Source organism: Jeongeupia sp. HS-3 (assembly GCF_015140455.1).
Taxonomy (GTDB): domain Bacteria; phylum Pseudomonadota; class Gammaproteobacteria; order Burkholderiales; family Chitinibacteraceae; genus Jeongeupia.
In genome coordinates, this window is the sequence record NZ_AP024094.1 from 907,919 (window position 1) to 1,021,084 (window position 113,166).

The 113,166-nt window shown below is 61.5% G+C and carries 111 protein-coding genes, 2 tRNA genes and 2 pseudogenes (2 of these 115 only partly in view); 76 read left to right on the forward strand and 39 right to left on the reverse strand.

The window, feature by feature from the left end:
* Together dkgB and JLC71_RS04270 are read right to left on the reverse strand one after the other, a co-directional pair.
* Positions 1-458 carry the 5' portion of a 2,5-didehydrogluconate reductase DkgB gene (dkgB, locus tag JLC71_RS04265; RefSeq protein WP_200917432.1) on the reverse strand. It extends 346 nt beyond the left edge of the window, so the window shows 458 of its 804 coding nt (coding positions 1-458); the start codon lies at positions 456-458; the stop codon falls past the left edge of the window.
* A gap of 21 nt (positions 459-479) precedes the next feature.
* The gene (locus tag JLC71_RS04270) at positions 480-1,673 is read right to left on the reverse strand and encodes an MFS transporter (protein WP_200917433.1); all 1,194 of its coding nucleotides are present in this window, start codon (positions 1,671-1,673) and stop codon (positions 480-482) included.
* A 108-nt stretch (positions 1,674-1,781) separates the two neighbouring features.
* On the opposite strand from JLC71_RS04270, the gene JLC71_RS04275 reads away from it, so the two are divergent.
* Complete coding sequence (locus tag JLC71_RS04275; protein WP_200917434.1) at positions 1,782-2,675, forward strand: LysR family transcriptional regulator; 894 nt, start codon at positions 1,782-1,784, stop codon at positions 2,673-2,675.
* 102 nt (positions 2,676-2,777) lie between these two features.
* Here JLC71_RS04275 and JLC71_RS04280 read toward each other — a convergent pair.
* The 8 genes and pseudogenes from JLC71_RS04280 to gntU form a co-directional block, all read right to left on the reverse strand.
* Positions 2,778-3,134, reverse strand: a pseudogene (locus tag JLC71_RS04280) (DUF2541 family protein); the annotation flags it as partial.
* A gap of 30 nt (positions 3,135-3,164) precedes the next feature.
* Positions 3,165-3,840: pseudogene (locus tag JLC71_RS04285) on the reverse strand (IS5 family transposase); the annotation flags it as partial.
* Positions 3,841-3,870: 30 nt separating this feature from the next.
* Positions 3,871-4,737 (reverse strand): IS3 family transposase, encoded by an 867-nt coding sequence (locus JLC71_RS04290; protein ID WP_200914866.1) that lies wholly within the window; start codon positions 4,735-4,737, stop codon positions 3,871-3,873.
* Positions 4,734-5,027, reverse strand: a complete 294-nt coding sequence (locus JLC71_RS04295; protein WP_200914865.1) for a transposase — start codon at positions 5,025-5,027, stop codon at positions 4,734-4,736. The genes JLC71_RS04290 and JLC71_RS04295 overlap by 4 nt, the downstream gene beginning before the upstream one ends.
* Before the next feature lie 33 nt (positions 5,028-5,060).
* On the reverse strand, positions 5,061-5,699 hold the full coding sequence (locus tag JLC71_RS04300; protein WP_200917436.1) for a hypothetical protein: 639 nt from the start codon (positions 5,697-5,699) through the stop codon (positions 5,061-5,063).
* 122 nt (positions 5,700-5,821) lie between these two features.
* Positions 5,822-5,912 (reverse strand) — tRNA-Ser (locus JLC71_RS04305).
* A gap of 59 nt (positions 5,913-5,971) precedes the next feature.
* Positions 5,972-7,294 carry a putative hydroxymethylpyrimidine transporter CytX gene (cytX, locus tag JLC71_RS04310; RefSeq protein WP_200917437.1) on the reverse strand — a complete coding sequence of 441 codons (1,323 nt, stop codon included), beginning with the start codon at positions 7,292-7,294 and terminating at the stop codon, positions 5,972-5,974.
* A gap of 124 nt (positions 7,295-7,418) precedes the next feature.
* Positions 7,419-8,762 (reverse strand): gluconate transporter, encoded by a 1,344-nt coding sequence (gene gntU / locus JLC71_RS04315; protein ID WP_236250974.1) that lies wholly within the window; start codon positions 8,760-8,762, stop codon positions 7,419-7,421.
* 185 nt (positions 8,763-8,947) lie between these two features.
* On the opposite strand from gntU, the gene JLC71_RS04320 reads away from it, so the two are divergent.
* A complete protein-coding gene (locus JLC71_RS04320) occupies positions 8,948-9,460 on the forward strand; it encodes a gluconokinase (RefSeq protein WP_200917439.1) in 513 nt (170 codons plus the stop codon).
* A 51-nt stretch (positions 9,461-9,511) separates the two neighbouring features.
* Here the strand turns inward: JLC71_RS04320 and JLC71_RS04325 are convergent, their stop codons facing one another.
* Complete coding sequence (locus tag JLC71_RS04325) at positions 9,512-10,528, reverse strand: substrate-binding domain-containing protein (RefSeq protein ID WP_200917440.1); 1,017 nt, start codon at positions 10,526-10,528, stop codon at positions 9,512-9,514.
* Positions 10,529-10,639: 111 nt separating this feature from the next.
* Between JLC71_RS04325 and JLC71_RS04330 the strand changes: the two genes are divergently transcribed.
* Complete coding sequence (locus JLC71_RS04330; protein ID WP_200917441.1) at positions 10,640-11,170, forward strand: C40 family peptidase; 531 nt, start codon at positions 10,640-10,642, stop codon at positions 11,168-11,170.
* A 20-nt stretch (positions 11,171-11,190) separates the two neighbouring features.
* On the opposite strand, the gene JLC71_RS04335 is transcribed toward JLC71_RS04330, so the two are convergent.
* Together JLC71_RS04335 and flgM are read right to left on the reverse strand one after the other, a co-directional pair.
* Positions 11,191-11,655 carry a flagella synthesis protein FlgN gene (locus JLC71_RS04335; protein ID WP_200917442.1) on the reverse strand — a complete coding sequence of 155 codons (465 nt, stop codon included), beginning with the start codon at positions 11,653-11,655 and terminating at the stop codon, positions 11,191-11,193.
* Between the two features lie 16 nt (positions 11,656-11,671).
* Entirely contained in the window at positions 11,672-11,950 is a 279-nt protein-coding gene (flgM, locus tag JLC71_RS04340) for a flagellar biosynthesis anti-sigma factor FlgM (protein ID WP_200917443.1), read from the reverse strand.
* A gap of 305 nt (positions 11,951-12,255) precedes the next feature.
* On the opposite strand from flgM, the gene JLC71_RS04345 reads away from it, so the two are divergent.
* A complete protein-coding gene (locus tag JLC71_RS04345; RefSeq protein ID WP_200917444.1) occupies positions 12,256-13,224 on the forward strand; it encodes an acetyl-CoA carboxylase carboxyltransferase subunit alpha in 969 nt (322 codons plus the stop codon).
* A complete protein-coding gene (gene tilS / locus JLC71_RS04350; protein ID WP_200917445.1) occupies positions 13,193-14,509 on the forward strand; it encodes a tRNA lysidine(34) synthetase TilS in 1,317 nt (438 codons plus the stop codon). Before JLC71_RS04345 ends, tilS begins: the two co-directional genes overlap by 32 nt.
* A 19-nt stretch (positions 14,510-14,528) precedes the next feature.
* On the opposite strand, the gene dapE is transcribed toward tilS, so the two are convergent.
* Together dapE and JLC71_RS04360 are read right to left on the reverse strand one after the other, a co-directional pair.
* Positions 14,529-15,659 (reverse strand): succinyl-diaminopimelate desuccinylase, encoded by a 1,131-nt coding sequence (gene dapE / locus JLC71_RS04355; protein WP_200917446.1) that lies wholly within the window; start codon positions 15,657-15,659, stop codon positions 14,529-14,531.
* Positions 15,660-15,663: 4 nt separating this feature from the next.
* Entirely contained in the window at positions 15,664-16,011 is a 348-nt protein-coding gene (locus tag JLC71_RS04360) for an ArsC family reductase (RefSeq protein ID WP_200918253.1), read from the reverse strand.
* Between the two features lie 53 nt (positions 16,012-16,064).
* Here JLC71_RS04360 and JLC71_RS04365 point away from each other — a divergent pair, with 53 nt between their 5' ends.
* Positions 16,065-16,709, forward strand: coding sequence for a DUF3455 domain-containing protein (locus tag JLC71_RS04365; RefSeq protein WP_236250975.1), 645 nt, complete (start codon positions 16,065-16,067; stop codon positions 16,707-16,709).
* A 48-nt stretch (positions 16,710-16,757) separates the two neighbouring features.
* Here JLC71_RS04365 and JLC71_RS04370 read toward each other — a convergent pair whose 3' ends face one another.
* Positions 16,758-17,903: a PilT/PilU family type 4a pilus ATPase gene (locus JLC71_RS04370; RefSeq protein WP_200917447.1), complete on the reverse strand. Its 1,146-nt coding sequence runs from the start codon at positions 17,901-17,903 to the stop codon at positions 16,758-16,760.
* 28 nt (positions 17,904-17,931) lie between these two features.
* Positions 17,932-19,593 carry a long-chain-fatty-acid--CoA ligase gene (locus tag JLC71_RS04375; protein WP_200917448.1) on the reverse strand — a complete coding sequence of 554 codons (1,662 nt, stop codon included), beginning with the start codon at positions 19,591-19,593 and terminating at the stop codon, positions 17,932-17,934.
* Between the two features lie 188 nt (positions 19,594-19,781).
* Here JLC71_RS04375 and rimP point away from each other — a divergent pair, with 188 nt between their 5' ends.
* The 7 genes from rimP (at position 19,782) to pnp (ending at position 28,679) form a co-directional block, all read left to right on the forward strand.
* Positions 19,782-20,216, forward strand: a complete 435-nt coding sequence (gene rimP / locus JLC71_RS04380) for a ribosome maturation factor RimP (protein ID WP_200918255.1) — start codon at positions 19,782-19,784, stop codon at positions 20,214-20,216.
* A gap of 49 nt (positions 20,217-20,265) precedes the next feature.
* Positions 20,266-21,738 carry a transcription termination factor NusA gene (gene nusA, locus JLC71_RS04385; RefSeq protein ID WP_200917449.1) on the forward strand — a complete coding sequence of 491 codons (1,473 nt, stop codon included), beginning with the start codon at positions 20,266-20,268 and terminating at the stop codon, positions 21,736-21,738.
* A gap of 15 nt (positions 21,739-21,753) precedes the next feature.
* Complete coding sequence (infB, locus tag JLC71_RS04390; RefSeq protein ID WP_200917450.1) at positions 21,754-24,489, forward strand: translation initiation factor IF-2; 2,736 nt, start codon at positions 21,754-21,756, stop codon at positions 24,487-24,489.
* Positions 24,490-24,632: 143 nt separating this feature from the next.
* Positions 24,633-25,013: a 30S ribosome-binding factor RbfA gene (gene rbfA / locus JLC71_RS04395; protein WP_200917451.1), complete on the forward strand. Its 381-nt coding sequence runs from the start codon at positions 24,633-24,635 to the stop codon at positions 25,011-25,013.
* The gene (gene truB, locus JLC71_RS04400) at positions 25,013-25,921 is read left to right on the forward strand and encodes a tRNA pseudouridine(55) synthase TruB (protein WP_200917452.1); all 909 of its coding nucleotides are present in this window, start codon (positions 25,013-25,015) and stop codon (positions 25,919-25,921) included. The genes rbfA and truB overlap by 1 nt, the downstream gene beginning before the upstream one ends.
* An 89-nt stretch (positions 25,922-26,010) precedes the next feature.
* Positions 26,011-26,280 carry a 30S ribosomal protein S15 gene (gene rpsO, locus JLC71_RS04405; protein WP_200917453.1) on the forward strand — a complete coding sequence of 90 codons (270 nt, stop codon included), beginning with the start codon at positions 26,011-26,013 and terminating at the stop codon, positions 26,278-26,280.
* 251 nt (positions 26,281-26,531) lie between these two features.
* Positions 26,532-28,679, forward strand: a complete 2,148-nt coding sequence (pnp, locus tag JLC71_RS04410) for a polyribonucleotide nucleotidyltransferase (protein ID WP_200917454.1) — start codon at positions 26,532-26,534, stop codon at positions 28,677-28,679.
* Positions 28,680-28,816: 137 nt separating this feature from the next.
* Here the strand turns inward: pnp and JLC71_RS04415 are convergent, their stop codons facing one another.
* Positions 28,817-29,386, reverse strand: a complete 570-nt coding sequence (locus JLC71_RS04415; protein ID WP_200917455.1) for a phasin family protein — start codon at positions 29,384-29,386, stop codon at positions 28,817-28,819.
* 211 nt (positions 29,387-29,597) lie between these two features.
* On the opposite strand from JLC71_RS04415, the gene phaR reads away from it, so the two are divergent.
* The 5 genes from phaR to recJ all read left to right on the forward strand — a co-directional run bounded on the left by phaR (position 29,598) and on the right by recJ (position 35,413).
* Positions 29,598-30,242 carry a polyhydroxyalkanoate synthesis repressor PhaR gene (gene phaR, locus JLC71_RS04420; RefSeq protein WP_200917456.1) on the forward strand — a complete coding sequence of 215 codons (645 nt, stop codon included), beginning with the start codon at positions 29,598-29,600 and terminating at the stop codon, positions 30,240-30,242.
* Positions 30,243-30,568: 326 nt separating this feature from the next.
* Positions 30,569-31,885 carry a 30S ribosomal protein S12 methylthiotransferase RimO gene (gene rimO, locus JLC71_RS04425; RefSeq protein WP_200917457.1) on the forward strand — a complete coding sequence of 439 codons (1,317 nt, stop codon included), beginning with the start codon at positions 30,569-30,571 and terminating at the stop codon, positions 31,883-31,885.
* Entirely contained in the window at positions 31,885-32,667 is a 783-nt protein-coding gene (gene tcdA / locus JLC71_RS04430; RefSeq protein WP_200917458.1) for a tRNA cyclic N6-threonylcarbamoyladenosine(37) synthase TcdA, read from the forward strand. Before rimO ends, tcdA begins: the two co-directional genes overlap by 1 nt.
* Positions 32,668-32,715: 48 nt before the next feature.
* Entirely contained in the window at positions 32,716-33,717 is a 1,002-nt protein-coding gene (locus JLC71_RS04435; RefSeq protein ID WP_200917459.1) for a hypothetical protein, read from the forward strand.
* Between the two features lies 1 nt (position 33,718).
* Positions 33,719-35,413, forward strand: a complete 1,695-nt coding sequence (gene recJ / locus JLC71_RS04440) for a single-stranded-DNA-specific exonuclease RecJ (RefSeq protein WP_200917460.1) — start codon at positions 33,719-33,721, stop codon at positions 35,411-35,413.
* 12 nt (positions 35,414-35,425) lie between these two features.
* Here the strand turns inward: recJ and JLC71_RS04445 are convergent, their stop codons facing one another.
* Positions 35,426-35,659, reverse strand: coding sequence for a hypothetical protein (locus tag JLC71_RS04445; RefSeq protein WP_200917461.1), 234 nt, complete (start codon positions 35,657-35,659; stop codon positions 35,426-35,428).
* Between the two features lie 192 nt (positions 35,660-35,851).
* On the opposite strand from JLC71_RS04445, the gene JLC71_RS04450 reads away from it, so the two are divergent.
* Together JLC71_RS04450 and JLC71_RS04455 are read left to right on the forward strand one after the other, a co-directional pair.
* The gene (locus JLC71_RS04450) at positions 35,852-36,067 is read left to right on the forward strand and encodes a hypothetical protein (RefSeq protein WP_200917462.1); all 216 of its coding nucleotides are present in this window, start codon (positions 35,852-35,854) and stop codon (positions 36,065-36,067) included.
* Positions 36,064-37,341 (forward strand): chitinase N-terminal domain-containing protein, encoded by a 1,278-nt coding sequence (locus tag JLC71_RS04455; protein ID WP_200917463.1) that lies wholly within the window; start codon positions 36,064-36,066, stop codon positions 37,339-37,341. The genes JLC71_RS04450 and JLC71_RS04455 overlap by 4 nt, the downstream gene beginning before the upstream one ends.
* A gap of 165 nt (positions 37,342-37,506) precedes the next feature.
* Here the strand turns inward: JLC71_RS04455 and JLC71_RS04460 are convergent, their stop codons facing one another.
* From JLC71_RS04460 to JLC71_RS04490, 7 genes are all read right to left on the reverse strand, one after another.
* Positions 37,507-38,889: an FAD-binding oxidoreductase gene (locus JLC71_RS04460; protein WP_200917464.1), complete on the reverse strand. Its 1,383-nt coding sequence runs from the start codon at positions 38,887-38,889 to the stop codon at positions 37,507-37,509.
* 94 nt (positions 38,890-38,983) lie between these two features.
* Positions 38,984-39,289: a panthothenate synthetase gene (locus JLC71_RS04465; RefSeq protein ID WP_200917465.1), complete on the reverse strand. Its 306-nt coding sequence runs from the start codon at positions 39,287-39,289 to the stop codon at positions 38,984-38,986.
* A gap of 202 nt (positions 39,290-39,491) precedes the next feature.
* Entirely contained in the window at positions 39,492-39,842 is a 351-nt protein-coding gene (locus tag JLC71_RS04470; RefSeq protein ID WP_200917466.1) for a cytochrome C oxidase subunit IV family protein, read from the reverse strand.
* Between the two features lie 151 nt (positions 39,843-39,993).
* On the reverse strand, positions 39,994-40,725 hold the full coding sequence (locus JLC71_RS04475; protein WP_200917467.1) for a cytochrome c oxidase subunit 3: 732 nt from the start codon (positions 40,723-40,725) through the stop codon (positions 39,994-39,996).
* Between the two features lie 19 nt (positions 40,726-40,744).
* Entirely contained in the window at positions 40,745-41,317 is a 573-nt protein-coding gene (locus tag JLC71_RS04480) for a cytochrome c oxidase subunit 3 (RefSeq protein WP_200917468.1), read from the reverse strand.
* On the reverse strand, positions 41,314-43,050 hold the full coding sequence (gene ctaD / locus JLC71_RS04485) for a cytochrome c oxidase subunit I (RefSeq protein ID WP_200917470.1): 1,737 nt from the start codon (positions 43,048-43,050) through the stop codon (positions 41,314-41,316). The genes JLC71_RS04480 and ctaD overlap by 4 nt, the downstream gene beginning before the upstream one ends.
* A gap of 9 nt (positions 43,051-43,059) precedes the next feature.
* Positions 43,060-44,208 carry a c-type cytochrome gene (locus tag JLC71_RS04490; RefSeq protein ID WP_200917472.1) on the reverse strand — a complete coding sequence of 383 codons (1,149 nt, stop codon included), beginning with the start codon at positions 44,206-44,208 and terminating at the stop codon, positions 43,060-43,062.
* 269 nt (positions 44,209-44,477) lie between these two features.
* Here JLC71_RS04490 and JLC71_RS04495 point away from each other — a divergent pair, with 269 nt between their 5' ends.
* From JLC71_RS04495 to cobA, 7 genes are all read left to right on the forward strand, one after another.
* On the forward strand, positions 44,478-45,053 hold the full coding sequence (locus tag JLC71_RS04495) for an ANTAR domain-containing response regulator (RefSeq protein ID WP_200917474.1): 576 nt from the start codon (positions 44,478-44,480) through the stop codon (positions 45,051-45,053).
* Between the two features lie 15 nt (positions 45,054-45,068).
* The gene (locus JLC71_RS04500) at positions 45,069-46,229 is read left to right on the forward strand and encodes a CmpA/NrtA family ABC transporter substrate-binding protein (protein ID WP_200917476.1); all 1,161 of its coding nucleotides are present in this window, start codon (positions 45,069-45,071) and stop codon (positions 46,227-46,229) included.
* A 328-nt stretch (positions 46,230-46,557) separates the two neighbouring features.
* A complete protein-coding gene (locus JLC71_RS04505) occupies positions 46,558-47,760 on the forward strand; it encodes a nitrate/nitrite transporter (RefSeq protein WP_200917478.1) in 1,203 nt (400 codons plus the stop codon).
* 13 nt (positions 47,761-47,773) lie between these two features.
* The gene (gene nirB / locus JLC71_RS04510) at positions 47,774-50,221 is read left to right on the forward strand and encodes a nitrite reductase large subunit NirB (RefSeq protein WP_200917480.1); all 2,448 of its coding nucleotides are present in this window, start codon (positions 47,774-47,776) and stop codon (positions 50,219-50,221) included.
* A complete protein-coding gene (nirD, locus tag JLC71_RS04515; protein ID WP_236250976.1) occupies positions 50,218-50,547 on the forward strand; it encodes a nitrite reductase small subunit NirD in 330 nt (109 codons plus the stop codon). Before nirB ends, nirD begins: the two co-directional genes overlap by 4 nt.
* A 17-nt stretch (positions 50,548-50,564) precedes the next feature.
* Positions 50,565-53,303 carry a nitrate reductase gene (locus JLC71_RS04520; RefSeq protein ID WP_236250977.1) on the forward strand — a complete coding sequence of 913 codons (2,739 nt, stop codon included), beginning with the start codon at positions 50,565-50,567 and terminating at the stop codon, positions 53,301-53,303.
* Between the two features lie 16 nt (positions 53,304-53,319).
* Positions 53,320-54,057, forward strand: coding sequence for a uroporphyrinogen-III C-methyltransferase (gene cobA / locus JLC71_RS04525; RefSeq protein ID WP_200917484.1), 738 nt, complete (start codon positions 53,320-53,322; stop codon positions 54,055-54,057).
* Here the strand turns inward: cobA and JLC71_RS04530 are convergent.
* The 4 genes from JLC71_RS04530 to JLC71_RS04545 form a co-directional block, all read right to left on the reverse strand.
* Entirely contained in the window at positions 54,054-54,443 is a 390-nt protein-coding gene (locus JLC71_RS04530) for a hypothetical protein (RefSeq protein WP_200917486.1), read from the reverse strand. The genes cobA and JLC71_RS04530 overlap by 4 nt on opposite strands.
* Before the next feature lie 138 nt (positions 54,444-54,581).
* Entirely contained in the window at positions 54,582-54,995 is a 414-nt protein-coding gene (locus tag JLC71_RS04535; RefSeq protein ID WP_200917488.1) for a DoxX family protein, read from the reverse strand.
* 17 nt (positions 54,996-55,012) lie between these two features.
* A complete protein-coding gene (locus JLC71_RS04540; protein ID WP_200917495.1) occupies positions 55,013-55,504 on the reverse strand; it encodes a YybH family protein in 492 nt (163 codons plus the stop codon).
* Positions 55,505-55,520: 16 nt separating this feature from the next.
* Positions 55,521-56,507: a zinc-binding dehydrogenase gene (locus JLC71_RS04545; RefSeq protein WP_200917497.1), complete on the reverse strand. Its 987-nt coding sequence runs from the start codon at positions 56,505-56,507 to the stop codon at positions 55,521-55,523.
* 143 nt (positions 56,508-56,650) lie between these two features.
* Between JLC71_RS04545 and JLC71_RS04550 the strand changes: the two genes are divergently transcribed.
* Complete coding sequence (locus JLC71_RS04550; protein WP_200917499.1) at positions 56,651-57,511, forward strand: LysR family transcriptional regulator; 861 nt, start codon at positions 56,651-56,653, stop codon at positions 57,509-57,511.
* A gap of 132 nt (positions 57,512-57,643) precedes the next feature.
* Positions 57,644-58,336, forward strand: a complete 693-nt coding sequence (locus JLC71_RS04555; RefSeq protein WP_200917501.1) for an alpha/beta hydrolase — start codon at positions 57,644-57,646, stop codon at positions 58,334-58,336.
* Positions 58,337-58,506: 170 nt separating this feature from the next.
* Here the strand turns inward: JLC71_RS04555 and JLC71_RS04560 are convergent, their stop codons facing one another.
* Entirely contained in the window at positions 58,507-59,583 is a 1,077-nt protein-coding gene (locus JLC71_RS04560; RefSeq protein WP_236250978.1) for a type II asparaginase, read from the reverse strand.
* Between the two features lie 459 nt (positions 59,584-60,042).
* On the opposite strand from JLC71_RS04560, the gene JLC71_RS04565 reads away from it, so the two are divergent.
* A complete protein-coding gene (locus JLC71_RS04565; protein WP_200917505.1) occupies positions 60,043-60,405 on the forward strand; it encodes a cupin domain-containing protein in 363 nt (120 codons plus the stop codon).
* 1 nt (position 60,406) lies between these two features.
* Here JLC71_RS04565 and JLC71_RS04570 read toward each other — a convergent pair whose 3' ends face one another.
* The 3 genes from JLC71_RS04570 to JLC71_RS04580 all read right to left on the reverse strand — a co-directional run bounded on the left by JLC71_RS04570 (position 60,407) and on the right by JLC71_RS04580 (position 63,230).
* On the reverse strand, positions 60,407-61,168 hold the full coding sequence (locus JLC71_RS04570; protein ID WP_200917508.1) for a ParA family protein: 762 nt from the start codon (positions 61,166-61,168) through the stop codon (positions 60,407-60,409).
* 116 nt (positions 61,169-61,284) lie between these two features.
* Positions 61,285-62,694 carry a PhoH family protein gene (locus tag JLC71_RS04575; RefSeq protein ID WP_200917510.1) on the reverse strand — a complete coding sequence of 470 codons (1,410 nt, stop codon included), beginning with the start codon at positions 62,692-62,694 and terminating at the stop codon, positions 61,285-61,287.
* A 77-nt stretch (positions 62,695-62,771) separates the two neighbouring features.
* Positions 62,772-63,230, reverse strand: coding sequence for a peroxiredoxin (locus tag JLC71_RS04580; protein WP_200918257.1), 459 nt, complete (start codon positions 63,228-63,230; stop codon positions 62,772-62,774).
* 160 nt (positions 63,231-63,390) lie between these two features.
* On the opposite strand from JLC71_RS04580, the gene dcd reads away from it, so the two are divergent.
* From dcd to JLC71_RS04595, 3 genes are all read left to right on the forward strand, one after another.
* Positions 63,391-63,966, forward strand: coding sequence for a dCTP deaminase (gene dcd / locus JLC71_RS04585; protein ID WP_200917512.1), 576 nt, complete (start codon positions 63,391-63,393; stop codon positions 63,964-63,966).
* Positions 63,967-64,096: 130 nt separating this feature from the next.
* Positions 64,097-66,211: an HDOD domain-containing protein gene (locus JLC71_RS04590; protein WP_200917514.1), complete on the forward strand. Its 2,115-nt coding sequence runs from the start codon at positions 64,097-64,099 to the stop codon at positions 66,209-66,211.
* Between the two features lie 120 nt (positions 66,212-66,331).
* On the forward strand, positions 66,332-66,727 hold the full coding sequence (locus JLC71_RS04595) for a hypothetical protein (RefSeq protein ID WP_200917516.1): 396 nt from the start codon (positions 66,332-66,334) through the stop codon (positions 66,725-66,727).
* A gap of 62 nt (positions 66,728-66,789) precedes the next feature.
* On the opposite strand, the gene trxB is transcribed toward JLC71_RS04595, so the two are convergent.
* The 3 genes from trxB to crcB all read right to left on the reverse strand — a co-directional run bounded on the left by trxB (position 66,790) and on the right by crcB (position 68,533).
* A complete protein-coding gene (trxB, locus tag JLC71_RS04600; RefSeq protein ID WP_200917517.1) occupies positions 66,790-67,743 on the reverse strand; it encodes a thioredoxin-disulfide reductase in 954 nt (317 codons plus the stop codon).
* Positions 67,744-67,817: 74 nt separating this feature from the next.
* Positions 67,818-68,144, reverse strand: coding sequence for a DUF190 domain-containing protein (locus tag JLC71_RS04605; protein WP_200917519.1), 327 nt, complete (start codon positions 68,142-68,144; stop codon positions 67,818-67,820).
* Complete coding sequence (gene crcB, locus JLC71_RS04610; protein WP_200917521.1) at positions 68,144-68,533, reverse strand: fluoride efflux transporter CrcB; 390 nt, start codon at positions 68,531-68,533, stop codon at positions 68,144-68,146. The genes JLC71_RS04605 and crcB overlap by 1 nt, the downstream gene beginning before the upstream one ends.
* A gap of 98 nt (positions 68,534-68,631) precedes the next feature.
* Between crcB and JLC71_RS04615 the strand changes: the two genes are divergently transcribed.
* The 42 genes from JLC71_RS04615 to JLC71_RS04820 all read left to right on the forward strand — a co-directional run bounded on the left by JLC71_RS04615 (position 68,632) and on the right by JLC71_RS04820 (position 111,297).
* On the forward strand, positions 68,632-69,300 hold the full coding sequence (locus JLC71_RS04615; protein WP_200917523.1) for an ABC transporter permease: 669 nt from the start codon (positions 68,632-68,634) through the stop codon (positions 69,298-69,300).
* Complete coding sequence (locus JLC71_RS04620; protein ID WP_200917525.1) at positions 69,297-69,857, forward strand: P-loop NTPase family protein; 561 nt, start codon at positions 69,297-69,299, stop codon at positions 69,855-69,857. The genes JLC71_RS04615 and JLC71_RS04620 overlap by 4 nt, the downstream gene beginning before the upstream one ends.
* Positions 69,844-70,812, forward strand: coding sequence for an MlaD family protein (locus JLC71_RS04625; protein ID WP_200917527.1), 969 nt, complete (start codon positions 69,844-69,846; stop codon positions 70,810-70,812). Before JLC71_RS04620 ends, JLC71_RS04625 begins: the two co-directional genes overlap by 14 nt.
* 11 nt (positions 70,813-70,823) lie before the next feature.
* A complete protein-coding gene (locus JLC71_RS04630) occupies positions 70,824-71,627 on the forward strand; it encodes a tetratricopeptide repeat protein (protein ID WP_200917529.1) in 804 nt (267 codons plus the stop codon).
* 174 nt (positions 71,628-71,801) lie between these two features.
* Complete coding sequence (gene rpsB, locus JLC71_RS04635) at positions 71,802-72,521, forward strand: 30S ribosomal protein S2 (protein ID WP_200917531.1); 720 nt, start codon at positions 71,802-71,804, stop codon at positions 72,519-72,521.
* Positions 72,522-72,629: 108 nt separating this feature from the next.
* Positions 72,630-73,508 carry a translation elongation factor Ts gene (tsf, locus tag JLC71_RS04640; protein ID WP_200917533.1) on the forward strand — a complete coding sequence of 293 codons (879 nt, stop codon included), beginning with the start codon at positions 72,630-72,632 and terminating at the stop codon, positions 73,506-73,508.
* A gap of 118 nt (positions 73,509-73,626) precedes the next feature.
* Positions 73,627-74,346 carry a UMP kinase gene (gene pyrH, locus JLC71_RS04645; protein ID WP_200917535.1) on the forward strand — a complete coding sequence of 240 codons (720 nt, stop codon included), beginning with the start codon at positions 73,627-73,629 and terminating at the stop codon, positions 74,344-74,346.
* A gap of 97 nt (positions 74,347-74,443) precedes the next feature.
* Positions 74,444-75,001, forward strand: a complete 558-nt coding sequence (frr, locus tag JLC71_RS04650; RefSeq protein ID WP_200917537.1) for a ribosome recycling factor — start codon at positions 74,444-74,446, stop codon at positions 74,999-75,001.
* Between the two features lie 10 nt (positions 75,002-75,011).
* The gene (uppS, locus tag JLC71_RS04655; protein ID WP_236250979.1) at positions 75,012-75,776 is read left to right on the forward strand and encodes a polyprenyl diphosphate synthase; all 765 of its coding nucleotides are present in this window, start codon (positions 75,012-75,014) and stop codon (positions 75,774-75,776) included.
* On the forward strand, positions 75,770-76,615 hold the full coding sequence (locus JLC71_RS04660) for a phosphatidate cytidylyltransferase (RefSeq protein WP_200917540.1): 846 nt from the start codon (positions 75,770-75,772) through the stop codon (positions 76,613-76,615). The genes uppS and JLC71_RS04660 overlap by 7 nt, the downstream gene beginning before the upstream one ends.
* 18 nt (positions 76,616-76,633) lie before the next feature.
* Complete coding sequence (gene ispC, locus JLC71_RS04665; RefSeq protein WP_200917542.1) at positions 76,634-77,836, forward strand: 1-deoxy-D-xylulose-5-phosphate reductoisomerase; 1,203 nt, start codon at positions 76,634-76,636, stop codon at positions 77,834-77,836.
* Positions 77,737-79,182 (forward strand): RIP metalloprotease RseP, encoded by a 1,446-nt coding sequence (rseP, locus tag JLC71_RS04670; RefSeq protein ID WP_200917544.1) that lies wholly within the window; start codon positions 77,737-77,739, stop codon positions 79,180-79,182. The genes ispC and rseP overlap by 100 nt, the downstream gene beginning before the upstream one ends.
* 104 nt (positions 79,183-79,286) lie before the next feature.
* Positions 79,287-81,491, forward strand: coding sequence for an outer membrane protein assembly factor BamA (gene bamA / locus JLC71_RS04675; protein WP_236250980.1), 2,205 nt, complete (start codon positions 79,287-79,289; stop codon positions 81,489-81,491).
* Positions 81,442-81,999: an OmpH/Skp family outer membrane protein gene (locus JLC71_RS04680; RefSeq protein WP_236250981.1), complete on the forward strand. Its 558-nt coding sequence runs from the start codon at positions 81,442-81,444 to the stop codon at positions 81,997-81,999. The genes bamA and JLC71_RS04680 overlap by 50 nt, the downstream gene beginning before the upstream one ends.
* The gene (gene lpxD / locus JLC71_RS04685) at positions 81,999-83,045 is read left to right on the forward strand and encodes a UDP-3-O-(3-hydroxymyristoyl)glucosamine N-acyltransferase (RefSeq protein ID WP_200917548.1); all 1,047 of its coding nucleotides are present in this window, start codon (positions 81,999-82,001) and stop codon (positions 83,043-83,045) included. Before JLC71_RS04680 ends, lpxD begins: the two co-directional genes overlap by 1 nt.
* On the forward strand, positions 83,042-83,491 hold the full coding sequence (fabZ, locus tag JLC71_RS04690; protein ID WP_200917549.1) for a 3-hydroxyacyl-ACP dehydratase FabZ: 450 nt from the start codon (positions 83,042-83,044) through the stop codon (positions 83,489-83,491). Before lpxD ends, fabZ begins: the two co-directional genes overlap by 4 nt.
* A gap of 21 nt (positions 83,492-83,512) precedes the next feature.
* On the forward strand, positions 83,513-84,289 hold the full coding sequence (gene lpxA / locus JLC71_RS04695; protein WP_200917551.1) for an acyl-ACP--UDP-N-acetylglucosamine O-acyltransferase: 777 nt from the start codon (positions 83,513-83,515) through the stop codon (positions 84,287-84,289).
* 19 nt (positions 84,290-84,308) lie between these two features.
* Positions 84,309-85,493, forward strand: a complete 1,185-nt coding sequence (lpxB, locus tag JLC71_RS04700) for a lipid-A-disaccharide synthase (protein WP_200917553.1) — start codon at positions 84,309-84,311, stop codon at positions 85,491-85,493.
* Complete coding sequence (gene rnhB / locus JLC71_RS04705; RefSeq protein ID WP_200917555.1) at positions 85,484-86,065, forward strand: ribonuclease HII; 582 nt, start codon at positions 85,484-85,486, stop codon at positions 86,063-86,065. The genes lpxB and rnhB overlap by 10 nt, the downstream gene beginning before the upstream one ends.
* A 107-nt stretch (positions 86,066-86,172) precedes the next feature.
* Positions 86,173-87,033, forward strand: coding sequence for a flagellar motor stator protein MotA (gene motA / locus JLC71_RS04710; protein ID WP_200917557.1), 861 nt, complete (start codon positions 86,173-86,175; stop codon positions 87,031-87,033).
* A gap of 27 nt (positions 87,034-87,060) precedes the next feature.
* Positions 87,061-87,951 (forward strand): flagellar motor protein MotB, encoded by an 891-nt coding sequence (motB, locus tag JLC71_RS04715; protein WP_200917559.1) that lies wholly within the window; start codon positions 87,061-87,063, stop codon positions 87,949-87,951.
* Positions 87,952-88,112: 161 nt separating this feature from the next.
* Positions 88,113-88,697 (forward strand): class I SAM-dependent methyltransferase, encoded by a 585-nt coding sequence (locus JLC71_RS04720; RefSeq protein ID WP_200917561.1) that lies wholly within the window; start codon positions 88,113-88,115, stop codon positions 88,695-88,697.
* The gene (locus JLC71_RS04725; protein WP_200917563.1) at positions 88,694-90,010 is read left to right on the forward strand and encodes an HDOD domain-containing protein; all 1,317 of its coding nucleotides are present in this window, start codon (positions 88,694-88,696) and stop codon (positions 90,008-90,010) included. The genes JLC71_RS04720 and JLC71_RS04725 overlap by 4 nt, the downstream gene beginning before the upstream one ends.
* Before the next feature lie 2 nt (positions 90,011-90,012).
* Positions 90,013-90,804 (forward strand): TrmH family RNA methyltransferase, encoded by a 792-nt coding sequence (locus tag JLC71_RS04730; protein WP_200917564.1) that lies wholly within the window; start codon positions 90,013-90,015, stop codon positions 90,802-90,804.
* Positions 90,805-90,829: 25 nt separating this feature from the next.
* Positions 90,830-91,321, forward strand: coding sequence for a hypothetical protein (locus JLC71_RS04735; protein ID WP_200917566.1), 492 nt, complete (start codon positions 90,830-90,832; stop codon positions 91,319-91,321).
* Positions 91,318-92,004, forward strand: a complete 687-nt coding sequence (gene ung / locus JLC71_RS04740; RefSeq protein ID WP_200917568.1) for a uracil-DNA glycosylase — start codon at positions 91,318-91,320, stop codon at positions 92,002-92,004. The genes JLC71_RS04735 and ung overlap by 4 nt, the downstream gene beginning before the upstream one ends.
* The gene (locus JLC71_RS04745; protein WP_200917570.1) at positions 92,001-92,888 is read left to right on the forward strand and encodes an ROK family protein; all 888 of its coding nucleotides are present in this window, start codon (positions 92,001-92,003) and stop codon (positions 92,886-92,888) included. Before ung ends, JLC71_RS04745 begins: the two co-directional genes overlap by 4 nt.
* A 29-nt stretch (positions 92,889-92,917) precedes the next feature.
* Positions 92,918-94,609 (forward strand): glycoside hydrolase family 9 protein, encoded by a 1,692-nt coding sequence (locus JLC71_RS04750; protein WP_200917572.1) that lies wholly within the window; start codon positions 92,918-92,920, stop codon positions 94,607-94,609.
* A 1-nt stretch (position 94,610) separates the two neighbouring features.
* A complete protein-coding gene (gene rfaD / locus JLC71_RS04755; RefSeq protein ID WP_200917573.1) occupies positions 94,611-95,606 on the forward strand; it encodes an ADP-glyceromanno-heptose 6-epimerase in 996 nt (331 codons plus the stop codon).
* Between the two features lie 131 nt (positions 95,607-95,737).
* Positions 95,738-101,416 carry an alpha-2-macroglobulin family protein gene (locus JLC71_RS04760; RefSeq protein ID WP_200917575.1) on the forward strand — a complete coding sequence of 1,893 codons (5,679 nt, stop codon included), beginning with the start codon at positions 95,738-95,740 and terminating at the stop codon, positions 101,414-101,416.
* A 148-nt stretch (positions 101,417-101,564) separates the two neighbouring features.
* Complete coding sequence (pbpC, locus tag JLC71_RS04765) at positions 101,565-103,688, forward strand: penicillin-binding protein 1C (RefSeq protein WP_200917577.1); 2,124 nt, start codon at positions 101,565-101,567, stop codon at positions 103,686-103,688.
* Between the two features lie 101 nt (positions 103,689-103,789).
* Positions 103,790-104,359: a hypothetical protein gene (locus JLC71_RS04770; RefSeq protein ID WP_200917579.1), complete on the forward strand. Its 570-nt coding sequence runs from the start codon at positions 103,790-103,792 to the stop codon at positions 104,357-104,359.
* Between the two features lie 67 nt (positions 104,360-104,426).
* Positions 104,427-105,317 carry a cysteine synthase CysM gene (gene cysM, locus JLC71_RS04775; RefSeq protein ID WP_200917581.1) on the forward strand — a complete coding sequence of 297 codons (891 nt, stop codon included), beginning with the start codon at positions 104,427-104,429 and terminating at the stop codon, positions 105,315-105,317.
* Complete coding sequence (locus tag JLC71_RS04780) at positions 105,314-105,586, forward strand: SemiSWEET transporter (protein WP_200917583.1); 273 nt, start codon at positions 105,314-105,316, stop codon at positions 105,584-105,586. Before cysM ends, JLC71_RS04780 begins: the two co-directional genes overlap by 4 nt.
* The gene (locus tag JLC71_RS04785; RefSeq protein ID WP_200917585.1) at positions 105,583-106,449 is read left to right on the forward strand and encodes a 3',5'-nucleoside bisphosphate phosphatase; all 867 of its coding nucleotides are present in this window, start codon (positions 105,583-105,585) and stop codon (positions 106,447-106,449) included. Before JLC71_RS04780 ends, JLC71_RS04785 begins: the two co-directional genes overlap by 4 nt.
* 52 nt (positions 106,450-106,501) lie before the next feature.
* Positions 106,502-107,128 carry an L-threonylcarbamoyladenylate synthase gene (locus JLC71_RS04790; RefSeq protein ID WP_200917587.1) on the forward strand — a complete coding sequence of 209 codons (627 nt, stop codon included), beginning with the start codon at positions 106,502-106,504 and terminating at the stop codon, positions 107,126-107,128.
* Positions 107,129-107,134: 6 nt separating this feature from the next.
* Complete coding sequence (locus JLC71_RS04795) at positions 107,135-107,791, forward strand: site-2 protease family protein (RefSeq protein ID WP_200917589.1); 657 nt, start codon at positions 107,135-107,137, stop codon at positions 107,789-107,791.
* 31 nt (positions 107,792-107,822) lie between these two features.
* Positions 107,823-109,025: a tryptophan--tRNA ligase gene (locus JLC71_RS04800; protein ID WP_200917591.1), complete on the forward strand. Its 1,203-nt coding sequence runs from the start codon at positions 107,823-107,825 to the stop codon at positions 109,023-109,025.
* A 7-nt stretch (positions 109,026-109,032) separates the two neighbouring features.
* The gene (locus JLC71_RS04805; protein ID WP_200917593.1) at positions 109,033-109,533 is read left to right on the forward strand and encodes a GNAT family N-acetyltransferase; all 501 of its coding nucleotides are present in this window, start codon (positions 109,033-109,035) and stop codon (positions 109,531-109,533) included.
* A gap of 2 nt (positions 109,534-109,535) precedes the next feature.
* Positions 109,536-110,375: a segregation and condensation protein A gene (locus JLC71_RS04810; protein ID WP_236250982.1), complete on the forward strand. Its 840-nt coding sequence runs from the start codon at positions 109,536-109,538 to the stop codon at positions 110,373-110,375.
* Positions 110,372-110,926 carry an SMC-Scp complex subunit ScpB gene (scpB, locus tag JLC71_RS04815; RefSeq protein ID WP_200917597.1) on the forward strand — a complete coding sequence of 185 codons (555 nt, stop codon included), beginning with the start codon at positions 110,372-110,374 and terminating at the stop codon, positions 110,924-110,926. The genes JLC71_RS04810 and scpB overlap by 4 nt, the downstream gene beginning before the upstream one ends.
* A 143-nt stretch (positions 110,927-111,069) precedes the next feature.
* Positions 111,070-111,297, forward strand: coding sequence for a hypothetical protein (locus tag JLC71_RS04820; protein ID WP_200917599.1), 228 nt, complete (start codon positions 111,070-111,072; stop codon positions 111,295-111,297).
* Between the two features lie 40 nt (positions 111,298-111,337).
* On the opposite strand, the gene JLC71_RS04825 is transcribed toward JLC71_RS04820, so the two are convergent.
* Together JLC71_RS04825 and JLC71_RS04830 are read right to left on the reverse strand one after the other, a co-directional pair.
* Complete coding sequence (locus tag JLC71_RS04825; protein ID WP_236250983.1) at positions 111,338-112,057, reverse strand: SOS response-associated peptidase; 720 nt, start codon at positions 112,055-112,057, stop codon at positions 111,338-111,340.
* A 357-nt stretch (positions 112,058-112,414) separates the two neighbouring features.
* Positions 112,415-112,488 (reverse strand) — tRNA-Gly (locus JLC71_RS04830).
* 105 nt (positions 112,489-112,593) lie between these two features.
* On the opposite strand from JLC71_RS04830, the gene JLC71_RS04835 reads away from it, so the two are divergent.
* Positions 112,594-113,166, forward strand: the 5' portion of a protein-coding gene (locus JLC71_RS04835; RefSeq protein WP_200917601.1) for an isovaleryl-CoA dehydrogenase. It continues 1,038 nt past the right edge of the window; only the first 573 of its 1,611 coding nucleotides appear in the window; it begins with the start codon at positions 112,594-112,596; its stop codon lies off the right edge, out of view.

Consider the following 113,166-nt stretch of genomic DNA (forward strand, 5'->3'; position numbering starts at 1 on the left):
TGCAGCGTGGCGATGTTGTCGGCGCCGACCGCGGCTATCGCCTGCTGCAGATGGGCGATGGTGAAGTTCGATACGCCGATCTGCCGGGTCAGCCCTTGTTGTTGCGCTTCGAGCAGTGCGCTCATGGATTCGGCGACCGGAATGGTGTCGGCCGGCGACGGCCAGTGGATCAGTGTCAGGTCGACCTGATCCATCCGCAATTTGATCAGGCTGTCCTTCAGGCTCGGGATCAGCGCATCGCGGCCGAGCGATGTCGTCCAGATCTTGGTGGTGACGAACAGCTGCTCGCGGGCGATGCCGCTCTCTGCGATCGCCTGGCCGACGTCGGCTTCGTTGCCGTAGATCTGCGCGGTGTCGATATGGCGATAGCCGAGTTCGAGGCCGGTGCGGACCGAGTCGATCACGGTCTGGCCCTGAAGGCGGAAGGTGCCGAGGCCGATCTTGGGCATGGTGTTCATTCGTATGTTCTCCGTGGTTGGTCAGCAGTCGGCAGTTGCCGGCTGCAAGGTAAGCGGGGTGCGGCGGTCGAGGCGGCCGCTCAGGACGGTCAGGCCGAAAGCACCGAGTACGATCAGTGCGCCGATCCACGGCGTATGCATCAGCCCGAGGTGCTCGACGATGGCGCCGCCGACCGAGGCGCCGATGGCGATGCCGACGTTGAACGCGGCGATGTTCAGCCCCGACGCCACATCGACGGCGTGCGGCGTGTAGTGCTCGGCCTGCTTGACCACGTAGACCTGCAGCGCCGGTACGTTACCGAAGGCGACCACGCCCCAGGCGAGGATGGTGACGACGATCAGCCACTTGTTCGTGGCGGTGAACGTCAGGACCAGCAGCACGACTGCGAGCAACAGGAAAATCAGCTTGAGCGAGGCGATCGGGCCGTGGCGGTCGGCCAGCTTGCCGCCCCACAGGTTGCCGAAGGCGACCGCGATGCCATAGACCAGCATCACCAGGCTGACCGCGTTGCCGCTGAAGCCGGCGACGTCCTGCAGGATCGGTGCGAGGAAGGTGAAGGCGGTGAACGAACCGCCGTAGCCGACCGCCGTCATCGCATAGGCGATCAGCAGCCGTGGCTGGCCGAGCACCTGCAGCTGCTGCAGCACCGGCGCCGGTGGCGTATTGCGGATCGTGTTCGGCAGCAGTACGGCGATGCCGGCGACGGCGATCACGCCGAGCAGTGAGACCGCGAGGAAGGTCTCGCGCCAGCCGAAGTGCTGGCCGATGAAGGTGCCCAGCGGTACGCCGGTGACCAGCGCGACGGTCAGGCCGGTGAACATGATCGCGATGGCGCTGGCGGCTTTTTCCTTCGGCACCAGGCCGGTGGCGATGGTCGAGCCGATCGAGAAGAACACGCCGTGCGCCAGCCCGGTCAGGACGCGGGCGACGATCAGCGACTCGTAACCGGGCGCACGCCAGGCGAGCAGATTGCCGACGGTGAACAGCGCCATCAGCGCCAGCAGCAGCGTCTTGCGCGGCAGCTTGCCGGTCAGCGCGGTCAGGATGGGGGCGCCGATGGCGACGCCGATCGCGTACAGGCTGACCAGCAGGCCGGCCGACGGTAGGCTGACGTGCAGGTCGGCGGCGATGGTGGGAATCAGCCCGACGATGACGAACTCGGTCGTGCCGATGGCGAAGGCGCTGATCGTCAGCGCGAACAGGGCAAGGGGCATGGTGCTACTCCGTGATGGATGCCGTGAAGCGATGCCCCGCAGTGTCCCGGTTTTACATTTGCAGATTAAGATAGGTGTGTGGATAAGATATTTGACTGAAAATCAACAATGAAGACGACACTCGACGAATTGCAGGCGTTTACCCGCGTGGTCGATGCCGGCTCGATCAGCGCCGCCGCGCTCCAGCTCGGGCAGACCGTTTCGGGCGTCAGCCGGGCGCTGGGGCGGCTGGAGGAAAAACTCGATACCACCTTGCTGCACCGGACGACGCGGCGGATCGAGCTGACCGAGGAGGGCGAGGCGTTTCTGGCGCACGCGCGCGGCATCCTCGCCGCCGTCGACGCCGCCGAGGAGCAGATCGCGCAGCGGCGGCAGCAGCCGGCCGGGCTGCTGCGCGTCAACGCGGCGTCGTCGTTCATGCTGCACGTGATCGTGCCGCTGGTCGGCGAATTCCGTCGCCGTTATCCGCAGATCCAGCTCGAACTCAATACCAACGACCAGTTCATCGACCTGATCGAAGACCGCACCGATGTGGCAATCCGCATCGGCACGCTGCGCGATTCGACCCTGCATGCGCGGCCGCTCGGCCGCAGCCGGATCCGCGTGCTGGCGAGCCCGGCGTATCTGGCCGCGCACGGCACGCCGGCCAGCGTCGCCGATCTGGCCGGGCATGCCTTGCTCGGTTTCAGCCGGATCGACCTGCTGAACCGCTGGCCGCTGCGCGACGATGCGGGCAACGACGTGCACATCCGCCCGGCCGTGGCGGCGTCGAGCGGCGAAACGCTGCTGCATCTGGCGCTGGCCGGCGAGGGCATCGTCTGCCTGTCGGACTTCATGGCCGCCGCGGCGCGGCAGCGGGGCGAACTCGTCGAGCTGTTGGCCGACGAGGCGCTCGACGTCTGCCAGCCCATCCATGCGGTCTACTACCGCAACACCCAGCTTGCATCGCGCATCGCGTGCTTTCTGGACTATGTCGAAAGCGTGATGCGGCGGCAGTTCTAGCCTGGGACACGCTCGTCTGCTTGATCGTTGCGTGCTTCCCGAAACGGCAAAGCCCGGCAAGTGTGAACCTGCCGGGCTTTGGGGTCGGGATGACGGCATCCGTCAGTCGTTCAGACCCCAGAGCGCGACGAAGGCCCGTTCGACCGAACCCGGGCGGGTCGTGTAGCGAAGGATGACCTTGCGGACGTTGCGATCGTGCCCTCGCAGATCAAGGACACGGCTGGCGCCATTGGCCGGGATGACAAACCGCATCGGGATGATGTCCCGGCCGCCAGTGGAATAAACCACCGTCATGTCCAGCATTTCGATTGCGCGTTCGCGCGTGCGCAGCTGCAGCGCCTTGAAGTCGCCGGCGCCTGCCGTGACGATGATTTCGTCATGATCGGCGGCCAGACGCACCGTTCGCTCGCCAAGCAGTTTCCAGTTGTCGGCCAGTGCGAAGGAACTGAACGACGAGAGGAAGAGGGCGGTTGCAACTAGGTGGTGTCGTCACAAGATGCGCGCCCAGATCGCAATGCAGCGAATCTGGACTGCCGCCAGGAATGACGCCGCATTCTTGGCATAGCGCGTGGCGATGCCTCGCCAGCGTTTGAGCTGCAAAAACGCATTTTCAACCAGATGCCGGTGGCGATACAGCGCCGCATCGTGTTCACGCGGCGCCTTACGGTTGCGGCGCGACGGAATCACCGTTCTCATGCCTTGCGCCGAGGCCTGAGCAACGATGGCGTCGCTGTCATAGCCACGATCAGCCAGCAGGTATTCCGCGCTCAAGCCGTCAATCAACGCGCCGCCCTGGGTGCAGTCCGCCGTCGTGCCCGAGGTCACCAAGACCCGCACCGGCATGCCGTGCGCGTCCACCGCCAAGTGCAGCTTACTGTTTAGCCCCTTTGGTCACCCCCATTGCCTGATTGCCGCCGCGTGCGCCGGCGGCATGCGGATGCACCTTGGCATGCGTGGCGTCGATCATCAGCCATTCGAAATCCGGATTGGTGATCAGCGCTTCAAGCAGGTGTGCCCAGACGCCCTTGTCACGCCAGCGACAAAAGCGGCGGTGGGTGTTCTTCCAGTCGCCATAATCGGGCGGCAAATCGCGCCATGGGGCGCCGGTACGCAAAATCCAGAACACGGCGTTGAGGAACAGGCGGTTATCTCTGGCCCGGCCGCCTGGTCTGTCCCCATGCAGAAGGACAGAGGATTAAGCGCTAAGCGCTGAATGCTGCCGTTCAAACTCGACCGGTGCCAGGTAATCCAGCGTCGAATGGCGGCGGCGATGATTGTAAAATCGGATGTAGTCGAATATATCCGCGCGGGCCTCGTCGTGACTCCGGTAGCGGGTCAAGTAAACCCGCTCCGCCTTCAACGACCGGAAGAAGCTTTCCATCGCAGCGTTGTCCCAGCAATTGCCCGCTCGTGAATGGCTCGGCACCATGCCGTGCCGTTTCAGCAACATCTGGTAATCAAACGCACAATACTGGCTGCCTCGGTCCGAATGCAGTAGCACCTCCCGCACCGGTTTCCGTCTGGCAACGGCCATCGTCAACGCAGCATGCACCAGTTCTTGCTGCATTCGATGGTGCATTGCCCAGCCGACCACGGCGCGGGAATACAAGTCCAGCACCACAGCCAGATACAGCCAGCCCTCGTCAGTACGGATGTAAGTCATGTCCGACACCCAGCGTTGATTCATCCCGGATGCGTCGAATTGCCGTTCCAGCCGATTTGGTGCCACCGGAAGCAGGTGTTGGCTGACCGGGACAGGTCGCCACCGTTTACGGGAACGTACCTTCAGCCCGCCTTGGCGCATCAGGCGGCCAACACGGTGGCGGCCACAGGCGAAGCCTTGTGCGACCAGTTCCGCATGTATCCGACGATGCCCATAGATGCCGTTGACTTCGGCATGGACCAGACGGATTTCCCGTAACAGCACGCGATTAGCCATCTCTCGCATCGAAGGCGGCCGGTTGCGCCAAGCGTAGTAGCTGCTCCGTGAGACGCGGAACAACTGGCACATGACGGCAACAGGATAACGCTCAGCAAGCGCCTGAATGGCGCGGTACTTCACTTCGTGGGCTGCGAGAAGATGGCGAGCGCTTTTTTTAGGACGTCACGCTCCATGGTGACGCGTGCTAGATCATCGCGCAGACGCTTGAGTTCGGCTGCTTCGCCCAGTTGCTTGCCATGACCAGGAAAGGCATCCATGCCCTTGAGCAGAAACTGGCGTTTCCATTTGCCCAGCAGGCCTTCGGTGATGCCGAAGGCCTGCGCCACGTGACGTAGCGGCGTGCCAGCCAGGATTTGCTCAACAGCTTCCCGCTTGAAGGACTCGGGAAAGGTACGGCGGATTTGGGTCATGAACACTCCTTGGTGGCGATTATCCACCTTAAGTTAGTGTCCTTCCGTATAGGGACAGACCACTGGCACTAGCCTTGAGTTGTCATGCGTGTCCGTAACAGGATCGTAGTTGCACAGGTTCTCGCAGGGGAAGGCTGCTAGGTTGTCGGAGCTATCTGCCTGCACCAGGTAGGTAGTTGGTAGGTCATCGGCGTCGCAGGAGTCATCGGCAGAGAGAGCTGCAAGGTTCTTCGAGCCCGTCGCCTGCATGTAACCAGTCTCTGCTGCGGTTTCTAGAGGGGCTTTGCCCGCCAATGCTCGCTGATAGAAGCCAGCCATCATCACGTCGGTAGGGCTTACGGGTTGCCCTTTAATCCGCCGATCATCATCTGCCTGCAAAATCTTGGCATAGAGCTGCCGGGCTACTGCTTCGAGCGTGTCGGGTTCTGATAGGTCAATCACTGTCGGATGGAAAACAGTGTTGTATTGAACCGTGAGGGTGTCCGCCGCAAGGTTTGCTTGTAGCAGATCGCCAGTTCTCAGACTCCGTTTGATGTACTTGCCTAGTGGCTTGCCATCGTTGAGCGGGTCGGGCGTGCCTTGGAGCATGTCGGGGACTGGCCTTGCGTACTGCCAGTTACGGGAACCCTGCCGTTTGCCGACGTACCGAGCGGGCTTCATGGTGTTGTTCATGCCTCTATGGTGAGACTTGAACTCCCTTGTTTCGAGTGAATATCCACACTCGTATCCACATGCCAAAGAAAAAGCCCTTGTTTCTCAGTAACTTACCAAGAAATCAAGGGCTTATCGTATTCTGGCGGAGAGACGGGGATTCGAACCCCGGATAGGCTATTAACCTATACACGCTTTCCAGGCGTGCGACTTAAACCACTCATCCATCTCTCCGCGATGGGAGGCCGAATAGTATCGAAGCCCGGTGCCGATGGCAAGGCTTGCGGCGTTATTTACGCGGTGACCCGTGCCGGGCGCATGCTGCGGCCGCTTAAAATCCAGTAACCAAGGCCGCTGATCAGCAGGGCCGGAATCGACGCCATCATCGTTGGCGCCAGATTCGCGATCATATGGTAGCTGGCGATGCCGAGTGCCCAGGCAAGCAGCGCGCGCACGTGCCAGCCGCCGCTGTACCAGTAGGCGCCACCGGCCTGGGTGACGGCGGCGATGTCGATTTGGCGGCGGCGGACGACGAAATGGTCGATCAGCACCACCCCGAACAGCGGCGCAAACAGCGAGCCGATCAGCAGCAGGAAGCTCTCGAAGCGCGCCAGCGGCACGAACAGTGCGATCACGGTGCAGAGGATGCCGAAAGCCAGTGCGGCGTATTCGACCCGGGTCGGGATCAGCGTGCACGCAGAGACGGCGGCCGAGTGGATGTCGGCAAAGGCCTTCTCGCTTTCATCGAGCAGGATCAGCAGCAGCGCCAACCCGCCGCCGGCCGACGCCAGCGCGAACAGCAGCGCGTTGTCGCCGCCCTGTTGCGCGAACGCCAGTGTGTAGGCGGCACCAAGCGTGCAGAACCACAGGTTGCCGATTAGGTAACCGGCCAGCGTGCCGCGGAAGGTCGAGCCCGGATCGCGGGCAAAGCGGGTGTAATCGGCCACCAGCGGCAGCCACGACAGCGGCATGGCAATGACCAGATCGATGCCGGTTCCGAAGCCAAGAGCACCGGTGCCCTGGCGGGCGAACAGCTCGGCAACGTCGTAGCTGGCGAACAGCTGCCAGGTCAGCCAGGTCGCGGCAGCCAGCAGCATCCAGATACCCCAGCGTCGCAGCACGCGACGCACGAAGCCAAGCGGGCCGAACACGGCAATCAGCGTCGAAATGCCACCAAACAGCAGCGTCCACAGCACCGGGCTCTGCCAGAGGCCCGGGTTGTCCGTGGCGCGCTGGATCAGCGCGCCGGCAGCATCGCGCATCACGACGATTTCAAAGGCGCCCCAGCCGATCAGTTGCACCAGATTGCAGATGGCCGGCAAGCCGGCGCCGCGCAGCCCCAGCGTCGGCCGTAGTGCCGACATCGTGGCCAAGCCGGTATCGGTACCGATCACCGCCACTGCGGCGAGGCAGGAAACGCCGATGACGCTGCCGATGGCGATTGCGGCCAGCGCGGCGCCGAAGCTGAGGCCCGGCACCAGCAGGGCGCCGGTCTGTAGCACCATCAGGCCGATGGCGAGCGAGAACCACAGCGACATCACGTCGCGGGCCGAAAATACGCGCCGTTCCGCAGGGACCGGTACGCGCGGATCATAGGTGCCGATCGGCTTCATCATTCATCTCCAGGGGTAGCCCGGTCTGTGCGTGCCGGGCGAAGGCAGGCATTGTCGCCGTGCTGGCGGCCAGCGACAATGAAAAACCCCGCCGGGGCGGGGTTTTGATCAAGGAGGGGACGTTCTCTTACAGGAACATCATCGCCACGGTGGCGACCACGCCACCGGTGACGCCGATGATGCTTTCCATCACCGTCCAGGTTTGCAGCGTCTGTTTTTCGGTCATGCCCAGATAGCGGTTGGCCAGCCAGAAGCCCGAATCGTTGACGTGCGACAGCACCACCGCGCCGCCGCCAATGGCGATGGTCACGGCGGCAAGTTGGGCGCCGTTCAGATTCATGTGCTCGATCATTGGCAGCAGCAGGCCGCAAGCGGTGAGCATCGCGACGGTGGCCGAACCCTGGATCACCCGGACCGCTGCGGCCAGCGTGAACGCCAGTACCGTCACCGGCAGCCCGGCACCGGCGAGCATATTGCCGAGCGCGCCACCGACGCCGGAATCCACCAGTACCTGCTTGAACACGCCGCCGGCACCGGTCACCAGAATGATGATGCCGGCTGGTTCGAGCGCGGCCGAGCAGATCTTCATGATCTGGTCACGGCTCATGCCGCGTTTGACGCCCAGCAGGTAGAACGCCGAGAGGCAGGCGAACAGGATGGCGGTAAACGGATGGCCGATAAACTGCAGCCAGTTGTAAATATCGGAATCGACTTCGACAAAGCGGGCGGCAATGGTTTTCAGGCCGACCAGCAGCAATGGCAGGATCACCAGACCCAGCGCGAGGCTGAATGACGGCAGTTCGCCCTTGTTCTCGCCCAGATGGCTTTCCTGCGCGTGCGGCGGCAGTGGCACTTCAACATATTTGGAGATGAAGCTGCCGTAGATCGGGCCGGCAAGGATCATCGCAGGGATGGCCGCAGCAAGGCCGAGGACGATCATCCAGCCGAAATCGGCGTTCAGTTGCGACGCGACCAGAATCGGTGGCGGCGCCGGGATCAGGAAGGCCTGGCAGGCAGCGATACCGGCGAACAGTGCGACGCCCAGCTTGACCACGCTGCCGCCGCCGCGACGAACCAGCGCGAACACCACACCGATCAGCAGCACGACCGCAACGTCGAAAAACAGCGGCAGCGCACAGACCAGCCCGGTGACGGACACCGCCCAGTGCGCGCGCTTCTCGCCGAACTTGCCCAGTAGCGTCAGCGCGATGCGGTCGAGTGCGCCGGTGGCTTCCATCATCTTGCCGAACATCGCGCCCAGTGCGACCACGGTGGCGACAAAGCCGAGCGTGCCGCCCATGCCTTTCTGGATGGTGTCGGCGATCTTGGCGGGATTCATCCCCGCGGCGATGCCGGCAACCATCGATACCAGGATCAGCGCCACCAGCGCGTGCAGGCGTACTTTCATGACCAGGACCAGCAGCAGGACGATGGATCCCACTGCGGTCAAAATCAACGTTAAATCTGACATAGATCGACTCCGATTGCGTTTATCAGCGTGCTTGCTTGTTTTTTGGTTTTTGTTACCGGTAACATCGTATCAACAAGCCCAGAAGCGTGCCTATTGCGGTAAACCAAAATGTGAAGCCGATCTGAGCTAGCGCAAAAATCCGTAGTCGCTGGGGCGCCCATTCAATACAAACAGGAGAACGATAGATGTCCGGGAAGAGTTACGTGGTGATGGGGGTGTCGAGCAGTGGCAAGTCGAGTATCGGCGTTGCGCTGGCGCAGGCGGTCGGCGCCAAGTTCATCGATGGCGACGATCTGCATCCGCGCGCCAACATCGTCAAGATGGGCGGCGGCACGCCGCTGAACGACGACGATCGTGCGCCGTGGCTGGAGCGGATCAACGACGCGGTATTCAGCATCGACAGCAAAAACGAAACCGGTGTCATCGTCTGTTCGGCGCTGAAGCGCAAATACCGTGACCGCATTCGCCGGGACAACAACAAGCTTGTCTTCGTATTCATGGAAGGCAGCTACGCGCTGATTCTCGAGCGGATGAAGGCGCGGCAGGGGCATTATCAGAAGGCCGGCATGCTGCAGAGCCAGTTTGACGCGCTTGAGGTGCCGGGCGAGGACGAATCCGACGTGTTGCACGTGTCGGTCGATGGTGATTTCGAGACGGTACTGGCGCGTACGCTGGCTGCGGTCCGGAATGCGGCATGAAAAAAGCCCCGCCGTGTGCGGGGCTTTTTCTCGGTGCGGCGCTGCGCGCTGTCAGGCGCGGTTTGCCGCGGCAACGCTGCCGCCCAGCGCCAGCGTATAGCCCAGATCGACGACCCGGTCGGGGTAGTCTTTGCCCGCCAAGCGTCCGAGCAGACGCTCGGCGGCGATGCGGCCGATGGCTTCGCGCGGCGTGACCACGCTGGCGAGTTGCGGTGACAGTGCCATGCCGATGTTCAGCGCGTTGTAGCCGGCAATGGCGATATCGTCGGGGATGCGCAGGCCGCGTTGCTGGCAGGCCAGCATCGCGCCCGCAGCCACGTCGTCGTTGGTGCAGAACAGCCCGTCCAGCTCGGGGTGGCGATTGAGCGCGTCATCGGCGAGCTTGCCGCCGAGGGTGAAGGTCGACGGCGCCTCGGTTTCAACCACGTGCGCGCTCAAGCCCGCAGCGCCCATGGCCTGCCGGTAGCCGGCAAGCCGCTGGTGGGTGCGGCTGTCGAGCCGGGCCGCGAGATAAACGATGTGCCGCTTGCCGCTGGCGATCATCGCTTCGGTCATGTCCCTTGCCGCCGCGGTGTGATCGAGCCCGACGGCCAGATCGATCGGCTTGTCCGGTGTTTCCATTACTTCGACGACCGGTATGCCCGCGATCTGGATCATCCGTCGCGTGCGCTCGGTATGGTGGGATTCGGAGAGGATGAGGCCATCGACGTGAAACGACAGCAGCATCGCCACACGGGCTTCCTCGATCAGTGCGTCATAGCCGAAGTGGGCATACAGCGTTTGATAGCCGGCAGGCTCGGTGACCGATTCGACGCCGCGAATCAGCGCGGAAAACACCTGGTTGGAAATCGACGGCAGGAGTACGCCGATCGCATGACTACGGGCCTTGGACAGGATGTCCGGCGCGCGGCTGGGGATATAGCCTAGCTCTTCAACCGCTCGTTGCAGCGAATCACGCAACGCTGCCGACACCTGGTTCGGATCGCGCAGATAGCGGCTGACCGTCATTTTGGTGACGCCGACCAGATTGGCGACGTCCTGCAGGGTGGGGCGCTTGGGGCGGTTCATCGGCGTATCCGGGAGCGAACGGGTTGATGTTACACGTAACATTGTCCGCTTGCGCCCATCGCGATCAAGGTCGCATGATCGGGCTGTCTGAATCTGCCTGCGGGAGCCGCAATGGCTTTGTCCCCTCGTTCACGCTTGCTGTTGTGCCGGATGTTCGCGCTTGCGGTGCTGGCGCTTGCCGCATGCAGTAGCACGCCAACCCGAACCGCCAAGCCGAAGCCGGTAGACCGCAGTCTTGCGCATATTCAGGCGCAGGGCGACGGGCGCGAAGTGGTGATGTATTCGCTCGGTTTGCTCGATGTCGGCTACCAGTTCGGTGGCAATAACCCGGAAGCCGGGCTCGATTGCAGTGGCTTGGTACGATTTGTGTACAAAAATGCGCTGGGCGTCGAGCTGCCGCGCACCGCGGCGGATATCGCCTCGCGGACGCGGCCGGTGAACGAATCGAAACTGCAGGCCGGTGATCTGGTGTTCTTCAACACGCTGGGCCGGCCGTACTCGCACGTGGGGATTTATCTGGGCGACGGCAAGTTCGTGCATGCGCCGTCGAGCCGCGGCAAGATTCGCGTCGAATCAATGGACTTGCCTTATTTTGCAAGCCGCTTTGAAGGTGGTCGGACGGTGTTTGCCAGCGGCAACTGAGTGGCTGCGGGCGAGTGGGCTCAGGCCTTGTCGGCGATGTGACGGCTGATGCCGCCCTGCAGCTGGCCCTGCTGTGAATAGCCGAGCGAGTCGTTTTGGCCGGCGGCAAGCGAATACACAAGGGTATCGAGCGCCTGCTTGCGCGAATCGATGAGCCTGCCGTTGCACTGGTTCAGCAGCGCGGCCTGGCGGACGCTTTCAAGCAGTTGCTGCCAGGCGGGAAGCAGACCGGGACGATTGGCGGACAGCCACTCGGCAATGGCCGGGCCGTTTTCGAGTCCGAGCGATGCGAAGGCGCTATTGAGCGCGTTGCCGGTTGCGTCGGCCGCGAGGGTGGCCCGTTGCTTGTCGGCAAGCAAATTGGTCAGCGCATCGGGCTGGTTGTGGGTCAGGCATTGCTGCTCGTCCTGCAGTAGCATGACGAGGGTCTTGTAGGCATCAATGGCGGCGCCCAGCAGCGCGGCCCAGTCTGGTGTGCTGTTCATGATCGGCTAGACCGCATCAACGGCCGAGCAGTTCCTTCACGCTGTCGATTAGTTTGTCGGCGACCGCATCGGCACGCACGCTGAAGCGGCCTTCGGCAATCGCCTGGCGCAGGCTGGCAACGCGCTCACTGTCGAACGGTGCGCCGCTTGCTTCGGTCTGGCTCAGTCCGGCAGCGGCCGGATTGATGCTGACGCTGAGGTCATCGGCCGGTGCGGCTTTGCCGGTCTGACTGGTGCGTTCGGTGTTGCGCAGTGGCTGCGTTACCGGCGCCCGGGTAGACGGGTCGATTTTCATGGTGGGTCCTCGTGGCCTGGGCGATACCGCCTTGGCTGATTTCTATGCGGATTATGCGCTGTATCGGCATTTGGCCAGGAAACTTTAATGAATCTGGCAACCAGTCGTCGTCGCCAGGCGGCAAGGCGCGGCAGGAAAACGCCCGGTGCGTGTTTGTGGCGCTTATGATTGAGGCTGGATCGCATCGTTGTTGCGGCCTGCGTGCTGCCGCTTCAAGGCGGCCGGCGCTTGCTGTATAGTTGCGAAATTTTGACCCGGCCCAGGGCTAGCGCCTGCGTGCGCGCCGCGGGGAGAACCGAGCAAGCATGAAAACCAATTTTCTTGATTTCGAGCAGCCTATTGCTGAGCTCGAAAACAAAATCGAAGAGCTGCGCTACGTTCAGGATGATTCCGCTGTCGACATTTCCGTCGAAATCGGTCACCTGGAAAAGAAGAGTCAGGAGCTCACCAAGAGTATCTACGCCAAACTTTCGCCTTGGCAGATTTCGCAAGTGGCCCGTCATCCGCAGCGCCCATATACGCTGGATTATCTCGGCGCGATCTTCACCGACTTTGAAGAGCTGCACGGTGATCGTTCCTTCGCCGATGACCATGCCATTGTGGGTGGGCTGGCCCGCTTCAATGGTCAGTCTGTCATGGTGATTGGTCATCAGAAAGGCCGCGATACCAAAGACAAGATCTACCGCAACTTCGGCATGCCGCGCCCTGAGGGGTATCGTAAGGCCTTGCGGCTGATGAAGTTGGCCGAAAAATTTGGTCTGCCGGTGATTACCTTCATTGATACGCCGGGGGCTTATCCGGGTATCGGCGCCGAAGAGCGTGGCCAGTCCGAGGCCATCGGCCGCAATCTCTTCGAGATGGCCAAGTTGCGCGTTCCCGTTATCGCCACCGTGATCGGTGAGGGTGGTTCGGGTGGCGCGTTGGCGATCGCCATCGGCGATGTTGTACAGATGCTGCAATACTCGACCTATTCGGTGATTTCTCCGGAAGGTTGCGCATCCATTCTGTGGAAAACCGCCGAAAAAGCACCAGACGCTGCCGAGGCGCTGGGTATTACCGCCAGCCGTTTGAAGACACTGGGTCTGATCGACAAGATCATTGCCGAGCCGGTCGGTGGCGCTCATCGCAATCACGCGCAGATGATGCTGGCGATGAAAAAAGCCATCGCCGATGCCCTCAAGAACCTGACTGACAAGCCGATCGATACACTGCTCGATACCCGTTTCGAGCGCCTGATGGGCTATGGCCAGTTCAAGGAAGTTCCGGTTCAGTAATCTGGCCGAGCGGGTGGGCGATTGCCTCACCCGCCATCGGCTCGCCGCACCGGCGCGATTATGCGTCGGCCTCTCCGGCGGGCTCGATTCGGTTGTGCTCTTGCACCTCCTGGTGCAACTGCGTGCATCGCACGGGTATTTACTCTCGGCCATGCACATTCATCACGGCCTGTCGGTGCACGCCGATGCGTGGGCTGATGCGGCCGTGGCGGTTGCCGAGAGTCTGTCCGTGCCTTGTCGGGTTGAGCGGGTGTCGGTCGATCGCCGTGCCGGTGGTGTCGAAGCTGCGGCACGGGCTGCCCGCTATGCCGTGTTCGAGCACGTTGACGCCGATGTCCTTTGCCTCGCTCATCACCAGAACGATCAGGCCGAAACCGTGTTGCTGAATGCCTTGCGTGGCAATGGTCTGGCTGGTTTGGCCGCGATGCCCGAGTCGCGCCCCTTGCCCGGCGGTCTGCCATTGCTGCGCCCCTTGCTCGATGTGCCGCGATCCGTATTGGCCGAATATGCCGAGGTTCAGGGTTTGAGCTGGGTCGATGACGACAGCAATGACGACCAGCGTTTCACCCGCAATTTCCTGCGCCATGCGATTCTGCCAGGGCTGGTGCTGCGCGATCCGGGCGTGCATGCCTCTCTGGCAAGGTTGGCGGGGCATGCGGCCGAAGCCGAAGCCTTGCTCGGGGAGTTGGCCGAGCAGGATCTGGGGGTGTGTGTGCTTGGCGGCGGGTTCGATCTGGCCGAGGCGGCACGATTGGGCGTGCGACGCAGTCGTAATGCACTGCGACATTGGCTGAGCGCACAGGGCATTGTTGCCGATGCACGTGCCTTTGAGGCGTTCATCAATCAGCTTGATTCGCCGGACGATGCGCAGCCCCAATTACGCTGGCGCGGCGAAACGATCCGTCGCTATCGGGGGCGCTTGTATCGGGTCGTCGCAGCAGGTGGTGGGCCGGTGGCCGATGTGGTTCCAGGTGAGGTGCTGGCGTTCGAGAACGGAGCTGGAAGGCTGGTCTGGCAGTCAGCGCCCGATGGCGTCAGTCGCGACAAGGCGCAGGCAGGGTGCTGGCAGTTGCGACCACGTCAGGGAGGGGAGCGCCTGCGTCTGCGCATTGATGGCCCGAATCGACCACTCAAGTTGCTGTATCAGGAGGCCGGCGTGCCGCCGTGGCTGCGTGAAACGACGCCGCTGCTGTATTGCGATGATGCGTTAATCGCCGTGCCGGGGATCGGCGTTGCGGCCGAGTTTCGCGGCGAGGGCTGGCTGCCACTGTGGCAGCCAGCGTAACAAGCAATCAGACAGACAATCAGGTCAGTAGTCGTTCCAGCACGCCGGCGTAGATCGCCGACAGCTTGGGGATGTCTTCAACGGCGACGCACTCGTTCAGCTTGTGGATCGTCTTGTTGATCGGCCCGAACTCGACCACCTCCGGGCAATACTTGGCGATAAAACGGCCATCCGAGGTGCCGCCGGTGGTGTTGAGTTGCGGCGTCAGCCCGGTGACGTCGGCAACCGAGGTCTTGATCGCCTCAATCAAGGCGCCGTGATCGGTCAGGAAGGGCTCGCCCGACAAATTCCAGGTCAGCTCGTACTCAAAACCGTAGGCATCGAGAATGGCGTGCACCTTCTGCTTGAGCGTCTCGGCGGTGTTTTCGGTCGAAAAGCGGAAATTGAACAGCGCTTCGGCTGTGCCCGGAATGACGTTGGTTGCGCCGGTGCCGCCGTGGATATTCGATACCTGCCAGGTCGTTGGCGGGAAGTAGGCATTGCCGCGATCCCACTCGGTAGCGGCGAGTTCGGCCAGCGCCGGCGCCAGCAGGTGGATCGGATTCTTGGCCAGGTGCGGATAGGCAATATGGCCCTGGATGCCGTGCACGACCAGATGGCCCGAGAGCGAGCCGCGGCGGCCGTTCTTGATGGTGTCCCCGAAGACTTCGGCGCTGGTGGGTTCGCCGACGATGCAGTAATCAATGGCCTCGCCACGTGCCTTCAACGCTTCAATGACCTTCACCGTGCCGTCGTGCGCCGGGCCTTCTTCGTCCGATGTAATCAGGAAGGCAATCGAACCTTTGGGGTTCGGATGCTTGGCGAGAAAAGCTTCGGTGGCGGTGACAAAGGCGGCCAGCGACGCTTTCATGTCGGCTGCGCCGCGCCCGAACAAATGGCCATCACGGATGTCCGGTGCAAACGGATCCGAGTGCCAGCGATCGAGCGGGCCGGTCGGCACCACATCGGTATGGCCGGCGAACACCAGCACCGGGCCTGCGCTGCCAAAGCGCGCCCACAGGTTGTCGACGTCGCCAAAGCGCATCGGCTCGATATGGAAGCCGAGTTTGGCGAGGCGCCTGGCCATCAGTTGTTGGCAATCGGCGTCGTTGGGAGTGACTGATGCTTGGCGGATCAGTTGCAGGGTCAGGTCTAGCGTGGCGTCGTTCATGGTCTCAGCGGCTGAAAAGCGCGTCGTAGGTTTCGGGTTTGTATCCAACGGTGATCGTACCATTGCGCTCAAGTACCGGCCGCTTGATCACCGAGGGATTGGCCTGCATCAGTGCGATCGCCGAGGCGGCATCGACCACGGCCGCCTTGCTGGCGTCGTCGAGCTTGCGCCAGCTTGTGCCGGCCTTGTTGACGAGCGGCTCCCAGCCGATTTGTGCAATCCAGCCCGCAAGCCGTTCGGCACTGATGCCCTGCTTTTTATAGTCATGCCAATCGTAGTCATGACCGTGTTCCGTGAGCCAGTTGCGGGCTTTTTTAACCGTGTCACAGTTCGGAATGCCGTAGAGCGTCATATCGGTTTCGTCGCGCAAAAGCGCAATTCTAAACGGCGCATCCGGACTTGCCCATGTTTGCCGCCCGTCAGTTTGACCGGCGAGGCGGCATCCATGCGCCACGCTTGATCGTAAGTGCAGGTGCGCTTGGTTCGACCCATTTCAGATCCGGAGCGGAGATCGTCATGAAATACATTTTGTTTGGCCTTAGTCCCGTACTCGCTTTGCTGGCCGCATGCTCAACGCCGCAAATGGTGCAACAAGCGATGTTGCCCGAGTCGATTCGCGTCAGTTCGCCGGATAAACTCGTGATGAGTACAACCGGTGTCGGCGAAATCACTTATGAATGTCGTGCCAAGAAAGATATGGCGGGCCAGTTTGAATGGGCGTTTGCCGGGCCAAAGGCAGTGCTCTACGATCGTGATCGCCAGGTGGTGGGCAAGTATTACGGCGGCCCGACCTGGGAAGCCGACGACGGCTCGAAAGTAACCGGCAGCCAAGTGGCGGTCAGCCCAGCGTCGCAACCCGGCAACATCCCCTTGCAGCTGGTGAAGGCCAACCCATCCACCGGTGCGGGAAAAATGGCGGGCGTGAGTTTTATTCAGCGCCTGAACACCAAGGGTGGTGTCGCGCCGATCGAGCCTTGTACGCAAGCCAGCGCAGGCCAAAAGCGCCAGGTCGGCTATCAGGCGGATTACCTGTTTTACGCCAAGCCCTGAGTGGTGGGCCCGTTAGCACCGTTGTCAGGTGTGGGCGGGCTGCGCAGCTCAGTGCAATTCGATATCGAAATCGACGTTCAGCTCGGCCGGTGTGCTGACGGGCTTTTCCACATTGCGCGCCTCCTGCTCCTGCACGGTCTGGCTGTTGTTGACCATCCAGGACAGGTTGGTTGCTGAGTCGGCGTTGCGTAGGGCTTCGTCGAGTTCGATCTGACCGCTGCGGTACAGCGTATAGAGCGACTGTTCAAAGGTTTGCGAGCCTTCGCTCAAGGTTTGCTCCATCGCTTCCTTGATCTCGGTGAGCTGGCCGTTGCGGATCAGCTCGGCGATGCGGTTGGTGTTCAGCAAGACCTCGATCGCTGGTATCAGCTGGCTGTCGCGATTGCGCACCAGACGCTGCGAAATGATCGCCGTGAGCGCGGTCGACAGGTCATACAGCAGCGCTTCGCGCGCTTCCTGCGGGAAAAAGTTCACAATCCGTGACAGCGAGTGATAGCTGTTGTTGGCGTGCAGCGTTGAGATGCACAGATGGCCGGCTTGGGCGTACTGCAGTGCGTAGTTCATGGTTTCGCGGTCGCGGATTTCACCGATCATCAATACGTCCGGCGCTTCGCGCATGGCGTTTTTCAGCGCGTCGGCGTAACCGTGGGTATCGATGCCGATTTCACGCTGGTTCACCAGGCTCTTCTTGTGGGTGTAGAGGTGCTCGATCGGCTCCTCGACGGTGAGGATGTGCCCCGGATGATGTTCGTTGCGGTATTCGAGCATGGCCGAAACGGTCGAGGATTTGCCCGAGCCGGTGGCACCGACGACGAGGATGATGCCGCGCTTTTCCATGATCAGCTCACGCAATACCGGCGGCAGCTGCAGCTCGTCGATGCTGCGGGCGCATGGGCGGATGTAGCGGGCAACCATGGCGGCCGAGCCACGGGTACGAAATACGTTGATGCGGAAGTTGCCAAGCCCGGGTTGCGTTAATCGGAAGTTGAGTTCCCAATCTTGTTCGAACCGGCTGATCTGCTCCGGGGTCATCAGCTGGTAAATCAGGTGCTTGACGTGTTCGGCGCCAAGCACCTGATTATTGGCCGGATGACACTGACCGTTGATCTTGATGACGATTGGCGAGTCCGCCGATAGAAAAAGATCGGAGGCTTGTCGTTCAGCCATCAACTTGAAAAACGGCAACAGATTCATTGTCAGGCACCCGGCCAGCGTGAGGAGTTTATTGGGGTTTTAGTTCTCGCCGCAGAATCTTACCGACATTTGACTTGGGTAGTTGGTCGCGGAACTCAACAAAGCGTGGAATCTTGTAATTCGTGAGATTGGCGCGACAGTGGGTGAGCACGTCGTTCTCGGTGAGCGCCGGATCTTTCCTTACCACGAATACTTTCACCGCCTCACCGGACTTGTCGTCGGGAATGCCGATGCAGGCCACTTCCATCACGCCCGGGTGGTCGGCGACGACATCTTCGATTTCGTTCGGATACACATTGAAACCCGAAACCAGAATCATGTCCTTCTTGCGATCAACCAGTTTGAAATAGCCGGTGGGCGACATGACGGCGACGTCACCGGTGGCCAGAAAGCCGTCCGGGCCAATGGCTTTTGCGGTTTCTTCGGGGCGCTGCCAGTAGCCCTGCATCACCTGCGGGCCCTTGATGAACAGTTCGCCGGCTTCGCCGACGCCAAGGACCTTGCCGTCATCATCGCGCACCTCGGCGTCGGTCGATGGTACCGGCAGACCGATCATGCCGTTGTATTCCCTGGTGCTCATCGGATTGATCATTGCCGCCGGTGAGGTTTCGGTCAGTCCGTAGGCTTCGATCAGCGGGACGCCGGTGATCTTTTTCCATTTCTCCGCCACCGCGTGCTGCACGGCCATGCCGCCGCCCAGTGCGAGTTTCCAGGTGCCAAAATCGAGCTTGGCGAAATCCGGGTTGTTGGCGAGTGCATTGAATAGCGTGTTGACGCCGGTCATGCAGGTGACCGGGTATTTACCCAGTTCCTTGACGAAGCCGGGGATGTCGCGCGGGTTGGTGATCAGCAGGTTGGTGGCGCCCACCTTGGTGAATACCATGCAGTTCGCGGTCAGGCAGAAGATGTGGTACAGCGGCAGCGCGGTGACGATCAGCTCGCTACCTTCGTTCACTGCTTCGCGAATCCACGCATGGGCTTGCTGCATGTTGGCGACGATATTGCCGTGCGACAGCATGGCGCCCTTGGCCACGCCAGTGGTGCCGCCGGTGTATTGCAGAAAAGCCAGATCGTCGTGATTCAGTGTGGCCGGCTGCAGCTTTTGGGTGCTGCCGCGGCTGATGGCGGCATTGAATCCGATGTGGCCGGGGAGTGAATAGGCCGGCACCATTTTCTTGACGTGCCGGACGACGGCGTTGACCAGTAGTCGTTTCGGAAAGCCCAGCAGGTCGCCGATCTCGGTCACGATGGTGTGCTTGACCGCCGTCCTGGCGATGACGGTTTCCAGCGTATGGGCAAAATTGGCCAGGATCAGGATGGCTTCGGCGCCGGCATCCTTCAGCTGGTGTTCGAGCTCGCGCGGTGTATAGAGCGGGTTGACGTTCACCACGGTCATGCCGGCTTTGAGTATCCCGAAAATCGCGATCGGGTACTGCAGCAGGTTGGGCATCATCACCGCGACGCGTGCGCCGCGTGCCAGCTTCAAATCTTGTTGCAAAAATGCGGCAAAGTCGTTCGAAAGCCGATCGAGTTCGGCATAGGTGATCGCTTTCCCCATGTTGATGAAGGCGTCGCGGTCGGGGTAGCGAGCCACCGTTTTGGCGATGACGTCCGGGATCGAACTGAACTCTTGAATGTTGACTTCGTGCGGGACATTCGCCGAATAACTGGCAAACCAGGGACGCTCCATGTTCCTCTCCTTGTGATTCTACAGTGCACTCTAGGGTTGTAAGCCTGTTTAGAACAAGACGCTTGTGCGCATAGTTTCGCCAAGTAATTGTTTCTGTTAGAATGAGGGTTGTCCCCAAGATACGGGGATAGTGCTTGGGAATGGGCGCATTTTTGCAGCCCATTTTTTGTTTTTCAGAAAAGGAATCTATGGCAGCGAACGTGCAAAGCGTGCTGGACGCCACGCTCCCTGGTCTCGGCTATGAGCTTGTCGATCTGGAGTTGGCGGGCAACGGCCTGGTGCGAGTGTTGATCGATAAAGCCGGCGGCATCAATGTCGACGATTGCGTCACCGTCAGCAATCACCTTACCCGTCTCTTCCTGGTGGAGGAGATCGCCTACGAGCGGCTGGAAGTATCGTCGCCGGGATTGGATCGTCCGTTGACCAAGCCGGAAGACTTCACACGCTTCGCTGGCGAAAAGGTGCGGCTCAAGCTGCGCATGCCGCTGCCGGATAAACGCAAGAAACTGCTCGGCACACTCATCGGTCTGGAAGACGGTGCGGTCGTGGTTGATGTCGATGGCGAGCGTTTGGTGTTGCCGTGGGCGCAAATTGACAAGGTGCGGCTAGAGCCGCAGTTCTGATCCGGGATTACGCCCGCAGGCGGGCCTCTTGCCGAGGGAATCGAAAACGATGAGCCGAGAAATTCTGCTGCTGGTGGATGCGCTGGCACGCGAAAAAAATGTCGAAAAAGACGTAGTGTTCACCGCGCTGGAGATGGCGCTGGCTTCCGCTACCAAAAAGACGTACGAAGACGAAGTGGATATCCGCGTCGATATCAATCGCGATACCGGTGATTACCGCTCTTTCCGTGTCTGGACCGTGGTCGAGGATAACGATCACGAAGAGCCGTCGCGCCAGATCGCCATTACCGATGCGCCCGAGTACGACCCGCTGCTGCAGCTGGGCGAGACCTGGGAAGTCGAACTCGAGCCGATCGAGTTTGGTCGTATCGGTGCGCAAGCCGCCAAGCAAGTGATCTTGCAAAAGATCCGCGATGCCGAGCGTGAACAGAATCTCAACGATTTTCTGGAACGGCGCGAACATATTGTCTCGGGCAGTATCAAACGCCTTGAGCGCGGCAACGCGATCATGGAGCTTGGTAAGCTCGAAGCCATCCTGCCGCGCGATCAGATGATTCCGAAGGAAAACCTGCGCGTTGGCGACCGTGTTAAAGCGTTCCTGCTGCGCGTCGATCGCCTTGGTCGCGGCCCGATGCTGGTGCTGAGCCGTACTGCGCCGGAGTTCATGGCCAAGCTGTTCGAGCTGGAAGTGCCGGAGATCGAGAACGGCCTGATCGAGCTGAAGGGTGTGGCCCGTGATGCGGGTATGCGTGCCAAGATCGCGGTCAAGTCGAACGATCCGCGTGTTGATCCGCAAGGTACATGTATCGGTGTGCGTGGCACCCGCGTCAATGCGGTGACCAATGAAATCGCCGGTGAGCGTGTCGACATCATTCTGTGGTCGGAAGATCCGGCCCAGTTCGTGATCGGCGCGCTGAGCCCGGCCGAAGTGAATTCGATTGTCGTCGACGAAGACAACCATTCGATGGATGTGGTTGTTGACGAAGACAATCTCGCCATGGCCATCGGTCGTGGTGGCCAGAACGTCAAGCTCGCTTCCGAGCTGACGGGCTGGAAGATCAACATCATGACAGTGAATCAGGCTGAAGAGAAAAACGAAGCCGAGTTTGCCGTTGTGCGTGAACACTTCATGAAGGCACTCGATATTGACGAAGATGTCGCCGAGGCTTTGGTGCAGGAAGGGTTCAATACGTTGGAAGAAGTGGCCTACGTGCCGCTGAATGAAATGTTGGAAATCGAGGTGTTCGATGAGGACACCGTTAACGAGTTGCGTTCGCGTGCCCGCGACGCACTGCTCACTCAGGCCATCGCCCGCGAAGAAAAGCTCGAGCATCAGTCGGATGACCTGAAGAATCTGGAAGGCATGACCGCTGAACTCGCTACCGTACTCGCCGAGCACGATGTCCATACCCGCGATGACCTCGCGGAGCTGGCCGTCGACGAGCTCGTAGAAATGACCGGTGTCGGCGAGAACGAGGCCAAGCAGTTGATCTTGAAAGCCCGCGAGCACTGGTTCGCATGAGGCGGGGAGAAATGAATGAGTGAATTAAAAGTCAGTGAGTTCGCGGCAGAATTGAAAATGCCGTCGCAAGAACTGCTTGAGCAGTTGACCGCGGCAGGCGTCAGCAAGTCCGGCGAGTCCGATGCGGTGACTGCAGATGACAAGGCACGTTTGCTGGATCATCTGAAGAAGAAACACGGTGGCGGCGATAATCCGAAAATTACCGTGACGCGCAAGCAAACGACCGAAATCCGTAAAACGGACTCGAGCGGAAAAACTAAGACCGTTCAGGTTGAGGTGCGCAAGAAGCGCGTGGTCGAGGCCCCGGCAGTGCCAGTGCCCGCACCTGCGCCGCGCGTTGAAGCGGCCGCCCCGGTCATTGCTGCTGCGTCGCCGGTGATCAATGATGCCGAACGCGCTGCGCGTGAAGCAGATGCCCAGCGCCAGTCGGCCTTGCGCGAACGCCAGGCTGCAGAAATGCGTGCCAAGCACGGTGGCGATGCATCGAAGGAAGAGCTGCGCGATGTCGCAGCTCAAGCGGTTGAGGCTGTGCCGACACCCGCTGCTGATGTGATTGCACCCGTTGTACCGCCGGTTGCGCCTGCTGTCGTGACCGCGCCTGTTGTCGCCGAGAAGAAGGCCGCTCCGGTAGCATCCGCGCCAGCAGCGCCTCAGGCGGCTGCGCCTGAAGCGCCGTCGCGTCCGCGGGTCGGTATGCGGGTCGAGTTGCGCAAGCCCAAGGATGTGCCGTTGCGCGCGCCGGAGCCGGTCAAACCGGAGCCGGTCAAGGTTGTGCCTGTCGTTGCTGCCAAGCCTGCTGCTGCGCCTGCTCCCGAGAAAAAGGACGAGAAGCGCAAGTGGGATGACGGCAAGGCCAAGAAGGGCATCAAGACGCGCGGCGGTGACGCTGGCGGCGGCTGGAAGTCCGGCAGGAAGGGTGGTGGTCGCAATAGTCGCAATCAGCATCAGCAAGATAGCGATAACGCGCACGCCTTCCAGGCTCCGACCGAACCGGTTGTGCATAACGTCGACGTGCCGGAAACCATTTCCGTGGCCGATTTGGCGCACAGAATGGCGGTGAAGGGGGTCGAGGTTGTCAAGGCGTTGATGAAGATGGGCATGATGGTCACCATCAACCAGATTCTTGATCAAGAAACCGCGATGATCATCGTCGAGGAAATGGGCCACGTTCCGCACGCGGCCAAGCTCGATGATCCGGATATCTATCTGGGTGATGAAGACAAGACCGAGCATGTGCTGTCGCCGCGTGCGCCGGTTGTGACCGTGATGGGTCACGTCGATCATGGTAAGACATCCTTGCTCGACTATATTCGTCGCTCCAAGGTTGCTGTGGGCGAGGCGGGTGGTATCACCCAGCATATCGGCGCTTATCACGTCGAAACCGGCAAGGGTATGATCACCTTCCTTGATACCCCGGGTCACGAGGCGTTCACCGCCATGCGTGCTCGTGGTGCCTCGGCGACCGATATCGTGGTGCTGGTGGTTGCTGCCGACGATGGCGTGATGCCGCAAACGATTGAAGCTGTTCACCATGCCAAGGCTGCGGGCGTGCCGATCGTTGTGGCCGTGAACAAGATCGACAAGCAAGGCGCGAATCTCGAGCGGATTCGTCAAGAACTGGTTGCTCAGGGCGTCGTGCCGGAAGACTGGGGTGGTGATACTCAGTTCATCGAGGTCTCGGCCAAGCAAGGCACGAATATCGATGCTCTGCTTGACGCGATTCTGCTGCAGGCTGAAGTGCTGGAGTTGACCGCGCCGGTTGATGGCCCTGCCAAGGGGATCATCATCGAAGCCCGTCTGGACAAGGGCCGTGGTGCCGTGGCATCGATGCTGGTTCAGTCCGGCACCTTGCGTAAGGGTGATGTGGTGCTTGCTGGCGGTGTGTATGGCCGTGTTCGCGCCATGCTGGATGAAACCGGCAAGCAGATCACCGAAGCGGGTCCGTCGATTCCGGTCGAGATTCTCGGTCTGTCGGAAGTGCCGTCGGCAGGCGAAGATGCGATGGTGCTGGCTGACGAGAAGAAGGCGCGCGAAATCGCCATGTTCCGTCAGGGCAAGTTCCGTGACGTCAAGTTTGCGCGTCAGCAAGCGTCCAAGCTCGAAAACATGTTCGCGCAGATGGCCGAAGGTGGCGAAGTTCAAAACCTGCCGATCATCATCAAGACCGACGTGCAAGGTTCGGCCGAAGCGTTGGCCGGCTCGCTGCTCAAACTGTCGACCGACGAAGTGCGCGTGCAGATTCTGCACTCGGGTGTTGGTGGTATCTCGGAGTCGGACATCAACCTTGCGTTGGCCTCCAAGGCGGTGGTCGTTGGTTTCAACGTCCGCGCCGATGCGGCTGCACGCAAGCTGGCCGAAGCCGAAGGCGTCGACCTGCGTTACTACAACATCATCTATGACATCGTTGATGATGTGAGAGCGGCAATGTCGGGCATGCTGGCGCCGGAGAAAAAAGAACAGATCATTGGTATGGTCGAAATCCGTCAGGTGTTCGTCATCTCCAAGGTCGGTTCGGTTGCCGGTTGCTACGTGCTCGACGGTATCGTCAAGCGTGGCGCAGGCGTCCGTCTGCTGCGCAGCAATGTGGTGGTGCATCAGGGCGAGCTCGATACGCTCAAGCGCTTCAAGGATGACGTCAAGGAAGTGCGCGCCGGCTACGAATGTGGCCTGCAGCTCAAGAACTACAACGACATCCAGGAAGGCGATCAACTCGAAGTGTTCGAAATCGTCGAGATTGCACGCACGCTGTAATGCGTTGAGGTGTGAGGGGAGGGGAACGAGGTGCAAGCCTCTTTCCTTGCACCGGTAGGCGCAGGTTGATCCTGCGCCTTTTGTCTTTTTTGCTTTAGGTGGCCGGCTCAACCTCGTGCCGGATGCCGATTGAAGACCCAAACATGGCTAGACAATTCACCCGTTCCGACCGTATTGCGCAGCAGTTGCAGCGCGATATCGCCGAGCTGATTCGCGGCGAGCTCGATCACCCGAAGGCGTCGCTGATTACCGTGACCGACGTTGAAGTGACGCGCGATCATTCGCACGCGAAAATTTTTTACACCTTCATGGGTACACCTGAAGATGCACAGGCGATTGCCACCAAGCTGGAGCAAGCCAAAGGCTTTCTGCGTAGCGAGCTGTCGCGTGGTTTCAAACTCTTCAAAATGCCTGAGCTGCATTTTCACTACGATCATTCGGTCGAGCTGGGCTTCAAGCTCGATACGCTGATTTCGCAGGCTGCGAGCCTGCCGAAGGCGCCGGATGACGAGGGCGATGCCTGATGGCGAAGCGCAAGATCGACGGCGTGCTGCTGCTCGACAAGCCCTTCGGTATTACCAGTAATGCCGCGCTGCTGAAGTGCCGTTGGTTGTTGTCTGCCGAAAAGGGCGGCCATACCGGCGTGCTCGATCCGTTTGCGACCGGGTTGTTGCCGCTGTGTTTTGGCGAGGCAACCAAGTTTGCGCAACGTATGCTCGACGCCGACAAGGGTTATCGTGCAACGATCAAGCTCGGCCAGGTCTCGACAACGCTTGATGGCGAGGGCGAGATCAGCGACAGCGGCGTTGCACCGACCGATCCGGCGTTGATCACCGCGGCATTGGCGCAATTTACCGGTGAGATCGAGCAGGTGCCGCCGATGTATTCGGCGCTCAAGCATCAGGGCAAGGCCTTGTATGAATATGCGCGCCAAGGGGTGGAAATCGAGCGCCCGGCGCGAAAGATCACGATTTATTCGCTGACGCTTGAAAGCTTTGCCGATGGCGTGCTGGTGATCGACGTGCTGTGCTCCAAGGGGACGTATATCCGCACCCTCGCCGACGATATCGGTCGTGTGCTCGGTTGTGGCGCATACCTGACCGGCCTGCGTCGTACCAAAACGGCCGGGTTTGGTATCGAGCAAACCGTGTCGCTGGATGCGTATATTGCGATGTCCCTGGAAGAGCGCGAGGCGTGCTTGCTGCCGGCCGACACGCTGGTGCAGGACATGCCGAGTTTGTCGCTGGATGTTGCAGATATGGAGCGGATCCGGCATGGCATGAGCGTTCAACGTGATGGCGGCTGGCCTGATGAGGGCTTGTTCCGGCTTTACGCTATCCCGGAAAATGGGGATAATGCTCGATTCATCGGTTTGGGTGAAGTGGCGTGCGATGGTGTGCTGCGACCCAAACGACTGCTGGCCACTGGCTAGTGAAAGGAGCTCGATTGGGTGAAAACTCGGTCGGGCTTGTCGGGAGCGGGGCATGTTGCCCTGGCCCAATCACCTCATGGAGTATTGAGATGTCCGTTACCGTTGGCCAGAAGGCCGAGATCGTCAAAGAATACCAACGTGCCGAAGGCGATACCGGTTCCCCGGAAGTTCAAGTTGCGCTGCTGACCGCACGCATCAACGACCTGACCCCGCACTTCAAAGAAAACAAGAAAGACCACCACTCGCGTCGTGGTCTGCTGAAGATGGTGTCGCGTCGCCGTCGTCTGCTGGACTACCTCAAGCGCACCAATGCTGATAGCTACCGCGGCTTGATCGCCGCACTTGGTCTGCGCAAGTAAATCAAGCAAAAAAAGTCGCAGCCTGAAAACTGCGACTTTTTTGTTTTTTCAGGGTCAGAATTCATTCGCTCTGCGCAACTACGGTTTCGGTAGCGGAGCGAGAGAAAGACCGGCAGCGCTTTGCTGCCGGTGAGTTGGGATGTGCCGAAGCCGGCGACAACCATCGGGTCGGGGTAGACCGACCGGTGAGCGGCGTTGTCGCAGCGGAATGATTGCCTCTGCCGCAGGCAAAACCACTGCAAGGAAAATCTGTGTTCAACAAAATTACGAAATCGTTCCAGTACGGCAAGCATACCGTTACGCTGGAAACGGGCGAAGTCGCCCGTCAGGCCTCCGGCGCCGTTGTGGTGTCGATGGACGACACCGTTGTACTCGTGACCGTGGTCGCCGCCAAGGGCGTGAAGCCGGGCCAAGATTTCTTCCCGCTCACGGTCGACTACCAAGAGCGGACCTACGCCGCCGGTAAGATCCCGGGCGGTTTCTTCAAGCGCGAAGGTCGCCCTTCGGAAAAGGAAATCCTGACCAGCCGCCTGATCGATCGTCCGATCCGCCCGCTGTTCCCGGAAGGTTTCTTCAATGAAATCCAGATCATTGCGACCGTGTTGTCGCTTGATCCGCAAATCGACTCCGACATCCCGGCGATGATCGGTGCTTCGGCTGCACTGGCTATTTCCGGTCTGCCGTTTGCCGGCCCGATCGGCGCCGCGCGCGTCGGTTACGCCGATGGCCAGTACCTGCTCAATCCGACCAAGGATGAGCTGAAGACGTCGCAACTGGACCTCGTGGTTGCCGGTACCGAACAAGCGGTGCTGATGGTCGAATCCGAAGCCAAGGAATTGTCGGAAGAAGTCATGCTGGGCGCCGTGGTCTTTGGCCACGACGAACTGCAAAAGGCGATCAACGCGATCAACGCGCTGGCCGACGAAGTCAATCCGGAGCTGTTCGACTGGAATGAACCGGTCAAGAACGAGGCACTGGAAGCTCAAGTCGCCGAAATCGCCGGTGAAGATCTCAAGCAGGCATTCCGTATTGCCCAAAAGCAAGCGCGTAGCGCCAAGATTGGCGAAGCGTGGGACAAGGTCAAGGCTGCACTGATCAACGAAGGCACCGATACCCTTGCGGCCAACCAGATTCGTGGCATCTTCCACGATATGGAAGCCAAGATCGTGCGTAACCAGATCCTCGACGGTTACCCGCGTATCGACGGCCGCGATACCCGCACCGTGCGTCCGATCACCGTTCGCAACGGCGTGCTGCCGCGCACCCATGGTTCGTCCTTGTTCACCCGTGGTGAAACGCAAGGTCTGGTCGTTGCTACGCTGGGTACCAAGCTCGACGAACAAAAGATCGACGCGCTGGCCGGTGAATACACCGACCGCTTCATGCTGCATTACAACTTCCCGCCGTACTCGACCGGTGAAACCGGCCGTGTCGGTACGCCGAAGCGCCGCGAAATCGGTCACGGCCGTCTGGCCAAACGCGCGTTGCTGGCCGTGCTGCCGACTCAGGAAGAGTTCGCCTACACCATGCGTGTGGTGTCGGAAATCACCGAGTCGAACGGTTCGAGCTCGATGGCGTCGGTCTGCGGTGGTTGCCTGGCGCTGATGGATGCCGGCGTACCGCTGAAGAACCACGTTGCCGGTATCGCGATGGGCCTGATCAAGGAAGGCAACCGCTTTGCCGTCCTCTCCGACATCCTCGGCGACGAAGATCACCTCGGCGATATGGACTTCAAGGTTGCGGGTACCGAAAACGGCGTGACCGCGCTGCAGATGGATATCAAGATCACCGGCATCACCAAGGAAATCATGAAGGTGGCGCTGGATCAGGCTCAAGTGGGCCGTACCCACATCCTCGGCATCATGAAGGCCGAAGTCGCTGGCGCGAACACCGAAGTGTCGCAACACGCACCGCGTCTTTACACCATGAAGATCAATCCGGAAAAAATCCGCGACGTGATCGGCAAGGGTGGTTCGGTGATTCGTGCACTGACCGAAGAAACCGGTACGCAGATCGACATCGCCGAAGACGGCACCATCACGATTGCATCGGTATCGTCCGAAGGTGCCGATGAAGCCAAGCGCCGCATCGGCGAGATCACTGCCGAAGTCGAAATCGGCAAGATCTACGAAGGTCCGGTCGTGAAGATTCTCGACAACAACGTCGGCGCGATCGTGTCGATCATGCCGGGTCGTGATGGTCTGGTGCACATCAGCCAGATTGCCAACGAGCGCATCAAGAACGTCAGCGACTACCTGAAAGAAGGTCAAGTCGTGCGCGTGAAGGCGCTTGAGCAAGATGAGAAGGGCCGTGTTCGTCTGTCGATCAAGGCCGTGCTGAACGACGAGGCGGCGCTTGCTGCTCCGGTCGCAGCCGCTCCGGCTGAAGGTGTAGAGTAAACAAATTGGGGTGAGGCCTTCAGGTCTCGTCGCAATTAAACAACAAGGGCGCCTCAGGGCGCCCTTGTTGTTTGGGTAAAAACGATCAAGAAAAAGGGCGCCTTGCAGGCGCCCTTTTTTTCTGGATCCGCTGTTACTTAAGCTGCTGCATTACCTGCGGCGGCGGTCTTCTTGGCTGCGGTCTTCACTGCATCAGCAGTTGCAGTTGTTGCGGCTTTCACCGAAGCATCGGCGAAATCGGCAACTTGCTTGGCGGCCTTGGTCAGGCTGTCAACGGCGGCGGCGGTAGCTTGTACGGTCGACTTTACCGCAGCAACAGCGACGTCAGCGCCGGCCGGTGCCGACTTGACGAAGCGATCCAGGCCCGACACAACTTGCTTGTTGAATGCGGTCGATTGCTCTTCAGCGATCTTGGTCAGCTCGGCTTGTGCTTGCGAGGTGATTTCGTACACTTGGCGCGAATATTGGCCGGCATGGTCAACCGATGCTTCCAGTTGCTTTTGGCGCAGGGCCACGGCTTCTTGCGCATCCTTGACGACGGCGAGCGATTTGATCTGCTTGGCGCCTTCTTCCAGCGAATTCTTGGCGGTTTCCAGATTCAGTTTGGTCAGGCGCTCGGCCGAATCCAGATAAATACGGGCAAAACGCAGTGCAGTTTCGACGTGTTCGGTGGCAAAATCGGCGAACTGTTGTTGAGCTTGGCTCATGGTGGTTTCCTCGAAGATGGGTTGGCATTTCGATGGCAGGGCTGGTTTGAGTAATTAAAATTTGCTGCCCTGCACAATCAGGTCCATTTTTGGATTGGCCCCGGCATTTGTCAACCCATTTTTTGTGCGCTGCAACAACGACCAATGCGGGCCGATGGGCGGCGGCGATCTACAATGCAGCCATCAAGCTGCAGATCCAAAGGGAGTAGGCATGAGTGCCGAAGAAAAGCGCGTCATCAAGAAATACCCGAACCGCCGTTTGTACGATACCGCGACCAGCAGCTACATCACGCTGGCCGATGTCAAGCAGCTGGTGCTCGACTGTATTGATCTCCGTGTTGTTGATGCCAAGAGCGGCGACGACATCACCCGCAGCGTGCTTTTGCAGATCATCATGGACGAAGAGGCGGGCGGTATGCCGCTGTTCAGTTACGACGTGCTGACGCAGATCATCCGCTTCTATGGCAACGCCATGCAGGGCTTGATGGGCAATTATCTGGAGAAGAATCTGCAACTGTTTGCCGACATGCAGCATCGTTTGCAGGATCAGGCGAACTCGGCAATCAGCGGGGATAACCCGATGCTGGGCAACGCCAATCTGTGGGGCGACTTCATGAAGTTCCAGGGGCCGGCGTTGCAGAGCATGATGGGCAACTATCTGGAAAGCAGCACCAACCTGTTTGTCGACATGCAGCAGCAGCTGCAGGATCGCGCCAAAAACCTGTTTACCGGTTTTGGCATGCCGGGCTATGGCAAGGGCGAGGGCTCGCCCGACGAGCCGCAGCCGTCGGCACCGCCGCAGGCTGCGCCGGTGGCGGCTAAAACCAACACACGCAAGCGCTCCAGCAATAGTTGATGTGTGTTCTGGGTGAGCCACCAAGGGCGAGCCGAGTTGGCTCGCCCTTGGTGTTTGCTGCGTTGTGGTTATTGCCCGAGGTTCTGGCGGGGCGGGCGCGGTTGCGCCTTCCCGGGGTGTGCAGGTAACTTTTTTCTATGCAAACGAAACGGGCTTTCGTGATGGATCAAAAACACACTACCAACGACTAAGCGCTTGAATTAAAATCGCAACTTGTCCCAGCGGGCATGCCACCACGGCATGCCCGCATCATTTTGTGCTGGCGCCCGTGTCGATCGGACACGTCGCCACGATGTGCGCGTCAATATGCGCCGGAGAAGGTTTGAATGTCCGCCCCTAAAGTAGGCTTCGTTTCACTTGGCTGTCCTAAAGCTTTGGTCGACTCGGAGCAGATCATCACCCAGCTGCGTGCCGAGGGTTATGAGATTTCCCCGTCGTACAATGACGCTGATCTTGTGGTGGTGAACACCTGTGGTTTTATCGATTCGGCGGTGCAGGAGTCGCTCGATGCGATCGGCGAGGCGCTGGCCGAGAACGGCAAGGTCATCGTGACTGGTTGCCTGGGCGCCAAGAAAGACGGCGACATGATTCGCGAAGTACACCCCAAGGTGTTGGCGGTGACCGGCGCGCATGCGCGCGACGAAGTAATGAACCACGTTCACCAGCATTTGCCCAAACCGCATGACCCCTTCATTGATCTGGTGCCGCCGGCCGGGATCAAGCTGACGCCCAAGCATTACGCCTATCTGAAGATTTCCGAGGGCTGTAATCACCGCTGCACCTTCTGCATCATTCCGAGTATGCGTGGTGATCTGGTCAGCCGGCCGATTCACGATGTGCTGAAAGAGGCGGAGAACCTTGCCAAGTCGGGTGTGAAGGAGTTGCTGATCATTTCGCAGGACACTTCGGCCTACGGCGTTGATGTGAAGTACAAGCTGGGCTTTCATAACGGTCGTCCGGTGAAGACGCGCATGACCGAATTGTGCGAAGAGCTGGGCAAGCTCGGCATCTGGGCGCGGCTGCATTACGTTTACCCGTACCCGCACGTCGATGAAGTCATCCCCTTGATGGCCGAGGGCAAGATCGTTCCTTACCTCGACATCCCGTTCCAGCATGCCAGCCAGCGCGTGCTGAAGCTGATGAAGCGCCCGGCCAATAGCGCCAATGTGCTTGGTCGCATCAAGAAGTGGCGCGAAATCTGCCCCGATCTGACCATACGCTCGACCTTCATTGTCGGTTTTCCGGGTGAGACCGAGGCCGAATTCGAGGAGCTGCTGGCCTTTCTGGATGAGGCACAGCTCGATCGCGTCGGCTGTTTCATCTATTCGCCGGTCGAAGGCGCGACCGCCAACGACCTGCCCGATCCGGTGCCGGCCGATGTGGCCGAAGAGCGTCAGCGTCGCTTCATGGAGAAGCAGGCGGAAATTTCCGCCGCGCGCCTGCAGGCCAAGATCGGCCGCGAGTACACGGTGCTGGTTGACGAGATCGACGACGAGGGTGCAGTTGCGCGCACTTACTCGGATGCGCCGGAAATCGACGGTCTGGTGTATTTCGAGCCGGTCGCCGGCGTGCAGCCGGGCGACTTCGTGAAGGTGCGCATTACCGATGCCGACGAGCACGATCTCTGGGCCGAGCAGCTCTGATGGAGACTTCGTACGAACGCCGCTTCGGTGGCATCGCCCGGCTTTATGGCGCTGCCGCGCTGGAGAAATTCCGCGCCGCGCACATTTGCGTGATCGGCGTTGGCGGCGTGGGCTCGTGGTCGGCCGAGGCGTTAGCGCGCTCCGGCGTCGGCGCGATCACGCTGATTGATCTCGACGATATCTGCGTCTCCAACACCAACCGGCAATTGCCGGCGTTGCTTGGGCAGTATGGGCAGATGAAAGTCGCGGCGCTGGCCGAGCGTATCGTTGCGATCAATCCGGAGTGCAAGGTGACGACGGTTGAGGATTTTGTCGATGCGGGCAATCTGGCCGAGCTGCTTGGCGTCGGTTTTGATTACATCATCGATGCGATCGATTCGGTCAGAACCAAGGCGGCGATCATTGCCTGGTGCAAGCGCAACAAGGTCAGCTTGATTACCACCGGTGGTGCCGGCGGGCAGATTGATCCGACCCGGATTCAGGTTGTCGATCTGATGCGTACGACGCAGGACCCGCTGGCCAGCAAGGTGCGCGGCTTGCTGCGACGCGAATATGGCTTCCCCAAAGGCGACAAGAAGTTCGGCGTCGACTGTGTGTTTTCGACCGAGCCACTGGTTTACCCGCAGCCCGATGGCAGCGTTTGTGCGCAGAAACCGGCCGTGGGAGATGCACCCGCGCGGCTCGATTGCGAAGGCGGATTTGGCGCCAGCGTTGCGGTGACCGGGACTTTCGGTTTCGTCGCAGTCGCGCATCTCTTGAAGAAGCTCGCCGCCCGAGACTGAGCGCTGTGACAACGGCGGTTGCGTCGGCCGGCATGATAAAATCGGCCGATGCAACTTCACCTTGTCCTCCCTTATTCCGATTGGCCGGAACGCGACGACATCGCTGCGTTCGCCCAGTCCGTTGCCTTGCCGGCAACCTCCTTGTTGTTCGGTCGTGGTCAGGCGCAGTCGGCGCAGGCCGAGTCGCTTGAAGTCTGGCTGGCCAAGCGCTACGGGCTGGCCGATCTGGCCGTCGCACCGCTGACGCTGGCGCTTGATCTGCCCGGAGAAGAGCCCGGGTACTGGTTGCGCGCCGATCCGGTGCACCTGCGCGCCGACCGTGATCGCCTGTTGCTGCTCGACACCAAACATTTCTCGCTGGCGCAGTCTGAAGCCGATGGCTTGTGTGCCGGACTGAACAAACTTTATCGCGACGATGGCTTCCGCTTTATCGCGGCCACGCCGACGCGCTGGTATTTGCGCCTGCCGGCCGATCCAGGCCTGAGCTGGTCGTCGATCGACGAGGCGCTTGGGCGCGATGTGCGCGAGCATCTGCCCAAGGGCGAAGCTGCGATGAAGTGGCATGGCCTGCTGAATGAAATCCAGATGTGCATGTACAACGCCCCGGTCAACGATGCCCGCGTTGCGGCTGGCCAGCCGGCGATTCAAAGCATTTGGCCCTGGGGTGGAGGCATGTTCCCGCCAGCCGATAAGCCGGTGGCACCGGCACAGGTGGTGCGCAGCGATTTGCCGCTGGTGAATGCGCTGGTGCAACTCGGTGGCGGGGTGGCCAAACCGGCACCGGCGCGTTTTGACGATGTGTTTGCCGACGGGGTTGTGGTGCTCGATACCTTGCGCGAAGGTAATCTCTACGGTGATGCGCATGCTTGGCTGTCGGCTTGGTTGGCGCTGGAGGCCGAGTGGTTCGCGCCCGCACTGGCCGCGCTCAAGACGGGTGAGTTGAGCGAGCTGGCGATTTCGATGCCCGAAGCCGGCTTTGCGGTCAAAGTCACCAAAGCATCGTTGTGGAAATTCTGGCGCAAGCCGAAACAACCGTGGAAGGTGCGCTGAGATGCCGCAAGTCCGTGCACGTACCGTCTCGTCCGAGCTGCAGCAGCGGCTGATCGCCGATGGCATGAGCGAACTGGAAGCGCGCTTGTACGCCGCTCGCGGTATCGCCTCGCCCATCGAGCTGGAACACGAGTTCAAGCATCTGCTGCCGTTTACCAGCATGAAGGGCATCGCCGCTGCCGCCAAGCGTCTGGCCGATGCGATCGCCAAACGCGAGCGCTTGCTGATCGTTGCCGATTACGACGCCGATGGCGCGACCGCGTGCAGCGTCGGGCTCAAGGGCTTGGCGATGCTCGGCGCGGTGGTCGATTTCGTCGTGCCCAACCGTTTCGAGTACGGTTACGGGCTGACGCCGGAAATCGTCGAGCTGGCCGCAACCAAATCGCCCGACCTGATCGTCACGGTGGACAACGGCATTGCCAGCGTCGCCGGTGTGGCCGCCGCCAAGGCGCGCGGCATCGATATTCTGGTGACCGATCACCACCTGCCCGGCGATGTGCTACCCGATTGTCTGATCGTCAACCCGAACCAACCCGGCTGCGAATTTCCGAGCAAGAACCTCGCCGGTGTCGGGGTGATGTTCTACGTGCTGCTGGCGCTGCGCGCCGAACTGCGCGAACGCGGTGCCTTTGCCAGTGCTACCGAGCCGAATCTGGCGACACTACTCGATCTGGTTGCACTGGGCACGGTGGCCGACGTGGTCAAGCTCGACGCCAACAACCGCATTCTGGTCGAGCAGGGACTGAAACGGATGCGCGCCGGCCGCGCCAGTGCCGGGGTGATGGCGCTGTTTCAGGCGGCCGGGCGCAATCCGGCCAAGGCGAGCTGTTTCGATCTCGGCTTCACCCTTGGTCCGCGGCTGAACGCGGCTGGCCGGCTTGACGATATGAGCTTCGGCATCGCCTGCCTGTTATCAACGTCGGAAGACGATGCCTTGCCGCGCGCGCGCGAGCTGGATCAGCTCAACCGCGCCCGCCGCGATATCGAGGCCGGCATGCGCGAAGAGGCCGAAATCGCGCTGAAGAGCATTGCGGTCGAGGCGAACTACTGCATCGCGCTGTACCGGCCGGACTGGCATCAGGGCGTGATCGGCATCGTCGCCTCACGGGTGAAGGAACGCTACAACCGGCCGACCATCGTGTTCGCCGATGCCAGCGAGACCGAAATCAAGGGCTCGGGGCGATCGATTCCAGGGCTGCATTTGCGCGATGCGCTCGATCTGGTCTCGAAGCGCCATCCGGATCTGATCGTCAAGTTTGGCGGCCATGCGATGGCAGCGGGGCTGAGCCTGCGCCCGGACGATTTCGGCCGTTTTCAGGCCGCGTTCGAGACGGTGTGCCGCGAGCTGATGGATGAGTCGGCGCTGGAACGCATCATCGAAACCGACGGCGAGTTGTCGGCGGGCGATTTTTCGTTCGCCACCGCCGAGCGGATCGAGAAGCAGGTGTGGGGGCAGGGTTTCCCGGCTCCGCTGTTCCAGGGGCATTTCCGCGTGCTGGAGCAGCGCGTGGTGGGCGAGCGCCATCTCAAGGTCAAGCTCGCCAACGATCACGGCATGGTGCTCGACGGCATCCGTTTCCAGCACCCGGACCCGCTGCCGCGCGATGTGCAGGCGGCGTACAGCCTGTCGGTGAATGAATTTCGCGGCGAGCGGATTTTGCAGGTGATGCTGGACTACGTTGAAGCAAGTGCCTGAGTTGGCTGGTGGCTATTTGCACTCGATGGTGATGGCGTAGACGTCATCGGTTTCATGCGGATTGCCGATCAGGCCGTAGCCCTTGGGGCAGAGGTCGTGTGCCTCGTCATAGGTTTTGGCGGCGTTGCCGGTTTCGATGTGATGGACCGGTTTGCCGTTGGGGCCGAATTCGGCGGTGTCGACCGAGGCGCAGCCGGCGAGCCAGGCGCTTGCCAAGGCAGCGATGAGAAGAAGTGCTTTTTTCATGGTGTGATCCGGATTGACGCGGGTTCGCGCCGGGTTTGAAGGAATTGTCTTTGGTTTTTGTTGTTGTGAACAACTGAAATAATGACGGTGCCGTGATGCCCGCGATGAGCGGGTTGCACGGCCGGAGTAGACGGGATGAGGTGGCACAAGGACACATTGGCGAAGGTCTGCCGATACAGTGTATTGGGCGGTGTGGCATCGCTTTCGGGCTGCGCCGTGGTCACTGTCACCAGTGCCGTGGTCGGCACCGCAGTGTCGGTTACGACCACGGCGGTGGGGCTGGCGGTTGACGGCACGGTGGCCGCAGGCAAGGGCGTTGTTGCGGTCGGCGGCATGGCGGCCGATGCGATGTCGTCCAAGCCGAGCGCCAGCGAAGCCAGCGCCGTATCGGTGCGGCCATCGCCATGAAGCAAAATCCAGTGCTGTCGCGCTGGCTTGTGGTTGCTGCGATGCTGTGCGCCGCGAGCGCGATGGCCGGCACGGTCATGACGCCGGCCGAAGCGCATGCGCTGGGTGACACCGCGTGCACACCGCTGAAAAATGGCCTGCTTGATTGCCAGCAGATCGCCGCGCCAGTGCCGCCGCCGGCATCCGACCCGTCGATCCGGCCGCTCGATCCGATGTTCGCGCCGACGACGCAGGCTTTCCCGCCGCCGCAAGCCGATGCGCCGATGCTGCCGAGCTTCGATCCGATTCCGTCGCAACTGAAGGGCGATACCGTGGCGATCGGCTGGGATATCGGTTTCGGCACGCCGGCGAGCTGGTGGGAAGTGCTCGACAACGATGCGTTGCGGCTGAAATCGCACAACTTTGTTCAGCGCCCGCTCGGTGCCGCGCCGCTTGGCGAGAATATCGTCGCCAGCGAGGGGATGATCGTGCAGGGCGGCACCGTGTCGCTCTCGGTGCAGAGCGGCGTCTACCGGCTAGGGCCGCTGAAGCCGGGGCGGCATCTGATCGAAGTGCGCCTGTGCAATCCGGACGTCGATGGCAAGCCCTTGTGCAACGGCAAGACGTTCGAAACCTGGGTGGGTGGCAACGGTGAGACCGGCGTTCAGCCCGATAAGCCGCAACTGGACTGGATTCCGCAGATCACCACCGGCGAACCGCTCAATGTGGGCTGGAACCTCTGGTGGGGGCAGCCCGGCAGCTACTGGCAGTTGCTTGATGACAAGCAGGTGCTGTTCGAATCGCACGAATTCAGCGAGCAGGGCGAGCGTAGCCAGTCCGGCCAGACGGTATTGAAAGGCTTGGCGTCGGGCAAGCACAGCCTGCAGGTAAGGCTGTGCAACGCGCTGCAATGCGCCGACAGCGATCCGTCGCCGGTTGAAGTCTTGCTGCCGGCCGAGTCGCCATCCAGGCCGATGCTGGCTTTGTTGCCGCTGGCCGACGAACAGTGGTTGTTGCGCTGGTCCTTGCCGAAGTTCAGTCAGACGGCCAAACCAACCGACTGGCAGCTGCTCGATGCCGATGTCCCGGCCGTACTGCTGCACGAGCGTGCGGTGCGCGTGTGTCAGGTGCCCGCCGGTGCGCAGCAGTTGGTGACGAGCTATTGTGGCGAAACGCGCATGGCCCAAAGCGCGCTGCCCAAGCAGTTGCTGCTGCGGGTCTGTGCCGGCCAGCGTTGCATCGATAGCGATACAGTGCCGGTAGTGATGCTGCTGGCGACACCGGAGCTCGAATGAGTTTTCCGGTTTGCCGATGGCCATGACTTGGATCGGCTAGCCCGGGGGCGATGACGTTGCCTGCGAAGTGGACTGCATAGAGATCACAGCGTTTTTAACCTTTGCCGATCACATCCGCGGGCGGCGAACGCCGTCTGCGGGTGCTGATCAGGCCGGCATGCGTCCTCAGCCCGGCCGGATGTTCTGGTTGACGCGGAAAAGGTTGCCCGGATCGTACTTGCGCTTCACTTGGGCGAGGCGGTCGTAGTTCGGGCCGTAGGCGGCGCGGATGCGATCGCCTTCGTCGGCGGTGAGAAAATTCACGTAAACCCCGCCGCTGGCGAAGGGGGCCGATGCCTTGAAGAAGTCTCGCGCCCAGCCGATGCAGCGCGCGTCGTCGGCCGGCTCGTCCCAGCGGCCGTGAACGTTCATCACGAACTGCGCGTCGCGGTGGGCGTAGGCCGCTGCGTCGGGCGCCGGCTTGGTCGTGGCACCGCCGACGGCGCCAAAGAAGATTTCGCACTGGGGCAAGGGCAGTTTTATGATGTATTCGATGACGGCGTCGAACAGCCCGTCATCCAAGGTCGAGAAATTGTGGGACTTCCAGTAATTGCGTGCGCCGAAGGTCAGAAGCGGGTCGAAGGCCTGTTGCCAGGCGGTGTACGGCTGGACGCCGACGTGCTCACCGAGTGGCATGCCGAGCTTGCGCAGGGGCTCGATTAGCGGTTCACCCTGCTTCGGGTCACCCGCGTAGAGCAGGGCGAGCACGATGATTTCCTTGCCGTGTGTCTCGACGGGGAGAAATGGCAGCGGCGGCGCCTGGCGCAGGATGGCCCACACGGAGAGCTCGTCCGGCGCCTTTGCGGCGAATTCCCGATACTGTTGCAGTACCGATTTTGCTTCGGAGATCGGGTAGACGATCAGGCCGCTCAGTAAGTCGGGGCCAACGGGGTGGAGACGGAATTCGAAGCGGGTGACGACGCCGAAATTCCCGCCGCCGCCGCGCAGCGCCCAGAAGAGGTCGGGGTGTTCGGTGGCGCTGGCGTGCACCACTTCGCCGGCGGCGGTGACGACCTCGGCGGATTCGAGGTTGTCGATGGTCATGCCGTACTTGCGGCTGAGCCAGCCGAAGCCGCCGCCCAGCGTCAGCCCCGCGACGCCGGTGGTGGAATTGATGCCGAGCGGCGTCGCGAGGCCGTGAGCCTGAGTCGCGGCGTCGAGATCCGCGAGCGTGGCGCCGCCTTCGATCATCACGCGGCGCGTGCCGGGATCAACGCTAGCGGCCTTCATCTGCGAGAGATCGACGACGATGCCGTCGTCGCACATCGCGTTGCCGGCGATGTTGTGCCCGCCGCCACGGACGGCGAGCAGGAGCCCATTGTCCCTGGCGAAGTTCACCGCGAGCACGACGTCCGGCGTCGTGCTGCAGCGAGCGATGATCGCTGGGTGTTTGTCGATCATCGCGTTCCAGATTTTGCGCGCGCTTTCGTACGCATCGTTGCCCGGAAGAAGAATCTCTCCGCCGAAGCTGCGTTTCAACGCCTCGATTTTCGTCGCCAATATCGTCATGTCTTCCACCTTCGCCGTGCATTGGGCTGGTAGCGCTCAACGTTCAAAGCTGCGCAGTGCGTCGTGTCCCGCTGAGCGCGGTGTCAGGCGGATTTCACGCCCACTTCTTGCCAAGCTCATCCAGGCCCGCTTTCTGTAAATCCTCCGGGCTCATCAGAATGCGGAATTTGCAATCGGCCTCGAAATTGAGGAAGAACGGCTCGGCAAAGAAGGGCACATCCGATGGCGTTTGGACGTTAACAACGAAGATGCCACCGCGTTTGCCGTCTTGTTCGGTGAAATAGGCCGTCTCTGGCTTGATGGCTTCGAGAATGCGCCCGATGATCTCGCCCGCTTTTCCGTTCCTGACGAGGGTGTTGAAAGGCTCGACCGGGAATTCGACCGCAAGTAGCATTTTCATCTGATGACCTCCCGCGGCAGTTGAAGGGGGGTGCCGCACACGCCTGGGAGATGCGCCAGAACGGGCGCACCGCTTTGATCAATATATGGATGCAGCACGCCGCGATGATCTATTTGTCGCCATCGGCCGGACTGTCGGCGGTGTTCGGGCAAATCAGGTCGAACAGGATCGTGACCGCTCAAACAATGAGCCGTTCGGGGGTCTAAGGCCGCTGCGTCTGTCCGCCTGTTTCCACGCTCGCCGGCGCGGTGAAGAAAGTGCCGCGTGCGGTGGCGATGTAATCGGCTTCGAACGCCATCAGGCTCACCAGCACCAGCAAGCAGAGCGGCGGCACCAGGATCGCGCAGACGAGGGCGAGCCGCTCCCACGCCATGTGCATGAATACGCAGACGATCAGCCCCGCCTTGTACAGCATGAAGGTCATGATCAAGGTCCAGCGTAGCGCGCCTTGGACTTGAAAGTAATCGACCAGATAGGAGAAGGCGCTGAGGACGAAGAGCAGCCCCCAGACTGTCAGGTACAGGCTGAGCGGATGTTGTTGACCGTGTTCCATGATGGCCCTCCTGATTGGCAATCTGACAAGTGCCGGTCAAGCGTTTAACGTCGCGCACAAAACGCCGATGGCAAGGCGTGCGAGGCGCAGACAGTACAAATGGGTACGGCAAGCGAGCACAACGCAGCAAGCGGCGTTTTGTGCACTGCGTTCACCACAGGTAAAAGAACGCGAAGATGAATACCCAGACCAGATCGACAAAGTGCCAGTACAGGCCGGCGATTTCGACCCGGTTTGCATCGCTCAGGCTTTCATCACCGCCATCACCCCGAGGTTCATCGCGGCGTGCCTCGGCGTTGCGCTTGAGCAAGCGCGTGGCGACGGTGGCGAGGTAAATCACCCCGGCGCTGACGTGCAGGCCGTGAAAGCCGGTGATCATGAAAAAGCACGCGCCGAACTGCGCCGCGCCGAGCGGGTTGCTCCACGGGCGCACGCCTTCCGCGATCAGCTTGGTCCATTCGAACGCCTGCATGCCGACGAATAGGGCACCCAGCGCGGCGGTAGCCAGCATCAGCGCGGCGGCGCGGGCCCGTTCGCGGCGATAGGCGAAGTTCACCGCCATCGCCATCGTGCCGCTGCTGCTGATCAGCACGAAGGTCATGATGGCGATCAGCAGCAATGGCAGCTTGCTTGCGCCGATCTGCAGCGCGAACACCTCGCTCGGGTTGGGCCACGGCTCGGCGGTGGTCATGCGCACAGCCATATAGCCGCTGAGGAAGATGCCGAAGACGAAGGTGTCGGACAGCAGGAACACCCACATCATCGCCTTGCCCCAGGGCACCTTGAATGCCTCACGGTCGGCGGACCAGTCGGCGGCAAGGCCGCGCACGCCGGATGGCGCGGTGGTCTCGGCGGTGGCGGGGGAAGGCGTTGACTGGGGCATGATGATGACCTCTGCGAGCTTACCCGCTGCCGCAAATGGCCTGCAGCGTGGCCGGCGGAATCAGGAACAGCACGCCGTACAGCAGCAGCCAGACCAGCAGCAGGAAGTGCCAGTAGCGTGCGCACAGGCGCGCTCCCAATGCGACATCCGCACCGCACCGCGCACGGGCCAGCAGTACGCCCAGTGCGACCAGCCCGCCAAGTACATGCAGTCCGTGCATGCCGGTGAGCAGGTAGAAAAAGCTGTTGGCCGGATTGCCCGCCACCAAAAACCCAAGCGCGTGCAGCTGCTGCCAAGCGACGAGCTGGCCGGCCAGAAAGGCGCAGCCGAACAGGCTGCCGAGCCAGAGCGCGGTCTTGTCGCGCGGGCGCATCACAGCCCAATGCAGCGAGATGCTGGCGAGCAGCAACGCCAGCGTGTTCCAGCGCAACAGCGCCGGCTCGGGCGGGCGTAGCCAGTCCGGGCTGACCGACCGCACCGCGTAGGCCTGGATGAACTGCAGGAACAGCACCGTGATCACGGCGAGCAATACCCACAGGCCGAGGCGGGCGGCGGCGTCCGGTTGGTTCGGGCGGGTGGCGGCCTGGTTCATGGCGCCTCCTTGCTGGACTCAAAGTCGCCCAGTGGCGACGTCGAGGTCTGCGGTAGAAAATCCTCATCGGCGCCGGGTACGCTGTAATCGTAAGGCCAGCGGTGTACCTCCGGCAGGTCCGGCCCCCAGTTGCCGTGGCCGGGCGGTGTTTGCGGGGTTTGCCATTCCAGCGTGGTCGCGCCCCACGGGTTCGGGCCGGACGGCTTGCCGTTGAACGCGCTGCGGACGAGGTTGTAGAGGAAAACCAGCTGGAACACGCCGACGATCAGCGCGGCCACGGTGATGAAGGCGTTCAGCTGCTGCGCTGATGGCGGGATGAAGGCGTAGTTGTCGTACGCGTAATAGCGGCGCGGCATGCCGAGGATGCCGAGGTAGTGCATCGGAAAGTAGATCGCGTAGCTGCCGACGAAGGTCACCCAGAAATGCAGCTTGCCGAGCGTGTCGTTCAGCATCCGGCCGGTGACTTTCGGGTACCAGTGATAGATGCCGCCGAAAATCGCCAGGATCGGCGAAACGCCCATCACCATGTGGAAGTGGGCGACGACGAAATAGGTGTTCGACAGCGGCATATCGGTGCTGACATTGCCGAGAAACAGCCCGGTCAGGCCGCCGATCACGAAGGTGCTGACGAAGCCGATGGCGAACAGCATGGGCACGGTCAGGTGGATGCTGCCGCGCCAGAGCGTGAGCAGCCAGTTGTAAACCTTGATCGCGGTCGGCACGGCGATGACCAGCGTGGTGGTGGCGAAAAAGAAACCGAAGTAGGGGTTCATGCCGCTCACGTACATATGGTGAGCCCATACGACGAAGCTGAGCACGCCGATGATGATGATGGCCCACACCATCATCCGGTAGCCGAAGATGTTCTTGCGCGCATGCGTGCTGAGAAGGTCGGACACGATGCCGAACGCAGGCAGCGCGACGATATAGACCTCGGGGTGGCCGAAGAACCAGAACAGGTGCTGGAACAGGATCGGGCTGCCGCCCTTGTAAGCCAGCGCCTGCCCCATCGACACCACGGCAGGCATGAAGAAGCTGGTACCGAGCAGCTTGTCGAACAGCATCATCACCGCGCTGACGAACAGTGCCGGGAAGGCCAGCAGCGCCATGACGGTGGCGACCAGGATGCCCCACACCGTCAGCGGCAGCCGCATCAGCGTCATCCCGCGCGTGCGCGCCTGCAGCACAGTGGTCACGTAGTTGAGGCCGCCCATCGTCGCGGCGACGATGAAAATCGCCAGCGACACCAGCATCAGCACGATGCCGCCGCCGCTGCCGGGCGTGCCGGGCAGGATGGCTTGCGGCGGATACAGGGTCCAGCCCGCGCCGGTCGGCCCGCCGGGAACGAAGAAACTCGCCATCAGCACCACGACGGCGAGCAGATACATCCAGTAGCTGAGCATGTTGAGGAAGGGGAACACCATGTCGCGGGCGCCGACCATCAACGGGATCAGGTAGTTGCCGAAGCCGCCGAGGAACAGCGCGGTCAGCAGGTAAATCACCATGATCATGCCGTGCATGGTGACGAACTGGTAATAGTGGGCCGCGTCGATAAAGGCAAAACGGCCGGGAAAACCGATCTGCAAACGAATCAGATTGGACAGCACCAGCGCCACCAGCCCGACCAGAATCGCGGTGACCGTGTACTGCACCGCGATCACCTTGTGGTCCTGACTCCACACATAGCGGGTCCAGAAACTGTGCGGCGCGTGTTCATGTTCCGAGTAGGCCATGACATTCCCTTACCGCTGCGCGGTATTCGCCGCAGGTTTGCCGGACAGCGATTTGATATAGGCGATCAGCGCGTTCACCTCCTGATCGCTCAGCTCGGCTTTCGGCATGATGGGCTGGAAGCCGTCGACCAGCGTGGCGTTCGGCGCGGTGATCGCTTCCTTGAGATAAACGTCGTCGACCAGCGCGGTCTTGCCGCCCGCCAGCCGCTCGCGCTTGCCGTACAGGTCCTGCCAGCCCGGGCCGACGCCGGAACTGGTGGTCGGGCTGTGGCAGGCTACGCAGCCCTTGCTTTGCGCCAGCGCCTGCCCCTGGCTGACGAGCGTCGCTCCCGGCGTCGCCGCCGTCTCGGGTTTGGCGGTGGCTGCGGAGGGCGAAGTCGCCACGCCCGCTTGCTGTTTGTCCAGCCATGCCCGATACGCGGTTTCATCATCGACCACCACGTAGCCGCGCATATTGGCGTGGCCCACGCCGCACAACTGCGCGCACAGGATCTCGAAGCGCCCGGTCTTGGTCGGGGTGAGCCAGAGCGAGGTGACCATGCCCGGCACCAGATTCATCCGGGTGCGAAACGGCTGGACAAAAAAATCATGCAGCACGTCTTGCGAGCGCAGCAGGATTTTCACCGGCTGATTGACCGGCAAATGCACTTCGGGGGCGTTGATCAGCACATCGTCCCGCCCGCGCGGGTCGGCCGGGTTCTGGCCAAAGGGATTGGCCGGGCTGATAAAGCGCACGTCGGTCGATCCCAGCCGGCCATCGTGGCCGGGCAGGCGGAAGCGCCATTGCCATTGCTGGCCGACCACCTCGATGACCGCCGCCTGTGGAGGTGCGCGAATGAGGTCGGCATAAACAAACAGTCCCGGCGCCAGCATGGCGGCGATGCCTATTGCGGTCAGCCCGATCAGCCATAGTTCCAGCTTGCGATTGCCCGGCTGGTAGGCGGCGCGATGGCCGTCGCGGCGGCGGAAACGGACAAGGCAGTACGCGATGAAAACATTGACCGCGACGAATACCGCGCCGGTGATCAGCAAGGTGATGGCCAGCGTGGTGTCGATCAGCCCCCAGTTGGAGGCCAGCGGCGTATACCACCACGGGCTGAGGGCGTGGAACAGAATCGCGGCGATGACCAGTACGATCAATACGATTGCGAGCGCCATGGGATGTTACCTGTCGCTTGGCCCCAAACGCGCCGATGGGTGCTATGCCCATGCGCGCTGGTGTCGTTTCAAGCTAGCACATCGTCATCGGCGCACCGGCTTTGCGCGGTAATCGGGCGACGGCCTGCGGTTTTGTCCGGCATCGGGTGATCCAGGGGCTGTCGCTTAGGCTAAAAATCTGTTCCCGATCTTGTTGCGTGATTTCCTGATCGGGGCTCGGCACGCAACTTGCTTGAACTATGCTGATTCATTTGCAAAATCGTGCCCCTATGCTCCGCGTCCTCCTCGTCAACGATACCGCCAAGCCCATCGGCACCCTGCGCGATGCGCTGGCGTGCGCCGGCTACACGGTGATCGCCGAGGTCAATGGCGCCGCGGCCTTGCTGCATGCGGTGGAGTCGCAACGCCCCGATGTGGTGATCATCGATACCGAATCGCCATCGCGCGACACGCTCGAACAACTCGCGGTGATGGGCCACGCCGCGCCGCGACCAGTGGTGATGTTCGCCGATCGCTGCGAGCCGCTGGCGATGCGCGCGGCGGTCAGCGCTGGCGTCACCGCCTACGTGGTCGATCACGTCGGCGCCGACAAGCTCGCACCGATCATCGACGTGGCGCTGGCGCGTTTCGAGGAAGAGGCGCGGCTGAAAAAGCGCCTTGCCAATGCCGAGCAGCAGCTGGCCGACCGCAAGCTGATCGACCGCGCCAAGGGCATCCTGATGGACAAACGCGGCCTGTCCGAGGCCGAGGCGTTTACCACGCTGCGTGATCAGGCAATGAAGCAGGGAATCAAGATCGCCGAAGTGGCGCGCCAACTGATCGCAATGGCCGATTTGCTCGGTTAAGCGCGAGGAAAAAACATGTCCCACCTCTACGAATCGCTGCCGGGCTACCGGATCACCGGCTCCGACGCGCCCGAAAAAACCGTGCTCAAGCTTGGCTTCGTGCCGCTGTCCGATTGTGCGCCGCTGGTGGTCGCCAAGGTGCTCGACCTTGGCCGTGCGCACGGCATCGCCATCGAGTTGCACCGTCAGCCGTCGTGGGCGGCGGTGCGCGACAAGCTGCTCTCGGGCGAACTGGATGCCGCGCATTCGCTGTACGGCCTCGTCTACGGCGTGCAACTTGGCATCGGCGGGCCGCAGGCCGATATGGCCGTGCTGATGACGCTGAACCAGAACGGCCAGGCGATCACGCTCTCGAACCGGCTGGCGGATGCCTTGCAGTCCGGGCGCAATCTGCGCGAGCTGCTGACGTTCGAGTCGCGCCGCCACGTGCTGGCGCAGACCTTCCCGACCGGCACGCACGCGATGTGGCTGTATTACTGGCTGGCATCGCAAGGCATACATCCGCTCGACGACGTGAAGTGCGTGGTGATTCCGCCGCCGCAAATGAGCGCTGCACTGGCGTCCGGCGTGCTCGACGGCTATTGCGCCGGCGAGCCGTGGCACGCGGTGGCCGAGGCCGAAGGTCATGGGCGCACGGTGATCCGCAGCGGCGAAATCTGGCCCGACCACCCGGAGAAAGTACTCGCGTGCCGGCGTGACTTCGTGACCCGTTGCCCGAACGCCGCGCGGGCGCTGACGATGACGCTGCTCGAGGCCTGCCGCTGGCTTGACGATCCGGGCCATCGCCGCGAAGCCGCCGGCTGGCTGTCCGGCCCCGGCTACGTCGGCCGCGGCAGCCAGCTGATCATGCCCCGGCTGTTGGGTGACTACGGCCGCTTGGGCGATACCGCACCCTTGATGCGTTTCTTTGGCGGCGGCAGCGTCAACTATCCCTATCTGTCGGACGGCCTGTGGTTCCTTAGCCAGTACCGGCGCTGGGGTTTGTTGCAGGGCGATATCGATCTGCTCGCCATCGCCCGCGGCATCAACCAGACCGCGCTGTACGACGAAGCCGCCTCAAGCCTCGGGGTGATGCAGCCCGCCAGCGCCATGCGCAGCAGTACGCTGATCGACGGCAAGGTCTGGGACGGTCGCGACCCGCAGGGCTATGCCGACGGTTTCGACATCCGCGCCTAGCCCTTGGCGGATGGGCGGCGCTGATGCGCCGATCGGTGATGTTGCAGTGCGCAAATGCTGTGCGCATGGCGTGCCGATTGCACCGATGCGGTGCACCAGGCCGGGGCGGTATGACCCGAAAAGCCAGCAAATCCCGAGCGTGAATGAAAACCGTGATCTGGCACGGCCTTTGCTGAAGATGAGGTGAGCGGCACAACGGCGTGCCGCTCACTGAATCAGAAGTGAAGGCCAACGGCGGTTTTCAGCTTCAAGGACAACGGCGTCCCTTCGCACCCCACGGTGCGGATGGACGCCGTTTTTGTTTTGCCATCGAGCTTGGGAGAGTGTCATGAACCGTTCCTTCTGGCGTGCCGGGCATACGCCGACGCTGTTTTCCGCCTTCCTTTATTTCGACCTCAGCTTCATGGTCTGGTATCTGCTCGGACCGATGCAGGTGCAGATTGCCGGCGATCTGAACCTCAGTACCCAGCAGCGCGCCTTGATGGTGGCGACGCCGATTCTGGCCGGGGCGATCCTGCGTCTGGTCATGGGCGTGTTGGTTGACCGGATCGGCGCCAAGCGCGCCGGGTTGATCGGTCAGCTCATCGTCATCGTCGCCTTGCTCACCGCCTGGCAGGTCGGTTTTTCGACCCTGACCGGCGCGCTGACGCTGGGGCTGTTCCTCGGTGTCGCCGGCGCGTCGTTCGCCGTCGCGCTGCCGCTGGCATCGCGCTGGTATCCGCCTGAGCATCAAGGCACGGCAATGGGCATCGCCGGCGCCGGCAACTCGGGCACCGTGCTTGCGGCGCTGTTTGCGCCGATGCTGGCGGTCGCCTTCGGCTGGCAGAACGTGTTTGGTCTGGCGTGCATTCCGCTGGTGATCACGCTGCTGGTCTATGCCCGCAATGCCAAGGATGCGCCGGGTGCCGCGCCGAAGAAAAAGCTTGCCGACTACCTGGCCGTGCTCGGTGAGAAAGATGCGTGGTGGTTCATGTTCTTTTACGCGATCACCTTCGGCGGTTTCGCAGGCTTTGCCAGCGCCTTGCCCGGTTACTTCCACGATCAGTTCGGCTTCGATGCCAAGACGGCCGGTTTGTACACCGCCGCCTGCGTGCTGGCCGGTTCGGTGATGCGCCCGATCGGCGGCGTGCTGGCCGACAAGGTTGGCGGCACCAAGTCACTGCTCGTCGTCTACACCGCAACGGCCTGCCTGATCGCCGCCGCCGGTTTCGGCCTTGGTGGCTCGGCGGGGGCGGTGACGTTGTTCATCGCCGCGATGCTCTGCCTTGGTGCCGGCAACGGCGCGGTGTTCCAGCTGGTGCCGCAACGCTTCGGCAAGGAAATCGGCGTCATGACCGGGCTGATCGGCATGGCCGGTGGCGTCGGCGGCTTCGCACTGGCGGCAAGCCTGGGCGCGATCAAGCAGGCGACCGGCGATTATTCGACCGGCCTGTGGTTGTTCGCCTGCATTGCCGCACTGGGCTGGATGAGCCTTGCCGGGGTGAAGCAACGGTGGCGCAGTGACTGGTCCGTCGCAGCCGCCCGCGTTTAAGGAGTGATTCAACATGAAAAAGCCAAAACTCGTCGTCGTCGGCAACGGCATGGCCGGCATCCGCACCGTCGAGGAGCTGCTGACGCTGTCACCCGATCTGTACGACATCTGCGTCTTCGGTGCCGAGCCGCACCCGAACTACAACCGCATCCTGCTGTCGCCGGTTTTGGCCGGCGAGCAGGAGTTCAAGGACATCGTCCTCAACCCGCTGGCCTGGTACGCCGACAACAACATCCGCCTGCATCTGAGCAAGAGCGTGGTACGGATCGACCGGCACCGCCGCGTCGTCGTCGCCGACGATGGCACCGAGGAGCCGTACGACCGGCTGCTGCTGGCGACCGGGTCGACGCCGTTCATCCTACCGGTACCGGGCAAGGCGCTGAAGGGGGTGATCAGCTACCGCGACATCTACGACACCGAAACGATGATCGCCACCGCCAAAACCAAGAAAAGCGCCGTCGTCATCGGCGGCGGGCTCTTGGGGCTGGAAGCGGCCAACGGCCTGAAAATTCGCGGCATGGACGTGACCGTGGTGCATCTGGGCGAATGGCTGCTCGACAAACAACTCGACATCACCGCCGGCAAGCTGTTGCAAGCGTCGCTGGAAGAGCGCGGGCTGAGCTTTCTGCTGCAAAAGCAGACGTCCGATCTTGTCGGCAACGATGGCGGCGAAGTCACCGCGATCCGCTTCAAGGATGGCGATGAAGTCGCTGCCGATCTGGTGGTGATGGCCGTCGGCATCCGCCCGAATACCGCGCTGGCGGAGTCGGCCGGGCTGCATTGCAACCGCGGCATCGTCGTCAGCGATGCGCTGCAAACGTTCGACCCGCGCATTTACGCCGTCGGCGAGTGCGTCAGCCACCGTGGTGTCGCTTACGGCCTGGTCGCGCCACTGTTCGAGCAGGCCAAGGTCTGCGCCAACCATCTGGCGCAGCTCGGCATCGGCCAGTACAAGGGCTCGGTGCTGTCGACCAAGCTCAAGGTCACCGGCATTGACCTGTTCAGTGCCGGTGATTTCATGGGCGGCGAGGGCACCGAGGACATCGTGCTGTCCGACCCGGCCGGCGGCGTCTACAAGAAGCTGGTGATCAAGGACGACCAGCTCGTCGGCGCCTGCCTGTACGGCGATACCGCCGACGGCGCGTGGTACTTCAAGCTGCTGCGCGAAGGCCGCAAGATCGCCGACCTGCGCGAATCGCTGATGTTCGGCGAATCCGCGATCGGCGATGCCGGCGTCGCCGGCCAGAGCCGTGCCGGTGCGATGCAGGACAGCGACGAGGTCTGCGGCTGCAACGGCGTGTGCAAGGGCACCATCGTCAAGGCGATCAAGGACAAGGGCCTGTTCACTGTCGACGATGTGAAGAAGCACACCAAGGCCGCCAGTTCCTGCGGCTCGTGTACCGGCCTGGTCGAACAAATCCTGATGAACACCCTGGGCGGCAGCTTTCAGGAGACGCCGAAAACCAAGGCGATCTGCGGCTGTACCGACCGCAATCACGGCGAAGTGCGCAAGGCGATCCGCGAGCATCATCTGCTCGATCACAAGGCGGTGTACGACTTCCTCGAATGGCGCACGCCCAACGGCTGCGCGACCTGCCGCCCGGCGGTGAACTACTACCTGCTCTCGACCTGGCCCAAGGAGGCCAAGGACGACCCGCAAAGCCGCTTTGTCAACGAGCGGGTGCACGCCAATATCCAGAAGGACGGCACCTTCTCGGTGATTCCACAGATGAAGGGCGGCGTGACCAATTCGTCCGAGCTGCGCCGCATCGCCGACGTCGCCGACAAGTACCACGTACCGATGGTCAAGGTCACCGGCGGCCAGCGCATCGACCTGCTCGGCGTGAAAAAGGAAGATCTCGTCGACGTGTGGAAGGACTTGGGTATGCAGTCGGGCCATGCCTACGGCAAGTCGATCCGCACGGTGAAAACCTGCGTCGGCAGCGAGTTCTGCCGCTTCGGTACGCAGAACAGCACGCAGATGGGCATCGACCTCGAAACCATGCTCGCGAACATGTGGTCGCCGCACAAGGTGAAGCTGGCGGTGAGCGGCTGCCCGCGCAATTGCGCCGAATCGGGAATCAAGGACGTTGGCGTGATCGCCGTCGACAGCGGCTGGGAGCTGTATGTCGGCGGCAACGGCGGCATCAAGACCGAGGTGGCGCAGTTCTTCGTCAAGGTCAAAACCAGCGATGAGGTGAAGGAGTACAGCGGTGCCTTTCTGCAGCTGTACCGCGAGGAGGCGTATTACCTCGACCGCACCGTGCATTACATCGCCCGCGTTGGTCTCGATTACATCAAGCAGAAGGTCGTCGACGATGCGGCCAACCGCAAGGCGCTGTTCGAGCGGCTGCTGTATTCGCTCGAAGGCTTGCCCGACCCGTGGGCCGCACGGATCGCCGGGGCGCAAAAGAGCGAATACATCCCGATCAAACTCGTCCCCGCAGGAGAGCCGGCATGAACGCGCCAATGATTGCTGAACAATGGCTGCGCGTCTGCGCGGTGGACGACATCCCGATGCTAGGCAGCCGGGTCATCGCGCGCGAGGCCGGCAATATTGCGGTCTTTCGCACCGCCACCGACAGCGTGTTTGCCTTGCTCGATCGCTGCCCGCACAAGGGAGGGCCGTTGAGTCAGGGCATCGTCCATGGCGAAGCGGTGACGTGCCCGCTGCATAGCTGGAACATCGACCTGAGTTCCGGCGAGGCCAGGGCGCCCGATGTCGGCTGTGCGCGGCGGTTTCCGGTGAAGGTCGAAAACGGCGACGTCTATCTGGCCTTGGGGTAAGGGCGAGGAGTATGGCGATGAAAACGGTCACGAAGTCCACGTGTTGTTACTGCGGCGTCGGCTGCGGCGTGCTGATCGAATCGGACGGCGACAGGATCACCGGCATCCAGGGCGATCCGTCGCATCCGGCCAACTTCGGCCGGCTGTGCACCAAGGGCATGACGCTTCCGGCTACCGCAGCCAGCCTGACCGGTCGGGCGCTGTACCCGGAAATGCGGCTGACGCGCGATGCCGCACGGCAACGCATCGACTGGGATGCGGCGCTTGACACGGTGGCCGAACGCTTTGCCGACATCATCGAGCGCCACGGCCCGGATTCTGTGGCGTTCTACGTGTCCGGCCAGTTGCTGACCGAGGATTACTACGTCTTCAACAAGCTCGCCAAGGGGCTGATCGGCACCAACAACATCGATACCAACTCGCGGCTGTGCATGAGCAGCGCGGTGACCGCGTACAAGCTGGCGCTGGGTGCCGACGGCCCGCCGACGTGCTACGAGGATCTGGAGCTTGCCGATTGCGTGCTGTTCGCCGGCAGCAATATGGCGTACGCGCATCCGGTGCTGTTCCGCCGGCTCGAAGCCGCCAAGGCGATGCGCCCGGCAACGCGCTGGATCGTGATCGACCCGCGCCGCACCGATACCGCTGCGATGGCCGACCTGCACTTGCAAATCCAGCCCGGCACCGATGTGGCGCTGTTCAACGGCATGTTGCATCACCTGATCTGGGAAGGGCTGGTCGACCCGACGTATATCGCCGCGCACACCGGCGGCTTTGCTGAACTCAAAAAGCTGGTGCGTGATTACACGCCGAAAATGGCGGCCGAGCTGTGCGGCATTCTCGAGGCCGACCTGATTCAGGCTGCCGAATGGTTTGGCCGCAGTGACGGCGAAGGTTCGGCTAGACGTGGCGGCGGCGCCACGCTGTCGCTGTACTGCATGGGTTTGAATCAATCGGCGCACGGCACCGACAAGAATCTGGCGCTGATCAACCTGCATCTGGCCACCGGCCAGATCGGCAAGCCCGGTGCCGGGCCGTTTTCGCTGACTGGCCAGCCGAACGCGATGGGCGGGCGCGAGGTCGGCGGCATGGCGACGATGCTCGCGGCGCATCGCGAGATCGCCAGCCCGTCTCATCGCGCCGAGGTCGCCGATATCTGGGGTGTGCCGAGCGAACGAATCTCCGGCCAGCCGGGCCTGCCGGCGGTGGCAATGTTCGACGCGATCCGCGCTGGCAAGATCAAGGCGGTATGGATCGCCTGTACCAACCCGGCGCATTCGATGCCAGATGCGGGGCAAGTCACCGAGGCGCTGGCGGCGGCCGAGTTCGTCGTGGTGCAGGAAGCCTTTACCCAAACCGATACCGTGCCGTTTGCCGACGTGCTACTGCCGGCGGTAACCTGGGGAGAGAAGGACGGCGCGGTAACCAACTCGGAGCGGCGCATTTCCCGCGTTCGCGCCGCCGTCACCGCGCCGGGCGAGGCCAAGCCCGATTGGTGGATCGCGTCCGAAGTCGCGAAACGGATCGAGGCACGCTTGTATCCCGATGCGGCATCACTGTTTCCGTATACCGAAACCGCGGCCATTTTCGACGAGCATCGTCGTCTGACCCTGGGCCGTGATCTCGATATTGGCGGACTTGATTACGCCTTGCTTGAATCGCACGGCCCGCAGCAATGGCCGCTGCGCGCCGGCATGAAGCAAGGCATTGCGCGTCGTTACGTCGATGGCACGTTCGCGACGCAAGACGGCCGTGCACGCTTTCACGCTACGCCGTACAAGCCGGTGGCCGAGCCGACCAACGCACACTATCCGTTCCACCTGCTCACCGGTCGGCTGCGCGATCAATGGCACGGCATGAGCCGCAGTGGCCGGCTGCCGCAACTGTTTGCGCACACGCCGGAACCGAGCGTGACGATGCATCCGCAAGACGCCGACCGACGCGGCTTCAAGGCTGGCGACTTGATGCGGGTGGAGAGCAAGCGCGGTGGCCTGATCCTGCCGCTGGCGATTTCCAGCGATGTACAAAGCGGCAGCGTCTTCGCCGCGATGCACTGGAGCGGCCAGTTTTTGAACTCGGCGGGCATCAACGCAGCCAGCCTGTCGAGTGTCGATGCCAAATCATCGCAGCCCGAACTCAAGCACGCCGCGGTGCGGATCGAGCGCGCCGAGCTGCCGTGGCGCGCGGTCGCGGCGCTGCGCAGCGACGACGTGCTGGCGCTGCACGCGGCGGTACAACCGCTGCTGGCCGAGTGCGATTACGCGGCGATCAGCCTGCAAGGCCGGGATGTGCTGGTGCTGCGTGCCGCCTGTGTCGAGGCGCCGGCGGCGTGGCTGGAAAAACTGTTCGCCGCGCTCGACCTGCAGCCGGGCGCCGATGTGCTCGAATACCGCGATGCGCGCCGCAATATGGTCAAGCGTGTCGGCTGGCGCCGCTTTGAGGCTGGAGGCAGCGCGCTGCTTGGCTTCGTGTTCGCCGGCGATGTGGCTGCCGCCGATGGCCTGCTCGACAAACTGCTCGAAGGCGAAGCGTGGCAAGGCCCGCGGCTGGCGGTGTTTTCGCCCAAAGGCATGGCCGCCGCGCCACGCGATCGCGTCGTGTGCAGCTGCAAGCAGGTCAGCGAATCGCAGATACGCCGGCTGACCGCAGTCGGTGCCGGCATCAACGAATTGAAAGCGAACCTGGGCTGCGGCACCGTCTGCGGCTCGTGCGTGCCCGAACTGAAACGCTTGTGTGCCCCGTCGTCACAAGCCGCTTGAACCGGAGAGAACCATCATGCGAAACGGTAAAGTCATCCTGCTTGGCGCTGGCCCCGGCGATCTGGATTTGCTGACGATCAAGGCCGCCAAGGCGCTGGCCGTCGCCGATATCCTGCTGCTCGACGATCTGGCCAATCCCGACATCGTCTCGCTGGCGCCGCAAGCGCGGGTGATCCGGGTCGGCAAGCGCGGCGGTTGCAAGTCGACGCCGCAGGATTTCATCCAGCGGCTGATGCGCCGCTATGCGCTGGCCGGCAAGGTGGTGGTGCGGGTCAAGGGGGGCGAGGTGCTGCTGTTCGGCCGCGCTGGCGAGGAAATCGCCTACCTGCAGGCGGCCGGGGTCGTGGTCGAGATCGTCAACGGCATCAGCTCGGGTCTTGCCGCTGCGGCCAGCCTCGGTATCTCGCTGACGCACCGCGAGCATTGCCGCGGGGTCACCTTCGTCACCGCGCATGCGCAAGATCATTCCGAGCCGGACTGGAATGCGCTGGCTGCGACCGGCACGACCCTGGTGATCTATATGGGCATGAGCCGGATCGACAGCCTCGCAGCCGGCTTGATGCGGACGCTGCCGCCGTGTACGCCGGCGGCCGTGGTCCAATGGGCGAGCACCGAGCGCGAGCAAAGGCTGGTGACGACGCTGGGTGCGCTGGCCGGCGATGCCGAGACCGCCGGCCTGGGCAGTCCGGCGATCATCCTCGTCGGCGAAGCGGTCGGCGAGGCCATGCAGACCGCGCTGCCGCTGGCGGCTTAGCGGTACTTGATCGCGATACCGACCAGACGCTGGCCTTCGATGTCCTGCACCGTTGCGGCCCAGTACGGGCCGGAGACATAGGCGCCGACCGGCTGGATGCGGTCGTAGACGATGACGACCGCATCGGCGCCAAGCAAGGCCGCCTCGGTGCGCAGCCTGTTCTCGATATCGGCGACGGCCGGTGCCGGGTCGGTGCTGGCGTCGATCTTCACTTCGCCGATCCGGTCGAACGGTTTCTTCGGTTCCTCGCGCAGGATCTGTACCGACGCCGGGCTGGTCGCAGCCGGGTGTGGCGCGCCGACGTACTGGGTCGACGTGGCGTCGATGCTGGCGCAGGCCGCGAGCAGCAGGGCAACGGCGGCGGTGAGGAGCGGTGCGGCTTTCATGAAGGTCTCGCTTGGAAAGATGAGAATCAATTGCGATTGTAGCGCCAGCCGGAATCGTTGCCATCGAGAACTTCATTGCACAAGGCCGAGCGTGAACCCGCCCAGACGGGGTTCACGTTCGGTGGTCACGCCAGCGCATCAGCTACCAGCGGGATGAGATCGGTCCTTGCACCGGCACGCATCCAGACTGAAGCGGCCCGGGCCATGCATGGCCAGCACGATGAAGCCGCCCGCCATGGCCAGGTTCTTCAGGAACATGATCATCTGGATCTGATCGCCGAACTGCGTGTGGAACAGCGCGGCCGTCGCTAGGCAGAACCCCGCCAGCAGGGCTGCGGCGATGCGCGTCTGGTAGCCGACCAGGACCAGGATGCCGGCGCCGACCTCGAAGGCGATCGTTGGCCAAAGCAGGATGGCGGGCACGCGCATGGCCTCCATATAGGCCGCCGTGGCCGCCAGCGCCCCGATCTTGCCCAGGCCGGCGAGGATAAAGATCAGTGCCATCAGCGCACGGGCGATCAACACTGCGATGGATTGGACTTGGATGTTCATGATGGGACCTCGCTGAATCAGTTCGGCCGCGGGGGCGGATTGGTGGTAGTGAAAATATAGCGGGCAAAGCGCCATTGCCCATCCGTTTCCCGATGAAAGAGGAACAGCTCCTGATTGGCTTCGGGGCCGCCCGGCTGGTCGCTACCCACCGCCGTGGCGGTGCCGCTCGAACGGGTGCGGGCGAATGCCCAGTCGCGTGACAGCAGGCGGATTTCGTCGATCTGGAAACGGATGTCGAGCTTGATCGCGCCGAACACACGTGTGTAAGCCTCACGCACCGCCGCACGCCCGACCGATGGCGGGCTGTGCTGCGGCATGAACACGCTGTCGTCACTGTAGAGCGCCATCACGCGTTCAATATCCGCAGCGTTCAGTGCCTGCTCGTAACGGTTGAGCTGGCCGGTGATGGCGGTTTTTACCGCCGTGCCGGTTTGGGGCTGGGCGGCAAGGGCCGGCAGGGTGGTGCCGAATGCTGCTGCGGCCAAGGCCAGACGAAAAGTCCTGATCATGATGTCTCTCCCGGGTTCAAACGACGACGACGAGTTTGCCGAGCGCCTGATTGCTTTCCATCAGGCTGTGGGCGCGACGGACATCGTCGAACGCAAAGGTTTCCACCCGCAGCGACGGGATGCGTTGTGCGGCGATGCCCTTGGCGATGTGGCGCAACGGGGCATCGTCGAGCGGCAATGCCGCCGTACCGAGCAAGCCGCTGCCGAAGAAGCTCAGCCGTGTGGCGTTGGGCAGGTCCTGCATCAGGTTGAACTGATCGAGCACCGGCGGGCCGCCAAGCAGGCCGATGACCGCGACCGCACCGAAGGGCTTCAGTGCCTTGACGGTATCGCGCAGTGTCGAGGCGCCGACGACCTCCAGCGCCGCGTCGACGCCGTCCGGGGACAGTGCCTTGACCGCTTCGGCGATCTGGCCGTCATCGACGATCACCGCGTCCGCACCGACCTGTTTCAGCCGATCCGCGTTGGCGGCCGAGCGCGTGGTCGCGATCACCCGCAGTCCGAGCTCCTTGGCGTAGGCGACGGCCGCGAGGCCGACCGACGCGGTGGCGCCGCGGACCAGCAGCGTCTGGCCCGCATGAACGGCCAGCGTTTTGACCAGCGCACCCCAAACGGTGAGATAGGACTCGGGCAGCGCCGCCAGTTCTTCCCACTGCAGTGCCACATCGTCGAGCGATATCACGTTGCCGCGCAGCACCGCGACTTCCTCGGCATAGCTGCCGGTACGGCTGAACTGCAGCCCGCCCATCGCGGTGGCAACGCGCTGGCCGGTGCGGAAGGTGCCGGATGGATCGGCGATGACCTCGCCGACTGCCTCGATGCCCGGCACCCTGGGGCCGTCGATCGCGCCCATCTTGCCGGCGCGCAGATAGGCCTCGGCGCGATTGAGGCCGAAGGCGCGCACGCGGATGTGCACTTCGCCCGGCCCGGCTTGCGGTGCGGGAATGTCCTTCAGCTGCAGGACTTCCGGGCCGCCGGCTTGTTCGATGACATAGGCTTTCATGATGTGACTCCTGTGATGGAATGCTCAACCGGCTTGTCCGGCTGATGGGGTCACGATATGCCTGCCGTTATTCGCAAAAAACCCCCTATATTCGTAATCTTCTTATCAAAAATGGAAGGGTTGGGCGGATGGATCTCAATGCCGTGCAGATGTTTGTGGGCGTGGTTCAGGCGGGCAGCCTGTCTGCCGCGGCCGCCCGCCTGGATATGCCGCTGGCGACCTTGAGCCGCCGCATTCGCGAGCTGGAGCGCGAGTTGGGGGTACAGCTGCTGGAGCGCTCGGTGCGCGGCACCAAGCTCACCGATCCGGGCATGCGGCTGTACGAGCACGCGAGCCGGGGCGTCGAGGCGCTGGCCGAAGCGGAGCGGGCCGTGGTCAGCGATCAAGCCCGGCTCAAAGGCATCCTGCGCCTGTCGCTGCCGCCGGCGTTCGAGCCGTGGTGGGATTTGCTGGCGCTGTTTCAGCAGCGTTACCCGGACATCCGCCTCAGCGTGCAGACCACCGAACGGCGGGTCGACCTGATCGAGGACGGGGTGGATGTCGCGCTGAGGGTCGGCACGATCGCGCACGAGACCATGGTGGCGCGGCACCTGATCACCTACCGGCACGTGCTGGTGGCCGGGCAGGCCTTGCTTGAACGGCTGGGCAGCCCCGAGGTGCCCGACGATCTGCATCGCTACCCGTGCGCGACCTGGCGCCCCGGCCCGGCTGGCATTGCAGGTTGGCAGCTTGGGCAACAGCTGTTCGAACCCCGACCGATACTGGCGACCAATGATTATCTGCATCTGCGCAGCCGGGCGCTGCGCGGCGAGGTCGTGACCGAACTGCCGCCGTTTCTGGCCGCCGAAGCAATCCGGGACGGGCGCCTCGTGGCGCTGCTGCCGGCCCATCCGCTGCCCGAGCAGCAGCTCAATCTGCTGTATCCGTCACACCGGCATCCGTCGTCGATCGTGCGGGCCTATCTCGACTTCTGCCAGACCGAACTCGCCGGCTTCGTTGCTTAGCGGAATCAAGCGCTGCGGCTTGCCATTTCCGGGAGGAAATCTGCCGGTTTTGCGACTGCACGCCAGCACGCAGATGCGGCTATACGTGTCTTAACGCTGGCTGAATCCAGCAGCACTTTCGAGAGAGTCATCATGCCACTGGTTAAAAACATTGTTCTCGTTCACGGCGCGTGGGGCGATGCTTCGCACTGGCGCCACGTCATTCCGCTGCTGCACGCCAAGGGTTATCACGTCAGCGCGGTACAGAATCCGCTCACTTCGTTGGTTGACGACATCAGCCGTACCGGCAGTCTGGTGGCCGCGCAGGATGGCCCGACCCTGCTGGTCGGACATTCCTACGGTGGCGCGGTCATCACCGGCGCAGGTTTGGCGCCTAACGTCGTTGGTCTGGTTTACATCGCGGCGTTCGCACCCGACGAAGGAGACAGCCTCGGCAGCATCTTTGCCAGGCAGGCACCGCCCTCGGGGGCGGCCAGTATCCGGCCGGACAAGGAGGGTTTTCTGTGGCTGGATCGCAGTAGCTTCAGGGATAGCTTCGGCGGCGATCTGGACGAAGCCGATGCACTGGTGATGGCGGTGACGCAAAAGCCGATTTCCGGGCGTTGTTTTGAAGACCAGAGTGGCGTGCCTGCGTGGAAAACCAAACCGAGCTGGTATCAGGTATCGACTCGGGACCGGATGATTCCGCCGGAGACGGAGCAGTGGATGGCGGAGCGGATCAAGGCCAGGAAGATCGTGTCGCTGGACGCAAGCCACGCGTCACTGGTATCGCATGCCAGCGAAGTGGCCGACCTGATTGATGAGGCTGCACGATCGCTGGGGTAATGGAAAGGGGGGGCAGCTCCCGGTCACGCCCGCCGTGGGCTGGATGACGCTGATCCCCATGATGCTCAATGAGATAGCCCCTGGCATGGCCAGGGGCTATCTCATTTTTAGCAATACTCGAGTTGGTTCAACACGATTATCGATATGAATCAACGGGGTGGGGGTGCTGCTTAATAGGTGTAGAACATCCGCTGGATTTCCTTGCTGTCGCGGGTTTTGGTCAGCGCCAGCATCAAGAGGATGCGGGCCTTTTGCGGGCTGAGCGTATCGGCGACGACGAAATCGGTTTCATCATCGTTGTTTTCGCCGTTGCGGATGGTCGGGCCATTGCCGACACGCGACGAGCGGACGATCTGCAGGCCCTGCTTGCGCAGTTCGGTCAGGTGCGGACGCACGGTGTTGGCGAGGCTGCCGTTGCCGGTGCCGGCGTAGACGATGCCGGCGTCGCCAGCCGCGGCGAAGGCGTCGATCGCCAGCGTGTTGGCGTTGGCCGAACCGTAGGCGATGTCGACGGCCGGCAGCTTGTCGAGCTTGCTGACGTCGAACTCGGTATCCGCGGTGTTCTTGCGCGTACTGGTGCGATAGAACACCGGCTTGCCCGAGACGATGTAGCCGAGGCTGCCGAGTTCCGGCGAACGGAAGGTGTTCGCAGTCATGGTGTTGGTCTTGGTGACGTCGCGTGCGGCCTGGATTTCGTCGTTCAGCGTCACCAGTACGCCGCGGCCGACGGCGTCCTTGCTACCGGCGGTGGCAACGGCGTTGTACAGATTGATCGGGCCGTCGGCGCTGATCGCGGTGGCGGGGCGCATCGAACCGACGATGATCACCGGCTTTTTGCTCTTGACCGTCAGGTTGAGGAAGTAGGCGGTTTCCTCGATGGTGTCGGTGCCGTGGGTGATGACGATGCCGTCAACATCGGACTGTTTCAACAGCTCGTTCACGCGCTTGGCGAGCTTGAGCCAGTGATCGTTGTTCATGCTTTCGCTGGCGATCTGGAATACCTGCTCGCCTTTGACGTTGGCCACTTTCTTCATTTCCGGCACGGCTTCGATCAGTTTTTCCACGCCGATCTTGGCGGCGGTATAGCCGACCGTGGTGGTGCTGGTGGCGCCGGTGCCGGCGATGGTGCCGCCGGTGGCCAGGATCACCACATTGGGTAGCTTGTCGGTGGCCTGAGCGGGCTGGATGGCGAAGGCGGTCAACACAGCGGCGGCACAGAGGCCTTGCTTGGTGAGGGTGGCGAACATCAGCATTCTCTCCGGTGTCGGCAAGCGGTTCGTCACCGGGTCGGTGGCCGCTTGCCCATTCTTTGGGTTGGAATACGCTGCCGGTTAGCAGGGTGGGGCGATCATGCGCGCCGCATTTTTGCAATCCTATTGCCATATTTCCTGATGGGGAAACGCCTTAGTAAGCTTTCGATCGATCCGGGTTATTTGGAAATGGAATCAAAGGCTTAGTTTGCTGGTTCGTGCTGCGGACGCACAATCGTGCGGCGGCGATGGCACTCGCTTGGTGCGCAAGAAAAAACCGAAACGGCACAGCAACTTGATGTGGCTGCCCATCGGGTTGGGTGGTGATTTCACAATCGGGCGCGCACCGGTCTGGCGCAGGTTCGCGGGGTGTCGCTCGTCAGGATGTGTGGCCGCGCGGCAGGATGAGGTGCCGGTCAATCGGCTATGCTCGTTGTTTTTTGCGCCGGTGCCAGCATGAACCCACCCGAGATCACCCATTTTTCCAGCTCGGCCACAGCGCCTGTTTACGACCATCCTCGTCCGGAACGCCGTGTTGACGGCAACCCGCTGCGGACGACCTGGGAGCACTACGCCCGGCAAGGTTTATCCAGCGGCGTCTGGGCTTGCGAAGTGGGGAGCTGGAACATCCGCTTTGCCGACAACCGTGATGAGTTTTTCTGCGTGATCGAAGGCAGGGTGCGGCTGCACGCGGCCGCGGGCACGGTCACCGAGGTCGGCCCCGGCGAGGCGGCGGTGATCCCGGCCGGTTTTGTTGGCCGCTTCGAGGTGGTCGAACCGGTGCGCAAGTATTTTGTGGTGGTCGATCAGGGCGAGTGAGCTAGAGCGTGACCAAGCCCGTTTCGACCAGCTCATCGAGCAGTAGCGTCATGTCTTGCGCGGCATCGCTGTCGGCGTCGAGCGAGAACACGTCGGCGTGGCGGATGACCGCGGCTTCGTAAAGATCGGTTGGCCGCAGCGTCGATCCCAGTACTTCGCCCGGGTAATCCTGCCGCAACTGGCGCAGTGCATGTTCGCTGGCGATGTTGCCGCGCTGGTAGCGGTTGAGCAGATAGCGGCGCGGCTTGCGCGGCAGCAATTGCTCCAGCCCGGTAAGGGTGCGTGCGCTCATGCGTGCGCCGTGCAGCGCCAAGGTTTCGGGTACGACCGGCACCAGCACCAGATCGGCGGCGAGCAGCGCGGAGAAGCCGAGCACGCCGAGCATCGGCCCGCAATCGATCAGCACCGGCGCGTGATCGGCGAGCATTTCGGCGGTGAGCCCGAGCTTGAGCCGCCACAGGTGATCGCGATGGCGGGTGAGCTGGGCGTCGACCTTGGACAGCGCCAGCTCGGACGGGATGAAATCGATCCCGTTCGGCAGCGGGCGTACCAGATCGGAAAGTGCCGAAATGCCGCGAAAGAAGTCGTGGATCGTCGCGCCCGGCGCCGCGCCGAACCCCCAGTAATGGCTGAGGTGCGCCTGCGGGTCGAGATCGATGACCAGCGGTGCCGTGCCGTTCTGCGCCATGGCGGCCGCGAGGTTGGCGGTGACGGTCGTCTTGCCGACGCCACCCTTCTGATTGAAGACCGCGATCGTGGTCATAGTGTTCAGCTTGCTGTTGCCGGGAGAGCCGACCATAGCGAAAAGCCGCAAGGTTTCAAAGCCCCGAATGCAAAAAGGGCCGGCAACGGCCGGCCCCTGCAACAGCATTTACTGATTTAAAGCATTTCTGCTGCGTAATCGGCCAGGCGCGAGCGTTCGCCCCGCTGCAGCGTGATGTGGCCCGAGTGGGTCCAGTCTTTGAAGCGATCAACCACGTAAGTCAGGCCAGACGAGCCCTCGGTGAGGTAAGGCGTGTCGATCTGACTGATATTGCCCAGACACACGACCTTGGTGCCGGGGCCGGCGCGGGTGATCAGCGTCTTCATCTGCTTGGGCGTGAGGTTCTGCGCTTCGTCGATGATCAGAAACTTGTTGAGAAAGGTGCGCCCGCGCATGAAGTTGAGCGACTTCACCTTGATGCGTGAGCGGATCAGATCGCGCGTGGCGGCGCGGCCCCAGTCGCCGGCTTCGGCGTCGGTCTGGTTCAGGACGTCGAGGTTGTCTTCCAGCGCGCCCATCCACGGCTGCATTTTTTCCTCTTCGGTGCCGGGCAGGAAGCCGATGTCCTCGCCGACCGGTACGGTGACGCGGGTCATGATGATTTCGCTGTAAATCTTGGTCTCCAGCGTCTGCACCAGACCGGCAGCGAGCGTCAGCAGCGTCTTGCCGGTGCCGGCCTGGCCGAGCAGCGAGACGAAGTCGACTTCCGGATCCATCAACAGGTTGAGCGCGAAATTCTGTTCGCGGTTGCGCGCCAGGATGCCCCAGATGGCGTTCTTCTGGTGCGAGTAATCCTTGAGGCTGACGATCAGCGCGCTCTTGCTCTCGATCTCGGTCACCCGGGCGATGAAGGGCGTTTCGCCTTGCTGGAATAGCAACTGGTTTGGATACAGGTCGAGAACGTCCGGCCCCTTGATGCGCCAATAGCTGCGCCCACCCTCCTGCCAGCTTTGCAGATCCTTGCCGTTCTTCTCCCAGAAGGCCTGGTCGATTTCGCGCATCCCGGTGTAGAGGAGGTCGGTATCCTCAAGCACCTTGTCGTTGAAATAGTCTTCGGCCGCCAGCCCCAGCGTGCGGGCCTTGATGCGCATGTTGATGTCTTTCGACACCAGGATGACCTGACGCTTGGGCTGGATCTGCTGCAGGTGATGCACGACGCCGAGAATCTGGTTGTCGGCCTTGCCCATGGGCAACTGGGACGGCAGCACGCTGGTGATCGCTTCGGTCTGCAAAAAGAGCCGACCGGTGGCTTGGTCTTTGCTTGGCCCTTCCAGTGGCACCCCGTCGTGCAGACTGTGCTCGCGTCCGGCGACGAGTTCCTCCAGGAAACGACTGGCCTGACGGGCGTTGCGGGCAACTTCGGACATGCCCTTTTTGTTGTTGTCGAGTTCTTCCAGCGTCATCATCGGCAGGAAGAGATCGTGCTCCTGAAAGCGGAACAAAGAGGTCGGATCGTGCATCAGCACGTTGGTATCGAGCACAAACAGCTTGGTGTCGTCCTTGCGGCGAGGCTTGCGGACAGCCATATCGTTCCCCTTTTTAGCGTGTTGTGTGCTGTGCGGGTGCAGCAGCCATGAAAAAAGCGGCGCACGCGCCGCTTCCCTTATTTCAGTGCCTGGACAAAATCGAGTACTTCCTCGACATGTCTCGGTACCTTGACGCCTCGCCACTCCCTGACGATGTCGCCGGTACGGTCGATGACAAAGGTGCTGCGTTCAATGCCGCGTACCTGTTTGCCATACATATTCTTCATTTTCATGACACCAAATGCTTCGCAGGCGATCTCCTCGGGGTCGGAAACGAGTTCAAACGGGAAGCACTGTTTGGTTTTGAAGTTTTCGTGCGATTTGACGCTGTCGCGACTGATGCCGAACACCTTGATGTGGGCCGCTTCGAACGCATCGTGATGGATGCGGAAGTCGTTGCCTTCAGTGGTGCACCCCGGGGTGTTGTCCTTGGGGTAGAAGTAGAGAACAAAGGCTTGGCCTTTGAGTGCCTCGGTGTCGAAAAGGCCGCCGCTGGTCGTGGGCAGGCTCAGGGGCGGGCAGGGTTGCTTGGACATCGGTTCGGGTGCTCCTTGTTGTTCTGTTCCCTTGCCTTGATTGTCGGCAATCGTTGTTGCGAGAGCAAGATGAGCGGGCCAGAAATACTGGTGTACCCGTGAGGCACTGCTTGTCGGTAAAATGCCGGCCATTCAACCGAATTTCAATGGATAGACCGCGATGAGTATCAAGTCGGACAAGTGGATTCGCCGCATGGCGCAAGAGCACGGCATGATCGAGCCCTTCGTTCCGGGGCAAGTGAAGGAAGTGAATGGCGAGCGCATCGTGTCCTACGGCACATCGAGCTACGGCTACGATATCCGTTGCGCCGATGAATTCAAGGTCTTCACCAACCTGAACAGCACCATCGTCGATCCCAAAAACTTTGACGAAAACAGCTTTGTCGATGTCTCGGGCAAGGGCTACTGCATCATTCCGCCGAACTCGTTCGCGCTGGCACGCACCGTCGAATACTTCCGCATCCCGCGCAATGCCCTGACGGTGTGTCTGGGGAAATCGACTTATGCGCGCTGCGGCATCATCGTCAATGTCACCCCGTTCGAGCCTGAGTGGGAAGGTTATGTGACGCTGGAGTTCTCCAACACCACGCCACTGCCGGCGAAGATTTACGCCAACGAGGGCGTGGCGCAGGTGTTGTTCTTCGAAGCCGATGCCGACGATGTCTGCGAAACCAGCTACCGCGATCGTGGCGGCAAATATCAGGGCCAGAGTGGCGTAACGCTGCCCAAAACCTGATCGAGCGATTCGTCGTTGTCCGAATCAAGCCGCCGCGCATTACCGCCGGCGGCTTTTTTGTTACGCCCCTTCATGCCATGCATGACATTGCGTCAGCGCGCACGCTATAAAGTGCAATCGGGGAGATGCCATGACTACACGATTGCAATCGCGCTATGACGTCGAGGCACCGCTGCTGCAAGCGCAACAATGGTCGCTGCACCGCGGCCGCGATGAACAAACCGGCCGAAACGTGATGCTGCTGGCGGTGCAGCCAGCAATCAGCGATACACTCGATCGCCCTGGACTTGCCTTGCCGCATCCGCATTTGCTCGCGCCGACCGATACCTTCGAGGACGGGGCGGTGAGCTGGCTGATCGTCGGCGATGCAACGCTGGAGCCGCTGTCGCTGCGCTTGAAGCGCGAAGGTCCGGTTGCGCCAGCGTTGGCCGTTGCCTGGGTGCTGGATGCGCTGGCGGTACAGTGCTGCGCCCTGCAGCAAGGGCCGGTCTTCCAGCTTGGCGAAGACCGTTTGCTGATCGATGTGCAAGGCCGCGCCTGGCTGCTGCCGCTGCCCGATACCGAATGCGTGGATCCCTTGCCCGGGGCTGTGCGCTTGCTGCAACGGCTGCTCGGTGATGCGGAGTCCCGGCCTGAGCTTGCCGAGCTGCACCGCCTGGTGGCGGTCGAAAGCGGGATCGATGCCTGGTCGCAAGCGTTGCGGCACTGGCTTGATGCCCGTGGCGGTGCCGGGGCCGCGTGTGGCGGTACGCTCGACAAACTGCTGTGGCGGATGCAGCGAAGCAGCGATTTTCCGGCGCTCTCGCAAGCGATCAGCAGTCTCAACCAGATTCAGGTGGGCGATGCCGAGCATCTGCAGGGCTTGTCTGACGTGGTGCTGCGCGATTTCGCGCTGACCAACAAGCTGCTGCGGCTGGCCAACTCGGCGATCTATGGCCAGTACGGCGGGACGATCAGCACCGTGTCACGCGCCATCGTGATTCTTGGCTTCAACACCATCCGCAGTCTTGCGGTCACGGTATTGCTGTTCGAGCATCTGCACGACAGGAGCCAGGCGCAGACGATCAGGGAGGCCACGCTGCGGGCGTTTTTCTCCGGTTTGCTCGCTCGCGCGCTGCACCGCCGCAGCGGCGTCCGCGATGCCGAGGAAACGCTGGTCTGCGGCATGCTGCATCATCTTGGCAAGCTGCTGACTATTTATTATTTTCCCGACGACAATCTGCGCATCGATCAGCGCCGGCGTGACGGCTTGAGCGAATCGAACGCCGCCAAGTCGGTGATGGGGCTCGATTTTGCCGAGCTGGGCGGTGGCGTGGCGCGGCAATGGCACTTCCCGGAACGAATCTGCCGAAGCATGCAAACGCTGCCAGAGGGCATCGTTCGGGCCACGCAGATCGAGCAGGAAAAGTTGCGGCAGTACGCCAACCTCGGTAGCGAGCTGCTGAGCGTGCTCGACGATGCCGATACGGCCGGGATCAGCCGTCTGCAGCAACTGCAGCGCCGCTACCTGCCCGCGACCGGTCTTTCGCTCGATGATCTGAGTGCCACACTGCATGAGGTGTCCGAACAGTTTCGCGCCTATCTGCATACGCTGGACATGACCGCCGACGATAGTGCTTTCCTGCGTAATTTGAGCTTGTTCGACGCCGCCCGGCTGAAGGCTGTTGGTGTCGCGCCGGATACCATCGATCAGGCAAGGCTGGAAACGACGCTCGAAGACACCGCTCGCGCGCACGCGGCGATTCTTGCCGCCGGCGTGCAGGACATCGCCAATACACTGGTTGGCAGTTTCAAGCTCAATGACCTGCTGCGCATGGTGCTGGAAACGATGTATCGCGGCATCGGCTTCGATCGCGTGCTGCTGTGTACGCGTGATCTCAAGCGCCACGCCATCGCCGCCCGGTTTGGTTTCGGCCGTGATATTCCTGCCGTGCTTGGCGGTTTCCAGATCGAGCTTGGTGCGGTGACCGATGTGTTCCAGGTCGCGTTGCAGCGCAATGCCGATATCCTGATCGAGGATACCCACGACGCGACCATCCGCGACCGTATCCCCGCGTGGTACGACCAGCGCTTGGGGGCGCGAACCTTTATCGTGCTGCCGCTGGTGCTGGATAAGCAGATGATCGGCCTGCTGTATGGCGATCGCCAGGCTGCCGGTAGCCTGAAGATTGGTAATGACGAGCTCAACCTGCTCAAAACCCTGCGCAATCAGGCCTTGATGGCGATCCGGCAGACGCAGGCGTGAATACTGTAGCGGCTAAGAGTGCTTGATGCTAAAACCGGCCTCCGGTGCAATTCAAAGCATCAATGTGCGTCGCCTGCCGGCGGAGGGCGGGATCATGGATATGGTAAACCGAGGTAAATCATGGCAATTAACTGGTTGATTGCATTGCAGGCTATTCCCTGGGGCCAGGTGCTCGAGAACACGCCCAAAATTATCGATGCGACCAAAAAACTGTTTACCCGAGCCAAAGAGGCCGAGCCACTTCGGGAAATCGTCATCGATCCGGATGGGCAGGCCGACGACGCGACGCGACTGACCCGGCTTGAACGGCTGGTTGAGGAGAACCGCAACGAGGTCATCGATTTGCATCAGGGCTTGCAGGCCTCGACCAAATTGATCGGCGAGTTGGCCGAACAAAATGCCCGCATGATCGGCGAGATCGAAACACTGCGCCGTCGTGGCAGGGTGCAATTCTGGTTCTGCGTGGTGCTGGCCCTGGCATTTTTGGGCCTGCTGTTGAAGCTGCCGGTGGCCTGAGCCGGGGCCGAAAAAAAGCGTCCCAATGGGACGCTCTTTTTACTGGAGCAACGCGCCGATGATCAGCGCAGTGTTTCCAGGTATTTGTCGGCATCAAGCGCCGCTTGGCAGCCCGATGCGGCGCTGGTCACGGCCTGACGGTAGATATGATCCTGCACGTCGCCCGCAGCGAACACCCCCGGTGCGGTGGTCGCGGTCGCGCCGCCTTCGCGGCCGCCCTTGGTGATGATGTAGCCGGTGCTGTCCATCTCGATCTGGCCACGGAAGATGTCGGTGTTGGGCTTGTGACCGATGGCGATGAACACGCCCGATACTTCCAGATCCTTGGTGCTGCCATCCTGGCTTGATTTCAGTCGTGCACCGGTGGCGCCGGTCGCGTCACCCAGTACTTCATCAAGCGTCTGATTCAGTTCGAGCGAAATCTTGCCCTCGGCCACCTTGGCCATCAGATGATTGACGAGGATTTTTTCGGCGCGGAAGGTATCGCGGCGATGAATCAGCGTCACATGCGCGGCGATATTGGAAAGATAGAGCGCCTCTTCGACGGCGGTGTTGCCACCACCGACAACGGCAACCTTCTGACCGCGATAGAAAAAGCCGTCGCAGGTGGCGCAGGCGGAAACGCCGCGGCCGGCGAAGGCTTCCTCGGACGGAATGCCAATGTATTGCGCCGATGCGCCGGTCGCGATGATCAGCGCGTCGCAGGTGTATTCAGCCGCATCGCCAACAAGGCGGATCGGCTTCTCGTTCAGATGCGTGGTGTGGATATGATCGAAGATCATTTCCGTGCCAAAGCGTTCGGCGTGCTTCTGAAAGCGCGTCATCAATTCCGGGCCCTGAACGCCGTCGGCATCGGCCGGCCAGTTGTCGACGTCGGTGGTTGTCATCAGCTGGCCGCCCTGAGCCATGCCGGTCACCAGCACCGGGTTCAGGTTGGCGCGCGCGGCGTAGACGGCGGCGGTGTAGCCGGCCGGGCCGGAACCGAGAATCAACAGACTGGCGTGCTTGGTGGCCATGGGCATTCCTCAGGGGATTTGCAAAAGGTAGATAGTTTAAATCAGCTGTGTTCGTGCGATCTAATCGAAAATGGCTATTGACCTGATTGTTCGCTTTTGCCAGTGACGTGCAGCGCAACCGGCACCTGCAGATAAGGTAGCGACAGCTGCTCGGCCGAGATCGCGGCGATCAGCTGGACGACCACGTTTTCGGGGGCGATGACTTCGACTGCGACCGGGACTTCGCCGGCAAGTTCAAAGAATGTGGCTTCGTGCCAGTGGTGGCGGCCAAAGCCGGCGAGGGCATGAAACGCCGTGGCGCCGCTGGCGCCTTGTGCCCGGGCCTGTTTGAGTAGCCATTCGTATAACAGGATGCCGTGGTGGCACTGCGTCTGGGTCAGGTAGAAGCGGATCAGTTGCATCAGGAGCCTCCCTTGAGGGCTGCGACGGTTTTGAGTCCCAGCCAGGTCAGCGTGAGTGAGCCGCCGACATGCAGGCCGATCGCCGCGACGGCCCAGCCCAGCTGTTGCCGCAAAATTAACGTGGTTACTTCCGCCGAGAAGGTCGAAAACGTGGTCAGTCCGCCGAGAAAGCCAGTGGTGACGAGCAGTTTTACCTCGGGCGATACGCCTTGCCAGAGCGTGAAAAACCCCAGCGAAATCCCCATCAAATAAGCACCGATCCAGTTGGCCGCGAGGGTCCCGGTGGGGACGGTCGGAAATAGCGGATTGAGCAGGATCGATAGCCCCCAGCGAGCCCATGCGCCCAGTGCGGCGCCCACGCCGATGAAAATCAGGCTGGTATAGTTCATAGTCGATATCACAGTCGTCGGATACGCCGCCGATTATAGTGATCCCCTTGCCCGAGCGAGTTGACCAATCCGTGCTCCCCCGATTTTTTGCCCCGCTGATGTTGCTTGGACAGCTGCGCCGCGAGCCGGTGCGCAGGGTGTTGCTCAAGCAGTTGTACTTCACCGGCAATCAGGCGGTGTGGATCATGTTGCTGATCGGCGTGGCACTGGGCGGCATGGTCATCCTGTTATTGCACGGTCAATATGGCCAGAGTCGCGAGGCCGCATTGCGCCTGCTCGCCACGCTGAGCTTTCGCGATATCAGCCCCTTGCTGGCTGCGCTGGTGCTGATCGCGCGCTCGTCGTCGGCGGTGGCCAGCGAATTGGCCGCGATGAAGGTGCATGGCGAGCTTGATAGTCTGGCGGCGATCGGCATTCCCTTGCCGGCGTATATCGTGCTGCCGCGGGTGATCGGCGTGAGCATTTCATCGGCCCTGCTGGGGCTCTATCTCGCCAGTGCATCGCTGGTGGGTGGCGCGCTGGCTTCATCGGGCTGGGAAATCGGCTATCAGGCGCAGCGCATCGATCAGGTGCTGCAGCTCGGCGTGGTATTGCAGTGCCTGGGGAAATCGCTCTTGTTCGGTATGGCGGCGGCAACACTGGCGTGCTGGTCCGGGTTGCGGGCGGCGCCTTATGTCACCGAAATTCCCAAGGCATCGTCGAGTGCCGTGATGCGTGGCTTGTTGGCTGTGTTCTCCATTAATTTGATCTGGGTGTTGTTGTCATGAGTTCGCACTGGGATTTTTCCGCCTGCCATGCCGGGGTTTACTACGGGTGCGAGCACGAGTTGCGCACGTCCAGTAGCCACAAGATGGTTGTGGCACTGCAGAAGTATCTGCCGGGGCAGGTGGCGTGCCTGCAGGAGGGCGGTGGTTTCGTGAACAATTTGCGTGTGTGGGAAAACCTGATTTTGCCGGCGTGGTATCACGAGTCGGTGTCGCTGCCGGTGCTGGAAATCCGCGTGGCGGCAGCTTTGAATCAGCTGGGTGTGGCTCGGGAAGAGCGCCTGAGCCTGATGGCCGCCTTGCCTGCATCCTTGTCGCGTGCGCAGCGCCGTACACTGGCGCTGGTTCGTACGCTGGTGCAGTCGCCGGCCTGGCTGGTGGTTGAAGTCGAATGGCTGGCATGGCTGAATGGTGCTGCCGATATTCATTGCAAAGAGGCGTTCGCCGCGCTGCTGCGGCAATGCCCCGCGCTATTGCTGGGGGCGGGGGCAATGCAGCATGCGGAGTCCTTGCCGCTGATGTCCGCGGCCATCATTGAGGAAAGTCATGCAGTTGCTTAAGGATGGCGATGCGCGCTTTCGCTGGCTGGGCTTGCGGGTTGGTGCTTTCGTGTTGGTTGGCGCCGGCGTTGCGCTGACCTTGCTGGTCTTGCTCGGCTTGCGACAGGGTTATTTCGTACCCAAGGCGCAATTGCATTTTGTCGCCGAGCACGGCGCCGGCTTGACGCCGGGCATGCAGGTTCGCTTGTCGGGCTTCAAGATCGGCGTCGTCGATGCGGTGTCTTTGAATGATCAGGCCAAGGTTGATGTCGATTTGCTGGTTGAGGCCCGTTACACCAAGTGGATCAAGCCTGACTCGATGGCCATCCTGCAGCAAGACGGGCTGATCGGTGATCACTACATTGAGATTGCCGGTGGCTCGCCCAACCAGGCGCCGGTCAAGGATGGCGCCAAACTGGCCTTCGCGCCCGCGCTCGGCTTGTCGGAAATCGCCCTCGACCTGCGTCAGCGGGTGGTACCGATCATCGATTCGATGCAAACCACGCTGGATGTCGTCAACGATCCGGATGGCGATCTGCGTCAGACCTTGGCCAATGTGCGTGGCCTGACCGGCGAGCTGAGACAGACCCGTGCATCGGTCGATCAGTTGCTCGTTAATCTGAATGCGCTGAGCCAGCGTGATCTGCCTGCGGTGACGCAGCGCGGCGAGCAGGCACTGGCGCGTGTCGATGCGATTGCCGCCGAGTTGCAGGGACGGCTGCCCGGCATGCTGACCAAGCTCGACGGCACGCTGCTGCACGCCAGTCGTGCCGCCAGTGAGGCCGAGGCCATGATGACTACAACCCGTCGTGCGGTTGATGCCGCCGCGCCACGCCTGCCGTCGCTATTGCGCAATGGTGATGCGGTACTGCAAACCAGCCGTGATGCGCTTGATGGTGCCTCGCAGTCATGGCCCCTGAATCAATGGTTGCCGCCGGCCGATCTGCTCGCGCCGGTGCCGCCGAGCCGACCATGAGGAGTGGGTGCATGGCGTCAGGAGTCCGTTTGTTGCTGGTGGTTACGGTCACGGTATTGCTGATGGCTTGCGGTGGGGCGCCGCCGCAGCCAAGACCGGTATTGGCGCAGCGGGCCGATGCCGCCGCATTGTCAGCCAATCGCGCGACCCAGGCCGGGAATGATGAAGAGGCTGTCGAATTGTGGCGTTCGGCACTGGATTTGCGCCAGGCCGTCGACGATTGGCCGGGGGCGGGTGAAGCAAGGCTCGGTTTGGCACAAGTGCAGCTTCGCCTGCGGCAGCCGGATGCGGCGGCTAGGGTGTTGCTCGGTATGCCGGACGAGGTGCTGTATCCGGCGGCGCTGCGTGCCAGAGCGGCTTACCAGTTGGCGCTCGTTGCACAAGGCCGTTCAGATGAGGCGCGGGCTTGGTTGGCGCGAGCGAACGAATTGTGCCCGGCGCCGTGTGCGATTGCGGTGCCGCTACGCAATCTGGGTGCGCGATTGCGACTGGCTGCAGGTGATCCAGCGGGTGCGTTGGCCATTGTTAATGCACCCTTGTCGGGTGATGTGGCGCCTGTCGAACGCGCACATGCCGGCCGAATCCGCGCCGAGGCACTTGGCGCCCTGGGTCAGGTGGCGCAGGCGTTGACCGAGCTGGAAAGTGTAGTGGTACTGGATCGCCGGTTGGCTGAGCCGGCCTATCTTGCCGATGATTTTTCCTTGCAGTACAGGCTTGCATTGGCGATCGGTGACGAGGGCTTGGCGAGGGAAGCACAAACCAGATTGAGTGCGATATGTGCAGCGGCGGCCGTGCCAGCCTGCCGGCGCCAGTAATTTCGCTGCTTACCGCGCTTGAGTGATGGCGCTGCTTCACGCTATACTCTTGGGCTACGTGCGGCATTGGCTGTGCGTAGCATTCTCCCGGTTCGCCCCGATATGGGTGCCTTGTTTACTTCAGGGTGTCGCGCGAACGGTAGTCCATAACCCTATCGAATTGGAGATTTACCAATGTCCGTTAGCATGCGTGAAATGCTTGAAGCTGGTGTTCACTTCGGTCACCAGACCCGTTACTGGCACCCGAAAATGGGCCAGTACATTTTTGGTGCCCGCAATAAGATTCACATCATCAACCTCGAAAAGACCCTGCCGCTGTTCGAAGAAGCGCTGAAGTACGTGCGCCGTATCTCGGCCAACAAGGGTACGGTTCTGTTCGTGGGTACCAAGCGCTCGGCGCGTGACATCGTTGCTGAAGAAGCAACCCGTGCTGGTATGCCTTTCGTGTCGCATCGTTGGCTCGGCGGCATGCTGACCAACTACAAGACCGTAAAGCAATCGATCAAGCGTCTTGAAGATCTGCAAGCCATCCTTGCTGATGAAAACAGCGGCTACGGCAAGAAAGAATTGCTCGACATCCAGCGCGAAGTCGAAAAGCTTGATCGCTCGCTCGGCGGCATCAAGGACATGAAGGGTCTGCCGGACGCGATTTTCGTGATCGACACCGGTTACCAGAATGGTGCCCTGGTTGAAGCCAAGAAGCTGGGTATCCCGGTGATCGGCATTGTCGATACCAACAATAACCCGCTGGGTATTGATTTCGTGGTTCCGGGTAACGATGACTCGTCCCGCGCGATTCGCCTGTACGCTCGCGGCATTGCTGACGCTGTGCTCGAAGGCCGCAACCAGGCTGTGCAGGAAATCGTTGCTGCGGCTGCTGAAGCCCAGGCCTGATTCGCCATTACGCGAATCGCGAAATGAAAAAGGGGCGTTCAGCCCCTTTTTCATACGCTAGTAAACCGAATTCAATACTGTATCTGAACCGTATTCAGGAGAATTACCATGGCAGCAATCACCGCAAAGATGGTCGCCGAACTGCGCGAACTGACCGGCCTCGGCATGATGGAGTGCAAGAAGGCGTTGGTCGAAGTCGATGGCGACATCAAGCAGGCTGAAGAAGTTCTGCGCATCAAGTCGGGCAACAAGGCTTCAAAGATGGCAGGCCGTACCGCTGCTGAAGGCGTTGTGGTTGCTTACATCTCCGACGACAAGAAGATTGGCGCTGTGGTTGAAGTGAACTGCGAAACCGACTTCGTTGGCAAGGATGAAGGCTTCATGGCTTTCGCTAGCGCCGTTGCCAAGGCTGCCGCACTGGCAAATCCGGCTGACGTCGAGGCATTGGCCGAAGCGAAGACCGACTCGGGTGAATCGGTTGAAGATCTGCGCAAGGCCATTATCGCCAAGCTGGGCGAAAACATGACCCTGCGTCGTTTCGTTCGTTACGAAACCGCCGGTCAACTGGCTGCCTATCTGCATGGCGGCAAGATCGGCGTGCTGGTTGATCTGGCTGGTGGCGATGAAGCGCTGGGCAAGGATGTGGCGATGCATATCGCAGCAACCAAGCCGAAGTCGCTTGACGCCAGCGGTGTTGATGCTGCGCTAATCGAAACCGAGCGCCGCGTTGCGATCGAACGTGCCAAGGAAGCCGGCAAGCCGGAAGCCATGCTCGAGAAAATCGCCGAAGGCACGGTACAAAAATTCCTGAAGGAAGTGACGCTGCTGAGCCAGCCGTTCGTGAAGGATGACAAGCAAACCATCGAACAGTTGCTCAATGCAAACTCGGCCAAGATCAACGCGTTCGCGCTGCTGGTCGTGGGTGAGGGTATTGAGAAGAAGGTTGTCGACTACGCTGCGGAAGTCGCTGCTGCTGCCAAGCTTTAAGCTATTGTTCTAGAAGTACCTGACGCCGCGCGGCAACGCGCGGCGTTTGTCCGCCTGTATTGAGGCGGCAATCAAATAAGTAACGCGTCGTCGAGCGCCCGCACAAAGGAATCTCCGCATGAGCCAAACCCCCAAATACAAGCGCATTCTGTTGAAACTCTCTGGCGAGGCCCTGATGGGCGGCGATAGCTACGGGATCAATCGTGCGACCATCGACCGCATCGTTGGTGAGGTGAAGGCCGTGGTCGATCTGGGTGTTCAGGTGGCCGTTGTGATCGGTGGCGGCAATATTTTTCGCGGCGTCGCCCCGGCAGCGGCGGGTATGGATCGCGCTACCGCCGACTATATGGGTATGCTGGCGACGGTGATGAACGCGCTGGCGCTGCAGGATGCGATGCGTCATGCCGGGATCGTTAGCCGGGTGCAATCTGCGCTGACCATTCAACAGGTTGCCGAGCCTTATATTCGTGGCAAGGCCATTCGTTATCTGGAAGAAAACAAGGTGGTGATCTTTGGTGCCGGTACTGGCAACCCCTTCTTTACGACCGATACCGCAGCGGCATTGCGCGGCATGGAAATGGGTGCGGACATCGTACTCAAGGCCACCAAGGTTGATGGTGTGTATACCGATGATCCAAAGAAGAACCCGGATGCAGTGCGTTATCAGACCGTGACCTTTGACGAGGCGATTGGCCGCAATCTCAAGGTGATGGATGCAACTGCATTTGCGTTGTGTCGCGACCAGAAGATGAATGTCAGCGTCTTCAGTATCTTCAAGGCCGGCGCGCTCAAGCGCGTGGTGCTTGGGGAAGACGAGGGCACGCTGGTACACTACTGAGATTAGCAGGGCTTCGAGTCCTGTGGCGTGTGTCAGAAATGTTTAAGGCAGGCGGACGCGATTCCGCCTGTTTCGTTTGTGTTGTGAGGGAACGAAAATGATCGCCGATATCAAAAAAAATGCCGAAACAAAGATGCAGAAATCGATTGAGTCGCTGAGGCTCAATCTGGCCAAGGTGCGTACCGGCCGTGCCCATACCGGCTTGCTCGACCATGTGATGGTCGATTACTGGGGTAGCCCGACGCCGATCAATCAGGTCGCTAACGTCACGCTGATCGATTCGCGCACGATCGGTGTGCAGGCTTGGGAAAAGCCGATGGTCGCCAAGGTCGAAAAGGCCATTCGTGATGCCGACTTGGGCTTGAATCCGGCTTCGATGGGTGATGTGATCCGTGTGCCGATGCCGATGCTGACCGAAGAGCGCCGCAAGGAGCTGATCAAGGTCGTCAAAAACGAATCCGAAGATTCGCGTGTCGCCATCCGCAATCTGCGTCGTGATGCAAACGATCAGCTGAAGCGCCTGCTCAAGGACAAGGAGATCTCCGAGGACGACGATCGTCGTGCGCAGGACGATATCCAGAAGCTGACCGATCGTTACATTGTCGAAGTCGACAAGGCGTTTGCCGAGAAAGAAAAAGAGCTGTTGACGGTATAAGGTAGGATTTGTGCTCAAGTTTTGCAGCTCTACACTTGCGGTTCCGCAAGCAAATACATGTGTACCCGAGCACGTTGCCGTCATCATGGACGGCAACGGCCGCTGGGCTAAAAAGCGTTTGATGCCGCGCGTCTTTGGTCATAAGAAGGGCGTGGACGCACTGCGGGCTACGGTCAAAACGTGCGATGCGCTGGGTGTGCGCTATCTGACCGTGTTTGCGTTCAGTAATGAGAACTGGCGCCGCCCGGACGAAGAGGTGTCGTTCCTGATGGGCTTGTTTCTCAAGGTGCTGCAAGGCGAGATCGAGCGCATGCACTCGAATGCGATTCGCTTGAAAATCATCGGTAACCGGTCGCGTTTTTCTGCCGAGTTGGTCGCGCTGATTGATGCGGCCGAAGCCAAGACCGCTGCGAATGCAGGTCTGACGCTGACCATTGCCGCTGACTACGGTGCGCGCTGGGATATTTTGCAGGCGACGCATAGCCTGCTGGCCGAGCATCCCGAAAAAGCCACCAGCTTTGACGAGGGCGATCTTACGCCGCATCTGGCCATGGCTTATGCGCCGGAGCCGGATCTGTTCATTCGCACCGGTGGGGAGCAGCGCATCAGCAACTTCCTGTTGTGGCAGTTGGCCTATACCGAGCTCTATTTTACCGACCTGTTGTGGCCGGATTTCGATGCTGCCGCGTTTGGTGTTGCCATCGATTGGTACCGTGGCCGTGAGCGCCGCTTTGGCCGTACCAGCGAGCAACTTCAGGTTCTGTCTTCATGCTGAAGCAGCGTGTTCTGACCGCGCTGGTATTGATTCCGGTCATGCTGCTCGGTTTGTTTGCCTTGCCGCAGACCGCCTGGATCGGTTTTGTCGCGGTTATTCTTGGTTTTTCCGCATGGGAATGGCAGCGGCTTGCCGGCATGCACGGCTGGTTTGCCAAGCTCTATCCGTTTCTGACGCCTGCGTTTTTCCTGTTGCTGGCTTTGCCGGGCAGTACCGCACTTGCCTCGCCGTTTGTGATGCTGGGTGTCATGCTGGCTGCTTGCGTGTTCTGGGCGTTGATTGCGCCATGCTGGCTGAAGGCCAAGTGGCGTCTGGCCGATGGCGGCAACATCAATGGCTTGCTCGGTTGGGCATTGCTTTTGCCGGCCGGACTGGCCATGGTCGTACTGCGTGATGGCAGTATGGGTGGGTGGTTGCTGCTGATCGTGATGGCGATTGCCTGGGTGGCCGATACGGCGGCCTATTTCAGTGGCAAGACCTTTGGTCGCCGCAAATTGGCGCCAACGATCAGTCCGGGAAAAAGCTGGGAAGGCGCGGTTGGCGGTGTGGTCGGCGTGGCGATTTATGCTGCGTTGGTACCCAAGACCCCCTTTATCGGCGGCGAGTTGATTTCCCTGTGGGTGTGGGTGGCGCTGGCGCTGGTGTTGACGGTATTGAGTATCGTTGGCGATTTGCTGGAATCATTGTTCAAGCGCCAGATCGCTATCAAGGACAGTAGCCAGCTTTTGCCCGGGCACGGTGGCGTACTGGACCGTATCGATAGTCTGCTGGCGATTCTGCCTGTTGCCGCTGCGTTCTATCTCTCCTATCTCTTGTTCCATCTCGTGCCAGGGCGTTAAGCCCGGCGAGGCTGAATCATGGCTCCACAAGTTTTAACCATTCTCGGTTCGACCGGCAGTATCGGCGTCAGTACGCTCGACGTCGTGGCCCGTCATCCCGAGCAATTCCAGGTGTATGCGCTAACCGGCGCCACCCAGCTCGATAAACTCCACGACCAGTGTCTGGCGTTTGCGCCTCGTTTTGCGGTAGTGCTCGATGATGGCGCTGCCGAGGTGTTGCGCGCCCGACTCAAGGCGTCGGGTAGCGAGACCGAGGTGTTGTGTGGCGAAGCTGCGCTTGAAGCGGTGGCCAGCGCTACCATCGTAACTGCGGTGATGGCGGCGATCGTTGGTGCCGCGGGCATGCGGCCGACGCTGGCTGCGGCTCGCGCCGGCAAGCGGGTGCTGCTCGCCAACAAGGAAACGCTGGTGTTGGCCGGCCGCTTGTTTATGGACGAGGTGACCCGCTGTGGCGCGACGCTTCTGCCGATCGATAGTGAGCACAATGCGATTTTCCAGGTGCTGCCGAGGGCTTACCGTGAAGCGCCGTACGCATCGACATTGCGCGATGCAGGGCTCAAACGCATTTTATTGACCGCTTCGGGCGGGCCGTTTCGCACGCGGTCGCTCGATACGCTGGCGCAAGTGACGCCAGAAGAAGCGGTTCGCCATCCGAACTGGTCGATGGGGCGGAAGATTTCGGTCGATTCGGCATCAATGATGAACAAGGGGCTGGAGGTGATCGAGGCGCGCTGGCTATTCAATGCCGACGTCGACGAGATCGCCGTATTGGTGCATCCGCAGAGTGTTGTTCATTCAATGGTTGAGTATGTCGATGGCTCGGTGTTGGCGCAGCTTGGTGCGCCCGATATGCGCATTCCGATTGCCTACGGCATGGCCTATCCGGCTCGGATCGACTCCGGCGTCGCATCGCTGGATCTGTTCAGCGTCGGTCGGCTGGATTTCGAGGCGCCCGATCTGGCCCGTTTTCCCTGTCTTCGTCTGGCATTTGATGCTTTGCGTGCCGGTGGCGCGGCGACGGCGGTACTCAATGCGGCGAACGAGGTTGCCGTTGCCGCCTTCCTCGATTGCGGCCTCGACTACCCCGGCATCCCTGCCTTGATCGAAAGTGTGCTCGGCGATTGTGTCGGGCAGACGCGTGCCGACAGTCTGGATGCTTTGATGGATGCCGATGTGCTGGCACGCGAACGTGCCCATGCCTGGCTGGCACGGCGCCACTAAGCATGCTGCAAACGCTCCTGGCTTTTATCGTTACGCTGGGCGTGCTCGTGACGGTGCACGAGTTTGGTCACTATTGGGTGGCGCGGCGTTGTGGTGTCAAAGTCCTGACTTTTTCGATCGGATTCGGTAAGCCTTTGCTGCGCTGGCAGCGGGGCGAGGTGAGTTGGCAGCTTGCGGCAATCCCGCTTGGCGGTTTTGTTCGCATGCTCGACGAACGAGAGTCGCCGGTTGATCCGGCTGATGTATCGCGCGCCTTCAATCGGCAAACGCCAATCAAGAAGATCCTGATCGTTGCCGCGGGTCCGGTCGCGAATCTGTTGCTGGCGATGTTGCTCTACGCCGGCCTGTTCAGTTACGGGGTCGATGCCATTCGTCCTGTTGCCGGCCAGGTTGCGCCGGCGTCAATGGCCGAGCGGGCGGGATTTCGTGCGGGTGATCTGATTACCGCGATCAATGATCGGCCGGTAGCCAGTTGGGATGAGGCGTTTGTCGCCTTGCTTGATGGCGCCGGTGATGCCGCGCTAGTGCAATTGGCGGTGCAAACGGCGTCGGGACGACACGAAACAAGATTGCTGCCGCTGGGTGAACTGGGGCGCAGCGTGTACGAGCCGCGGCTGCTGATCCGGTTGGGGCTCACCCCTTATCCGCTGACGACCGCGATCGCGCGAGTCGAGCCGGGTGGTGCTGCGGCGAAGGCCGGTCTGCTGGCGGGTGATATTGTGGTCTCGCTGAATGGCAAGCCGCTGGCGCAATGGGCTGACTTGCAAGCTGCGCTGCAGTCCGGCGCGGTGCCTATGTCTCTGGCTGTACGCCGTGGCGATCATGTACGGCAGCTCACGGTGACGCCAGCGCCCGTCGAGGTGAATGGCAAGGTGATCGGCCGTTTGGGCCTTGAACCTGCTATAGACAAGGCGCTTTGGCAAAGTTACCAGACCCGTCTGCAGTATCCGCCTTTGCAGGCATTGTCTGCCTCGCTGAAAAAAATCGGCATCCAGACTCGGCTGACGCTGGTCATGTTCGGCCGGATGATTGTCGGCAAGGCTTCGCTGGATCAGGTGAGTGGTCCGATAACGATTGCGACCTATGCCGGAGAGAGTGCCCGCCTGGGGCTGAGCAGCTATATCGAATACCTCGCGTTGATCAGCCTGAGCCTGGCGGTGTTGAATCTGCTGCCGGTGCCGCTGCTGGATGGCGGCCATTTGTTGTATCATGGCGTCGAACTTTTGACCGGCCGGCCCGTATCGCCGCAGGTCGAAGCGATAGGGCAACGCATTGGGTTGACCTTGTTGCTCGCCTTGATGGCGCTCGCGCTGTTCAACGATATCCACCGACTTTTTCTGGGCTGATCGAGCCAGCATCCGACCGACAAATGACATTGAAACCGCTTCATCTGCTGCTTGCCGCCGCATTGAGCTCGGCAAGTATCGCCGCTCACGCTGTGGCACCTTTCGTGATCAAAGACATCCGTGTCGAGGGGCTGCAACGCACCGACCCCGGTACCGTGTTCAGCTACCTGCCGGTCAAGGTCGGCGATCGTTTTGACGACAACCGCGCAACCGAGGCGATCAAGTCGCTGTTTGCGACGGGGTTCTTCAACGACGTCCGGGTCGAGTCCGATGGTAGTGTACTGATTGTGACGGTCGAAGAACGACCGACAATCGCCCAGATCAATATCAACGGCTCCAAGCTGCTGGAAAAAGATCAGATCAAAACCGCGCTCAAGGGGCAAAACTTTGCCGAAGGGCGGATTTTTGATCAGGCCGTGCTGGATGCTGGCGTCAACGAACTCAAGCAGCAGTATTACTCGCGTGGTCGCTATTCGGTAATCATCAAGACCACGGTGACCAAGCTTGAGCGCAACCGCGTTGGTGTGCAGTTCGATGTTTCCGAAGGTGAAGTAGCACGTATCAGCCAGATAAACGTCGTTGGGAACAAGGCGTTTTCCGATGGTGACATCAGCGATCTTTTCTCGTTGACAACGCCGAACTGGCTCTCCTGGTATACCAAGTCGGATCAGTACTCCAAGCAGGCACTGGGTGCCGATCTGGAAAAGCTGCGCTCGTATTATCTTGATCGCGGCTATCTCGAATTCAATATCGATTCAACCCAGGTTGCCATTTCCGAAAGCCGTGAGGATATGTTCCTGACGGTGAACGTGAGTGAAGGCGAGCAGTTCACCGTGAGCGATGTCAAGCTGGTCGGCGATACCGTGGTGCCGCGTGAAGACGTCGAAAAACTGATTGAATTGAAGGCTGGCGAGATTTTTTCGCGTGAAAAACTCAACAAATCCACCGCTGCGATTTCCGAGCTGCTCGGCAATGAAGGCTATGCTTTCGCCAACGTCAATGCCGTACCGGAAATTGACAAAGAGAAGCATACGGTCGGGTTTACGCTGTATGTTGATCCGGGCCGCAAGGTTTATGTTCGCCGCATCAATATCAGCGGCAACAACCTGACGCGCGACGAAGTGATCCGGCGTGAATTGCGGCAGCTGGAATCGGCGCAATATGATGGCGCAAAGATCAAGCGCTCCAAACAGCGTTTGAATCAGCTCGGTTATTTCAACGAAGTGGTCATCGATACGCCGATCGTGCCGGAAGCGACCGACCAGGTGGATATGAATGTCCAGGTGAGCGAGCAAAAAACCGGCTCATTCAATATCGGCGCCGGCTATGGCCAGTCCGAAGGCATTGTCGTCATTCTTTCGCTGTCGCAGAGCAACTTCCTCGGTAGTGGCAAGCAGTTCACTGCCGAGATCAATACCAGCCAATCGAACAAGGTGTACTCGCTGGCATTGACCAATCCGTACGCTACGCCAGATGGCGTATCGCTCGGCTGGAATATTTATCAGCGTGATACCGATGCATCCGACCTTGATATTGGCGATTACGCCACGTCGTCCTACGGTGCTGGCATGTCGATGGGTTTCCCTGTTTCCGAAACCAACCGGATCAACTTCGGACTGAATTATGAACACCTGAAGTTGATCACTAATGATGATTCGCCTGGCTATATCAAGGATTTTGTCGGCGCTAACGGCAACGAGTACGACAACTTCCCGGCGACTTTGGCATGGGCGCGAGACACCCGCGATAGCAGTACCTATCCAACCAAGGGCTGGTATACCCGTGTCGCAGGCGAGGTTTCGCTGCCGTTCTCGGATCTGGATTACTACAAGATCCTTGGTCAAAGCCAGTTGTTCATGCCGCTGTCGAGTGATTTCACACTGATGTGGAATGTCGACGCAGGTTATGGCGACTCCTACGGCACGAACACCTATCCGTTCTACAAGAACTTCTACGTCGGTGGCGTCAACTCGGTGCGTGGCTTCAAGTACGGCACCATCGGCCCCAAGGATGAGGACGGCAACGGGATTGGCGGTACGCGCAAGCTGGTCAGCAATCTTGAATTCCTGTTCCCGATGCCCGGTATCAAGAACGACAAGTCGATGCGTTTGTCGGTATTCGCCGATGCGGGCGATGCGTGGGGTGAAGGCGAGGATATCGACTTCTCGACCCTGCGTTATTCGGTTGGCGCCGCATTCACCTGGATCTCGCCGGTGGGCCCACTCAAGCTGGTCTACGCATTTCCTCTGAAGTCGGAAGATGGCGACCAGCTCGAGCGCTTCCAGTTCCAGTTGGGCAAGGTGTTCTAAGTTGCGGGGAAACAGTATGAAACGATATACGGGATGGTTGCTCGGTGCGGCGTTGTTGATGAGTGCATCAGCATGGGCAGCCGAGATGAAAATCGGCTTCGTCGATACTGACCGTATTTTGCGCGAGTCGGCGCCGGCGCAGCGGGCCGGTAAAAAACTTGAAAAAGAGTTTGAAGTGCGCCGGCAGGATTTGCAGCGACTATCGGCTCAGGGCAAGACCCTGCAAACGCAGATGGACAAGCCGGGTGTTTCCGATCTTGATCGCAAGGCCAAAGAGCGCGATCTGATTCGCTTGAATCAGGAGTTTCAGCGCATGCAGCGTGAATTGAACGAAGACCTCAATGCACGGCGCAACGAAGAATTGGCGGGTATTCAGGAACGCGTGAACAATGCGATCCAGCAAATTGCCAATAACGAAAAATACGACCTGATCTTGCAGGAAGCAGCTTGGCGCAATCCGCGCATCGATATCACCGACAAGGTGTTGCGGATGCTGACGGACAAGTGATGCCGAACGCGATCCTAATTTCCGCACTGGCCGAGCGCTTTGGTGCTACTTGGCACGGCGATGATGTCGCCATTTGTCGTGTAGCGCCGCTGGAGTCCGCCGGTGCCGATGCGTTGACCTTTTTGACCAATCCACGCTTCAAGGCGCAGCTTGCAAGCAGCGCAGCGGGCGTGGTCGCGGTGCGCGCGGCGGATGCGGTCGGATTGACCCGGCCGCATGTCATCGCTAAAGACCCATACCTTTTTTATGCTCAGGTCGCGCAACTGCTGTACCCGCAGCGCCGTGCACGACCGGGCATTCATGCGACGGCTTGCGTCGATGTATCGGCGCAGATCGATGCCGATGCTGAAATCGGCCCGAATGTGGTGATTGGTGCTGGCACGGCGATTGGGGCCGGCAGTATTGTCATGGCCAATAGTTATGTTGGTGATCGGGTTACGCTGGGGTGCAATGTCTTGTTGCACCCGATGGTGACCGTGATGGACGATTGCCAGATTGGTGATCGCGTCATCATTCACCCCAGCGCGGTTCTCGGCGGTGATGGGTTTGGCAATGCCTGGGCGGGCGATCACTGGGAAAAAATCCCGCAAATCGGCCGTGTCGTGATTGGCAGCGACGTTGAAATTGGCGCATGCACGACGATTGATCGCGGCGCGCTGGAAGATACCGTGATCGGCCAGGGCGCACGTATCGATAATCTGATCCAGATTGGCCATAACGTCGAGATCGGTGCGCATACGGCGTTGGCCGGGTGTGTCGGTATTGCCGGATCAACCAAGATCGGTGCGCGTTGCCAGATTGGCGGTGCGGCGATGATCAGCGGGCATCTGGAAATCTGCGATGGCGCGGTGGTGCTCGGCGGAACATTGGTTGCCAAATCAATTCGTGAGCCTGGCGCTTACGGCGGGCCATATCCGATGCAAGCCCACGCAGACTGGGTCAAAAATGCCGCACAGCTGCGTCACCTGAACGAGCTGGCGCAACGTGTCAAACAGCTGGAAAAAACCATGGCGAGCCTGAATGCCGCCGCCGGAGAGAATGAATGAGCCAAGTGATGGATGTACTCGAGATCGTCAAATGCCTGCCGCACCGCTATCCCTTTTTGCTGGTCGATCGGGTGATCGAGCTGGAGCCGGGCAAATCGATCAAGGCAATTAAAAACGTCACCATCAATGAGCCGTTCTTTCAAGGGCATTTCCCGCAATACCCGGTCATGCCGGGCGTGCTGATTCTCGAGGCACTGGCTCAGGCCGCAGGCGTACTCTCCTGCAAGAGCGTTGAGGAAGTGCCGGAGGATTCGCTGTATTTGTTCGCCGGGATTGATAACGCGCGCTTCAAGCGCCAGGTTTTGCCTGGTGATCAATTGACGCTGTGCGTCAACATCGTTGCGCACAAGCGTGGCATCTGGAAGTACGAGGCCAAGGCCTATGTCGGCGACGAGCTGGCGGCTTCGGCCGATTTGATGAGCGCGCATCGCGCCATCGCGCGCTAATCCATTTTTCACGGAGCGAACATGCCGAAGATTCATCCCTCTGCGCTGGTCGATGCACGGGCCGAACTGGCCGAAGGTGTCGAAATCGGCCCGTTTGCCGTGATTGGTCCCGATGTACGCATCGGCACCGGTTCGGTGGTCGGTGCCGGCGTTCAGATCGAAGGGGTGACGCGGATTGGCAGCAATAACCGTTTTCACCCGCACAGCCATATCGGCTGTGCGCCGCAAGACAAGAAGTACAAGGGCGAGCCGACGGCGCTGGATATCGGTGACGGCAATACCTTTTTCCAGTCGATGACCATTTCGGTTGGCACGGTGCAAGACAAAGGTGTGACGCGCATCGGTGACAACAACTGGTTCATGGCGTATGCACATATCGGTCACGATTGCACCGTGGGCAACAACACAATTTTCGCCAACGCAGTCACGCTGGGTGGCCATGTTGACGTTGCCGACTGGGCGATTCTTGGCGGCCTGAGCGCAATCCATCAGTTCTGCAGTATCGGTGCTCATGCGATGGCCGGCGGGGGCTCGATCATTGTTCAGGATCTGCCGCCCTACGTGATCTGCGAGGGTAATCGTGCCATCGCTCGCGGCATTAATACCGAAGGACTAAAGCGCCGCGGTTTCAGTGCAGAGGCTATTTCCCGGGTCAAGCAAGCCTACCGGCAGTTGTACCGGCTGGGGCTGACCTATGATGATGCGCGTGCACGGATCGAAGCCGACGCTGCCGGCGCACCCGAGCTGCAAGCCTTTGTCGATTTCTTTGCCGTGAGTCAACGCGGCATCCTTCGCTAACCCAAAAGACGACGAGCCGATGAATGATCGACTCTTTGAACCAGGGAGTCGCGGGCCCCGCATCGCCATCGTGGTGGGTGAGGCATCCGGCGACTTGCTCGGTTCCCAGCTGATTCTCGCGCTGAAGGCGCGCCTGCCCGGCGCGCAATTTTCCGGCATCGCCGGCCCCAAAATGATGGCCGCTGGTGCGCGTTCCGTGGTGCCGATGGAAAGTCTCGCCGTGCGTGGCTATCTCGAAGTGCTTAAGCACCTGCCCCGGCTGATTGGCATTCGCCGTCGGCTCAAGAAGGCCATCCTCGCCGAGCGTCCCGATCTGGTGATTGGTGTCGACGCCCCCGATTTCAACCTCGGTCTCGAAGCCGCGGCCAAGGCTGCAGGCATTCCGACCGTTCACTATGTCGGCCCATCGGTCTGGGCATGGCGACCTGAACGGCTGAAGAAAATCGGCGCGGCCGTGTCGCATATCCTGTTGCTGTTTCCGTTTGAAGAAGAGATCTACCGCGAGGCGAAGATTCCGGCGACCTATGTCGGCCACCCGCTCGCCGATCTGATGCCGGTTGTGCCGGATCAGGCCGCCTTGCGCGAACAGCTTGATATCAGTTCGGGCGGGCCGGTGTTCGCCTTACTGCCGGGGAGCCGGCAGAACGAGCTGGAAATGCTCGGCGCTTTGTTTGTCGAAACGGCCAAGCGCTTGTACGAGCGCTTTCCGGACGCAACTTTCCTGGTTCCCTTCATTACCCGTGAAACCCGCCAGTATTTCGAAAGCGAGATGTGGCGGCAGGGTGCACAAGAGTTGCCCTTCCGGCTGTTGTTCGGTCATGCGCACGAAGCCATGCAGGCTGCCGACGCGATCCTCGTCGCTTCGGGTACCGCCGCGCTTGAAGCCATGCTCGCCAAGCGTCCGACGGTGGTGACCTACCGGATCACCGATTTCACTTACCGGATGGTCAAACGCAAGCTGCGTCTGCCCTATGTGAGTTTGCCGAACGTGCTTGAAGGGCGTTTCGTTTTGCCCGAGCTGATCCAGCACGAAGCGACGGCCGAGAACATCAGTCAGGCGCTGGCCAATCTGGTGCTCGACAAGCGCTTGGCCAGCAAGTTGGCGGCGTGCTTTACCGAACACCACGAAGCGCTGCGCTGCAATGCGGCTGACCGGGCTGCCGAGGCGGTAATCCGTTTGCTGGGGGCGCGTGCATGGGCCTGATTTGTGGCGTCGACGAAGCCGGACGCGGCCCGCTTGCGGGTTCCGTGTATGCGGCGGCGGTGATTCTGCCTGCCGATCACGGCATCGTCGGCCTGAATGACTCGAAAAAGCTCTCCGAGAAAAAGCGTGAGCATTTGTTTCCGTTGATCCAGGAAAAGGCGATTGCCTGGGCGATTGCCAGCGCCAGCGCGGCCGAGATCGACGAAATCAATATCCTGCAGGCGACCTTCCTGGCGATGTGCCGGGCGATCGAGTCGCTGCCGGTTGCGGCGGCGTCGGCGCAAATTGATGGCAATCGCGTGCCGCCACGTTTAGCGATACCGGCCGAAGCCATTGTTCAGGGTGATGCCAAGGTTGAATCGATCGCCGCTGCGTCGATCCTTGCCAAGGTTGCGCGTGATCGTGAAGCGGTGCTGCTGGATGCGCGCTACCCAGGATACGGCCTGGCCAAACACAAGGGCTATCCGACTGCTGCGCACCTTGAGGCGCTGCAGCGGCTGGGGCCGACACCCGAGCATCGCCGCAGTTTTGCGCCGGTACGGCTGGTGCTCGCGCAGAGCGAACTGTTCTGACTGTTGCAAAAACCGGGGCGGTGCATGCTGCGCTGCGCGATAAGCGTTGCCGCACAATGAACGCATCGCCGACAATGAACCGATAAAAATAGCTCAGGAACCGGACGATGTTTGTTGTCATCGGCTACATCTTTATGTGCGTCTGCATTTTCGGCGCTTACGCGGCCAATGGCGGCCATTTGGCCGTGCTGTGGCAGCCAGTAGAAATTGTCATCATCCTTGGTGGCGCCGTCGGCGCAATGATCGTTGGCTACGGCGGCAAACCGCTCAAAGCAACGATGAAAGCCTTGCCGAGTCTCTTCAAGGGCAGTGCCTATAACAAAGCGTTCTACATGGATTTGTTTGCGCTGATGTTTGAGCTTTTGAGCAAGGTGCGCAAAGAAGGCCTGATGTCGATCGAGGCCGATGTCGAGGATCCGCATAGCAGCCCGGTCTTTGCCAAGTACGAGAAAATCGCCAAGGATCATCATCTGGTCGAATTCATCACCGACTACTTGCGCCTGATGGTCGGCGGCAATCTGAATGCCTTCGAGATCGAAAACCTGATGGATGTCGAAATCGATACGCATCATCACGAAGCGGGGATTCCGGCTGAGGCGATCACCAAACTGGCCGACGGTCTGCCGGCTTTCGGTATCGTGGCCGCGGTGATGGGCGTGGTGCATACCATGGGTTCGCTGCATCTGCCGCCTTCCGAGCTGGGCGGGCTGATTGGCGCTGCGCTGGTCGGCACCTTTCTGGGTATTTTGCTTGCCTACGGTTTTGTTGGTCCGCTGGCGCAGATTCTCGAGCGCAAGGTGGCGGAGTCGAGCCAGACCTTCAATGTGGTCAAGGTGACGTTGCTCGCCAGTCTCAACGGTTACGCGCCGCAAGTGGCCGTCGAGTTTGGCCGCAAGGCATTGAACTCCACCGAGCGTCCGTCGTTCAAGGAGCTTGAGGACTTCATCAAGAATGCCAAGGCCAAATAAGCATGTCCAAGCGCGCGGAGTGGCGTTATGAGTGATGAATCGCAACGGCCCATCGTCGTCAAGCGCATCAAGAAGGGCGGGCACGGTCATCACGGTGGCGCCTGGAAGATTGCCTACGCCGACTTCGTGACCGCGATGATGGCGTTCTTTTTGCTGATGTGGCTGCTCGGTTCGGTCTCCAAAGGCAATCTCAAAGGGATTTCCGACTATTTCTCGAATCCGCTCAAGGTGGCCAGTCGCGGTGGCGAGGGTGCGGGCGATGCCGATTCGCTGATCAAGGGCGGGGGCAAGGACTTGTCCCAAAAAGCCGGTCAGCTGAAAAAGGGTACGCCGATGGTCGAGGATCAGCAAAAAGACAAGAGTCGGCTTTCTGCGCTGAAGAAAAAATTCGAAGCGCTGATGAATGACAAGGCGAAAAAGAACAGCAAACTCGCCCAATTCAAGGATCAGCTGCGGCTGGACATGGTTGCCGAGGGTTTGCGCATCCAGATCGTCGATAAACAGAACCGGCCGATGTTCAAATCCGGCGTGAGCGAGCTGGAGCCTTACGCGGCCGAGATACTCGATGAAATTGCGCAGTTGTTGAATGAGGTGCCGAACTCGGTGTCGATTTCCGGGCATACCGATGCACAGCAGTATGCCAGCGGCCAGCGCGGCTTCAGCAACTGGGAGCTCTCTGCCGATCGAGCCAACGCCGCCCGACGCGAGTTGATTCACGGCAGCCTGTCCGAGCAAAAAATCCTGCGCGTGAACGGCTTTGCCGATGAAGTGCCGCTGGATGCAAGCAATCGGGTCAATCCGGTGAACCGGCGCATCAGTATCGTCGTGCTCAACAAGGATGCCGAAGGCAATATCCGCCAGCAAGCGGGTATCGGTGCCGACGCAGCGAGCGAGCCACAGCAAGCCGCCGGAACATGATCGCGGTCTTGCGCATGCTGCTGCTGCAATGTGCGGCATGGGCGGCGGCGTTGTTGCTGGCTACCTTGTGGCCCTTGAGCCTAGGCGGGTTGGCTGTTGTCGCCGCGTCATGTGCGGCCGTGCTCGCTGCATGTTGCTTCCGGCGACCAGGTGCGATCGCCATGCATGCGGCCATGCCGCTGTTGTGCGCGCTGGCCTTGCAAGGTGCCGTGCCACCGTGGGTATGGCTGCTTCCTGCTGTAGTGACCTGGGCCATTGGCGCTGGCGCCTTCCGCTATCGGGTGCCCTTGTATTTGTCGAATGCCAAGGCGTTGCAGCGGCTGGAGTCGCTGATTCCGCTTGGTGCAAAGGTCATTGATCTTGGTGCCGGTACCGGCACCGCGCTGGCGTGGCTGGCACGCCGGCGCGCCGATTTGGTGCTGACCGGGGTCGAGCTTGCCTGGCTGCCATGGCTGTTGGGACGGCTGCGTTTTCGGTCGACAGCGGTCAGCTGGCGCCGTGCGGACGCATTTGATGTCGATCTCTCGGGCTACGACGTGATCTATGCCTACCTTTCCCCTGCGCCGATGCCGGCACTGTGGCGCAAGGTCTGTGCGGAAATGAACGATGGCGCGCGGCTGATCAGCAACAGCTTCGGGATCGAGGGTGTTCCTGCTGACGCGCGGTATCCGGTCGGGGACTGGAAACAGAGCGAGTTGCTGCTATGGCATCGCCCCCCGCAATCCACCTTTCGGGTGAACCCATGAGTGCCGGTTTCTCTGCCTTGACGAGTGATTGGGGTGAACGGCCGATCCCGGCGCTGCGGATGACGCGTGATCGTCTGGCGGGGTTGTTGCGCCGTGCCGAAAGACTGAAACCGGCCGAGGTGGCCGAGATTGTGCTCACCGATCCCTTGTTGACGGCTGCGGTGATGCGCGAAGCCAGCCGGCGCGCCAGAACCAGCATGAGTGTCGACATCGTCTCGGTCGAAGCGGCGGTGATGCTGTTCGGCGTGCTGCCGTTTCTGGAGCGGCATGCGCGCGGCGTGGCGCTTGAAGTCGCGCTGGCCGGAGACGACCAGCGCTTGGCATCCTGTCTTGCGCTGATTTCGAGGGCGCAATTGTCGGCGCGAATTGCGCGCAAGCTGGGCAGCGAACGCATGGACGCGCGCCCGGACGAGCTGCAGGTGGCGGCCTTGTTGAGCCCGCTCGCCGAGCTGATGTCATTGCTGGACGGCACGAATGCCATTGCCGTCCCTGCGCTTGAAACGGTACTTCGGCACTGGCGGTTTCCGGAGACGCTCTGCCAATTGTGTGCCGATGGCGAACCCGCATCGCAGCGTCAGCGCTTGCAGCAATCGGCGCTGGCGCTGGCACTTGCGCTGGAGTCGGGCTGGTGGGGGGACGGCGTGAGCGCCGCCTTGCAAGATGTTGCCGAGGTGCTTGATGTGGCCGAGGAGGCTGCGTGGCGGATGGTGCACGAGCCTTTGCTGGCGCACGCGCGCTCGGCGCTGGGGTCGGGGGTGATCCCCGCGGCAACGTGGCTGCCGATGCAGCCGGGCGAGTGGCCACGCGTCGCGCCAGGCCGGGATGTGCTCGCGGTTCGGATGCAGGCGCTGCATCTGGGCGGGTTGCAGGGTTTGCCGGCCAATCAGGTCATGCGTTTGGCGGTGAAGGCCTTGCTGGATGGCTTGCAGATGCGGCGGGTTCTGTTTGCGATGCCGCAGAATGGACTGCTGACTGCACGCTTTTGCGTTGGTGCCGCCGAAAACGATCCGCTTCGCAATTTGTCGCTGCCGCTAACGGAGTCGCACCTTTTTTCACAGTTGCTGCAAAAGCCGCAAGCGGTTTGGCTGAGTGGCGAAAGTCGAGCCAAATTGACGCCGCAGTTGCCGGCCAGTGTGCTGGCGCAGGTCGGGGACGAAGATTTCTGCGCCATGTCGCTTTTCGTTGGTGACAAGGCCGTCGGCATGCTGTTCGCAGATCGTGCGCCGGCGAGCCCGATCGATGCGCAAACCTACCAATATTTCAAACAAATCTGCCAGCTGACGAGTCGCGCGCTGGCCAGTCGGACGGCCTAGTAATGCTGCAAGATGCTATTCAATCGGCACAAAACCCGCTGTACAAACAGCTGCACAAACTCGCCACGCAGCGGCGCGAGCGCCTCAAGCAGTCGCTGACGCTGCTCGATGGCCCGCACCTGATCGACGCGGCCCTCTCCGCCGACTGGTCCTTGCAACGCCTGATCGTGACCGAAGCCGGTTTGGCTCGGCCCGAGGTGAAGCAATTGCTGGCCCGTGCCGGTGTGCCGGTGCATCCGCTTGCGGACATGCTGTTTGCCACGCTGACCGAGTTGCCGAGTCAGACCGGCGTGCTGGCGCTGTCGGCGATCCCCGATGCGCCGGCTGCGCGCAATGATGGCTTTGTCTTGCTGCTCGATGGCGTTCAAGACCCGGGTAACGTCGGCACCTTGTTGCGCACGGCCGCTGCAGCGGGTGTCGATCAGGTCTGGCTGTCGCCGGGTTGCGCCGATATCTGGTCGCCGCGGGTATTGCGTGCTGGCATGGGCGCCCACTTCGTGCTGCCTTTGATCGAACGCGCACCATTGCTTGAACTGCTGGACGCGTTTCGCGGGCCGCTGGCCGCGACCTTGCTCGATGGCGCCGTCGATCTGTATCAGGCCGATCTGACCGGCGATCTGGCCTTGGTGCTCGGTGCCGAGGGGCAGGGCGTGTCCGCCGAGATTGCCGCACGCGCCAGCCGGCGCCTGCGCATTCCGATGGCGCCGGGGATCGAGTCGCTGAACGTGGGCGCGGCTGCGGCCATTTGCCTGTATGAACGGGTGCGCCAGCTTGGCGGCACGGCACGGGTATAATCCGGCTTTTGCGTCGGGGGCTGTGATGAGCACTTTTCCTGACGGCGTTTTTTTTGACGCCGTATTGCCCCTGCAGTGGCAACAAGAAACCGACTGGCAGCCGCTGGAAGTGGCGCGCTATCTGGATGTGTTGGCTGATTTCGAAGTCACCGAGCGCCCGGATATCGTTGCCGCGCATGAAGCCAAGCTTGATCTGCAGCTGGTCTGGCTGGCGCGCTTGATGACGCCGGTATTGCCGTCGCCCGCTCACGTCACTATCGGCATCGAATCGGTGCGCTGGCAGGGCGTGGATGGTCGCGTAGGCGAGCGGGGTTGTCTGGCGATTGCGCCGGGCACTGCCCTGATCCATCTGTTGCGGTTGCCCGCCGAGATCGTTGCCGTCGAGCCATCACCGCAAGGCAGCATCGTGACCGCGCGCTGGTGCTTTGATCACCTCGGCGCACGCGATGCCTTCGAACGCTATGTGTTCCGGCGCCATCGCGAACAAATTCGTCAGGAAAAGGGAGATCAGCCATGAACGCGCTGGCACGGCAAATTCCCGCGGCTTGGCAGGGCGCACTCGCATCGGTGACTGCGGATGTCCGGTTCGAGACGCTGGCCGGGTTTCTCGATGCGGAGCTTGCCGCAAGCAAAGTGGTCTACCCGGCGCGAGAACACTGGTTTGCCGCGCTTGCCGAGATGGCGCCAAACGATGTCCGCGTGGTGATTCTCGGGCAAGATCCGTATCACGGTGAAGGCGAAGCGCACGGGCTGAGTTTTTCGGTGCCGCATGGCGTACGTACACCGCCGAGTCTGCGCAATATCTGGCAGGAGATCGCCCGAGATCTGGGTGTGACACCGCCACAGCACGGCAATCTGCAAGGTTGGGCGAAGCAGGGCGTGCTGCTGCTTAACAGCGTGCTGACGGTCGAAGCGGATAAAGCCGGATCGCATGCCAAACGCGGCTGGGAGGCATTGACCGATGCGGTGATTGGCGAACTGGCCGCGCGACATGAGCATCTGGTCTTCATGCTTTGGGGCGCATATGCCCAGAAAAAGGCCGTGCATGTCGATGTCAAACGCCATTGTGTGCTGACCTCGGCGCACCCGTCGCCGCTGTCGGCATATCGCGGCTTCCTTGGTAACGGCCATTTTTCGGCGGCCAATGCCTACCTCGAACAACATCAAAAAACACCCATCGATTGGGCGCGGGTCGAATGAGTCAAAAGCTACTGAGTTTCGATATCGGGGGAACCCAGATCAAGTACGGCATCGTCAGCGACAGTGGCGAAGTGCTGCTGGCGCACACGGTGCCAACGCAGGCGCAGGACGGCGCCCGTGCCTTGCTGGATCGGCTGGTCGAACTGGCCAGGCCGATCATCGCGCAACACGCGATTTGCGGCATTGCCATCAGCACGCTGGGGCTGGTCGAGGCCGGTAGCGGCCGTATTGTCGGCGCAGCCGAGGCGGTGCCGGATTACGTTGGCGTCTCGCCCAAGCAGGCGCTGGAAGAAGCCTTCAGCCTGCCGGTGACGATAGAAAACGACGTCAACTGCGTGGCGCTGGCCGAAGGCTGGCAGGGCTCGGCCAAAGGCGCGCAGCATTACATCGCGCTGGCGGTGGGGACCGGTATCGGTGGCGGCATCGTCATCAATGGCGAACTTTATCGCGGCGCGCGTTCGGCGGCCGGTGAGTGGGGCTATATGCGTATCGCCGATCGATGCTGGGAAAATCATGCGTCGATGCGCGGGCTGGTGACCGAAGCGATCCGCGTCAGCGGCCGTAGCGACTGGGATGGACGTGCCGTGTTTGCCGCCAGCGATGCCGGTGACGAACAGATGCGCCGGGTCGTCGATGAATGGCTTGATCTGCTCGCGACCGGCATCGTCAACCTGATTTATGTGCTCAATCCGCAGCGCGTGGTGATCGGCGGCGGCATCAGTGGTCGTGGCGAGCGTTTCCTGGCCGAATTGCATTCGGCGATCAGCGCGCGGATCGAGCCGGATTTTCGCGAGATGAGCGAAGTGGTGCTGGCCAGCGCCGGCAACAACGCCGGCATGATCGGCGCGGCGCGTAACTGGTTTTTGAGCAAGCGACTCTTCTGAACAGCCAACAATAACGAGAGACACTGACCGTGCAGATTCTGTTTAATCATCTGGGCTTTGAGCCGCAAACCCGCAAGCAGACGCTGATCGAAGCGCCGGCCAATGCCGCGCTGACAACCTTTGGCGTTTACCGTGCCGATACGCGCGAATGCGTGCATCAGGGCACGATAGCCGCACAGGGTGGCGTGGCGCGCTGGAAGGACTGGCATTTCTGGTCGGCAGATTTTTCCGTGCTGACCGCCGCGGGCGAGTATTTCGTCGTGGTCGATGGCGTATCGCCGCCACTGGTGTCTCATACGTTCACGATCGCCGAGGACGTGTTCGGCGATTTGCTGCTGTCGGATATCGTCCACTACATCAAGGGTCAGCGCTGTACCGGTATTTACGATATCGCCGACCGCTCGCGTCCAAAGTGGGGGTCGGACGAGCGCCGCGATGTGCACGGTGGCTGGTACGACGCATCGGGCGACTGCTCCAAGTATCTGTCGCACCTGTCGGTCGCGCAGTTCATGAATCCGCAGCAAACGCCGCAAGTGGTGTGGAATCTGCTCGACGGCCTGGCGCAACTGCCTGAGCAATCAAAGTGGTTCAACGAACGCATCGTTGACGAAGCCTTGCACGGCGCCGATTTCCTCGCGCGAATGCAGGATCCGGCCGGTTATTTCTACATGACGGTGTTCGATCAGTGGAGTAAGGACGAAAACCGTCGCGATATCTGCGAATACAAAACCCAGCAGGGTACGAAGTACGACACCTATCAGGCGGCATATCGTCAGGGCGGCGGCATGGCGATTGCCGCGCTGGCACGCGCGTCACAACTGGGGCGAGATGGTGAAGGTTTCAGTCGTGCCGATTACCTGAATGCAGCACGGACGGGCTTTGCGCATCTGGAAGCGCACAACCTCGAGTACCTGGAGGACGGTACCGAAAACATCATCGACGATTATTGCGCGCTGCTTGCCGCAACCGATTTGCTGGCGGTGACCGGTGACGGTGTGTACGCCGATGCCGCAGCGCGGCGGGTGCTGAATCTGCTGGATCGCCAGCAGCCAGATGGCTGGTTCCGTGCCGACGCGGCCGGCGAGCGCAGCTATTTCCATGCCGCCGAAGCAGGGCTGCCGTATATCGCGCTGATGCGTTATCTCGACGTCGTGCCGCAAAGCCCCTTGGCCGGCCGGATTCGCGAAGCATTGCGTCTGGCCTATGAGTACGAGCTGCGCATCACCTTTGAGACCGCCAATCCCTTCGGCTACCCGCGTCAGTTCGTCAAGCAGCCGGGCCTGGCGGGGCGGAGCCAGTTCTTCATTCCGCACGACAATGGTACCGGCTACTGGTGGCAGGGCGAGAATGCCCGGCTTGGCTCGATTGCCGCATCGGCAAGCCGCGCTGCGGCCTTGTTTGCCGGCGAGCCGGACTTTGCCGCGCAGATCGCCAGCTACGGCCAGAACGCGCTCGACTGGGTGCTTGGCGCCAATCCGTACGATGCCTGCATGCTGCAAGGCTGGGGCCGCAACAACCCGCGCTACGAGCCGGGCTTTTATAATGCCCCGGGTGGTGTATGCAATGGCATTACCGGCGGCTTCGACGATGATGAAAACATCGACTTCAAGAAATCCGCCGATGCCACCATGGCGCATAGCTGGCGCTGGACCGAACAATGGATGCCGCACGGCGCGTGGCTGTTCCTCGCGCTGAGCACCCGACTGAAAAAGGACAACTGATATGGCAATCGTGGTGACCGGCGCTGCCGGCTTTATCGGCTCGAACATCGTCAAGGCGCTGAACGCGCGCGGCGAAACCGACATCATCGCCGTCGACAACCTCACCCGCGGTGACAAGTTCCGTAATCTGGCCGATTGTCAGATCAGCCACTTTGTCGACAAGAACGAATTCATCGCCGAGCTGGCTAGCGGTCGCTATGACGGTGAAGTTACCGCGATCCTGCATCAGGGCGCGTGCTCGGACACGATGGAGCACAACGGCAAGTACATGATGGAGAACAACTATCAGTACACGCTGGGTTTGTTCGAGTGGTGTCAGGCCGAAGAGGCGCAGTTCCTGTATGCGTCGTCTGCTGCGACCTATGGCAACGGCGATAACGGTTTTCGCGAAGAGCCCGAGTGCGAAGGTCCGCTGAATGTGTACGGTTACTCCAAGCTGCTGTTCGATCAGTCGCTGCGCCGTCGCTGGGAAGATCTGAGCGCGCAGGCCGTGGGTTTCCGTTACTTCAACGTTTACGGTTCGCGTGAATGGCACAAGGGCCGGATGGCCTCGGTGGCCTTCCACAATTTCAACCAGTACCGCGAGTCGGGCAAGGTCAAGCTGTTTGGCGAGTACGGTGGCTATGTGCCGGGCGGCCACATGCGCGATTTCGTCTCGGTCGAGGATGTGGTCAAGGCCAATCTGTGGTTCCTCGATAACGACGAAGTCTGCGGCATCTACAATCTCGGTTCCGGCCGGGCGCAGCCGTTCAACGACGTCGCATCGACCGTGGTCAATACCTGCCGCGCCGCCGAGGGCAAGTCGATCCTGACGCTTGATGAGATGCTCGCCGAAGGCGTGCTTGAATACATCGACTTCCCCGATGCGCTCAAGGGTAAATATCAGTGCCACACCGAGGCCGATCTGACCTTGCTGCGCGAAGCCGGTTACACCGAGGAATTCCTCACGGTGCAGCAGGGCGTGTCACGCTATGTCGAGTCGCTGCTGCAAGGCTGATGACCATCCTGAGCAAAAAAGCCGGCATTGCCGGCTTTTTTATTGTCTGTGACTTTCCTGTTGAGGTGGTTGGCGAAAATTCTGTGTAAGAATGTAGGCTCGCCTTTGGGTTGTCTTGCAGGAAGCGCCGTATGCCCTCGTTCCGAATCTTTGCTGGCGTCGTTTTGGCGTTGACCTTGCCGATGGCCGACGCCGCCGTAACGGTGTCGACCTTCTCGCCGCAGAACGAAGTGCGCCGTGTCGAGCAGATCCGCGCGACGTTCTCGGCGCCGATGGTGAAAATGGGCGATGTCTCCGCCGCCGCGCCGTTTACGGTGTCGTGCACGCTGCCCGGCAAGGGGCGCTGGATCGACGATCGCAGCTGGGTGATCGATCTCAGTGGCGATTTGCCGGCCGCAACCAGCTGCCGCTTTACACTCAAGCCCGGACTCAAAAGCGTCGACGGTGCGCCGGTTGAGGGCAAAAAAACGTTCCAGTTTTCGACCGGTGCCCTGGCGATCAGCGAGAGCTGGCCCGATCGCGGCGAAACGGTCGAGGAGGATCAGGCCTTCGTGCTGCGCTACAACGGCGCGCTTGCCGGCAAGCAACCGGCGCTGTTCTGCAAGATCGAAGGTTTGCCCGAGCGCGTGCCGGTGGCGCGTCTGCCGGCCGCCGATACCGCGAAGCTGGTTAAGCATCTGGGCGAAGAAAAGAATGCGTCGGCGATCGAGGCGGTGCGTTGCGCACAACGCCTGCCCGCCGGTAAAAAGGTGGTGCTGGTGCAGCCGCGCGCCGACAAGGCTGAAACCCGCGAATTCTCGGTGCGACCCGAATTCACCGCTTCATTTAGCTGTGCCCGCGAAAAAGCCAAGGCAGCGTGCATTCCGTTCAAGCCGGTGACGCTGTCGTTCAGCTCACCGGTGCCGCGCAAACTCGCCGACAAGATCCGCCTGGTGACTGCGGAGGGCGAGCGTGTGCCCGATCCTGATCGAGATGCACGCGGCGATACCGTCGACTCGGTGCAGTTCAAACCGCCGTTTGCCGCGCTGGCTTCCTTGCAGCTTAAGTTGCCCGGTGGTTTCGAGGATGAGGCTGGGCGCAAGCTCGTCAATGCATCATCGTTTCCGCTGGCGTTCAAAATGGCCGATTATCCGCCGCTCGCCAAATTCGCCGCGGCGCCGTTTGGCATCATCGAGCTGGGAGACGATGCGGCGCTGCCGGTGACGCTGCGCAATGTCGAATCCGACCTCAAGGTCAGTGAGGTCAAGGTCGGCGTCGAGGCACTGAACGTGACCGACGACAAGGGCATGATGCAGTGGCTGGGCAAGGTGCTGCGCTACGACGACTGGTCGATACCGCTGCCGCGTGGCGGCAAGACCGAGCAGGTGGAAACGCGCCGCTTGAGTCTGCTCAAGGGTGAGAAGGGTGCTAGCACGCTGCAACTGCCGGGCAAGCCCGACGCCAAGGGAAAATGGCCGTTCGAGGTGGTGGGGATTCCGCTGAAGGAGCCGGGCCTGCACGTGGTCGAGATCGAATCGCGGCTGCTGGGCAAGGCACTGCTCGGCGGCAGCAAGCCGATGTACGTGCGCACCGCGGTGCTGGTGACCAATCTGGCCGTACATTTCAAGCAAGGGCGCGACACTGCCGCCGTGTGGGTGACGACGCTCGATCGCGGTCAGCCTGTGCCGCAGGCCGAGGTCAGCGTTTACGACTGCAAGGGCGTTGCGCGCTGGCACGGCAAGACCGGCGCCAATGGCGTGGCGGCGATTCCGCAAGCACTGACCGAGCCCGAATGCGGCAATGCGCCGTTGTCGGGATTCTTCGTGACCGCGCGCAAGGTCGACGGCAAGGGGCGCACCGATGTGTCCTTCGTGCGTTCGAGCTGGAATCGCGGCATTGAGTCGTGGCGCTTCCCGGTGCCGACCAACACCAGCGCCAGACCGTCGGTGCAGGCGCACTCGGTGCTCGACCGCATGTTGTTCCGCGCCGGCGAGACCGTCTCGATGAAGCACTACCTGCGGGTGGAAAGCTCGCAAGGCTTTGCCTTGCCCAAGCAAGCGCAGCTGCCTGACCAGCTGCGCATCGTCCACGAAGGCAGCGGCCAGGAATACCGGCAGGCGCTGACGTGGCGGCAGGGCCGCTACGCCGATTCGAGCTTCAAACTGCCCAAGGACGCCAAGCTTGGCGAATATTCGATCGTGCTTGAAAAGGCCGCGAACAGTAGCGACGAGTACGGCAGCAACGGTTCGACCTATTACTCGGGCACGTTTCGGGTCGAGGAATTCCGCCTGCCGGTGATGACCGGGGCGCTCTCTGTACCGGCCAAGGCCGGTATCGCGCCGAAGGATGTGCCGGTGAACGTGTCGCTGAGCTACGTCAACGGTGGCGCGGCCAAGGGTTTGCCGGTGCAGGTGTCGGCGATGCTGCGCGAGCGTTATGGCCGGCCCGATGGCTACGATGCTTATTCGTTCAGTCCGCCCGAGCGCAAACGCAGCGAGGCGCAGGCCTCGCTGGACGGCAAAATCGTGCTCGACAAGGCGGCGCTGACGCTCGACGCCAATGGCGGCGGCAAGGCGCAGGTCAAGGCGCTGCCGGCGATCGATCGTGCCTACGATATGGTCACCGAGGCGACCTATCCCGATCCGAACGGCGAGATCCAGACGCTGTCACGAACGATCCCACTCTGGCCTGCGGCGGTGCAGGTCGGCGTGACGGTCGACGATTGGGTTTCGGTCGGGCGCGATGCCAAGCTCAAGGCGGTGGTGCTCGACACCGCCGGCAAGCCGGTCGCCGGTCGCAAAGTTGTGGTCAATGCGGTGCGTCATAGCTATCAATCGACGCGCAAGCGCCTCGTCGGTGGCTTCTACGCCTACGATCACGACGAGGAAATCGACGATCTTGGCAAGGTTTGCAGTGGCAAAACCGACGCGCACGGGCTGGTGTTCTGCGATATCGCGCTCAAGGACGCCGGCAGCATCGAACTCATCGCCACTGCCGACGACGGTATCGGCCATGAGGCGAGGGCGGCGCAAACGGTCTGGGTCAGCAAGCACGACGAGATGTGGTTCGACGTCGATAACAACGATCGCATCGACGTGCTCGCCGAAAAGGACAGCTACAAGCCCGGCGAGACGGCGCGTTTTCAGGTGCGCATGCCGTTCCGCAAGGCGACGGCCTGGGTGGCAATCGAGCGCGAAGGCGTGATCGAAACGCGGGTGGTCGAGCTTGAAGGCAAGTCGCCGATGATTGAGGTGCCGGTCAAGGCCGCGTGGGCGCCGAATGTGTATGTCTCGGTGCTCGCAGTACGCGGCCGCGTGCGCGATGTGCCGTGGTATTCGTTCTTCAGCTGGGGCTGGAAGACGCCGGGGCAATGGTGGGATGCATACTGGCACGAGGGCAAGGATTACCAGGCGCCGACGGCGATGGTCGATCTGGCCAAGCCGGCATTCAAGTATGGGCTGGCCGAAATCCGCGTCAACGAGGCCGGCCACAAGCTGGCGGTGACGGTTACGCCGGACAAGCCCGGCTACGGCGTGCGTGATACCGCGCATGTCAGCGTGCAGGTGAAGCTGCCCGACGGCAAGCCGGCGCCCGCCGGCACCGAGGTCGCATTCGCGGCAGTCGACGAGGCCTTGCTTGAGCTGCAGCCCAATTCGAGCTGGAATCTGCTCGAGGCAATGCTGCAACGGCGCAGCTACGGCGTCGAAACGTCGACCGCGCAGCTTGAAGTCGTCGGCAAGCGTCATTACGGCCGCAAGGCCTTGCCTCCGGGCGGTGGTGGCGGTTTTGCGCCGACACGAGAACTGTTCGACACCCTGCTGGTGTGGAATCCGAAGCTGGTACTCGGCGCCAACGGCACCGCAAAAATCGACGTGCCGATCAACGATGCGTTGACCAAGTTCCGCTTCGTTGCGATTGCCGACGTCGGTAGCGGCTATTTCGGCACCGGCAGCGCCAGCGTTGCGGTGACGCAGGATCTGCAGCTGACCTCCGGCTTTGCGCCGCTGGCGCGCGAGGGCGATCAGCTGCGCGCCTTGGCGACGCTGCGCAACGGCAGTACGCGGGCAATGACCGTGCAGGTCAGCGCGCAGGCCGAAGGCTTGCCGGCGTTGCCGGTTTCCAAGCTGGCGCTGCCTGCCGGCGAGTCGCGCGAGATCGTCTGGCCGATGACGGTGCCCGACGGCATCAAGGCGCTGCAATGGACACTGAGTGCGACCGAGGTCGGTGGCAAGGCGGTCGATAGGTTGAGCTTCGCGCAGCAGATCGAGCCGGCCGTGCCGGTGACGGTGCAGCAGGCGACGCTGCGTCGGCTTGATCCCGAGGCGAGCATTCCGATGGGGCTGCCGGCCGGTGCGCTGGCCGGGCGCGGCGGGGTCTCGGTGCAGTTGCAGGCCAGGCTCTCGGCCGAGCTGCCCGCGGTGCGGCGCTGGTTCAGCGAGTATCCGTACGCGTGCCTGGAGCAAAAGGCGTCGGTCGCGATTGGCCTGAGTGACAAGGCGCGCTGGGATACGCTGATGGCCGAGCTGCCGGTGTACCTCGATGCCGACGGGCTGGCCAATTACTTCCCGCCGCGTGAAGGCGATGCGGCTAGCGGCAGCGATACGCTCACCAGCTATCTGTTGGCGGTGTCGTCCGAGGCTGGCTGGGTGATTCCGGATGCGAGTCGCGAGAAGATGCTGCAGGGGCTGAGCCGCTTTGTCGAAGGCAAGCTCAAGCGCGATGCGTGGGCGCCGAAGTCCGACCTCGATGCTCGCCGGCTGACTGCGCTGGACAGTCTGGCGCGCTACGGTCGCGCCGAGCCACGGCAGTTGGCGGTGATGACGATACAGCCCAATACCTGGCCGACGGCGATGCTGATCGACTGGTTGTCGCTGCTTGAGCGACTGCCTAGCCTGCCCGAACGCAGCGCCAAAATCGCCGAGGCCGAGCAGTTGCTGCGCGGACGCCTGAGTTACCAGGGCACGCGACTGCAGTTCTCGACCGAGAAAGACGACGACTGGTGGTGGATGATGCGCAGCGCCGACGTCAACGCCGCGCGCTTGCTGCTGGTGACGCGCAGCCTGCCGGGCTGGAAGGACGATATGCCGCGACTGCTGAACGGACTTATCGGCCGGCAGACTCAGGGTACGTGGCGCACCACCACGGCCAACGTCTGGGGCTCGCTCGCGGTGGCGGCGTTTGCCAAGCAGTTCGATGCGACGCCGGTCGCCGGTGCGACCAAGGTCGCACTCGGTGATGCCAAGCGCGAACAGGCCTGGCCCGCCGCCGCGCCAGCGAAAATCGAACTGCCGTGGCCGGCTGGCGGCAAGGGCGTTCTGGCGCTGAAACACGATGGCGCCGGCTCGCCGTGGGCGACGGTGCAAGTCTCGGCCGCAGTGCCGCTCAAAACGCCGCTGGGTGCGGGGTACAAGGTCAAAAAAACCGTGACGGTGATCGAGCAAAAAATCGCCGGCCAGTACACCCGCGGGGATGTGCTGCGGGTACGGCTGGAGGTCGACGCGCAAAGCGATATGACCTGGGTTGTGGTCGATGATCCGGTGCCGGCCGGGGCGAGCCTGTTCGGCGGTGGCCTGGGGCGCGATTCGGCCATTGCAGCGCAAGGTGAGCGCCGCGAGGGTGACGCATGGCCGGCGTACGAAGAGCGTCGCTTTGCCGGCTACCGTGCTTATTACGCCTACGTGCCGCGCGGCAGGTTGGCGGTCGAATACACCATGCGGCTCAATAGCGCCGGCAGTTTCAAACTGCCGCCGACGCGGGTCGAGGCGATGTATGCGCCCGATGTCTTCGGCGTGTTTTCGAATGCATCAATGAAGGTGACTGATGCGAAGTAGAACCTATCCCACTAGGTGGCTATGCCTTCGCATTTTCCCCCCGTCCGATGCTCGGAGTCCTCATGGACTTTATGTCCATTCCGGCTCCTGTGCTTCGGGCGGGAGCAAACTGCTTTGGCTCGCTCACCTATTGAGACAGGTTCGGTGGATGGCGATGCTGGCAGCGATGCCGGCGTGGGCCTTGCCGACGTTTAATGAAGTCAAGGCCGATTGGCGCTCGTCCGATGTGATGTTGCTGGATCGGCATGGCGTGCCGGTGCAGCGGGTTCGTGTCGATATGGCGCAGCGCTGCGGCGACTGGGTGACGCTGGGCGAAACGTCGCCAGCCTTGCGTCATGCGCTGGTGGTATCGGAAGACAAGCGCTTCTATGCGCACAGCGGCGTTGATTGGTCGGGCGTTGCGGCGGCGGCGTGGAGCAATGTATGGAACCGCCGTACCCGTGGCGCGTCGACGTTGACGATGCAGCTGGTCGGGCTGATCGACGAGGATCTGCGCCGTGATCAAGGCCGGCGCAGCTTTTGGCAAAAGGCCGGACAAAGCGTGTCGGCGCAGGTGCTGGAGAGGAGCTGGAGCAAGGCGCAGATTCTTGAGGCGTATCTGAATCTCGTCAGCTTTCGCGGTGAGCTGGTCGGCTTGAGTGCGATGTCGGCGGCCCTGTTCGGCAAATTGCCTTCGGGGCTTGACGCGCGCGAGTCGGCGATTGCCGCGGCGTTGATCCGTGCGCCGAACGCCTCGCCTGATCGCGTTGCTGAGCGCGCCTGCGTCATCCTCAAGGACATGAACGCGCGCGACAGCTGCGGCGGTCTGCGCGGCGAAACGCAGCTGGCGCTGGCGCGCAAGGGCGTCTCGGAGGCGCAGGCCGACTCGCTGGCGCCACATTTTGCCCGGCAAGTGCTGGCCGGCGCCAAGCCGGGGCAACGTGTCACCACGACGCTCGACGCTGGTTTGCAACGCTTTGCCACCCAAACGCTACGTCGGCACCTGCTTGAGCTGTCGCAGCGCAATGTGCAGGACGGTGCGGTGATCGTGTTCGATAACGCCAGCGGCGATGTGCTGGCATGGGTCGGGTCGAGCGGCGGGCTGTCGCGGGCGCGCGATGTCGATGCGGTCACCGCGCCGCGCCAGGCCGGCTCGACGCTGAAGCCTTTCCTGTTTCAGCTGGCGCTGGAAGGGCGCTGGTTGACCGCAGCATCGCTGCTCGACGATACGCCGATCGATCTGCAGACCGCCAGTGGCCTTTATGCACCGCAGAATTACGCGAAGGATTTCAAGGGCCCGGTTTCGGTACGTACGGCGCTGGCGTCGTCGCTGAACGTGCCGGCGGTGCGCGCGGTCGAGATCGTTACACCGAACCGGCTGCGCGAACGGCTGTACGCGCTCGGGCTGACGACGTTGTCCGAAAGCGGCGACTATTACGGTTACTCGCTGGCGCTGGGTGCCGCCGACGTGCGGCTGGTCGATCTGGCCAATGCCTATCGTGCGCTGGCCGACGGTGGCGCGTACTCGCCGGTTCGTTATCGCCCCGCTGCCAAGCCGCCCGTTTTGAAGGCCATCGCCGATCCGGCCAGCAGTTTTATCGTTGCGGATATATTGTCCGACCGCACCGCCAGATCGCGCACCTTCGGGCTGGAAAGCGCGCTGGCGACGCGCTACTGGAGTGCGGTGAAAACCGGTACCAGCAAGGATATGCGCGATAACTGGACGGTCGGCTTTTCGCGCCGTTACACCGTCGGCGTCTGGGTCGGCAATGCCAGCGGCGAGCCGATGTGGGACATCTCCGGCATGCACGGCGCCGCGCCGGTGTGGCTGGCGGTGATGAATCGCGCGCAGCAACTGGGTGGCGTGCCGCAGGCGCCAAGAGCACCGCTTGGTGTCGTGGGCAAGCAAGTGGTTTTCGAGCGTGGGGTCGAGGCCACACGGCACGAGTGGTTCATCAAGGGAACCGTGCGCACCCAGGTTCGCGTCGCAGACGCATCGGATGCCCGTGTCATGCCGTCGCGCATCGTCAATCCGGTCGATGGCGCCATCTATGCGCTCGATCCGGATATTCCGCCGGCGAGTCAGCGTATTGTGTTCCGTGCCGAAGGCGTGACTGGTGCGACTTGGTGGCTGGATGGCCGCAAGCTCGGTGGTGGCGCCTCGCTCGGCTGGTTTCCATGGCCGGGCCGGCACGTTCTACAGTTGCGTGACGGCAAGGGTGCGGCCGTCGGCGAGGTGCGCTTTGAGGTTCGTGGCGCCACGGCCAAACAGGGTAGCAAACCACCGGCCTGACGATTTACCCCTCGGAGCTGAAGGATTATCGTTACATGTTTTTCTAGGCTGCTGACATATGCTGTGGCTCCTTACTCATGATTTTAACCGGGAGTACTTTCGTGAAATTTCTCTCCAAATTGCTGCTGGCCATGATGATGTCGGCTGCTATCCCCGTCTGGGCTGCTGACGATGTGGTCACCCCGTTGCTCGCATTCCAGGAAGCCGACAAGGTGAGCGTGCAGATCGCCGCGATCGATGCCGCCAAGCGTAAGCTGACCGTTCGTTTGCCTGGTGGCGAGCTTGCCGATGTCGACGTCGGCCCTATGGTGCGCAACTTTGAACAGCTGAAGGTCGGTGACAAGGTGGTTACGCAGATCAGTGCCGCCATTGCCTATGAAGTGATCAAGGGGGCGGCCGGTATTCGCGGCACCACCGAGACGACGGGCTCTGCTCGCAACGAGCCGGGTCAGGAGCCGGGTGGTTCATGGGTCAAGACCGAAACGCTGACGGCCGATGTGATCGCGGTGGATCGCAAGGCATCGAAGATCAAGCTGAAGACGCCGGATCACAAGATCGTTGAAGCCAACGTCAAGAACCCGGCTGCGCTGGAACAAATCGCCGTTGGCGACCAGATCAGCGTGCGCCTGCGCCGCTCGATCGCAATGTGGGTCGAACAGCCGGCTCAATAAGCTGGTTTGATGAAAACGGGGCAGCACGCTGCGCGTGGCTGTCATGCGGCAAGGTATAATCGCCCGCATGACTACGCCCCGATTCAAGACCCTCGAGGACTTCGTCGGCAATACGCCGCTCGTTCGCCTCAAGCGCCTGCCTGGCGCTACGACCAACACCATCCTCGTCAAGCTCGAAGGCAATAATCCGGCCGGTTCGGTCAAGGACAGGCCGGCGCTGTCGATGATTCGCCATGCCGAAGCGCGCGGCACCATCCGCCCTGGCGATACGCTGATCGAAGCCACCAGCGGCAATACCGGCATCGCGCTGGCGATGGCCGCCGCGATGATGGGCTACCGCATGGTGCTGGTCATGCCGGCCAACTCCAGTGTCGAGCGCGTCCAGACCATGAAGGCCTACGGCGCCGAGGTGATCCTTGTCGATGGCATGGAGACCGCGCGTGATCTCGCCGCGCAGATGGTGGCTGAGGGCAAGGGGCTGGTGCTGGATCAGTTTGCCAATCCGGATAACCCGCTCGCGCATTACGAGACCACCGGGCCGGAAATCTGGCGCGACACCGAAGGCACGATCACTCATTTTGTTTCGAGCATGGGCACCACCGGCACCATCATGGGCGCCGGCCGCTATTTGAAGGAAGTGGCGCCGCAGGTGCAGATCGTCGGTGTGCAGCCCACCGATGGCGCGTCGATTCCCGGTATCCGCAAGTGGCCGCTTGAATACGTGCCGGCAATCTGCGACTTTTCGCAGATTGATCGCGTCATGGAAGTGAGCCAGCTGGAAGCCGAAGAAATGACCCGCAGGCTGGCGCGCGAAGAAGGCATTTTCGCCGGTATTTCGTCGGGTGGTGCGCTCGTGGCGGCCTTGCAGCTGTCCAAGCAGTTAGAGAACGCGGTGATCGTTTCCATCGTGTGTGACCGCGGCGACCGTTATCTCTCGACCGGCGTTTTCCCAGCGTGAACCCGCTCGACTGGATCGGCCACCTCGCTGGCGTTTGCACGACCTTCTCGTTTCTGCCGCAAGTGCTGAAGGTGTGGCGAACCCGCTCGGTCGAGGATATTTCGCTCGGCATGTATTCGCTGTTCGTGTTCGGTGTGGCCTTGTGGCTGCTTTACGGCGTGGTGATCACGTCGTGGCCCTTGATCATTCCCAACACGATCACCCTGATACTGGCCGGCTCGGTACTGGCGATGAAGCTGCGTTACACCACCGCGAAGGACAAGTCATGACCCCGGTCGATCTGCACTGCCATTCGAACGTGTCCGACGGTCTGTTGCCGCCGCGCGAGGTCGTGCGCAAGGCGCACGCGCGTGGCTGTCAGCTGTTCGCGCTGACCGATCACGACGACACCCGTGGTCTGGCCGCAGCTGCCGACGAAGCGGCGCAATTGGGCATGTGTTTCATCAGCGGGGTCGAAATTTCGGTCAGTTGGGGCAAGCACACACTGCATATTGTCGGCCTCGGTTTTGATCCGGACCACCCGGCCATGGTCGCCGGTTTGGCAAGCGTACGCGCTGGTCGGGCCGAGCGCGGCGAGCGCATGGCGGCCTCGCTGGCGGCGGTCGGCATCGAGGGTGTGCTCGAGGGCGCGCGCAAGTACGCGGACAATCCGGAAATGATCAGCCGCACCCATTTCGCCCGCTATCTGGTCGAGGCCGGCAAGGCCAAGGATGCGCGCAGCGTGTTCAAGAAGTATCTGGTGCGTGGTAAGCCCGGTTACGTCGAGCACGAATGGGCGCGGCTGCACGAAGCCATCGACTGGATACGCGATGCCGGCGGCGTCGCGGTGCTGGCGCATCCGGGGCGCTACGAGCTTGGCAATGAAACGCTGCGCGTGTTGTTGACCGAGTACCGTCGTCTCGGTGGTGAGGGGATTGAAGTCGTCTCGGGCTGCCACGGCGCGGCCGATGTCGGTCGTTTCTCCCGCCTGGCGCAGGAATTCGGTTTTCTTGCCTCGTGCGGTACCGACTATCACGCAACCGGCGAGGGTGCGCGTGAACCGGGTCTGAATGTCGATTTGCCGATCGGCTGTGAGCCGGTCTGGACGCGCTGGTGGTCGCCTGAAGTGCCATTGCAGGAAAACTTACCCTGACGTCAGGGGTGTAGTCCGCTACATTCGCAGCAGAACAAGCCAAGGCGAGCCCATGTCCCAATTTTTCTCCATCCACGCCGAAACACCGCAGCTGCGCCTGATCAAGCAGGCGGTCGAGATCGTCCGCAAGGGCGGCTTGATCGTTTATCCGACCGACTCGTGCTACGCGCTCGGTTGTGCGTTGGATAACAAGGATGCGCTTGAACGCATCCGCCGTATTCGCCAGCTGAGCGACAAACATCATTTCACGCTGGCGTGCCACGATCTGTCGCAGCTGGGCAATTACGCCCGCGTCGACAACCGCACCTATCGGCTGCTCAAAAGCGCCACGCCGGGCAACTATACCTTCATCCTGCTGGCGACCAAGGAAGTGCCGCGACGGGTCTGGCACCCGAAGAAGCAGACCGTCGGCCTGCGCGTGCCGGATCACCCGGTGGCGCTGGCTTTGCTGGAAGAGCTGGGCGAGCCGATGTTGTCGAGCTCGCTCTTGTTGCCGGGCGAGGATGACCCGATGTCCGATGCATGGGAAATCCGCGATCGGCTTGAGCGCGATGTCGATCTGGTGATCGAGGGGGGCTATTGCGGTGTCGAACCGACGACCGTGATTGATCTCTCCGGCGATGAACCGGTGTTGATGCGCGCGGGCAAGGGCCCGCTGGCGCCGTTTGGCCTCGAATAAGGGAAAATGATGGGCGGCTTTGATCTTGCAAATTTTGTCCAGACGGTCTGCATCTGGGCGATTCCGGTGCTGTTCGCAATTACCGTGCACGAGGCGGCGCATGGTTATGTCGCGCGCCACTTCGGTGACGATACCGCTGCCAGATTGGGGCGGATTACGCTGAATCCGCTCCGCCATATCGATCCGATTGGCACCGTGGTATTGCCGCTGGCGCTGCTGGCGCTCGGCGGTTTTCTGTTCGGTTGGGCCAAGCCGGTGCCGGTGGATTTCGGCAAGCTGCGCAATCCCAAACGCGACATGCTCTGGGTCGCCGCGGCCGGGCCGGCATCGAACTTCGTGATGGCAATCGGCTGGGCCTTGCTGATGAAAGTGGCGCTCGGGCTTGAAGGCGCCAGCCTGCAAGAACCGATGTTCCTGATGGGGCAGGCCGGTGTGTCGATCAATCTGTCGCTGATGGTGCTGAACCTGCTGCCACTACCACCGCTCGACGGCGGCCGTATTCTGGTATCACTGCTGCCTTATCGCCAGGCGATGTGGGTATCGCGGATCGAGCCCTATGGTTTCTTCATCCTCATCGGCCTGCTGGCGACCAATCTGCTCGGCGCCATCATGTCGCCGCTGATGCGCATCGCGGCTATGCCCATCATGTTCATTCTGCATTAACGCATTGAAAAATAACAAGGATTTGTAATACATGTTTCCCGATCGCGTCCTCTCCGGCATGCGCCCGACCGGCAAGTTACATCTTGGTCATTATCATGGTGTTCTGAAAAACTGGGTCAAGCTGCAGAGCGAGTACGAGTGCCTGTTCATGGCCGCCGACTGGCATGCGCTGACTACGAGCTATGACGATGTCAGCATCATTGAAAAGAGCGTCTGGGACATGGTCATCGACTGGATCGCCGCCGGCGTTGATCCGTCGCAGGCAACCATCTTCATCCAGAGCCGGGTGCCGGAGCACGCCGAGCTGCATTTGCTGCTGTCGATGGTGACGCCGCTGTCGTGGCTGGAACGGGTGCCGACGTACAAGGATCAGATCGACAAAATGAGCCACAAGGACCTCGGCACCTATGGCTTCCTTGGCTACCCGCTGTTGCAGGCGGCCGACATTCTGCTGTATCGCGGCAATCTGGTGCCGGTCGGCGAGGATCAGGTGCCGCACGTCGAAATCACTCGCGAAATTGCCCGCCGCTTCAATCATGTGTTCGGCAAGGAAACCGGTTTTGCCGAAAAGGCCGAAGCGGCGATCAAGAAAATTGGCGGCAAGAAGGGCAGGCTGTACGAAGAGCTGCGCACCCGTTATCAGCAGGATGGCGACGTCGAGGCGCTGGAGTCGGCGCGCGCATTGTTGGCCGAGGCGCAGAACATCTCGCATGGCGATCGCGAGCGGCTGTTTGGTTATCTCGAGGGCGGTGGCAAGATGATCCTGCCTGAGTCGCAGCCGCTGCTGACTACGGCAAGCAAGATGCCGGGGCTGGACGGTAACAAGATGTCCAAGTCCTACGGCAACACCATCAGCCTGCGCGAAGACGCCGATTCGGTGGCGAAGAAGGTCAAGCAGATGCCGACCGACCCGGCACGGGTGCGCCGCACCGATCCGGGTGATCCGGACAAGTGTCCGGTGTGGCAGCTGCATCAGGTGTACTCGAATGACACGACCAGGGCATGGGTCATCGAAGGCTGTAGGAGCGCCGGTATCGGCTGTATCCAGTGCAAGCAACCGGTGATCGACGGCATTCTGGCCGAGCAGGCGCCGATGTTCGAGCGCGCGCAGCCCTATCTGGAAGACCCGACGCTGGTGAAGAAAATTGTGGCCGACGGCTGTGAGCGCGCGCGCGAACTGGCGCGCGAAACCATGCGCGATGTGCGTGAATCCATGGGGTTAGCGTACGGCTAGGACGACGATGACGATACATATCCGTTCCGCCTGCGTTGCCGATGCCATTCGCGAACTGGTTACGGCGGCCTTCGGTCAGCCTGACGAGGCTGGGCTCGTCGATGCGCTGAATGATGCCGGCCGGGTGAGCTTGGCGCTGATCGCCGAGGCAGACGGTCTTGTCGTTGGTCACCTGCTGTTCTCGCCGGTCAGCGTCGCTGGCGTAGCCGGCGAAGTCGTAGGCCTCGCGCCGCTGGCGGTCGCGGCTGATTGGCGCCGCCAGGGGATCGGCAAGGCGCTGGTTGAAGCCGGACTCGCTGCGTTGAAGGCGCGGGGTGCCGCCGCGGTCGTCGTGCTCGGCGACCCGGCCTATTACGGCCGTTTCGGTTTCGAGTCGGCGGCGCGCTTTGGCCTCGCTTGCGAGTACGAGGTGCCGGCCGAGTACTTCATGGCGCTGGAACTCTGGCCCGACGCACTGGCATTCGCTGCCGGCACCGTGGCCTACGCGCCCGAGTTTGCTGCGCTTTGATCGTGGGTGCGCCGGCCGAAGTCGTCGAACCTCTGGCGCATGTGCTGGGCGAGCCTGTGCACCAGTTGCCTGCCGATCTGTACATCCCGCCCGATGCGCTGCGGGTCTTGCTCGAATCGTTCGAGGGGCCGCTCGATCTGCTGCTCTACCTGATACGCAAACAGAACCTCGATGTTCTGGATATACCGCTCGCCGAGGTCACCGCCCAGTACATGCGCTACGTCGAGGCGATGCAGACGAGCCGGCTGGAGCTGGCCGCCGAATACCTGTTGATGGCGGCGGTGCTGATCGAGATCAAGTCACGGCTGTTGCTGCCGAAACGCGAAGCGCATTTCGACGAACTCGGCCCGGATTTTGAGCCGGAAGATCCACGCGCCGAGCTGGTGCGGCGCCTGCTCGAATACGAGCAGATCAAGCAGGCCGCCTACGAGCTGGAGCGGTTGCCGCAGGCCGGGCGGGATTTTCAGTTCGTCGCGGTGCTGTTCGAGCGCGAGCTGGTGCAGCGGCTGCCCGACGTTGGTGCCGCGGATCTGCGCGCCGCGTGGCAGGGCATTCTGGCGCGCGCCAAGCGCAATCAGCATCATCAGATCACCCCGGATACATTGTCGGTGCGCGAACAGATGAGCCGTGTCCTCAGGCTATTGCAGGATGGTCGGCACCATCCGTTCACCGCGCTGTTCGATCTTGAGGCGGGCGTGCCGCTGCTGGTCGTCACCTTTCTGGCCGTGCTTGAGCTGGTGAAGGAGGAGCACATCATGGTCAGTCAGGATGATGGCTTTGCGACCATTTATGCCTGTCTTGCGCGATCGATTCCCGCTGTGGGAGTGGTGAGCGAATCATGAATACATCCTCGCCGGGCGCATCGATTACACCGAAAACGGTACTGGAAACCGCCTTGTTGGTCGCGCAGGAGCCGTTGGCCATGCCGGCGTTGCGGCAACTGTTCGCCGACGCGCTCTCCAGCAAGGATATCGAACTGCTGTTGACTGCCTTGCAGCAGGACTGGGCGGACAAAGGCGTCGAGTTGGTACGGTTGGCATCCGGTTGGCGTTTTCGTGCCCGCCCGGCGATGCAACCCTATCTGGATCGGCTCAGTCTGGAAAAGCCGCCGCGCTATTCGCGGGCGGTCATGGAGACGCTGGCGATCATCGCCTATCGCCAGCCGGTAACCCGGGGTGAAATCGAGGATGTCCGCGGTGTGGCCGTGTCGAGTGCGATCATCCTCACCTTGAAAGAGCGTGGCTGGGTCGATGTGGTCGGCCACAAGGAGGTGCCCGGCCGCCCCGAACTACTGGCGACGAACAAGCAGTTTCTCGATGATCTGGGTTTGGCTTCGCTGGCCGGTTTGCCGCCGTTGACCGAACTGGCCGGTCTGGTGTTGCCGGACGAATAATCTTTGGCGGCGCTTGCTTGTGTGAGCCTTGCGCATCCCCGTGCCGCCGATTGGCGTCGATCAAGTTCGCCCGCTTTGCCCATCGGCGCCAGTGCGTGGCGCGGTAAACTGAGCGCTGACATCAAACTCAGGCAAACCCGGATATGAGCGAAACGACTGCAGTAGGTATTGGCGCCGTAGCGATGTTTTTGGTCTGGACATGGGTTGCGGCCCAATTGGCAAAGCGTGGCATGGGGCGCGTGGTTCAGCTCTTGGTTGGCGGTGTGGTTGGCATTCTGGTTTTGGCTGCGATCGTCGGTGCCCTCGTGCCATCCCGTGTGCCCGCAGGTGGTGTCACCCCGAGTACGCCGGCCGCCAGCGCGCCGCAGTAAGGCCGGCAATCCGGAGTCGATGCTCCCAGGTCGGGTCAGATTAGAACAAGACGCCGCTGTTGCTGATTTTTCTGGTGGTCATGCGTGGCTCGGGCTGGGCGCGCATCGTATCGGCCGGAAAGGGGCGCAGCAAGGACAGGACCGCTTCGGGCGTGCAGTTTAGCCAATCGGCGTAATCGCTTTCGGGAACAACGACCAGACTGCGCTTTTCGTCCTGCGGTTTGTGCATGCGGCGCATCAGCGGATGGGCGTCGGCATTGATGGTGATCTGGCTGAAAGAGAATGTATAAGCGCCATCGCTTTCTCTCCATGGGCGCCAGATGCCGGCCACGGCAAAGGGCTCGCCATCCTGGCGCCCGATGCGCCAGCGCTCCGCTTTGCCACTTTCGTAACAAGGCTCGAAAAATGCCAGCATCGGCACCAGGCAGCGATAGGCCTTGGCCCATGCGGTTCGATACGACTTGAGCTGCCCCAGCGTTTCCGCTCGCGCATTCATGGTGCTAAACGGCTTGATGTCTGGTGGCATTTTCCGCTTCGGTACCATGCCATAGCTGGCAAGTAGCGTTTCGTGACCTTGCTCGCCGGCAATCATGATCGGAGCCGCATAGTCCTGCCAGACTTCATCAGGCCAGTCACCAAGTGGGGCAGGCATCTGAAAGTGCGGCATGAAGGTCGGGCGGGGAGCGGGAATGAAGTTGACACACATGCCCAGCATTTTAACGGACCAGCGCCTTCGTGCCGAAGGGAGAGAGACCAGCAAAACGTCATCAGGGATGAGGCGTAGTCATTTGTCACAAAATCAGGGTAAGCTAAGTCTTCAGTCAGAACCCGATGGGCGACGATATGAACGAAAAATCTACTTGGAATTCGGGCTCCCTCTATGACCCGAACACACGCAATGATCGCGCGCTGAGCGACGAGGATCGTGCGAAAGGCCAATTGCGCAAAGGCGCCGTCGACAGGATGCGTTTGCAGCGGAGCGCGCATGAAGACCGGCGACTTGCCAAAGGGCCGCAAGAGGTCTGGGAGGAGTAGTGCCGGGCGAAGCTGTGCCCGGGGTAACTGTTTGCGAAAAAATGCCCGGCGCCATGTGATGGCGGCCGGGCATTTTTATATCTGGAGCGGGCGACGGGAATCGAACCCGTGTTCCGAGCTTGGGAAGCTAGTGTCTTACCATTAGACGACGCCCGCAGAAGCAACGCATTCTAGCCGATTGCCGTACGTCGGGCAATCAATCGCGCTAAGGTGCACCCGCATGCCGGGTGCCTTAGACCTGAAGCATCCCTTGGAGGGCTTATGGTCGATGCGTTGCTGTCCAATCAGGTGCCAAGGCTGGCATCGATCGATCTGTACGGCGGCGATCTGGCGCTCAAGGCCGCCGTTCGGATTTTTGGCGCGCAGTGGGCGCAGGCGGAGTTACATCGGCGGGGGCGGCAGCTTTACTGCCCGGCTTGGCTGGATATCGCCGATGCGGCAAATCGCAACCCGCCACAGTTGCGGCAATATGACCCGCATGGCCTGCGGGTTGATGATGTCGTTGTTGATCCGGCCTGGCACGCCTTACTGCAAGATATGACGTCGGCGCGATTGCACAATGCAGCATGGGCCATCCCGCGCGCGGGTGCACAGGTGGCGCGGGGAGCAGGGTTTTATCTGCAGGCGCAACTGGAAGCCGGCAGCCTTTGCCCTGTCACGATGACCTTTGCGGCCACTCCCTTGCTGCTGCGGGAGTCAGCATTGGCGGGCTGGCATTCGCCGCTGCTGTCAAAGCGATACGATCCGCGACCGCTACCGGGGCCGGCTAAACACGGCGTGTTGATCGGCATGGGCATGACCGAGAAGCAGGGCGGTTCTGACCTGCGCAGCAAC

Bases quoted from the DNA above. Each gene is read 5' to 3' on its own strand.
- JLC71_RS04455 (WP_200917463.1), top strand. From the start codon at position 36,064: ATGAAGCAAAATCCAGTGCTGTCGCGCTGGCTTGTGGTTGCTGCGATG.
- JLC71_RS04820 (WP_200917599.1), top strand. From the start codon at position 111,070: ATGAGCGAAACGACTGCAGTAGGTATTGGCGCCGTAGCGATGTTTTTG.
- rimO (WP_200917457.1), top strand. From the start codon at position 30,569: ATGTCCGCCCCTAAAGTAGGCTTCGTTTCACTTGGCTGTCCTAAAGCT.
- JLC71_RS04490 (WP_200917472.1), bottom strand. From the start codon at position 44,208: ATGGCGCTCGCAATCGTATTGATCGTACTGGTCATCGCCGCGATTCTG.
- JLC71_RS04800 (WP_200917591.1), top strand. From the start codon at position 107,823: ATGTTTCCCGATCGCGTCCTCTCCGGCATGCGCCCGACCGGCAAGTTA.
- JLC71_RS04540 (WP_200917495.1), bottom strand. From the start codon at position 55,504: ATGATCAGGACTTTTCGTCTGGCCTTGGCCGCAGCAGCATTCGGCACC.
- nirD (WP_236250976.1), top strand. From the start codon at position 50,218: ATGAACGCGCCAATGATTGCTGAACAATGGCTGCGCGTCTGCGCGGTG.
- JLC71_RS04270 (WP_200917433.1), bottom strand. From the start codon at position 1,673: ATGCCCCTTGCCCTGTTCGCGCTGACGATCAGCGCCTTCGCCATCGGC.
- JLC71_RS04445 (WP_200917461.1), bottom strand. From the start codon at position 35,659: ATGAAAAAAGCACTTCTTCTCATCGCTGCCTTGGCAAGCGCCTGGCTC.
- lpxB (WP_200917553.1), top strand. From the start codon at position 84,309: ATGAATGATCGACTCTTTGAACCAGGGAGTCGCGGGCCCCGCATCGCC.
- JLC71_RS04560 (WP_236250978.1), bottom strand. From the start codon at position 59,583: ATGTTCGCCACCCTCACCAAGCAAGGCCTCTGTGCCGCCGCTGTGTTG.
- scpB (WP_200917597.1), top strand. From the start codon at position 110,372: ATGAATACATCCTCGCCGGGCGCATCGATTACACCGAAAACGGTACTG.
- JLC71_RS04735 (WP_200917566.1), top strand. From the start codon at position 90,830: ATGAGCACTTTTCCTGACGGCGTTTTTTTTGACGCCGTATTGCCCCTG.
- tcdA (WP_200917458.1), top strand. From the start codon at position 31,885: ATGGAGACTTCGTACGAACGCCGCTTCGGTGGCATCGCCCGGCTTTAT.
- cysM (WP_200917581.1), top strand. From the start codon at position 104,427: ATGACTACGCCCCGATTCAAGACCCTCGAGGACTTCGTCGGCAATACG.
- lpxD (WP_200917548.1), top strand. From the start codon at position 81,999: ATGCCGAACGCGATCCTAATTTCCGCACTGGCCGAGCGCTTTGGTGCT.
- JLC71_RS04545 (WP_200917497.1), bottom strand. From the start codon at position 56,507: ATGAAAGCCTATGTCATCGAACAAGCCGGCGGCCCGGAAGTCCTGCAG.
- JLC71_RS04730 (WP_200917564.1), top strand. From the start codon at position 90,013: ATGCTGCAAGATGCTATTCAATCGGCACAAAACCCGCTGTACAAACAG.
- tilS (WP_200917445.1), top strand. From the start codon at position 13,193: ATGGCCAGTTCAAGGAAGTTCCGGTTCAGTAATCTGGCCGAGCGGGTG.
- JLC71_RS04565 (WP_200917505.1), top strand. From the start codon at position 60,043: ATGAACCCACCCGAGATCACCCATTTTTCCAGCTCGGCCACAGCGCCT.
- JLC71_RS04435 (WP_200917459.1), top strand. From the start codon at position 32,716: ATGCAACTTCACCTTGTCCTCCCTTATTCCGATTGGCCGGAACGCGAC.
- JLC71_RS04720 (WP_200917561.1), top strand. From the start codon at position 88,113: ATGCATGCGGCCATGCCGCTGTTGTGCGCGCTGGCCTTGCAAGGTGCC.
- JLC71_RS04365 (WP_236250975.1), top strand. From the start codon at position 16,065: ATGTTTGCCGCCCGTCAGTTTGACCGGCGAGGCGGCATCCATGCGCCA.
- JLC71_RS04785 (WP_200917585.1), top strand. From the start codon at position 105,583: ATGACCCCGGTCGATCTGCACTGCCATTCGAACGTGTCCGACGGTCTG.
- nirB (WP_200917480.1), top strand. From the start codon at position 47,774: ATGAAAAAGCCAAAACTCGTCGTCGTCGGCAACGGCATGGCCGGCATC.
- lpxA (WP_200917551.1), top strand. From the start codon at position 83,513: ATGCCGAAGATTCATCCCTCTGCGCTGGTCGATGCACGGGCCGAACTG.
- JLC71_RS04660 (WP_200917540.1), top strand. From the start codon at position 75,770: ATGCTGAAGCAGCGTGTTCTGACCGCGCTGGTATTGATTCCGGTCATG.
- JLC71_RS04465 (WP_200917465.1), bottom strand. From the start codon at position 39,289: ATGAAAATGCTACTTGCGGTCGAATTCCCGGTCGAGCCTTTCAACACC.
- JLC71_RS04325 (WP_200917440.1), bottom strand. From the start codon at position 10,528: ATGAACCGCCCCAAGCGCCCCACCCTGCAGGACGTCGCCAATCTGGTC.
- JLC71_RS04555 (WP_200917501.1), top strand. From the start codon at position 57,644: ATGCCACTGGTTAAAAACATTGTTCTCGTTCACGGCGCGTGGGGCGAT.
- JLC71_RS04795 (WP_200917589.1), top strand. From the start codon at position 107,135: ATGATGGGCGGCTTTGATCTTGCAAATTTTGTCCAGACGGTCTGCATC.
- tsf (WP_200917533.1), top strand. From the start codon at position 72,630: ATGGCAGCAATCACCGCAAAGATGGTCGCCGAACTGCGCGAACTGACC.
- motA (WP_200917557.1), top strand. From the start codon at position 86,173: ATGTTTGTTGTCATCGGCTACATCTTTATGTGCGTCTGCATTTTCGGC.
- JLC71_RS04330 (WP_200917441.1), top strand. From the start codon at position 10,640: ATGGCTTTGTCCCCTCGTTCACGCTTGCTGTTGTGCCGGATGTTCGCG.
- JLC71_RS04535 (WP_200917488.1), bottom strand. From the start codon at position 54,995: ATGAACATCCAAGTCCAATCCATCGCAGTGTTGATCGCCCGTGCGCTG.
- dapE (WP_200917446.1), bottom strand. From the start codon at position 15,659: ATGAACGACGCCACGCTAGACCTGACCCTGCAACTGATCCGCCAAGCA.
- JLC71_RS04475 (WP_200917467.1), bottom strand. From the start codon at position 40,725: ATGCCCCAGTCAACGCCTTCCCCCGCCACCGCCGAGACCACCGCGCCA.
- JLC71_RS04725 (WP_200917563.1), top strand. From the start codon at position 88,694: ATGAGTGCCGGTTTCTCTGCCTTGACGAGTGATTGGGGTGAACGGCCG.
- JLC71_RS04530 (WP_200917486.1), bottom strand. From the start codon at position 54,443: ATGAAAGCCGCACCGCTCCTCACCGCCGCCGTTGCCCTGCTGCTCGCG.
- JLC71_RS04620 (WP_200917525.1), top strand. From the start codon at position 69,297: ATGAGTTCGCACTGGGATTTTTCCGCCTGCCATGCCGGGGTTTACTAC.
- JLC71_RS04575 (WP_200917510.1), bottom strand. From the start codon at position 62,694: ATGGCTGTCCGCAAGCCTCGCCGCAAGGACGACACCAAGCTGTTTGTG.
- JLC71_RS04375 (WP_200917448.1), bottom strand. From the start codon at position 19,593: ATGGAGCGTCCCTGGTTTGCCAGTTATTCGGCGAATGTCCCGCACGAA.
- cobA (WP_200917484.1), top strand. From the start codon at position 53,320: ATGCGAAACGGTAAAGTCATCCTGCTTGGCGCTGGCCCCGGCGATCTG.
- ispC (WP_200917542.1), top strand. From the start codon at position 76,634: ATGGCTCCACAAGTTTTAACCATTCTCGGTTCGACCGGCAGTATCGGC.
- JLC71_RS04790 (WP_200917587.1), top strand. From the start codon at position 106,502: ATGTCCCAATTTTTCTCCATCCACGCCGAAACACCGCAGCTGCGCCTG.
- cytX (WP_200917437.1), bottom strand. From the start codon at position 7,294: ATGATGAAGCCGATCGGCACCTATGATCCGCGCGTACCGGTCCCTGCG.
- rpsB (WP_200917531.1), top strand. From the start codon at position 71,802: ATGTCCGTTAGCATGCGTGAAATGCTTGAAGCTGGTGTTCACTTCGGT.
- JLC71_RS04320 (WP_200917439.1), top strand. From the start codon at position 8,948: ATGTCCGGGAAGAGTTACGTGGTGATGGGGGTGTCGAGCAGTGGCAAG.
- JLC71_RS04580 (WP_200918257.1), bottom strand. From the start codon at position 63,230: ATGTCCAAGCAACCCTGCCCGCCCCTGAGCCTGCCCACGACCAGCGGC.
- JLC71_RS04300 (WP_200917436.1), bottom strand. From the start codon at position 5,699: ATGAACAACACCATGAAGCCCGCTCGGTACGTCGGCAAACGGCAGGGT.
- crcB (WP_200917521.1), bottom strand. From the start codon at position 68,533: ATGAACTATACCAGCCTGATTTTCATCGGCGTGGGCGCCGCACTGGGC.
- flgM (WP_200917443.1), bottom strand. From the start codon at position 11,950: ATGAAAATCGACCCGTCTACCCGGGCGCCGGTAACGCAGCCACTGCGC.
- JLC71_RS04495 (WP_200917474.1), top strand. From the start codon at position 44,478: ATGCTCCGCGTCCTCCTCGTCAACGATACCGCCAAGCCCATCGGCACC.
- JLC71_RS04460 (WP_200917464.1), bottom strand. From the start codon at position 38,889: ATGACGATATTGGCGACGAAAATCGAGGCGTTGAAACGCAGCTTCGGC.
- JLC71_RS04360 (WP_200918253.1), bottom strand. From the start codon at position 16,011: ATGACGCTCTACGGCATTCCGAACTGTGACACGGTTAAAAAAGCCCGC.
- nusA (WP_200917449.1), top strand. From the start codon at position 20,266: ATGAGCCGAGAAATTCTGCTGCTGGTGGATGCGCTGGCACGCGAAAAA.
- JLC71_RS04345 (WP_200917444.1), top strand. From the start codon at position 12,256: ATGAAAACCAATTTTCTTGATTTCGAGCAGCCTATTGCTGAGCTCGAA.
- JLC71_RS04595 (WP_200917516.1), top strand. From the start codon at position 66,332: ATGGCAATTAACTGGTTGATTGCATTGCAGGCTATTCCCTGGGGCCAG.
- rnhB (WP_200917555.1), top strand. From the start codon at position 85,484: ATGGGCCTGATTTGTGGCGTCGACGAAGCCGGACGCGGCCCGCTTGCG.
- JLC71_RS04335 (WP_200917442.1), bottom strand. From the start codon at position 11,655: ATGAACAGCACACCAGACTGGGCCGCGCTGCTGGGCGCCGCCATTGAT.
- infB (WP_200917450.1), top strand. From the start codon at position 21,754: ATGAGTGAATTAAAAGTCAGTGAGTTCGCGGCAGAATTGAAAATGCCG.
- JLC71_RS04520 (WP_236250977.1), top strand. From the start codon at position 50,565: ATGAAAACGGTCACGAAGTCCACGTGTTGTTACTGCGGCGTCGGCTGC.
- JLC71_RS04415 (WP_200917455.1), bottom strand. From the start codon at position 29,386: ATGAGCCAAGCTCAACAACAGTTCGCCGATTTTGCCACCGAACACGTC.
- JLC71_RS04295 (WP_200914865.1), bottom strand. From the start codon at position 5,027: ATGACCCAAATCCGCCGTACCTTTCCCGAGTCCTTCAAGCGGGAAGCT.
- JLC71_RS04805 (WP_200917593.1), top strand. From the start codon at position 109,033: ATGACGATACATATCCGTTCCGCCTGCGTTGCCGATGCCATTCGCGAA.
- JLC71_RS04605 (WP_200917519.1), bottom strand. From the start codon at position 68,144: ATGCAACTGATCCGCTTCTACCTGACCCAGACGCAGTGCCACCACGGC.
- JLC71_RS04570 (WP_200917508.1), bottom strand. From the start codon at position 61,168: ATGACCACGATCGCGGTCTTCAATCAGAAGGGTGGCGTCGGCAAGACG.
- JLC71_RS04480 (WP_200917468.1), bottom strand. From the start codon at position 41,317: ATGAACCAGGCCGCCACCCGCCCGAACCAACCGGACGCCGCCGCCCGC.
- phaR (WP_200917456.1), top strand. From the start codon at position 29,598: ATGAGTGCCGAAGAAAAGCGCGTCATCAAGAAATACCCGAACCGCCGT.
- dcd (WP_200917512.1), top strand. From the start codon at position 63,391: ATGAGTATCAAGTCGGACAAGTGGATTCGCCGCATGGCGCAAGAGCAC.
- rfaD (WP_200917573.1), top strand. From the start codon at position 94,611: ATGGCAATCGTGGTGACCGGCGCTGCCGGCTTTATCGGCTCGAACATC.
- rbfA (WP_200917451.1), top strand. From the start codon at position 24,633: ATGGCTAGACAATTCACCCGTTCCGACCGTATTGCGCAGCAGTTGCAG.
- JLC71_RS04370 (WP_200917447.1), bottom strand. From the start codon at position 17,903: ATGAATCTGTTGCCGTTTTTCAAGTTGATGGCTGAACGACAAGCCTCC.
- motB (WP_200917559.1), top strand. From the start codon at position 87,061: ATGAGTGATGAATCGCAACGGCCCATCGTCGTCAAGCGCATCAAGAAG.
- JLC71_RS04275 (WP_200917434.1), top strand. From the start codon at position 1,782: ATGAAGACGACACTCGACGAATTGCAGGCGTTTACCCGCGTGGTCGAT.
- truB (WP_200917452.1), top strand. From the start codon at position 25,013: ATGGCGAAGCGCAAGATCGACGGCGTGCTGCTGCTCGACAAGCCCTTC.
- JLC71_RS04470 (WP_200917466.1), bottom strand. From the start codon at position 39,842: ATGGAACACGGTCAACAACATCCGCTCAGCCTGTACCTGACAGTCTGG.
- recJ (WP_200917460.1), top strand. From the start codon at position 33,719: ATGCCGCAAGTCCGTGCACGTACCGTCTCGTCCGAGCTGCAGCAGCGG.
- JLC71_RS04590 (WP_200917514.1), top strand. From the start codon at position 64,097: ATGACTACACGATTGCAATCGCGCTATGACGTCGAGGCACCGCTGCTG.
- rimP (WP_200918255.1), top strand. From the start codon at position 19,782: ATGGCAGCGAACGTGCAAAGCGTGCTGGACGCCACGCTCCCTGGTCTC.
- rpsO (WP_200917453.1), top strand. From the start codon at position 26,011: ATGTCCGTTACCGTTGGCCAGAAGGCCGAGATCGTCAAAGAATACCAA.
- pyrH (WP_200917535.1), top strand. From the start codon at position 73,627: ATGAGCCAAACCCCCAAATACAAGCGCATTCTGTTGAAACTCTCTGGC.
- frr (WP_200917537.1), top strand. From the start codon at position 74,444: ATGATCGCCGATATCAAAAAAAATGCCGAAACAAAGATGCAGAAATCG.
- JLC71_RS04625 (WP_200917527.1), top strand. From the start codon at position 69,844: ATGCAGTTGCTTAAGGATGGCGATGCGCGCTTTCGCTGGCTGGGCTTG.
- JLC71_RS04630 (WP_200917529.1), top strand. From the start codon at position 70,824: ATGGCGTCAGGAGTCCGTTTGTTGCTGGTGGTTACGGTCACGGTATTG.
- fabZ (WP_200917549.1), top strand. From the start codon at position 83,042: ATGAGCCAAGTGATGGATGTACTCGAGATCGTCAAATGCCTGCCGCAC.
- gntU (WP_236250974.1), bottom strand. From the start codon at position 8,762: ATGTCAGATTTAACGTTGATTTTGACCGCAGTGGGATCCATCGTCCTG.
- JLC71_RS04745 (WP_200917570.1), top strand. From the start codon at position 92,001: ATGAGTCAAAAGCTACTGAGTTTCGATATCGGGGGAACCCAGATCAAG.
- JLC71_RS04505 (WP_200917478.1), top strand. From the start codon at position 46,558: ATGAACCGTTCCTTCTGGCGTGCCGGGCATACGCCGACGCTGTTTTCC.
- JLC71_RS04680 (WP_236250981.1), top strand. From the start codon at position 81,442: ATGGCGACCAGCTCGAGCGCTTCCAGTTCCAGTTGGGCAAGGTGTTCT.
- JLC71_RS04760 (WP_200917575.1), top strand. From the start codon at position 95,738: ATGCCCTCGTTCCGAATCTTTGCTGGCGTCGTTTTGGCGTTGACCTTG.
- JLC71_RS04615 (WP_200917523.1), top strand. From the start codon at position 68,632: ATGTTGCTTGGACAGCTGCGCCGCGAGCCGGTGCGCAGGGTGTTGCTC.
- JLC71_RS04500 (WP_200917476.1), top strand. From the start codon at position 45,069: ATGTCCCACCTCTACGAATCGCTGCCGGGCTACCGGATCACCGGCTCC.
- pbpC (WP_200917577.1), top strand. From the start codon at position 101,565: ATGGCGATGCTGGCAGCGATGCCGGCGTGGGCCTTGCCGACGTTTAAT.
- ung (WP_200917568.1), top strand. From the start codon at position 91,318: ATGAACGCGCTGGCACGGCAAATTCCCGCGGCTTGGCAGGGCGCACTC.
- trxB (WP_200917517.1), bottom strand. From the start codon at position 67,743: ATGGCCACCAAGCACGCCAGTCTGTTGATTCTCGGTTCCGGCCCGGCC.
- ctaD (WP_200917470.1), bottom strand. From the start codon at position 43,050: ATGGCCTACTCGGAACATGAACACGCGCCGCACAGTTTCTGGACCCGC.